Consider the following 115,343-nt stretch of genomic DNA (forward strand, 5'->3'; position numbering starts at 1 on the left):
AATTAACACCTGAAAGTGCAGCAAGGTACCTTGTTGAAGCAAAAGAAAATGATAGCAATATCTCTCATGATGTTTTAGGAACGCTAAATCAGTATTTTTATGAAAATAGTAAAGAGCAGAGTGAAAAAATTTCCAAGTTTGGTAAAGAAGAATTACAGAATACAAAGAATGAAGCTTTAAAATACTCAATGAGAGCATTTGTCTTAGAAATAGGAAAATTAGAAGAGGAACATACAGATGTTAAAAAATATTATAACGAATATAAAGAATTTCTAGAAAAACAAGAACGCAGTTTGAATATATTCTTTGAAGCGTTTAAAAGAGAGCTATCCCAGCCAAGACATGCAGAAGTATTTGGTTTATGGATTGAAAGTATTAAAGATAAATCTCTAAGAAGTAAGCTAGAAGAAAAAATACAAAAAGACGATTTTTTGAAGGCTCTTTATAATCGTTTTAATAATCAACTTAGACAAGAATATGATTGGAAAGAGTGTTGCAAAGATCAAGCTGTTCTTCAGAAATACGATGATTATATTCAAGAAAAAGGCTTATTATCAGAAAGCTATAGGGAATTATTAGCCTACATTTTCGATGTTAATATTAGATTATACGCTGAAAATCAAGATAATAAATTGTTTCTGCAAGGTGATCACAATCCTTCATCTAAGCAAATTATTCACATATTATGTAGAGATAATGAATTTATACAATTAAATATAGATGGAAACTACTTAAAGTTAGAGCAAGAGCGTAAGAAAAAAGATAATTTTTACGCAAGGATTCTTATAGAAATTGAACCATTTAAACAAAAACAAGAATTTGATAATTACTTAAAGAATAAAGCTTTTTTATCTAATAACAGTCCTTCAGAAGATGAACAATATTTTAATGAAGAGGAAGATATAGAAAAAATTATAGAATACTTTCCTGAAGGGGAAAAACAACAGTTAAAAGAGCGATTGAACAAAATTACATCTCAATATATTGGGCAGCAAGGAATTTTGCATAACATGTTGAAAAGCTTTTCTAGCGAAGGAAGACATGTATCCTCTCAAGAATTATATTGTTTAGTGAACTCAATTCTAACTTCTGTTATTGAAGATAAAAAAGAATTGAATATCTTTTGTTGGATAGTTGCAGCTTATCCTCAAAAGAGTTGGATAGATGAATTGATGTTATTACAACTCGAAGATTATTTCAAAAAAACATTAATAGAGAAACCTGAATGGAGAAAGTACTTATCGAAAATAGAAAGTAAGGACGTTTTACTGTTATTTAAAGTAAAGTTGGATCAACATAAATCAAGCAATCCTATTTCTACTCAATGCATTGAAGATATTCTGCATTTATTAAGTAATATTCCAAATGAAACAGTTAGTTTAGAAGGACTAGAGTTATCTGAGTGGCCTTATGCACTGAAAGAAAAATACTGGACATGCAAGCTGTCAAAATTAGTAGATTGGCAAAAGGATGACTTACCAACAGCTTCTTACTATCTTTTATCTATAGAGAATATTTTTGGCGCTCTTTTATCGGAGAAATTTATAGAGGCTCTAGAAAAGAAAAAACAAGAATTGTCATCTGATAAGCTTACTAACATTTTATCTAATTTTCATAATGAAAAATGGAACTTAAGTACAGAAGAGTTAAATACCCTTAACAGCTGTAGAATTGATGATTGGGCACAGAAAATGCAGGAGAAGTTTACTGCTAATAAAGAAGAACGGAAGATAACTCAGTTAGTTGAACTAATTAAAAGTAATGCTAATACTTCGAAAGAAATTTTAAACCAATTGCCAAAAATTAAGAATTATATTGAAAGTATTGATAAGTATATAACTGCTGAAAAACCTATAGGTAGTTTTACGGAAGATGATATTAAAAATTGGGTAAAAGAATTTCAGAGCAATATGGGTAAAGGAAAGCAAGATGTAAAAGAGGAAATGCTTGCTGTAATATATAGAGCAATAGAGTTAAAAAAAGAATTAGAACTAAAAAGAGTATTTAAGCTTCGTGATACTCAAAAATTAACTGTATTGGCGTTATTGACAAATGATCGCAGCACCCTAGCACAAGTGTCTACTGGAGAGGGAAAATCATTAATTGTAGTAGCAGCATCAATTATGAAAGCACTTTGTGGAGAGAAAGTAGATGTTATAACTAGTTCTTCTGTATTGGCAAAACGTGATGCTGAGGATAATAGAGATATCTATAGTTTATTTGGTATTAATGTATCACATAACTGTAGTGAAGATATTGAAAAAAGAAAGGAAGCATATTCAGGTAATCAAGTGGTATATGGTGATTTATCTAATTTCCAGCGCGATTATTTATTAGATAAATTTTACGGGAAAAATATTTTAGGAGATCGTAATTTTAACAATGTAATTGTTGATGAAGTAGATAGTATGTTGCTCGATAAAGGTAACAATATGTTGTACTTATCTCATGATCTGGCAGGACTAGATAAGCTGGAATCTGTTTACATTTACATTTGGCAGTGGATTAATAGACCAGCTAGAGATAATAAAGAACTTTGCTATGCTTTTGATGCTAAAGCAATTAAAGAAGCAGTGATAAGTGACTTATATGGATTGGTGAAAAAAGAAGATATTGGAAAGATTGGGTCTGAATTAAGCGAGCAGCAAAAAAATATTATGTGGGAACGTTTAATCAAAACTGAGATATTAGATGATCAGGGCAAATTGTTAAAAGGAAACATTAATGACAATGAACTTAATAAAGTACTTTCACCTGAATTTAATTGTTACAAAGATCGTTTTCTTTACCTTTTAAAAGAGTGCATTGAAAGAGAAAAATTTATACATGTTCCCAATAATCTCAGACCGTTTATTGAACAGCACTTAGAATCTTGGATTAATAATGCTATAACCGCGTTCTTCATGAAAGCAGGAGAGGATTATGTAGTGGATGTAGATAAAACCGGAAGTAGTCCAGATCGCAATCCTAATATTACAATTCTTGATAGAGATACAGGAACAGATCAAGCTAATTCTCAATGGGATGAAGCATTACACCAATTTTTACAACTCAAACATGGATGTAAATTATCTTTACAAAGCTTAAAAGCTGTTTTTATCTCTAATGTTTCTTTCTTTAAATTGTACAGTAACTTATATGGATTAACAGGCACCTTAGGGTCACAGAGAGAAAGAGATTTATTGCAGGAGATACATGAGGTAGACTTTGTAACTATCCCTACAGCCAAGTCTAAGCAATTTCGTGAGGAAAAACCTATTCTTTGTACTGGCAAAGATGAATGGATAAAGCGCATATGTAATGAAACAAAAAGGCTAACTGAGGAAAAAAAACGATCTGTTTTAATCATCTGTGAAACAGTAAATGATGTAGAGACTTTATACAAAGCTTTTGGAGGAAAGGATGCAAAACATGTTCATACATATACAAGAGATTACGAAGAGTTTGATAAAGGGTTTGAAATTGTTCAAGGTAACAAAGAGCTGGGGCAAGGACAGATTATTATTGCAACGAACTTAGCTGGCCGTGGAACTGACATAAAAATTACAGAAGAATTGAGGAAAGCAGAAGGATTACATGTTTGTTTAACTTACCTACCTAGCAATATTCGAGTTGAACAGCAAGCATTTGGGCGAGCAGCAAGAAGTGGAGACCAGGGTTCTGGTCAGTTAATCATCATGGATTCAAAAGGACAAGAATATAGTAACTCAAAAATACTTGATTTAAAGAAAGAGCGTGATGTGGAAGAATTACATCGTATATCTGACATTAAAGCTTACTATGATACTCAGATTACTATGGAAGAAAGCTGTTTTAAAGCATTCAAAGAGCAGTACGAACAATTGAAGAAAGACCTTGATGATAAAAAAGTACCTACTGAAGTTAAAGAAATTTTATTGCAGAGTTGCTTGGACAAATGGGCTTTCTGGTTAGATGAACACACTAAATATGTAAGAAATTTGACAGGTGAACAGGATAAAAGAAATCTTTACAACCTACTGGACAAATTTATCTCACGATTAAAGAATTTAGACACTGGGTATAGCGAAAAGTGGTTACCTTCGTATGAAGGACCTCCAACTCTAATTATTGAATATGATAGCACAAACTGGTTAGCCTGGGTTAAAGAAAATCCAATTCAAATGATTAAACTTGGAAAGTATCTCTCTCAAAATGAGGAACATAAAAATGCTCATAAAAATGCCCTTGAGCTGGTTGATGAGGTGATTAAAAAAGAGCCATATTTTTCTGAAGCAGCACGTTATTACAAGGCATTTGCATTAGTAAAGAAGGTTGATTTAGAACAAAAGCCTTTAAAAGAAGAAGATGAGAAAGTTTTGAAAGAATTTAAGCAAGAATTGCGAGAAGCTGCAAGGCTTTTAGATGAGCATAGTAAATTTGCTATCAATGCAGCAGGTATTATTGGTAAGATTAAGAAGAATAATAACGAAAGTATCATTCAAATCGACGCTTATGAAGAACAGCAAAAGAGCTTGGCTAACCTTTATTATATGTTTTCACGGTCTATAGATGATATTTTTGGACACACTATTACTCCACAATCTTTTGCTAATAATGATATTAAGGAAGAGCTGGCTGAAAGTCTATATAAGGATCTTCTTGAAAAGGGCATGCTAAAAAAGCCGAGAGTAAAAAAGAGCATTTCTGAAGAAGAGCTAAAAGTGATCAGTGCTGGCTATGGAGTATCAGTTGAAACATTAAAAATTTTTCTTTCCAAATATGAAGGGAAGGAAATTAATGAGAAAGAATTTCAAAAAGAATTAAAAAAAGAAGTACAATTGCCTAGCAGAGAAGCATTTTGGAAGTCATTGATTAAACAAAAAATCTTAAATGAAGAAGTTAAGTGTGTTGTAGTTAATAATGAAAAATTGAAAGAAACAGATCCTTCATTATTGGATCATCTGACTGGAAAAATAAACCAAAAAGAGTTAGAAAAGCAAACTCTAGAGCTCAATAATGAACAGATTCTTTTAAATGTAGAATGGGTTACACAACAGAAAAATAAAGGTAATATTTTTAAAAAAGATGATTTTATAAAGATTGTAGGCAAAGACAAATATAAAATATTGAAAGAGAGAGGAGTACTTTCATTTAACAGAAAAGCGCATATAGACCAAAGTAAAATTGAATCTATGACTTTTCCTTGTTACGATTCCATTACTCTGGAAGACTTTACTAAAGTAAATATCACTAAAAGTGAAGCTGAAAAAATTTTAGCAGAACTAGCTAAACAAAAGGTCATTGAAAAAAAGGATGGCTCAGAAAATAGTGCTTATGGACTAAAGATCAAATTTGATGAAATCAAACAAGTTCAGCTTTCTTTCTGTCCAGTTTATGAGAATGTCCTAAAAGGACTATTATCTACATGTTTTACCTATAGAATAGCCCTTCAAAAAATTGCAGTGCAGCTAGAAGAAAAAAACTTTCCTGTTCGTCTGCAATTAATAACAAAATCACATCAAAGTTTAGTCTTGGAATTATTAGAACAGAAAATTATCAGACCTACTATGGTAGCAACTAAAGATGAAGACTTAGAGGAAAAGTTGAAGAGTATATATAGTCAAAAAATGACTAAAGATAATTTTAAATGTATACTTTCTAAAAGTACACTCATTCAAGAAGAGTGTATAGAAAAGCTTTTTGGCTTCTTGGTTGAGAAAGGATGGATTACCCAGTACGATCCAATGCAGTCTATACAAGATGAGGGTATTAGCAAGGAAAACATTAAAAATGCTGGCAAATCTTTAGTACAAGATCTTTATTATATTAATAGCCCTGACAAAAGACAAAAACCTTTAAACTTTTTTCCCGAAGGAAGCCATGAAAACGTACTGACCAAGTTGCAAAGTATTGATAAAATAGTGGAAAAAGTTTTAGACAATCAATTACAACTAGCGAAAAAAGATACAATTAAAAATATTGTTAGCACCTTGAAAAGATCAAGAAGTTCATTGAAAGCTTTAAAGGTTCCTGATAGTAAACTAAAATCTCTAACTGAGTTTTGTGGTCAAGGTGAATTTGCAAATATAGAGGAAGTGCATGTCTTTTTTCTCAATGGATTAGATCAACTTTTACAATTAGAAGAGAAGAAATGGACACAAGAAATGCTTATCAACACTGTAGCAGTAACTGCTATGGGAGTAAGCCAAATAGCTGTAGGTACTGCTATAGAGTTATATTCAGTGGGTATTATGACCCATGTTGGTGCTGCATTTGTTAGCGAGGGTGTAAATGATCTCTTCTTTGCAGCAGGTGCTTTAAAATCAGGCCATTTTAGTTGGGAAGATTATAGACAACATAAGCTTGAAAGTTTAATGATGACAGCTGTTACTGTTGGTATAGGAGCTTATCTTTCAAGAGGTGCTAAGGTATCACGTTTTGGTCATAAACTAGCTGGACCTAATTTTGAATTTGGTAAGAAAGTAGCAGAAATGTCCGGAACTCAGCTGATTCAAACTGCAGGTTGGAAAGTAGTAGGAAAAGAAGTTGCAAAGCGTATTACATTAAAAACTATAGAAGGGTTAGCGCTTGGCTTAGCTAATGCAGGAGTTGATACACTCGTTGAAAATTACCTTCAAGCACTATGTGAAGGCATAGCCTCTGATATTTTGTCAGATATTGAACGCGAAGTAGAAGAACATAATATCTCTATAAGTTTAGAAAAAGCCTATAAAGTATTAGGAAGAGAAAGAGCAGAAAAAGTTATAGGTGACTTAACTAAGAGTGTCTTTACTAGGCAAAGTTATGTGGAAGAGTTTTTACCTATTGCCAACAAGATAGCTAGTAGTGTAACTCAAGGAATTGCAGAAGCTGTTAAAAAAAGAAGCAAAACAAGTAATAAGCTGGTATTACCTATTCATGCTATTAGTAAGATAATGGTTTGGTCAGAACGTTCTGTTCAGATTGCCAATATAATAGTGATTACTAATAATCTTTTAGGTAACTTAGATCAGGAAATAAAAGGTAGACTAAATAAGCTGGAAAAAGACTTAGAACGCAATCAAAAACAAGAAGTGGAGAAAGATTATGAGAGTTTTAAAAAAGGAGTAATTGATCAGTGGAAATCATTGCTTCGCGAAAAGGCTGGGCAAATTATAGCACGGCATATTGTGAGCCCTGTCCTTAAAGAAGGCGCTAATCATCTGGTTAGATGTATTGGAAAAAAAGTGCAAGAAGCATATCAGTCTTACAAAGAAAGTGGGTATTTTGAGCGCTTTGAAGGATTGAAACAGGAGCACAAGGAAAAGCTACAGAGTGAACAACAATGTGACAATACATCTAAAACAGAAAACCATATTACGGAAAAATATCATAAAGATTTGCGAAAGTTGATGATTAAAACTAGAAATCCTGACTTGCTCGCAGATATAGTCCGAGAAAACATTCCAATGGATATGATATGTGTTAGTGCGTGTACTCAAGTAGTATATAAGATACTAAAAGAGCAGAGAGTTGTAATTTCAGGACTAACCATTATTGTCGAAGGAGATGGTGGTATAAGACAAGAATTTTCCTCTATGTCTGAAGGATCAGAAAGGATAATTATTCCACTTGAGCTCAAAGATAATCATTTTGAGTTTTGTGGAAGCATCACATCAGAAAACAATAGAAGTAGTGAATCAAAAAATAATTGCTTATATGAGGCTTTATCAGAAGCTATACCTGAATTAAAAAATATAATATCACCAGAAGGATTCAGAGATAAGGTAGCTGATTGTATTAAACATGATAAAGGAATACGGTATCACATTCAGCAAGGCTGGCACCGGCTTCCTATATCTCTTGGTGCGTTTGGTGGTAAGCGTTACATTTCTGTACCTACTAGCACACTAAATGAACAAGCAGAAAATCAATCGCCATATCAACATTCTGATTCCAGAGGGGAATGGAAATTTGATAAAAATAAAGACGTAGACTTACGGGAAGATAGGGTGCTAACAAATAAGGAATCTCATCTACAACGTGCTAAAGCTTACAATGAAGCTCTTGATAAAATTAACCAAGCACTTTCTAATATTGGTAAAAAACGTATATCTGTTGATCCCACAAATTTTAAGGCAACAAGATATGATACAATACTATGTACTGGAAAATTCGGTAAAATAGACATAGCACTATATCCAGTAGAGATGGAAGCTACAGTTGAAATATGGGTTCGAGATATTAAAGAAAACGTGAAATATACATTAAGAATTGACGTTGATAACCCTATAATTGAATCAGATTTACAGGGACCACATGGTCCTCATGTTGGATATGATGTTATCCGCCATAATAAACAAGCCCCTGAAGGAGTTACTGGACATATACTTATAAATCCAGCGGAAAATAAAAGACTTCCTGATCGAAGCCGCAGTCAATATAGTATTGATGATAATAGTATACCTACGATACCTATAACAAGAGTATTTTTTCCACCCAATAAGCCTAACACCTATCTAGAAAGAGTTGAAACAGGAAACATATCTCAAATTAACAACAGAGATGAAATTAGAGGTCGTTCATACCCAAGCCCAGATTTTTGAGATACAAATTTAAAAAATATTTTCCTTTTTAAGTTTTTTGATCTTGCTAATAGGTAATTCAGTAGCTTAGAACTTGATTTTCATTGACATTAAACTAATCAGAATGAGAATTGGAAGTATGGCAATAATTCTTTTAGATACAAAAACTATAAACCGTATAGCAGCAGGAGAGGTAATAGAGAGGCCAGCAAGTGTAGTAAAGGAATTAGTGGAAAATGCAATAGATGCTGGAAGTTTAGAGATAGAAGTCAAAATAGAAAGTGGTGGGCGTAACCTTATAACTGTGACAGATGATGGAAATGGAATAGAAAAGGACGACTTAGAACTAGCATTTATGAGGCATGCCACTTCAAAATTAAGCGATAGTGAGTTAATAGAAATCAAGCACCTTGGGTTTAGGGGAGAAGCTTTACCTTCAATTGCAGCAGTAAGCAGAATGAAATTATCGTCTAAGGCAAGTGGAGCAAAGGAATCATGGTCTATAAGGTATGAGGGAGGAGAAAAAATAAGAGAGATTACCCCTTGTTCTTTGTTGCAAGGTACATATATTGAAGTTCGTGACTTATTTTTTGCTACACCAAATAGACTAAAGTTTCTAAAAACCGAAAGGGCAGAAACACAAAGTATTGTTGATATTGTGAATAACTTAGCGATGATTAATTATAGTATTGGGTTTACTCTCACTTCTGGTAATAAAAAGCTCTTAAAATATGTTAAGCAAACTTCGCTGTTCAACAGATTATGTGAAATAGAAGAAGAATTTCAAAGCAATTCACTGGAAGTTAAAGAGGAAGAAGAAGGCATCAAACTTAAGGGACACATCTGTAAACCTAATGTCAATCGTGGCAACTCAACTCAGATTTATACGTTTGTTAATGGAAGGCCAATAAAAGACAATCTACTTGTTGGTGCAATTAGATATGCGTATCACGATTTTATTCCAAACAATAGGTATCCTTTTGCAGTGTTGCATTTAGAAGTACCATATGACCAAGTAGATGTAAATGTGCATCCAAATAAATCGGAAGTAAGATTTCAAAATAAGAGGTTAATATATGAAATAGTGAGAAGAGGGCTAATAAAAGCGTTGTCAATGAGAATAGGTACCTCTTCAGTGAGTGATATTGATGGATCTAGGTGTCAAGGTATTGGAGAAGAACTGGGTGGTTCGCCTCTTGATGTTAGTGAAAGTCAAAGGAATAATGAGCGTGTTAATAATGGAAAAAGCAGAGAACTCAACCACTATCGGCTGAGAGCCGAAAGGTTGGATATAGCGCTGGAAGCGCGGTGAGAAGCTAAAGCTACTCCAATCTTATACTAGATATAGAATGAGGCTGATGTGCATCTGTATGTTTATTGATGTACTCATTAATGACTTCATCTGTGATATGTCCGCTGGTAGCACTAAAGTATCCTCTTCCCCAAAAACGCTTTCCCCAGTACATTTTATTTAGCTCTGGAAATTCTTGTTGAACTTTGCGTGAAGACCTGCCTTTGGCTCTTTGAACAAAATCACTCACAGCTATATGAGGAGGTATTACTACGAATAAATGTAAATGATCTGATGATATTACTCCGTTTTCTATCTTAATCCCCATTTCTTCAGATACTTCTGCTATGATTGTTCGTATTCTCTCCTTCATAGCCTTAGTTAATACTCTGTACCGATATTTTGTAATCCAGACTATATGGTACCTATGATAAAATACAGTGTGTTTTCCTTTGTCATATTCCGTCATAACTATACTTTATAAAGTACAGTTATGACATTGACAAACTAAAGTTTCTCCACCTAGAAGGTGGAGGCTTGTACCATCTTATGGAAAGTAAAGGGTCAAAAAGAATTTTACGAAAGGAGGCCAAATCTTTTAGAAAATCGTCTAATGAAAGAATTCAATGCACCAGATGAAAGAAGGCAAAGCTTACCAGAAACGTTTAAATATGGAGAATCTCCACCCCAAAAGGGAACGATGGTTTTAGAAAGGAAGCAAATTGATTTAATAGCGGATCATCCTCTAGGATATGCACGCTGTCAGGTCTACAATACTTACATTATTGCTGAGGCTAAAGGCAAATTAATTATAGTAGACCAGCACGCAGCTCATGAGAGGTTGATCTATGAGTGCTTAAAACAAAAATCAAGCATAAAAAGGCAAAAGCTTCTTCTTCCTGAAATAGTCGAGATTAAAAACCAAGCAGGAATGGAGATGGTTGAAATGTATAAAGATAAGCTTTTCGAAATGGGTTTTGGTATTGAAATAGAATCAGAAGATAAAGTAAGGGTGAAAGAAATACCTGCAATTTTAGGAACAATAAATGTGAAAGAGATGGTGATGAATATAGTTGATAGATTAATGGAGATAGGAGATACGCTACCTATAGAAGAAAAAGTGAACAAGATACTAGCTACCATTGCGTGCCATGGGTCAATTAGAGCTGGAAGGGAAATGAAGTTGGAGGAGATGAATGAGTTGATGAGACAAATGGAGGAAACACCTTATGCTGGGCAATGCAATCACGGAAGACCAACGTATATAGAAATGAAACTAAGTGATATAGAAAAATTGTTTGAAAGGAGATGAGTTCAGTTTGTCAAAAAGGTTCCCAATTAAGTATACGTAACAGCTCTTCTGGTTATGGAGTATAAAATGTGAAAAAAGAGAATAAATGCTCTAATTTTTTAGATTACAAAGTAATAGGACAGGAAGTAAGAAATCGTAGGTTAGCAAAGGGATATACTCAAAAAGATTTAGCAAAAAAAATCGATACAACATATCAGGTAATACTGCAATATGAAAAAGGAACACGCAGAATTTCAATTAAGAAGTTATATGAATTAGCAGAAGCATTATCAACAACTGCTAGAGATCTAGCTTGCGGACAAGAAGTATCAAATGAGGAAAGGTATGAGGAAGAAGAGATATTAAATCTAGTAAGAAGACATAAAGAGATTAAGGACCAAGAATTACGTGAAACGTTTTATTTATTAACTAAATTCATCCGTATTAGTGAGGAAGAAAGTGGAAAGGCAGTAAAAGTAGAGGTGGCAAAGGGTTTAGTTAAGGAAGGAGTTTCTGCTCATGTTATCTCTCAAACGACCAGTTTATCTATTGATGAATATGATAATGATGAGAAAAAAATTTCTATTCCGTATAAAGTAGGTCAAAGAATAAAAGAATGGAGGTTGAGAAGAGGATACACTCAAGAAGATTTAGCAAGTAAAGTAGGCATAATAAATCAAAGAATATATGAATATGAACAAGGACGAGCTGCTGTTTCACTTGAAATGTTAGATGAAATAGCAAAGGTACTATTAATTAATATTACAGGTCTGCTTCCAGAAACAAGAGAAAATGAGAATAGTGAAGTGGAACTATCAAGGTTAATAGAAGAATACAAAAAGATTAAAAGCCAAGAATTACGTCATGTACTAATAAAATCTCTGTTTGAAAGCATACAAGTTTGCAAAGAGAAAGTGAAGAGAGTAGAAAAGATGAAAATTGCAAAGAATTTAGTTAAGGAAGGAATTTCTATCAATATTATTTTAAAAACAGTGGGCATCTCTTTAGACGAAATTCAACAAATTTAAAATAAAAAAATCAGTATCTATTAACATTTTTACTTTTTGATGAAAAAATAAGTAAAAAAGATTTAAAAATTGATTTGACTTCACGTGAAAGCTATGGCCCTATGCCAATGCTGATAAAAAAACAGCAGTAAATATTAAAAAAAAGTTTGTTGTTAGTGAAGGGTAAATTATATGAATAAAAGTAAAGAAGAAATCGAATTCAGAATATTAGAAAGCAAAGGCAAAGCACTACTTGATCGTGAAATAATGGAAACATTTCTAAGTGCAGTACATGAAAGGCCGCAGGCTCAGGAAATTGCTAAAAATCTGGTGAATACCTATGCAGGAGTAGGAAGGATTTTAGGTCGAGAAATGGATGACCTGAAAGTTATAGAAGGAGTAACTGATTCTGCAGTAGCAATGATTATGTGCGTTAAGGAAACACTAGAAAGGGTATTGAGAGAAAAGCTTAAGAGTGAGCCAATAATGGACTTGCAAGGGCTAGTAGAATATTTGAACGTAAGTATAGTCCACTCAGAAAGGGAATGTGTAAAAATACTGTACTTGAATAAAAGGCGCCAATTAATCGGAGAAGAATCCTATATTGGTGAAATGGAAAAAGCACCAGTATACATAAAGGAAATTACAAGAAAAGCATTAATAAAAAATGCAGCATTAATAATAATGTCACACAACCACCCAGGTGGGAGTTTAGAACCATCAGAAGAAGATCAAGCAGTAACGAAGAGTTTAGCAGCAGCATGTAGTACTGTAAGCGTTAGGTTATTTGATCACATTATCATCACAAGTGCAGGGTATTTTAGCTTTAGAGAAAGTGGATTGTTATAGCAAAAAGAAAGAATTTAGCATCTAAACTGATTAAGAGAAAGTATTTGCAAATCTACTCACTATAATTTATAATGAGTAATATAATGTATAATAATAAAGTTTATTGTACGCTTAAAAAGTATTTTTAATAGTGGAGGTAATATGGGTAATAAAATAATCGTACCTTTTGGTGATAAGGAAGGAGGTATCTACGAGTTAAACGTTGATCTTGATAAATTGTCAAAAGGTGAGATGTTAAATGCTATTGTAGGAATTGGTCGTACTAGCCAGCAGCCTACTTTTGTAAGCAAAATTAATAAGGCTAAAAAGCTTGTAGATAAAGAAGTAGTACCTTTCCCTGGTAGAGAAGTTCGCGAAAACAAAATCAACTATGGGAAAGGACTTGACTACATATATGGTACAAAACCTGTAAGTGATCAAGAAGATAAAAATCCATTTGCTTCAGCTTTGAAAAAAATAAAGCCAAGTGCAGAAAAGTTGAGCTGGTTTAAGAGTGCTGTGGTAAGAGCAAAAAGTCCAAATGAACTGCACAAGGTTGTAGACGAAGCACTAGCTGCTGGAGCAAGGCTAAATGCATGTAATGATGGGGAATGGAGTTTTGCAGAATATGTAGTATTAGGTACACATTTTCACAGATTAGAAAAAAGTGATCGAAAAAAGCTAATACGTAAATTAATGCTAAGCGGTGCAGAGTTTCATGATACTTTATTGCAGAATAAACTGATAGGTGAAATCTATAATGAGCTACAACCAAAAATTCAGCCACAGATAGATAAGCAACTAGAAGAACTAGGAAAAGCTGGTGAAAGTGCTGTTCAGGAAGGAGCTTTAATAGATCTAGAAATAGATAATAGGACGTTTTTTGTGGAATTCTCTGAGGACAGCAAGGTAGAAGTTGCCAAAGTACTGAAAGCAAACAGAGAGTTAGGAAGTAATATTTTAAAAATTGGCAATAATGCAGTTGAAGTTAAAAGTGAGAAGGGAGGTATAAGAAACTATACTGATATTTCAGATGGTAGCTCTGTCATGTTAGAATTTCCTACAAGCGTTGGTAAGCTAAATATTATATTGTACCAAGAGGCAGATCAGGTGCAGGTTAGAGTAGCAAATAAGGAAATGTGGGCTGAGTTACAAAAAAGAGGCGAAGAAATTGGAAAAAACTGCCTTTTTGGTAGAATGAAAGTTAAAGAAGCAGTAGAGAAAGGTAATTTCACTAGATGTGGCATATGGAGTGAAAAGTATGCTATAAAAGAGGTTAGCAATGATGAAGTATTGTCTTCGTGGGTAAATAGGGTATGTGGAGGTAGTAAAGAAACCTTTAGAGGGCTTTAACCAACCTTCTTTCTTCATTTTATGGGTTAACTTTAAGGTTTCAGAATCTACCATTATATCTGGAGCCTTAACAAAATTGAGATATAGTAGAAAATATTATATGCAAGGTTCTTTTTGTGGAAAGAAGTTTAGACTATGAAGTAGGGCAAAAAGTAAAAAATTGGAGGTTAGAGCGAGGGTACACTCAGAAAGATTTAGCAGAGAAACTTGGTGTAAAGTACTGGGTAATACTGCAATATGAAAAAGGGAACCGTAGAATTTCAATTGAAAGGTTGTATGCTATAGCTGAGGTACTATCAATCAGTATTACTGATCTTATTCCTGTATCAAAAAGCTGTCTTGAAGATGGGGGAGAGGAAATATTAAATCTAGTAAGAGAATATAAAAAGATTAATGATCAGGAGTTACGTAGAATGTTTTGTTTATTAACCCAATTTGTCCAAGTTAGTGAAAAAAGTAGTAGGAAAGCAGAGAAAGTAAAAATTGCAAAGGGTTTGGTTGAAGCAGGAGTTTCTGTTGATATTGTTGCAAAAACAATTGGTCTGTCTGCTGATGAATGTGTTGAAGAAAAAACAGGTTCTATATACTGCCAAATAGGAAAAAAGATAAAAGAATGGAGGCTAGTGAGGGAATATACTCAAAAAGATTTAGCAGAGAAAATGAATACAACACGTCACGAAATAAGCAACTATGAACAAGGAAGGACTGCTGTTCCACTTGATAAATTATATGAAATGGCAGAAGCATTATCGATTAATATTACGGATCTACTAATAGAGGAAGGGAGTAAAGTGAAAAATGAGCTACCTGATTTGATTAAAGAATACAAAGAAATTGAGAGCCAAGAACTACGTAATGCATTAATAAAATTTCTGTTTGAAGGAATACGGCTTTGTGAGGAGAAAGTGAGAGAGGTAGAAAGGATTAAAGTTGGAAGGGATTTAGTAAAAGGGGGAATTCCTCTTGATATTATTTTGCAAGTAGTTGATTTATCTGCTGATCAAATTGGATGAAAATTTATTTCTAAATAAGGTATATATGTTTGTTTCTGTAAGAGATGTTAGTCCTATAAGTTACAAAATAGGGCAAAAAATGGAAAATAGCAGGTTAATGCGAGGGCATACTCAAATAGAATTAGCAAGTAAAATAGGTTTAACATACCAAGAGGTAAACAGCTATGAAAATGGGTATAGTTCTATTCCAATTGAAGTACTATATGTAATAGCAAGAGTATTATCAGTTGATGTTGTAGATTTATTACCTGAACCAGTAATAGTAAGGGAAGACAGCTATGAAGACGAGGAAATACTCTATCTAACAAAAATATACGAGAATCAAAAGTTAGGCAAAATAGTACCTTCATTAGTCAGGTTTGTTCATATTAGCGAGAAAATCAATCAAGAGGAGGCAAGATTAGAGGTAGCAAAAAATCTAGTTAAAGAAGGAGTGTCAGTTGACATAATTTCCCAAGCAACCGGCTTATCTATTTACGAGTATAATGATACAAGAAAAGAAGTCTGCACTGATTCTATATATTACAGAGTAGGGCAAAGAATAAGAGAATGGAGATTGATAAGGAGATATACTCAAAAAGATTTGGCGGATAAAGTTGATTTAACGCTCAAGGAAATACACGAATATGAAAAAGGATATACTGCCATATCATTTGATAAATTATATGAAATAGCAAGAGAATTATCAGTGAATATTAAAGTTTTGCTACCTGAAACGAGAGAAAATAACTTTTTTGCCAATCAAAATTCTTTGGCGCTTCATACCAATCATTTCCTGTTGGCTTGTTTTCAAGTGTTGTTGTTTCAATCTGCTTGTGGTTTTCAAAACGTATATAAATAGTCACAAATTCCTCCTCATTGCCATATTTGATCAGTTCGTTCTAATCCTGGACATTGCCAAGCTTTTAGCGTTCTCTCCACATCTACCTCAAGCCCTGTGGTGAGAAAATTGCTACGTATGTTATAAATCCCCCACTGAATAAATTGACCATAGTTGTGTACATAATTTGATGCAAGCATACCTTGACTAACTTGTGTTCTGGAATACAGATAAGATGATGTGTAAAGTAATATTGCAACTGTTTTTCCTGCTGGAATCTCCACATTACCAGATCCGGCTAACTTGCTATCAGAACTCGTGTATTGGTAAACATTTTTCCATACTATTTTTGAAATACTTGATTTATTAGAATTAGTGTTATCAGGAGTTCCCACAAATAATCCTGCTCCCCCATACTCCGTACTCGAATACGATGATCCAACAAATTCCATTGTCTTATTTATGTTCACATTGGTTGTATTTTTTACAAATACTACTCCAAGTGCAGCATACGGATAATAGTATATCTCATCATAACTACCCGAAAAACTTTTTGTGCATAACTCTCCGTAAATAAATGTTCCTTTACTTCCCTCTATAAAACTTAGTTGTCTTGGCCGATAAAAACTAACGTAATCTGTATTGTACGTATGGCTACCTGCTAGTAATTGCAACATATAGTCGGTTTTTGTTATATCACTACTCCACCTTCCAAGCTCTGTCGTAAAAGTTCCGTGGCCAAAATAATTATTTTTTCTGCCAAGTACACCAAATAAGAAAGGTAATGCTCCAGGTTCAATCATGTGACGCTTTCTTACTTCTTTCATGATTGATGAGCCACTTGGTACATCATTTATGGAGTTAAGCTTGGTTGGTTCTCTGCTCCTGATCTCTTTCATAATTGACGAACCACTTGGCACATCATTCACAGCACGAAAGTTATCTACTAAACCCTTAAGACCATCTTTATGATCATTGCCAACACTATTTATTGCTGCAATACTGGCATTCTTTCTCGTATCAAGTAGCGATAAATTTGTTGTTCCTTTTTCATCAATTCTCTTTAATAACTGCTTCTCTGATTCAGAGATCACTGCTAAAGAACTAGCTTTTTTATTATCCAGATCAGTTAAGTGTTTTTTTGCACTATCAAGAAGTTCTTTTAGCTTACCATCAGTCATCTGTACAATTTCAGAAACTGCACTTTTGTCGACTATTGATTCCAATGCTTTAGCAAGATATGCTAATTGATCTGGTGTACTGTTTGCTGCTAAATCCTTAAGCCTCTTTTGTAGTGCATCAATTATCTCTTTTACCTCAGTCATCTGCACAATGTCAGCAATAGCTTTTTTATCTGCTATCAATTCCAGCGATTTTGCAAGATATGCCAGTTGATCAGGTGTGCTGTTTGCTGCTAAATCCTTTATCCTTTGGTATATTGCTTCTTTCATTTCCAAAAATTTAAAAAAGTCTCAAAATTAAACCGCTCAAAATTACTCTTAAGTTGATTATGCTCATCTTCTCTTTCGGTAATATCTTCATCTATTTTCTCAATTGTGGTACGGATACGAACAACATCCTGCACAGCAATATTTTCTGGATGTGGTAGTGTATATCCTCGTTTGCTTTGGTCATTTGGCATTGATTTAAGTAATAATCACTCGCAAATTTTTGACTTTAGGACGATAGACAACTGTTCCACTTAAAACTAATTTTATCCTTGTCTCATTACCATTAAAGTTTGTTAGCACATGAGTTCTCTCTACCCAATTTTCCCCTATTGGTTTTCCCGAGGTTAAATTTACTAGCTGCCATTCTTTGACGCTTTTCTGCACATATGCTTTTACGTCTGCAGTGCCAGGTATTAGCGCATCATATGTTATGGTAATCTTAGTGTTAGCTCCTGCTGTAATGCTTCTTGTAACATAATCTCCTTTTTCCCCTATATTACCCATAACTAGCTGTAACCCAGGATAAAGAACTGGACTTTTTTCTCGCCCTCCTTTTAGGCTTGCTTTTACCGTTAGCTCTCCAGATAATCTTTCACGCAGTGCAAGTGGCAAATTATCAGACAAAAAGTTTTCTCTTCCCTCTTCATTTGTTAAGATAAATTCTACATTGGTATCAAATGCTACTTTTTCGACGTTCGTCAAAACAATTAAATCTGATACGTTATTTGCAGTAACTTTGCCCAGATCAATAACGTGAGAACTTTCGCTAAATTTTGCAGCTAGTAATCGAAACGTTAAATCTAAATTTTGATGTGGAGTCCACGTACTTGCATTGCTAGACGACAGTAATACTCCTACTTGATATGGCTGACTTGTTACCCAACGGCTATTTACTGCATCATATTTGCCAAGTTCTGCTATCTTTACTGCAGTACCAGGATCATCAGTAAGCAGTACTATTGCATGCTCCTCTCCTGCATGGCAAAACACTGGCGACCATTCTATACGTGTTGCTGTGCCATCTACTTTTATATCTTTCGGCTCAATATAGCTTTCAGCAATAACAGTCTGCGATGGCATTCCCACTGCTGTTTCTCTAATCTGCACAACAACACGTTTTTTGCCTTTATTTATAAACCATAGCTCCACGCCTCCTATGTGTCTGCTCTCATTTAGCGTAAATGTTTGCGCTAAAGGATCAACTCTTCTTGCTGCGATAACTCTTCTTCTTTCCTCTATGGTAATAGTTTTTTTACCAGTATAAGTTGCTTCTCCATAACTGCCTTTATCACCGAAGAACTGCACTAACTTAGTCCCAGCAGGAATGTTTCTTGGTACAGTAAATCTTCCTTTTATTTTTCCTCTGTTATCAGCAATAAATGTTGCGATCATGTTTTTCTTTCAAATATTTTCTATGCTTGAGGTTGAATAAAAATTCCATCAAACTTTAATTTCTTAAGCTTTTCACCAGTTGCAAAACCTTCAATCTCAAAATTTTGAGTTGCTTCTCTCATAAATTCAGTTTCGTATGAAGTACTTGACAGCAGCTCTGTCGTTTCTTTAACATTAAATACTCTTGTTACTGGACTTTTCCAATTCGTGGTAACCTCTGTCCAGTGGTCAATGTTTTTATTTAGAGTAATTTGCGCCGGGACTGGATCAAAAGCTTGATATGGATTGATCTTTTCTCCTTTAGTCTGTAAAAGCTGCTCCAGTACCGGTTCAAGTTCATATGGCAAAAGATATCTTTCCCCACCTTTTTCAATATCTGCAACTTCTACATCTATTGGCAGAACTAGCTCTCTATTTACTATTGCTGCAAGCTGCGAAATTCCTTGATCACGCATATCATCATCAAAGAATGGGTCAACAAATACTCCTTTTTTGGTGGTAGGTTCTCTTGAATTTGCATCACTGCGTAGACGTTCCTGTGCAACAAGAGCATAAAGATCATTTATTCCTTTTTTCATTGCTTCAAGCTCATTCATCGGTACAGCATGAATAGCATTATTCACTATTTTTACCCCTTCGCCTTTTTTCCACGTCTGATGAATATAGCAAAGCAGAAGTTGTCCGCTAGGTGCTTTAGGCATCGATGGTCGCCAAGGGTGAGAAATTCCTTTTATTCTTCTTACTACTCCTTTGCTATCGATAGTAATTAAATCAAAGCGGGGCATTTTCCAGGTATAATCAATCAAAACCAGACTATTATCAACTGCTCCTTTTACTTTACACCCCTCTTCACTTATATCTTCAGGACTTACATGAGTGCGACAGCGATAGGTTATCAGGTAACTACTTCCAGGTGCTGGTTCTTTTCCTGGTAATGACCAATCAACGTTTCCTGCGTTTAATTTGTAATCTATACTATTTTCATAAATAACATTGCCTTGTTTAACTTGAATAATCTCAAGTACTGCAGAGTCAGGTATCGGATCAATAGCTCCAGAATATGAACCGTGAGTAACAGTAATAGTTTTCTGAACAGTTATATCTACTTTTTTAATTTCACTTATTGGAAAATCATTAACTTTAAGTTCCATTACTCTTTGGCTATTTGGCTGAAAAGTATGTGGTTCTGATTCAACTGATTTTATATCCGGATCTTCATCAAAAGAAACACGAATACTGTGAGGAAGTTCAATCTCATAGCCATCAACATGAGCTTTGCCCTCATTAATTACAAATATTTTTTTTCCTCCTTCCCCCTCTTCCTTTTGCAGGAACATTACTTCAAGACCATTTACGACGTAGGAACCATTTGCTTCTTTGTCATAACGAGCAAGAGCAGTAGTTACTATGTTTGCTTGTGGAGGTGGTGAATGTTCTATTAATACTCCATTTTCAATGTTATAGATTGGATAAAACTCTCCTTCAGAAAAACGTGGAGAAAGACCTTCTGCTTGATAACCCCAAATGGTGGAAACTTTAAGCCTTGCAGCTCCTACTTCCTGATAGTTTCTTGTACCAACTGCAGGATCACGAAGATTTTCATCCTCAAGTTCTGTAATCGTAGATTCTACGTAATAAACACCGATACGAACTATAGTATTAAGAGGAACAACAAACTCTTCTTTTTCGACTTTTCTAACTGCACCACGCAGATAGATTTTTCCTCCTTCAAGTGTAACTTTACCAGTTTCTCTATCTATAATACAATTGCTTCCCGTTATAACATCACCATCACGAAATATTGCATCACCTATGCCTTTAAGCTTAGAAAGAGCATACTCCTGAGTCTCATTTAATTCTGCAGACTGTAGACCTCTTCCTGCAAGGAACAAACTTTTTTCGTACTCTTTGTCAGGATTAAAGCGGTTATAATAACTATTTAAGGTCATTTTGTTTCAAAAAGTTACAACAAATGAAAAAGTTTCCCGAGTTGCAGATGTTCTGATAAGTGGTACGGTATGTTCTAAAACTAATAAAATTCCAGGATTTTCCACGTCTTTTGGCTCGAAATATCTCTGTCCTTCAGGTAATCCTTCTTTTATTTTAGTACCAACCATAACCCCTAATTCCCGTATAACTTGATTTGCTGCGTCCGTGAAATCGAAAGTAAATTTAAGGTACAAGTTATTAGTTGGTACATTTAAGGGCCTAAACCTTCCAGAAGGAGTTATAAGTTCGCCATTTTCATCACCTGTGCAGAATAGCACTTCATCTGCAGTACGTCTGCCAAGTTCATTCAAGAGCTTTATAGAATTTATAGGTTCAGGTGGTGTGCTTTCAGTATGCTGTACAGTAACTTTATCACTTACTGGAATAGAGCTATTTTCCGTACGTTTTATTAGACCAGTACTACTATCAACTGTATAGTCAACACTTGGCTGATAAGTTGTTTGTCCGATAAAAACTTTTACGTCTTTAATGGGATGGTGATCTAGGGCTATTTCACCCTCAACAAAAACTTTTTCGACCTGATGGCTACTTTCCCAATTTGCATCACCACTGCTCCAGGCAAGATGTAGAGGTTGCTCTTTTATGCTGGCTGCTATTGCTGCTCTTCCTGATTGTGTGAGTATTGACATTTTTCTCCCTATATTATATATATGTACGATGACTTCAAAATTCGTCCGCAAAAATCAAAATATTTTTTTTATATCAGAAAAAATTTTTAGGAGAATAGCTCAGCTCCACAGCTAAATTTTCCAACACCACGAGCAAATGGTCCGCTAGGAATGTCAAGCCATTTATCTTCTTTTGAACCAGTAGCCATTCCCTTAACCAGCTTCCGTGCTTGTAACAGCTCTTGAACTATACGCTCCATTCTATCTCTCCCTATACTGTGAAACTCCTCAGGTAGTCTATGCCGCTGTTTATACACTCCTGTACTTCCTGTATGGGTAAATGGATGTCCAGAAATTGCTGCTCGTGTAATTGCAGTTATAAGATGCTGCTTTGAATCTTTTTCGTTCATATTTTTTATTTTTAATCTTTCAGTTATGTCTTCTAACAATCCTGTTTCTTCATTTCTTAAATAAGTGCGTAAAGTGCGATCAGCCAAACCGTTTGCTTTAACAATTGCTCCATAAAATAATGCGTTCTGTCTTACAGATTCTCCTATTGATTTAAAAATTGTCGGTTTAGCTGCATCTTCCACAGACCAAAAAGCGTATGAACACCTAACACCATTAACAAGAGCAGATGTACCTCTAATGGCATCTCGTGCTTGCTCAACAGTCGATATAGGTTTTTCACTTTTTGGCTTTCTCATATGGTGGGCAGTAATTATTGATGCTCCAGTGCTACCTGCTAAATCAGATAATAAAGACATCAAATAATCGCCTACGGCTGGGTCAGTATTTAAGTCAGCGTGCACAAATGAAGCAAGTGGATCAAATACGATTAATTTTAAGTCTTTTATCTTATGAAGTTGTTTTGTTATAGATTCAAATTCAGGAGAAATCTCTATAATTTTACTCGAAATACTCTTTATTATCGTAAGTGATCCACTAACATTGGGTAATGGTACAATAAAGAGCCTATCTTTATATTTTAATCTTTCGCATTGCGAATCAAGACGCTCTAAACGACGATGTATTTCACTCATATCATCTTCTGCTGAGAAAATTACAACAGATCCATGTTCAGTAACTAAAGGACCAAAACCACATGGCTGATCTTTTCTACTCGCAACTTTCAGTGCTAAATCAAGCAGAAGCATACCTTTACCAGTATCTCCCATTGCAGCTAGAATAGATGTCACTCCTAAAGGAAATAACCCTTCAACAAGAAACTTTTGCTCTGGTACTGGACCTATAAAACGTTCTACGCTCCATTCTTGAATATTAAGCAATTGCTTAACAATTACTTTTCTCGAGTTACTTTCAATGAATTCAGAAATATCTATATTTGTTTGTACGCTATCTGCTGCATCCCATCCCTTTGGTTTATTCTCCGGTATTTCAAGAAGAGTAAGTGATAAAACACCAAGAAAAGTAAGCTTTTTCACAACTTTCTCAGCATATTGTTTACCTGGTTCATCATTGTCTGGCCAAATAATAACATGCTTGCCCTTAAGTGGTGACCAGTCTGTTTTTTCTATTGGTGCATTTGCTCCTAACATTGCAGTTGTGGCAGTCATACCTTGCTCTATCAGAGCATCTGCAAACTTTTCACCTTCAACTAAAATCACCTTATCAGATTTCACGATACCTGGAATATTATATAAAGGCCTGGTCTCTGGTAGAGTAAAACTAGACCTTTTTACATCAAAAGGAAGATATCTTTTTCCTGAATCAGTGTTATAACGATAAACTGTAACAATCACTTGATCACTTTCATCGTAATAGTTCCATGATGCCGTTGGTTGCCCCAGAGTGTTATTTTTTTCCGAATAACCAATCCACTTAGCAATATCTTCTATCGTATCAGTAAATTGATTTTTTCCAGTAACAGCAGCCCAAAGATCAAAAATATCTCCTCCTTCTTCGGTAGAAAAATCATGCCATAATCCGGCTTTACTGCCAGTTAACTCCACTATCATACTTTGTCCTTTATTGCCTTGTAGATCACCTACATAGAACTTATCACCACGAAAAGTTCCTCTTGGCAGTAAATAAGAAAGACATGACCTTATATTTGATAGGAGTTGAGTTCTTAATTGTTCTTTCTTCCCTAATAATTTATAATGTCCATTTCTTTGTGAACAATAAATATCCATACCTACCTGAAGAATTTTTATGCTCTAGCTATAACATTAGCAGTTTTCCAACATCCATTAATCTTGTTGATGAATTTTGTTGGTATAGATCTACCGTTTCTAAGTTCATATACTACTTGCAAGATATTTGTACGTTTATTGGGTTGAAATATTACTATTCCAGATGTATAAAAACTTCTTAAAGCGTTAGCACCAACGAGAGCTTGAAATGGATTCTTTTCCAATATAGAGGTAGATACTTTTTTGGTGTGATTTGTGATGATTATTCCAGCCATAGGATTAATCTTGGAACGTAGTTTTTCTATTGCATGCTGCAGACCATAGTTAACGTAATTATAAGGAGAATCAATCACAACTAAATCAAACTTTTCCTCTACCATATTTTTTATTTTTTCTATACCTTCTTCATTTAAAGTCAAATTCATCTTGTTCGTCACAATTAAGTTTTCTGTTGCTAAATGAGGAAGTTTGTTGAGTTGTTGTATACGTTCTCTAATATAGTCATATTCCATTTCATTTTGTAGATAGAATATTTTTAGCGGTCTTGTAGGTTTCATGCCAAGAAATGATCTTCCTGCTGCCAGATGTACCAATAGAGAAAGAAGAAAATGACTTTTGCCAATCTTTGGAGTACCACCTATGACCAAAAGACCACCTGGTGTCAAAATTCTTGGGCCTATTATATCTTGTGGCATTGGTGATTTGTCGTTTAAGTAATGGTTTACAGAAAATGCTTTTTCCGAGTTTTGTTTTTCTTGCAGTACGGAACTTCTTTCATCTTTACCGTTCAACCATGTCTCAGCAGAATCTATATTACCTTTAACTAAAGTCCAAAGGTATATTATATTTCCTTTCTTTTCTTCGATCAGGTTGTACCAATTTCCTGCATTTTCTCCTTCCATTTCAACTATTATCTTACTTCCATTTCTACTGCCAATATAGAATTTATCTTGGTAAGATTTGCCATCAGGCAACAAATAAGATAAACAATCTTTGATGTTATTAATTAATAATGATTTTATTTTCAAAGCATTTTTAGATGAAAAATCCATAAAATTCTCCTTGTTTATTCCAAATTTGTTCAACATATTTTTTAGACGTTTACAGTCAAGATTAGCCAGCTCACAAACAGTTTCAAAAGATCGTGAGCGAATCCATTGACAAGCCTCTTTTTTAAGTTTAGGGTTTTTTCCTGCTGCATCCTGAATAGCTCTAGTAATAACAGCAGCCCACAACTTTCCTTCGTCGTACTTCAAAATGGCAACCAATCATCTTGAAAACTTTTTTGTAATTCTGGAGTAATAACTGTAGTAATCCTATTCCTATCTCCGTACGTATTATTAGTTTCAACGCCTACTTTTGCTGTAAACTCTAAATCGTTGAAATCAGCTATAGAGTTGATTCTTCTAGCAGTAACTGCTTTCTCTGAAGTGTCATTTGCATGAATATTTCTGGATGATTCCAAAATACTACGCAGCATAGAACGTCCAGATTCTCCCCAGATGTCTTCTTCACCTTCTGCTTTGCCATTTTTGATACCTATAATCTGAAAAATCTTGCGTTTTGCATATGGGCCTTCAGTGACGGTAAATTCTGCATTTAAATAGATACTGCCAGTAGTGTAGTTTTTAGTGAACCAATTTTCATAACCTCCAGGCTTTATTGCCATTTTTACCTTGACTATTGTACCTTTCGGTATTAAACTGCTTTGCAGTTTTGCGTTATTAAAATCAGTTAAAAAATCTTGTAGCATACGCTCTCCTATAAGTTGATTTTAAAGTGAAAAATTAGCTATTCCATTAGCTGCCAATGACCATTTATCTTATCGACAAGTTTGTTTGGCACGCGTTCACCATTACGAAGCTCAAATACTATCTGGCGTACACTGCTTTCTTCATCATGAGCAAACATCACCATACCAGTACTGTAAAATCCACGTAAAGATCCAGCACCACTTAGGCCTTGAAATGGATCTTCTTCGAGCATCTTTTTTGATAATTTTTTTGTATGATGAGTAAGTACAATACAAGCATCTGGATTGACAGCACTGCGTAACTTCTCAAGAGTCTTTTGCAGAAAGAACAGCATAGCACTATTATCATTTTCATTGCCATACTCGCTGCTAAAGATGTTACGCAATGGATCTATGGCCAAAACATCAGGTTTAAAGCGTTCATTCACAATTTCCTTAATTTCACTTATTTCATCATGATTAAATGATAGTGCACTTTTGGCGTAATGATTAAGTTGTTAGCAGCTACATTCAAAAGTTCATTATCAAGTTGTTGCAACCGTTCTTTCATATATTCATATTCAATTTCAGTTTGCATGTAGAAAATTTTCAAAGGTCTATTTGAATCCATACCAAGAAAAGAAACACCTGCAGCCATATGGACGAGCCATGAAATCAAAAAGTCGCTTTTGCCGATTTTAGGTGGGCCACCCAGTATCAATAAGCCTCTTTTTGTTAAAATTCTTGGTGAGATTATATCCTCTGGTATTGGCGATCGATCGTCCAAGTATTCTTTCACACTGAAAAAAGGAATTTTTTGACCAATAGTTAAAAAGTTTTGTAGCATATAATAACCTCCTATATGTTGGGCGTGACAGGTTGAATTGCAAAAGCTTTAGTTTTAATTTTTGTAAGAAGTTTTCCTAGATGCGGTTCTTCAACCATATTAAGGCAACCACTTCGATCTTTAGCAGGATATCCCCAAGAATTAATCGTCTGACAGACAAATGAACGAATTTCTGTACCATCATCTTTCTTGATTCCAACCATACTGATTACTTCGTCAACTATCCCAGGAATTTCACTTGCGGTTTTAGCACCTTCACACTGAGGTAGCCAAGTCGAGCGATTGAAATCATCAAGGTATTGCCCAAGAGTTCCAACTGTAATGATGTCTTTATTTGGAATATGTTGAAACTGATTGAGCCAAGCCATCATTTCTTGAGCAAGTAACCCGTAAGCAGCTCTCATATCTTGTTTTCCTGATCTTTCAGAAAAGGCTTCAGGTTGCATTTTTGCCCATAATAGACATAAACGCGAGGCTACTGTAATACTATCGATAAAAATACAGCGATACTTGAGAAACTCCGAAGCAAGCTCTCTGTATTTACTGGATACATGCTCATAGTGTCTTTGGCTATATGCTGAGTCAGATTTTAACGCAGGATTAGGACCACCTATGAGACATGCAATATCTCTTGCCTCATTCCAAGTACGAATACTTACAGAATCCCCTTGCCAATCTTGAACAGCAAGTAAACCTGCCTCAAAATCAAGACAAAGTGTTGGTTCATTTATGGTCTTTAAGAGACTAGTTTTACCTATACCATAAGGACCAAAGATGACCATTTTTATACCTGTTTGAACTTTTAGCCGTTCATTGCTGTTCATTATTTTCATTTTTCTCCCAGTACCTAAATATATATGTACGATGACCTAGGCAATTCGTCCGCAATTTGCAAAAAAAAAATTTGAGCAAATATAATCAAGAGCTTATAACTTCTCTAAAACTGAGAATTTATCGCGTATTCGTTCTAGTGTGCGATAGATAGTTGTCTTTGGTATTTTGGTTATTACAGAAACTTCAGTAATAGTAAATACCTTAAGTAATTGACATAAATTACTATCTTTTTCAGATAAAGTTGAAATTATATTATTTATATCAGTGCGAATTATCGCTTCGATTTCCGAGTTCCTATGATCTGGAATATTGTCGTTTATATCATCAAAAATTATATTACGTTTTAGACACAACTGATTGCGTAACATATTGCGAGCACAATAATTAGCTAATCTAGCAACGAAAGTACTAAAACTACTTCTTTTCTCATCGTGCTGGTTAAGATATTGCCAAACCTGACAAAAAAGCTCCTGCTCTATATCTTCGAGACTTTCGTTAATAAAACAGCTTTTAGATTTAAGACGTGAAGCTTGAAATCTTACATGTTTAACAATTGTAGAATCGATTCCTTGATAAGAATTCTTCATAAAAACTCCAAAAGTTTCATGAATAGAGATTTTTACCAAGACCTTATATGACTAATTTATTATAAAAAAGTAGTAATAATTTTTTTATCTAAAAGAATAAAATCTTTAAAAATTAAAATAAGATTTAAACGTTTTGATACACTACTGAAGCTACTTTTTCATAGGTAAAAAACTACCAATTTCGTACCTAATTTCTGAATTACTAATTAGTATTTCAGAAAGCAGTAATCGTTAAGTTATTGATAATATTGTCTTTTTTATGTTCTATTCCTAAAAGCCGTTTCTAAAGTTAAGTGGCTAAAATCGGCCAGTGAAGAGGATTTACGGATTACTGAAGTCTTATATATATTATATATATATTTAAATACAGGTAAAATATAATATATAATAATATAAATATTGGCGTAATATAAGTTATGTAAAATAGTTATTAAGATAAGTAAAAACTCAAATGGCAGGATATGAAATTTTTTTTAATTTTTTTTCAAAATTGCGGACGAATTTGCGAGTCATCGTACATATATATTATACAGGGCATTGAACTTTAATTACACAAAGGAGTTTTTGTACGTCAATCTTAACGCTAGATCTCGGCAAGCAAACCGGCTGGGCAATTCTTACAGATGGAGTAATTGAAAGTGGAAGCAAAAGCTTTCATGGTAGCCGTTTCAGTGGAGGTGGAATGTGTTTCTTAAACTTTTGCAATTGGCTCAATTCTTTGAAAGACATTTCTGCAGTGTACTTTGAGGAGGTGAGAAGACATTTAGGAACTGATGCAGCCCATTGCTACGGTGGGTTTCTTGCAGTGCTGTCTGCTTGGTGTGAAGAGAACAATATTCCCTACCAAGGTGTTAATGTTAAAACTATAAAACGCTTTATAGCAGGCAAAGGCAATGCAAGTAAGAGTGAAGTTATTGAAGCGATACGTGAAAAAAGTTTTTCACCTAGAGATGATAATGAGGCCGATGCTTTGGCATTAATGTTCTATATTAGTAAAGATATTAATAAGACGAAAAATCCATAAAAAGTGGGTCCTTTCAGCCAGAATGGCGGATTTGGTGGGTTCAACCCCAGGCCTTCTTTAGCGTCAGAGATATTTTGAATATTAACTTTTTAATTATTAAGGATTTAAATTATATGAATTTAGCAATCCACTACTATCCTGTTGAAAACCTCGTCGAATATAAGCGTAATCCTCGTAAAAATGATGATGTAGTAAATAGAATGTGTGCTTCAATCAGGGAATTTGGCTTTCGTATACCAATAGTTGCAAAAAGCGATGGAACTGTGGTTGATGGTCATTTAAGACTTAAAGCAGCAAGAAAACTTGGTATGGAGAGTATTCCAGTGGTCTTAAGTGATAATTTAAATGAACCACAAACTAAATTTTCGGTTACTGGCAAATCAATCAGCTAACTGGGCGAAGTGGGACGATGATCTTTTGAAGGTGGAAATTCAAGAATTAGAAGATTTGCAGTTTGACCTTAAAATGACAGGATTTGAATTAGAAAAAGTTCAACATTTCCTTGATGATTTAGATAGTGAAAAAGAAGATTTTTCTGACTTGGTTGGTGATGAAAAAAGGGTAGAAATAACAAAACCAGGTGATCTTTGGATTTTAGGTGATCATCGAATCTATTGTGGTGATAGCTCTGTAGTTGAATCATATAAAGCGCTGTTAGATGATAAAATGGCAGACATTACTGTTTGTGATCCTCCATATAACGTTGATTATGGTGGTAGCCAAGATAAAAAAATATTAAACGATAATCAAGGTGAAAAGTACGAACTTTTTCTCTACGATATCTGTTCCCACATTTTAGCATATACGAAAGGTGCAATTTACATCTGCATATCATCATCAGAGTTTTCAACGTTGCAAAAAGTATTTGAGGAGGCAGGAGGAAAATGGTCAACATTTATCATTTGGGCAAAGAATCATTTTACGCTAGGCAGGTCTGATTATCAAAGACAATACGAAGCAATGCTCTATGGATGGAAAAGCGGCAATAAACGTGAGTGGCATGGAGGTAGAAATCAAAGTGATCTGTGGTTTTATGATAAGCCAACACATAACTCATTACATCCAACGATGAAGCCAGTAGAGCTAATGGAGAGAGCAATAGTAAACAGCAGCAGATCAGGAGACATAGTACTTGATCCATTTAGCGGTTCTGGCAGCACACTGATTGCATGTGAGAGAACAGGAAGAATTTGCAGAACAATAGAGCTAGATTCAAAATTTGTAGATGTAACGATAAAACGTTGGCAAGTATACACAGGTAGGGAGGCAATTTTAGCCGGTACTGGTAAAACCTTTTCACAAATTCAAGAAGAAAAACAGTAAGAAAAAAGTGGAAAAGATAACGCAAACAGAATGGGCAAAAGAACAAGGATTTTCAAAGCAATATGTCTGTTATTTAGTAAAAAAAGGAATAGTTAAGTTGGAGGATGGTTTGATCGACCGAGAACAAGCAAATGAAGCAGTAGCGGCAATAAGAGATCCAAGTCAGCCACTGAGGAGGAAAAATCCAGAAAATACAAGTAATCTTTCCACGATGTTGCTAAAAACTAGAATAAAAAATGAAATGGAACGAGGTAAACTGCTTGAGGCAAAGGCAAAAGCTGAGATTGGTGAACTTGTAGCAGTAGAGGAAGTAAAGCGCGAAGCATTTAATGTAGCAAGAGTTGTCCGTAATAATTTGCTTAATATTCCAAATAGAGTTTCAGCGCTGCTTGCATCACTGAGTGACACTGAAAAGATTCATGGAACATTGACTGAGGAAATTACAAACTCACTTGAAGAATTATCTAACACTAAATTTCAAATGTAAAAAGATTTTGAATATAAAATGGCTGATAACCTAAGTTTGGAGTTAATAAAGTGCCTCATTAATCAACCAGGGGTAGATATAAACATTAGAGGATCAAACGGAAAAACCCCACTACATTGCGCTATAGAGTTTGATGAATTAAGTATGGTAGATCTGTTACTCACGAAAAAGAACATTAATCCTTTTGTAGAAGATAATGATGGTAAAACATCTCTTGATTACGCCAAAGAAGGGAAAAAAGCAGAAATATTACAAGCGCTAATTAATAACAAGTACGGGTCAGAACAAGATAGCTTACTTCATTTAGCTGCAATGATAGGTGAAGTTAATGCAGTTAGATATTTGATAGGAAAAGGTATTGACGTTAATGTACGAAATGCTTTGCATCATACGCCATTACATCTAGCAGCAGGAATAGGACATGCAGAAGTTGTAAAGATTTTGATAAGAGAAGGAAAAGCTGAAATCGAGGTTTTTGATGCACGAAATCAGACACCGATGCACTATGCAGTTAATAACAAAAAGTTGGAGATAGTAAAGTTACTGCTAAAGCTAGGAGCAGATGTAAATAGCGCACGTGTAGGACAAAACTCGATGAAATTATCACCTGTTCATATAGCTGTAAGTAATACTAATTACGATGAAAGAGACTTATGTCTTGATATCCTCAAATCCTTAATAAAGGAGCCTAATGCTCAAGTAAATTTGCAAGACTACGAAAATAAAACACCACTACATTATGCTGAAAGACTAAAAACAATAGAAGTTTTACTAACGCGAGAAGATATAGACCCTCTGGTAAAAGACGATAGCGGTAAAACACCATTTGATTACGCTAAACCTGAGATAAAGAAGACTTTGATGAGCAATAAGTATGGTTCTGAAAAGAATAGTCTACTCCATTTAGCTGCACAAAGAGGAGAAATTGAGATTGTAGATGCAATCTTAAAGGAAGAAATTGATATTGATATTGTAAATAATAAAGGTTTATCACCTATTTACCTTGCTGCAGAAAAAGGACATTTACATGTAGTAAAATTACTACTGAAAAAAGGAGCAAACTATACACCTGTTTTGCACTTAGCAATCAAGTCAAATAATTTAGAGTTACTTAAAGTTTTATTTACTGAAAAAAATGGAGCGTTACTCTGCAGAGATACCGTTGTTAATTTTCCAACCCTTCATAATAAATATATAGCACAGAGAGAAATAGCAGATAAAAGGATGAAAAAACATAATAATATTATCTGCATCTGTATTACAGTTAGCGCAGTAGCAATGGCAGCATATATAGGTTTAACAGCAACAACAATAAGCAGTACAATCATTTTTGCAACAACAACAGGAATACTTGCGCTTATTATAGCAATAATGATAAGTGAGATGAGCAAAAGATACATAGAAAAGGAATTTCAGAAAAAGATGTTTATGGAACTGGAAGAGTGTAGTTCTACTGTTAATGATGTTGAGATAGAGTCAATTATGAGTAGATGCAGACAATGATATACGCTAGAGCTTTTTCTGAAGGTTTAAGACCAGATCCAGAGCTTAAAGTATCAGAGTGGGCAAATGAGTATCGAGTTCTAGCACCAACTGCAGCATCAGAGCCAGGGAAATGGAGAACAGAAAGAACTCCTTATTTAAAAGAAATAATGGATTCACTTTCTCCTTCTTCACCGGCTGAAAAAATAGTATTCATGAAAGGAGCGCAGATTGGAGGAACAGAAGCAGGAAATAATTGGATTGGCTATATCATAGATCAAACACCAGGTCCAATGCTAGTAGTACAGCCAACAGTTGAAATGGGAAAACGTTGGTCAAAAGGAAGATTTGCGCCACTGATTGAAAGTACACCATGTTTAAAAAGTAAAGTAAAAGACCCAAGATCAAGAGATTCAGGGAATACTGTACAAAGTAAGGAATTTCCAGGTGGAATAGTAGTAATAACCGGAGCAAATAGCAGTGTAGGACTAAGATCTATGCCAGTAAAATACCTCTTTCTTGATGAAATAGATGCCTATCCAGGAGATTCGGGAGGTGAAGGAGATCCAGTTTTACTCAGCATAGCCCGTACTAATACATTTGCACGGCGAAAGATTTTTTTAGTATCAACGCCAACGATTCATGGAATAAGCAGAATTGAGAAGGAATTTGAAGCTACAGACAAGAGATATTTTTTTGTACCATGTCCGCATTGTAATTATTACCAAATTTTAAAGTGGTCACAAATAAAATGGGAAGATAAAAATCCAAATACAGCACACTATATGTGTATAGAATGTGGTGAAAAGATAGAAAATCATCAAAAGACAGAGATGCTAGACCGTGGAGAATGGAGAGCTACAGGGGCAAAAGAAGGGGAGAAAAAAGGATTTCATCTTTCAAGTCTTTATAGCCCAGTTGGGTGGTATAGTTGGCAACAAGCAGTAGAGGATTTTCTGCATGCAAAGGAAAGTGAACAATTACTGAAAGTTTGGATAAATACTACGCTTGGAGAAACTTGGGTAGATAAAGGAGAAGTACCTGATTGGAAGCAATTATTTAACAGGAGAGAATTTTTTCAGATTGGCACAGTACCAAAAGGCGAAGTAGTTCTCACAGCAGGTGTTGATGTCCAAAAAGATCGTTTAGAAGTAGAAGTTGTAGCATGGGGAAAAAGCCGTGAAAGTTGGTCAATAGACTACCGAGTATTTGAAGGAGATACTGGAAGTAGAGAAGTATGGGGAAAGCTTTCGGAGCTTCTGAGTCATCATTTTATCGGTGAAAATGGGCTTGAATATATGATAAGCATGATGGCGGTAGATGCTGGATATGCAACGCAAGAAGTATACAACTGGGTAAGAGGTCATCAAGGATCTGGAAGAGTAATGGCAGTCAAAGGTGTAAATAAAGCCCTAGTGCCACTGAGCAGCCCAAGTAGAGTAGATATAACAGTTGGTGGTCAAAAGCTAAAGAGAGGAATAAAGCTCTGGCCAGTGGGAGTATCGATATTAAAGTCAGAGCTTTTTCAATTACTTAATATTTTGAAAGAAGAAGAGGGAAAAGCTCTACATGGATATTGTCATTTTCCGGAGTATGCACCTGAATATTTTAAGCAGCTAACGGCAGAGCAATTAGTCAGCAAGGTAGTAAAAGGATACACCAAACAAGAGTGGCAAAAGGTAAGAGAAAGAAATGAAGTGCTAGATTGCCGAATTTATGCGAGAGCTGCATCTATTGCGCTTGGAATCGATCGTTGGCCAGAGAGTAAATGGAATAGTTTGAGTGGAAAAATGGAAAGCAAAAAGCCTAAAAAAGTAAGGCAAAGCCAATGGTTGAATGAGAAGTGAAATGTATAACGAAGAATATTTAATTCAAGTCGAAGAAGCGATAAAGAAACTACAAAATGGAGAGAGAGTAGTATCAATTGCATATGGTGACCATATTGTACGGTACGGGGAAGTTCAAATAAAGGATTTATTGGAGCTCAGGCAACGAATAAAAGCGGGGTTAAAAGTTGCGGGCATGAAGCCAAAGAGGAAAATTGTTTTTTCAACGAGTAAGGGGATCATATAATGATGAAAATCGTTGAAAGGAACCGTATGACAAAAATTATAGCAAAAGAATATACAGAATTTTTAGAGCAGCTGAAAGAACAGATTGCTATTAGTCGTTATAAAGCAGCAAGAACAGTAAATAAAGAGCTACTACTACTTTATCATTATATTGGAACACAGATTCTAGAAAAACAAAAGAGCCAAGGTTGGGGATCCAAAGTAATTGAGCAGTTAAGTAGAGACTTAAAGGCTGAGTTTCCAGAAATGAAAGGTTTTAGCACAAGAAATCTAAAATATATGAGGCAGTTTGCAGGGGAATATCAAGATATTGAATTTGTGCAACAACTTGTTGCCCAATTGCCATGGGGACATAATGTATTTCTGATGGACTTAGTTCGGGACAAAGAAGCGAGGCTATTCTACATAAAAGAAGCTATAGAACATGGCTGGTCAAGAAACATCATGGTAATGCAGATTGAACTTGGGTTACATAAACGTCAAGGAAAGGCTATCACTAATTTTAAAGAGAAGTTACCTTCACCTCAATCAGATCTAGCGCATTACACGTTAAAAGATCCATATATTTTTGATTTTTTAAGTATAGGAAAGGATGCTCATGAAAGAGAAGTAGAAAAAGGTCTTGTAGGACATATGGAGAAGTTTTTGTTAGAACTTGGTGAAGGCTTTGCATTTGTAGGTAGACAATTTCATTTAGATGTTGGTGATGAAGACTTCTTTGTCGATCTATTATTCTACCATCTAAAATTACGTTGTTTTATAGTAATTGAATTGAAAGATAATAAGTTTAAACCAGAATACGCCGGTAAAATGAATTTCTACCTTTCAGCAGTAGATGACTTGCTAAAACACGAGACAGATCAACCATCTGTAGGGTTGATTTTATGTAAATCTAAAAATGATGTACTAGCAAAATACACTCTAAAAGATATGACAAAACCAATAGGACTAGCAGAATATCGAATAACTGAAAGTCTACCAGAGAATATAAAGACAGCTTTACCAACGATAGAGGAATTAGAAGCTGAGTTATCTAAAGTTTCAGATAAAGAGAAGTAATGCTACTCAAATCATTCAAACAACTATTTAGTAAGCCAAAAATCAAAAGCTCAGCCTGGGATGCAGCAGGATCAGGAAGAAGATTTTTTCACTTTCAACCAGAGTTAGGAAGTATAAACAATTTGCTGTCTCAAAGCCTTGAAACTTTACGTAGTAGATCACGTGATATGGTGAGAAAAAATCCTTACGCTGCAAATATAATTGATACGATAGTAAGTAACTCTATTGGAACAGGAATAAAACCACAATCAAAAGCAAGAGATGGAGAATTTCGAAAGAAAGTACAAGAATTATGGCTAAAATGGACAGATGAAGCAGACAGTAACGGAGTAAGTGATTTTTATGGATTACAAGCTCTAGTGTGCAGAAGTATGATAGAGGGAGGAGAATGTTTTGTACGTTTAAGAACGAGAAAGCTGGAAGATAGATTTTCTGTACCATTACAACTACAAGTACTTGAGTCTGAACATTTAGATAATAAAACAAATCAAACTTTAGGAAATGGTAATGTAATAAGAAACGGGATTGAGTTTAACAGGCTTGGGCAAAGAGAAGCATACTACCTATTTAAAGAACACCCTGGTGAAAGTATGTTTGGAGAATCAGTGAGAGTGCCAGCAAATGATGTTCTACATATTTATAGACCATTAAGACCTGGGCAAATCAGAGGGGAGCCTTGGCTTTCTAATATACTGCTGAAGCTTTATGAGCTTGATCAATATGATGATGCAGAGCTGGTGAGAAAGAAAACTGCAGCAATGTTTGCTGGATTTATTACGAGACTCGATCCAGAAGCAAATATCATGGGAGAAAGTGAAAGTAATGAGCAAGGAGTGGCACTATCAGGTTTAGAGCCAGGAACAATGCAGCTTTTAGACCCAGGAGAAGACATAAAATTTTCAGAACCGTCAGATGTTGGAGGAAGTTATGAAGCGTTTATAAGACAGCAACTCAGGGCAATAGCGATTGGTACAGGGATAACATATGAGCAACTAACAGGAGATTTAACCGGTGTTAATTATTCATCAATTAGAGCAGGATTAATAGAGTTTCGTAGGAGATGTACAATGTTACAGCATAACATAATGGTATTTCAGTTTTGCCGTCCTGTATGGGATAGGTGGTTAGAGTTAGCACTACTTTCTGGAGAGCTAGACATAGGTGAAGAATGGACAAAGGGAAAAGAAGGAGCAAAAAAAGAAGTAAAATGGATACCACAGGGATTTGATTGGGTCGATCCGCTAAAAGATCAGCAAGCACAGCAAATGGCAGTAAGAAATGGATTCAAGAGTCGAGCGGAAGTAGTATCAGAAATGGGTTATGATGTAGAAGAAATTGACCAAGAAATAGCAGAAGATCAAAGACGTGCAAGTGAACTGGGCTTAAGTTTTGATTCTGACGTTACGGCCAATCAAGAGGTGATATGAAACAACAATGGCTAAACAGATGTGTAATGGTAGAACCAAGGAGTTTTGAGTTACTGTCACTACAAACAGGAAAGCAGCCTATCTTTAAAAATATAAAACATGCAGTAAGAAATAGTGAAAGAGGAATAATACCGATACATGGCATTTTAACTAAAAAACCTGGTGCATTTGATGAAATGCTCGGAATGACATCATATGAGCAAATAGAAGAACAAATTACACAAGCATTAGCAGATAGTAGCATAGAGACAATTATACTGGAAATAGATAGCCCCGGAGGAGAGGTAAACGGTATATTTGACCTAGCTGACTTTATTTATGAATCAAGAGGAAAAAAGAGGATAATAGCGATAGCAAATGATGATGCATATTCTGCTGCGTACGCTATAGCTTCTAGCGCTGAAAAGGTATTTGTGAGTAGAACTTCAGGAGTAGGAAGCATAGGAGTAATAGCAAGTCATATAGATCAAAGTGGGTTTGATGAAAAACAGGGAATAAAATATACGACAGTATTTGCAGGAAGTAGAAAAAATGATTTAAATCCACATGAGCCAATAACTTCTGAGAGTTTAGAAAACCTAAAAAGCGAAGTGAATCGTTTATATGGAATGCTGGTTGAGCTAATAGCACGCAATAGAAACCTTTCTGTAGAAGCAATCAAATCAACAGAAGCAGGGCTATATTTTGGCGAGAAAGCAGTAGAGATAGGTCTTGCAGATGGAATTACAATTCTTTCATCTATTAATCAAAACAGGAGTATTATTATGAATGAACAAACTACAAATGACCTAAAAACTAATAATTTAACTAAGTATCGTACTGAAGTTGTTGAATTAATACGTTTGTGTAACTTATCACGAATGCCAGAGAAAATAGGAGAATTTATTGAGCAGGGCGTAAGTGTTGAGCAAGCAAGGGAGGTTTTAATGGAATTACTTGCAGAGCGAACGAAAAAGACAGAGATACTGAGTGCAATACCACAGAATTCAGGAGAAGAGTTGATGATGCAGGTAGCGAAAAGTCGTAGGCATTTAAAATATATAACAAAAGGAGAAAAGCAAAATGAGTAGTATAACAGAACAAAATAATCTAGGTGACTTATTAAAGTATGAGGCATCAAGTCTATATTCAAGAGACCAAATAACGGTAGCAAAGGGTCAAAATCTGAAGCTAGGGACAGTTGTTGGTCGTGATAAAGACAACATGATTAGGATAATAAATCCAACTGCCACAGATGGCACACAAACAGCAATAGGTGCAATAGTAAGTGATGTAAATGCGACAGAAAATGCCAAAGCAGTAATCATTACACGTATAGCAATGCTAGCAGATCATGCAGTTGTATGGCCAGCAAATATCACTGAAGAGCAGAAAGCTGCAGCAATAAAGCAACTTGAAGGACGAGGGATCATTGTCCGCAAGGGAGTGTAACTTAAATTAATAAGGGGGAAAAAGAATGCAAAATCCATTTACAAATACAGCATTTAGTATGACGGCACTAACAAATGCGATGAATATATTGCCGGTAAATTATGGACGAGTTGAAAATTTAAATTTGTTTCCAAGTAGGTCAGTAAGATTTAGACATATTACCATAGAAGAGCAAAACGGAGTATTAAGTTTACTACCAACGCAGTTACCCGGAGCACCAGCAACAGTAGGAAAAAGAGGAAAAAGAAAGGTAAGAACATTTACGATTCCACATATTCCACATGATGATGTAGTGTTACCAGAGGAAGTACAGGGAATAAGGGCATTTGGATCAGAGAGTGAACTTAAAGCGCTGGCAGATGTAATAACCGATCATTTGCAATTGATGAGGAACAAACATGCAATAACATTAGAGCATTTGCGAATGGGAGCGCTGAAAGGAATAATTTTAGATGCTGATGGGTCAGAATTATTAAATCTGTACAACGAATTTGAAATCACGCCAAAAGTAGTAAATTTTGCACTGGGAACAGCAACAACAGATGTAAAACGTAAGTGTCTGGAAGTATTGCGGCACATAGAAGATAATCTAAGTGGTGAATATATGACCGGAATTCATGCCTTGGTAAGCCCTGAGTTTTTTGATGCACTAACTTCACATACTAAAGTGAAAGAAGCATACGAGAGATGGCAAGAAGGAGCAGCGCTTCGAAATGATATGAGGTCAGGATTTACGTTTTGTGGTATAACATTTGAGGAATATAGAGGGCAAGCAACTGACCCTGAAGGAACCGTGAGAAGATTTATTGAGAAAGATACAGGGCACTGTTTTCCACTAGGAACAGCAAGCACATTTACGACATATTTTGCACCAGCAGATTTTAATGAAACGGTAAACACACTAGGACAACCACTTTATGCAAAACAAGAGCCAAGAAGATTTGATAGAGGAACAGATTTACATACGCAGTCAAATCCATTGCCAATGTGCCATAGACCTGGCGTATTAGTAAAAGTCGCTATAGCATAACATACTGGTAGAGTAACTACAAGGTGGTGAGGCACAGAATGACTCTACCGGTATGCGCTTTCTTAGCATGTAAAGGTTAGTATATCAAAAAGAAATATGCAAGAGAATATTAAGCGATTATTAGAAGATTGTTTTGCCCATTTAGGAGAAGTGGCTTTGTATAAATCAAAGGATAAGTCATACATGGTACAAGTATTAAAGCAACAGCCAGATAAATTATACGAGATTGGTGAAGGACAATTTGTGGAAGAAACTTTAGCGTTAGAAGTAAGTGCGTTTGATGTGTTAAAGCCAATAGTGGGAGATGTTTTTGTTATAGGTGATCGAAGATATAAAGTACACTCACCGCCACTTAGAGACAAGTCTGGAATAACGTGGAAAATAAAAGCGTCTGGGGTGTAAAATGTCTGTTCATATAGAAGTTGAGGTAATAGAAAGTGTAAATGCTAAAAGAAGAAAAGTAGAATTAGCAACGGTAAAGGCATTAAACAAAACGGCACTATGGTTAAAAGCGCAAGCAGCTAAGGAAATCAGTGAGGAAAAGAAGATAAAATTAAGTTTGATAAGAAAGAGATTAAGAATTTTTAAGGCGAAAACTAGCAGATTAGACGTGTTAATTAGAGCAAATCTCTATGACATTAGAGCATCGACAATTGGTAAAATACAAAAAACAAGAAGAGGATCGAAAGTAGGAAAGCATGAGTTTATAGGAGGATTTGCAGCAGTTATGCCAAAAGGAAATAGCGGTATGTTTAAACGTGAAGGAAGGGCAGCATTGCCAATAAAGGAAGTTAAGTTGCCACTAGAACCTGAGGCTTCAAGGATAATATTGTTAATTATGAAGTTGAAAAGGTATTTGAAAAATATTTTATACATTACATGAGTTAAATTATATGTATGACAAAGTTCTGGAAAGATTTACATCAAGCAATTTGCAGCACACTGAAGGAAGAAATACCGGCTATACAGACATGTGAAATTTATCCAGCAATAAGGAAAGAACTGTTAGCACCAGCGGTATTTGTAGAACTTAGTAGCTTTGAAAAAGGACATGATCCAGGAACAGAAGAATTAGCGCTGAAAGCAAGATTTGAGGCACGAATTGTGATTGATAGCACAATAGAAAATGCAGCTATTATTGTCAGATCTTTAGCTAGCGAAGTTGCAAAAGTAGTAAATAAAAATACTTGGAATGTGGAAAATGTTTCGCCAGGAGAATTTATATCAGGAGGAGGAGATGATTTTAGGCCAGAGCTTGATGCATATTTAGTGTGGTTAGTAGAGTGGACTCATGAAGTGCATGCGGGTAAATCAGTATGGTCAACTGGCATAATGCCACATGTTATTGATATAGGTGAAGTGCATGTTAGACCATAGTTTTGCAATTTCAGAGCTAAATAGAAAAGTAGCGAATATCATTCGTATAGGAGTTGTAAAAGAAATAGATTATGAAAAAGCAAAAGTAAGAGTAAAAATAGGTGAACTTTTAACAGATTTTCTTCCATGGATAACTTCTAGAGCAGGAGAGGAAAGAAGCTGGCTACCACCAAGCATAAATGAACAGGTAGTAATATTGTCACCATTGGGAGAGTTATCATTAGGAGTAGTACTGTCTGGAATATATCAACAGAAGTATGCTGCACCAGAGAATAAAAAGGAAATAAATAGTGTAAAATTTCAGGATGGGACAAAGTTTACATATGATAAAGGGAAGCATCATTTAGAGATTGAAGTAGTGGACAAAATAACACTGAAGGCTGGGGAATCGAGTATAGAAATGACAAAAGATAGTATTAAATTAAAAGCAAGAAGAGTAGATTTAAATTGATATATATGAGTAAAGCAGTTGTTTGCATAGGAGATCATTGTACAGGTATGCCGATTCATGTCTGTGTGAGCGGGAGTGAAGATGTATTTGTTAATGGTAGACCTGCTTGTCGTAAGGGTGATATCTTGAGTATTGGGGAAACACTAACGCAAGGATCAAACAACGTATTTGTAAATGGTATTGGTGTAGCGAGAACAGGTGATGTGGCATCCTGTAGTTTTCAAATAGTAAGTAAAAATCAAAGTGTGTTTTCAAAATAAAAAAATTAAAATAGTCGAAAAATGAAAGGAATGGACGCTAAAACAGGTAAAGAATTAGAGGGAATAGAACATCTGAAACAATCGATAATTGATATATTGACCACTCCTATTAACAGTAGAATAATGAGAAGAGATTATGGCTCAAGACTATTTGAATTAGTAGATAAGCCAATAAATAGGGATTTAACTTTGGAAATTTACGCATCAACTGCAGAAGCACTGGGGAAATTTGAGAAGAGATTTAAGTTAGAAAAAGTAAAAGTTGAAGGAGTAAAAGAAGGAAAAGTGACGCTTGATCTAGAAGGATTGTATCTGCCAATGGGAAGAAAGATTCGCTTCGATGGGGTTGTAGTATAAAGATGCAGCAGCCAAATATTATTGAATCACTGAGCTTTGAAGAGATTTTTTCTCGGATGAAGGAAGAGTTAGTGAAAAGTTTTACAGCATTAGTAGAAAGTGACCCAGCGATGAAGGTATTAGAAGTAGCAGCATGGCGAGAACTTTTGCTTAGAGAAAGAATAAATGAAGCAGTAAAGAGTAACTTACTTAAATTTGCGACAGGAGAAGATCTTGATAATTTGGCTGAGTTTTATGGAGTAGAGAGAGAAAAAGAAGAAGAGGATGAAAGATTTAGAAAGAGGGTAAAAGCAAAAATAGCAGGTTGGTTAACAGGAGGAAGTAAGGAATATTATAAATATCATGCACTGTCAGCAGATAGTAGAGTAAAAGATGCACTAGTGGAATCAACTATACCAGGGAAAGTACAAATCTCAATCTTATCAACACAATTATCCATAACTGGCATAGCGTTAGAAGAGCTACTAGAAATTGTAAAAAAGCAGGTTACTAGAGATGATATAAGGGTTTTAACCGATACAGTAACAGTAATTGGCTGCAATATTATGGAAATAGATATCCACAGTAGAATGAGCATAAGTCCTTTAATATCAGAGGAAGAAATCAAGAAGCAGTTTATTAAGAAGTTTGAATTAGCAAAAAAATTAGGGTGGAGTGTAACAAGATCATGGATAATAGCGAATCTATTTGTAGATGGTGTAGAAAATGTGGAATTGATCGAGCCAAGAGAGGATGTTGTGGTTCTGGGAAATGAATCTGCAAATTTGAAAAATTTAAAGATTGAGTTGAATTAATGTTATTACCCCCAAACGCAACAAAGCAAGAGCAAGCACTGGTTGATGCAACAGATTATAAGGTTGATCCGAGCTGTATCAGAGGATTTAAGTTTAGTCTTAAAGATGAAATACTGCCGTGGATAATAGAAGAATATGGTTTAGAAGAAATACTGCGCTGGGTAAAAGATAGAAGAAAAGCCGTAATAGAAGGAGTAAAATTTCAAAGACTGAGAGGAACTCCAGCATCACTAAAAGTAGCACTAAAATGGGCAAATATAGAAGATATTACAATCATCGAAGAACCACCTGGTAAACACTTCTTTGAATTACAAATAGGAATAAAAGATGTTCCAAATGACTTTTTTGTAGATGCAGTAGTAGAACTTGCAAAACTATCGTTACCAGCAAGATCGCGGCTAATGAGGATTTTCAATGATCACTATAACGTTGATAGGTTTATTTTAGATGAAAGTTTATTTGGAAGTTTGTTATCAGACTACTCTGGTATAAAAGTTGAAAAAAATGGGCCAGTGTTATCGTTTGGAAGAATAAATTTTTTCAGTTCTAGAGGTCCGTTAGTAGAGATTGTAGACAACTATTTAAGAGAGCATTATGAACAAACATTTAGTAATGACATATATCGATTAGATGTAGCAGTACTTGGAGAAACAGAGCCTCACACAAAGGATTACAAAGGCATTTATGAAAGAAGTCATCAGTGGTATAACGTAAAAGCACTATATCCATTACCACAAAGTTTATTACCAGAAATTAAGTTTGCGAAAGCACAGATTGTACTGTCAGATAGCTGGAAATTAGGAGAAATAAATAGCTGTTTTCCTCTTTGTTATCAAGAAGAGATAGGAGGCACACTTTTCCTTGGTAATGATAAACTTTCTGATCAGCTATGGAACTTGGAATACACACCAATTTTGGAAAGATTTAATATCAGCTATGAATATGAAGCAAAGAATCTTACTGATCAAAAGGTTGCGAAAGCTAATTTAACGGAATATCACGTTAGTTGCAAAAATGATAGAAGTTCAGGAAAAGAAGATTCAATACACGAATTAGAAAATTACATTTTAGTGTTTTACCCAGGAGTACTGAAGTGGCATGAACATCGACATTTGCACAGAAGTTGGAAAAATAGTCAAGTAATATCTCTAATAAGTTAAGTACTTATATTTAGATCCTCATATATTATATTAATAATAGGTTAAAATGTATGAAATAAAAAGAAAAGGACTTGCTTTCTCATGCTAAAAAGGACATGACTTGAATAGCAGCAGGTAAATATAAGAAATTTGTCTGGCGCTAGAAAAGCTAATTTTGTGAGGTATGAAATGAGTTTTAGAAAGAGTAAGTTTTTTAAAGAAGTATCAAGTAACGATATTAATAAAAGAAATGAAGAAGGAGAAACGATCTTGCATCAAGCAGTAGAAATCTCCGATTACAAAACAGTGAGATTATTAATAAAAAAAGGGGCAGAGGTTAATGCAAGAGATAAAAATGGTTATACGCCACTACACTGTGCAGTATTTGCGAAAAGCTTAGAAAATGTAAAAGTGCTGCTAAGGTCGGGAGCAGAAGTAAATGCCACTCAATATGTCACTGGATGTACGCCACTGCACTCTGCGTGCAAAATAGGAGGAGCAGGAGTTGAAATAATAAAAGAGCTAGTAAAAGCAGGAGCTGAGGTTAATCAACTGAATAAATATGGTGCAACACCAATGTATTACATTTGGGAAAGTGAAAAGTATCGTCTGTGTGATAGCAAAGAGAGTGAAAGGGCAAGTAAATTTCTGAGAGAAAAAGGAGGAATAACAAAAAGTAGAGAACTGACGTGCTATGGAATAGAGAGGATAGTGGGAGAAATAGCAGACATGTTGAATGGGAGCTATATGCCGGAGCTAAAAATAATAGAGATAGAAGAAATAAGGAAGAGAGACAAGTCGCTAATAAAGAAAGAATGTAAAAATTTAGCAAGCAAGATAATGGGCCAAGTGAACGAAATGATAGATGAGATAGAAAATGTAGTGAGAGGGAAGGCTTAAAAAAGGGATTTAAATTTTTTAAAGAAAAGATGGGGTGGATTATGTTAAAGCTTGGCAAGAAAGAGAAGTCAGCAAAAGAATTATTAGAGAACTCATATAAAAATATTTATGCAAGAGACGAAAAAGGAAGAACAGTTTTGCATTATGTGATAAACGCAAAAACAGTGAAGTTATTAGTCGAAAAAGGAGCGAATGTGAATGCAGCAGATGCAAGAGGATATACAGCACTGCATCTAGCGGTAACCGAGAAACGCCTAGAAACCGTGAGAGAATTAATAAAATCAGGAGGGAATGTAAATGCGGAAGAATATGGAAGTAAATGCACACCGCTGCACCTTGCATGTATGGTAGGTGAAAAAGAAATAGTGGAGGAGCTAGTAAAAGCAGGGGCTGAAATAGAGCAAGCAGATAAATTTGGAATGACAGCAATGGATTATGCGAAAAATAGCAAAGAGATAACCGAGATATTGAAGAAAGAAACGGACAGAATTGAAAAGTTATTTGAACAAATAGAACCTTCTATGAGAGGCTGAAAATATGGAAAGAGAAACAGAAAAGAAAGTAATGAATTTAGAGAGAAAACCTTTGGGTGAGCTGAGAAAAACGTGGAAGAAGGTATTTGGGGAAGAGGCACCTAAACACTCAAAGAAATATCTGATACCTAGATTAGCGTATAGAATGCAGGAGGAAGCTTATGGAAAAATGTCAAGAAAAGGAGCAAAAAGACTAGAGTATCTAGCAGATCAACTAGAGAAGGGAAAAAGAATAAGTAGTGACAAACTTCCAGTAGCAGGAACAGAGCTAATATTAGAGAGAGGAGAAGAGATGCATGCAGTAATGGTAACAGATAAGGGTTTAATCTACAGAGAAGAATTTTTTACGTCATTGTCAGCAGTAGCCGGAAAAATAATGGGAATGAGTTACAACGGCCCTTTATTATTTGGAATGCGTGAAAAAAATGGAAGTTGAAAATGCTAAAAGAAGTAAGATGTGCAATATATACGAGAAAGTCAAATGAGGATGGACTAGAACAAAAGTTTAACAGTCTTGATGCGCAACGAGTAGCATGTGAAAAGTATATAAAGAGCAAAGAAGGCTGGGTAGCATTGGCAAAAAAGTACGATGATGGAGGATATTCAGGAAAAAATTTAGAAAGACCAGCGATAAAGGAATTATTTGAAGATGTCAGAGGAGGAGAGATAGACTGTGTAGTAGTATATACACTAGATAGGTTATCAAGAGAAACAAAAGACAGCATAGAAGTAACGTCATTTTTTAGAAGGCACCGAGTAAATTTTGTAGCAGTAACACAGATATTTGACAATAATACGCCAATGGGAAAATTCGTACAGACAGTATTATCAGGAGCAGCACAACTAGAAAGAGAGATGATAGTAGAGAGAGTAAAAAATAAAATAGCAACATCAAAAGAACAAGGTTTATGGATGGGAGGAACTTTACCGCTTGGGTATGATGTAAAAGATAAGGAATTAATAATAAATGAAAAAGAAGCAAAAACAGTGCAGCATATATTTGAAAGATATTTGGAGCTGAAGTCAATGGCAGAGTTGGCAAGAGAGTTAAACAGGGAAGGATACCGAACAAAAGCAAAAACGGATATCTTTAAAAAAGCAACGGTGAGAAGAATAATAACAAATCCAATATATGTGGGAAAGATAAGACATTATGACAAACAGTATGAGGGAAAGCATGAAGCAATAATAGAAGAGGAAAAGTGGAAAAAAGCACAAGAATTGATAAGTAATCAACCGTATCGAGGAGTAAAATATGAGGAAGCGCTACTAAAGGGAATAATTAAATGTAAGAGCTGTGATGTAAATATGACGCTGACATACTCAAAAAAAGAGAATAAGAGATATCGATATTACGTATGCAACAATCATTTAAGGGGAAAGGGTTGTGAATCAGGAAGCCGAAATGTAATAGCAGGAGAAGTAGAAAAAGAAGTAATGAAGAGAGCAGAAGATTTATATGAAAAATGGGAAGAAAAAGCGGAAGAGTGGAGTTTTGGAAAGCAGAAAGAAGTAGTGAAAAAGTTAATAAAGGGAGTGATGGTAAAAGAAGATGGAATAGAAGTGCGTTTAGAGGGTAAGGTAGAATTTGTACCAATAAAGAAGAAAGGAAATAAATGCAGGATAGTAGAGCCAGAAGGTAAAACAAATAATGTGCTACTGAAAGCAGTGGTAAGAGCTCATTCGTGGAAACGTCAACTGGAGGCAGGAAAATATGGAAGTGTGAAAGAGCTGAGTGCCAAAATTAATATAGGTACAAGACGTATACAGCAAATTTTGAGGCTGAATTATTTAGCACCAAAGATTAAAGAAGACATAGTAAATGGGAGGCAGCCAAGAGATTTGAGGTTAGCTGAATTAAGGGAAATACCGATGCTTTGGGGTGAGCAATTGAAGAAATTTTACGGCTCAGCATCGTAACGTTTATAAAAACAACAATATGAAAAAACATCGAAAAAAGTATGTGCCAGAAAATTAAAAAAGGTTATTGCAAAAGGAGCTACTACAAAGGGCCACACAAAAAGATGTTGAAATTGATATAGAAGAGCAAATAAATGTTACAAAATCAATTATGTAGAAAATCAATATAAGTGATGAAGATTTTAGCATATTAGGTGCAACAATGGTAGAAGATGTATCCAATTTTAGCTGCATATTTTAATAGTAGATTTAGAGGAAAATTCTTTAAACATCAAAAAAGGCAATACTCTAAACTTCAGCACACAACTCCAGGAAATAGTACATGTCGAGCAATCTATAGCCCCTTTTGAATCTGAGAGTGTACTTGAAAATCCATAAACATTAAGTAAACTTTTTAAATAAAATAGTTTCTTTTTCAACTTACTAAATAAACTTCTCCCATCATTGCTGTGTAACAAATCATATACAAAGCTATGGTCTACTTACAAGCAGTGCCTTCTGTTGATGAGATGCTTTTTCTATCTTTAACTCATCCATACTACAGCTTGGCAAGCTTGAATAGCATAAGGAATCTTTTTGTTCTTGCGTTTGTTTTGCCAAGGCCTTATTTCTATAAAGTAGGGGTTGAAAATGATCATGGCCTCCATTTACCATATGTAAGACACTATTGTGACTATAATCTATCTTACCTGCTTTTGATCCTGAGCTATCTATTAACTGATGCAAGAACGGATCTTGTTGCTTATCAATAGTGTGCAATGGGTTACTTTCTGCAACATGCAATTTCACACCATACTTATCACAAAGTATTCTGCCCTCGATATCGGAACGTCCCCAAAATTCATTCTTTCCAATGCTATTGATATATTGGTTACACGTAATTCCACGATTTACGAACTCACCTTCAACCTCATCAAAGTCATTGCCAATTTTACTTATAAACCACTCTGGAGGATTGTCTTGCGCAAATCTCTTACACTCATTCCTTAACTGCTCTACAGTAACTTTGATTCCCTTCTGTTGTTCCAGACTTTGCCTGAATGAATCAAAAAAACAGCTTCCATTATTGATTGCGTGCCCTAAATAGAAGTCATCAGGTATGTTTGATTTTTGCTCTTTATCACCTTGTTTTTCTGCCTTTTCAATAATTTCTTCCTCTAAACTAAAAATCTTACTCCAGTTGTATTTACCTTCTAACCCCAATTTTTTACTTTCCTTTTCTGCTGCTTTAGCTAAGTCTGTTTTAGAAATATCCCCTTTTTCTTCATAGAACCTAGATAAAATTTTAAAGATATCTATCAGGTAAGTTTTTACGTCAAAATTCTTCTCCTTTTTTACAATATTAGACTCAATATTGCGTGAATCTTGTAATAACTTATGCCTTCTAGCAATTTCCTCCATAGAATCCCTTCTTAACTCTTCACGTTCTGTCCATTTGTTGTTAGACTCGCTTATTACTTCAGGATGCATTAATTTTCCAGACCTTTCAAAATATCCCTGTTCAATAGCATAGTAGACATCATAATCACCAAGTGCACAATCCTCGCCTAATTCTTCTTCATGACCTTTGAATTTTTCCAATACTTCCTCTCTATTACTCACTTCTACTATAATTTTGCTTTTATCTTGTACGTCAGGATACAGTCTAACGTCTATATTTCCCAAACTGGTATAGAAAGTTAATACTATATCGCTGCCTTCTGTAAGATCTGTGTAATTCCTTATGCCATCTTGGGTTATAATTTCTACCTCACTTTTGCCAATTTTTATTACACTCCTTCCATATCCTTTTTCTCCTTGAGGTATTCCTAAATTCCTTGTTCTATCTGTGATTTTTGCAACATCTATTATACTATCCTCTGAGTATTCTAAGTAAGATACACTGTTATCGATTTTTCCATCACACAGTTGACCACTGGTAGCATCCCTTGCAACTCTAAAAAATTCTTCAGCATAATTAATGTACTCTACATGAGCCTTGATTACATTAGCTTTATGATCTTTAAACTCTCGTTCTATTGTATCAATGACTTTTAAACTATCTGAGTTTTTTAACTTTGCTCCTCTCGATATTAATGCACATACTATATCACTGGCAATTCCATAGCTTCCTTCTAACTTAGCAATTTTTTCTAGTACGTGATCTGCAAAGTAATAATCTTTGTCTTTAGCAAAATTTAATCTCATTCCAGAAGCTATAATCTCATTTACAACTTCCTGTAGTTCAATCATGCTTTTAGCTTTTACTACCTTACTCAAAAACTTATTTAGCTTAGCAAGTTGATTTGTTTGATACATCTCTGACAAGAGACTATCACATTTTTCACAATTATCTTGCTTATTACCTACAAAGTCAGTTGCTCCTGCTTTTAAGAGTAAAGCTTTTACATCAGGAAATTGACAAAACGGCCAAATTGAACTATCACCCTTAACATTTAAAACTATCTTTACATCTTGGTTATTTTTATGTTTATCTAAAAATTTTTTCAGATCTTCAACACCTGGACCATAAGGATTATCCCAATCTTCATCAGAATCTGTAGCTTTAACCATTTTACGTAGTTGGTCTCTTAACTTTTTTTGGTTGTCAGTTAAAAAACACTCCATAATATTGTTGCTATCAATTGCAATTTGCAGTGGGGTTTTTCCATTGTTATTTTTTATGTTTAAATCAGCTCCTTTGCTTATGAGTAAATCCATAACCTTTCTGCTATAATCATTACAATTAGCAGCATAATAGTGTAAAGGTGTATTACCTTTTTTATCTTGTATATTTGGATCAGTTTTTGCATCTAAGAGATACTTTAGACCTTCATACTCACTGGAATAAATAGCAGTATCATGCAAAAGTGTTTTACCTTTATTATCCTGCATATTTAAATCAGCACCAGCTTTGAGAAGAGGATGAATGGCTTCATCGTGTGCGACAAACACATTCAATACTGTTGTTCCTAGATGTCCTCTTTTTAGATTAAGAACGTACTTCAGGTCTTTATTTTTCTCGTTACTTTCTAAAAACTGCTTAAGATTTGAAAATGAGTCATAATTCCCCATATTAAAATCTTTTATAATACTATTGAGTAATTTTTGATTTAACTTTTTTTGACTCTCTTCCAGTTTTAAGTTAGGTGCATGAATAAGCCACTCATCTATTAAATCCTCTAAGTATTTTTTATCATCTATCAAACTTCTATCAGCCCAAAATAAATCTCGCTTAATGAATTCATAATAACTATCTACTGGTAATTCAGTTGCTTCTGTTTTTGGGCTACCTATTTCTGAACACTCTTGTCCAGCACTTAGGTCACACTTCAGTTTTTGCTCATCAGTGTGTTTGCTTTGTTCACTGATAGGTTCTGCAATATATTTTACTGGCCCTGTACCCATATTACCTGCTAGCTCTAGATATAGGATATATTATATAGAATGTGTAGTATGTGTCAAGCTAATTTCAACATAATCTTTTTACTACTCATATTTTTGTTAAGTTTTTATGGTGAGTACTGCTAGGTTAAAAGTTGTTTATTACTGGAAGTTTTAGCCAATTTTACTATAGATCAACAAAATTGAGAACACCAGCTATATTGAATATATAGGAATATGATGCTTTAAAGGAGTACGGAAACTGCTGAAGTTTTTACAGCAAACCTGTATAGAGCAACTTCAGCAGAATAAACAAATACATGCCAATATTAGTAGAGAACTATTTACAGGTCAACTAACTTTTTCAAAACATATTTTAGTGAAAGTACCATGCTAGTTAGTGTTATAAAAAATTCAATTATTTACTCCTTCAAAAAAGGGCGTATCTTTGTGAGAACAAGCAGCTTAAAAATAAGGTTATAAAAATAGAAGTTTGAAATCTTTGCAATAAAGTTAGGCAAAATAGTTCGTATGTAGATGTGGGTGAAATGGGCTAATGTGGTTAGTTTTAGCGTATAATAAAATTACCGTATAAAAAAGTTCGTACGGTACACATGGTAGACCAATCCATTCCAAAACAAACTCTTCTCACGTTCCTTGGTTTTGAGTGCTGGAAATAGTTATTTTGCTTGAGATCTTAATAATATATTTTGTTAAATTAATATTGATTTATTTGCGGAAGAATAATTAAGACAAGCTCATGACGAAACAAAATTCAAAATAAATAAAATGTCATGTATTGAGTCTATTAAGGGTCTTTTGCCTAAAACTACTTTGGGTTAGAAAATTTTTCTATACATAATAGTAATTGACAAGTTTTAAAGGTGGGATAATATACCTAGAATATATTGGACTTATTCATTATGGTACGTGAAGAATACAATGTTCTTTCGTTGTTCAAAAGGAGGTAACTATGGACCGTCGGGATATTTCAGAAGTTTTGTTTTCATCTATTAAGGAAGATGATCCTTATAGGGCATCTAAGCTCCTTCAGATTGAACGTTGGTGCTATGCACATTGGATGATACATGAGGGGTATGGTGAAATAAGAAATAATTTTCTTGCACGAGTGTTATCTAGTAAAGATTGCTGGGAAGAAGTCAATAATTTGCATGGAGTGAAGCTTAATAGACAAGTGGTAGGCAGAAAATTAATTGCACCCAGTTCAGATAGTAATCCAAATCCTTTTGGTACTGTTAGATACCAAATTGCATGTGAGTGTTGTTTGGAAGATGAAATACGAGCTATATTTGAGGAAAGAAAAGAGAAATTGTCTGCTAAAGGTGGTGGCAGTTTGCTTGAGTATCGCCGCTTAGTTAAGTGCTATGGAGAAGGTCCTTTAGCTCAATTTTGGTCACATTTCATTAGTGGGTATCTTGATAAACTGGATTTGAGGGACCGTCATCAATATGAGTATGGGCTTGATTGTGCAGTAGATTGGCAAAGAGTAGAAGCAGTGGAATTCTTTTGGAATAAGATAAAATCTTTGCCTGAAGGTGAAATAAGTGCACAAAAGAAGGATGAGATCTTGATGAAAAATGCAGCTTATACGGCAGGACCTAGTTTTCGCATTTGTCCTGATATATTTGAGTTTTTCCTGAGTCAGGTAAGTCCTAATAGATATCCAGAGCTTTTAAGAAGAGATTTAGAGAAAAATGGTCATTATGGATCTTTGAATAAAATGAAAGACATGCCCAATTTTGGTAAATTTCAGGAATTGTTTGATTGTTTAAAATCAAGTGAAATTTCAGAAGATGATTACTCTCTTTGGTTGAAATTCATGATAAAGGACTGTCCAGGGCATTATTTAGGTGCTGGTGTGGAAGTTTTTATGCATATGTGGAAAAAAGAAGGATTTGATAATCATCGTACTTTCACATTGGACGAGGAAATGATGGAAGATTCTTCTTTTCAAGGAAAATTTTCAGTGCATTTGGTTGAAAAAGGTTTTACGGAGCCGGTATGGGCAATGTTAGATAAGGCTAGTTCTAGACAAATCAAGGAGTTCATGTCTTCCGAAAAAGCAAATGATATACGTTCTATATTAGAGCAAGGAGATAATGAATCATTAAGTAAGTTTTTAGCCTATGGTAAGTCTGCTGATAAAGGGCTTGATAAAAAGAACAAACCTGGTCCAAGTGGTGATTTAGTTGAAGTAGAAGTTAGAAAAACGTATGGTAAGTCCAATGTAAGACTAGGCAAGTAAAAAACATTATACATTGTTGGAGGATTTTGTGCCAAATCAAGAGAAACCACAAGGTTTTGAATTAATAGAGTTGTTGATTCGAGAAGCAGGTTCAAATGCAGGAGCTAGCCCAAGTACTTCAACTCAACAAGGAAGTGATTTTGAATCTTTCAAAGCAAGGTTTCAGTCATATATTGATCAAATTCCATCATATTTACATTCAGTAGGTAAAGAAGGGTTTTTTCCGCATTTCTTTTTAGGAAGCTTTTCTACTTTGATAGATACAGAGATTGCGAAAAAGCTAGATATTGAAAAAATATATTTTAGTTTTGATGGTTCGAAAACTCTGAAAGTGGCTGTTATAAGAAAAGGTGGTATTACAAATCAGAAAAGCGCGATTGAGAAGGTAAATCTTTTTGTGATTTCAGAGTTTGGTAAGAATGATAGTAAGAGTAAAAAATTTACCTATGGTGAGCTAGAAGAGATACTGGGTCAATCAAATTTACCTGCACAGAATGAACATGTGAGAAGTGCTAAAGATGATCTTAAAGTTAAATTAGTAAAAATTGTTAAAGCCACAGGGGAAATATCTGTTGAAGTAAAAGATGACAAGTTGGATAAGAATACTTCTGCAACACATGAGTTTAAGGAAATAAAAAAGGGGTTATGGAATAATCCAGAAAGTGATATAGCTAAGCTGACTAATCCTGATGTGGAAAAAGTGAAAAAGCCTGTTGAAAATATTCTAAAAAAAGTTAGTAAAATTCACTCTGAATATAAGAATTCACTTGCCAATGCGGTTATATATAGAAATACAAATTCCCGTGGGTATGGGAGCATGTATCATATACCATACGCGTCAAGTTAAGGAAAAGTGGTATAAGGAAGAAAGGAAACGAAAAAACTATTTTATATATTAAGTAATAAAGTTATTAATTTATAGATTCTTCTGAAAAAATTATCTTCTTCTAGATAAGAACTCCCTAAAAAAATAAATGTAACAAATAAAATGCCCATCTCAAATGTTGCTATATTTCACGATATTTCCTTAACTTGACGCGTATGGCTGTACGAACATTGCAATTTGCAGATCCAAGTAGCTTGACTACTTGGATCCAGCTAAGTTGGTGAGCATAAAAGTATAGCTAATGCGAGCTTTACGTCATACCGTCACGGTATCTCTAGATTCCGCTAACACGTAGCGGGACGACGAGGTCAGGGTGTCATCCTAGTACCTTCTCCTGTCATCCCAGTGCCCAGACACTGAGATCCAGAAAAGTTTGCTTGTAAGCAAGCAAACTAGCACAGAAAGTGGTTACAACATTTTCGATGAGATTATATGGAAAACTGGATTCCAGTGTCAAGCACTGGAATGACACCTTCCTGCTCAGTTCATGTTGCCATAAATATTAAGAAATTTACCAAGCAAAAAAAAGGCAAAAGAAGCCCTAGTCATTGTCTATTTTCAGTATTGGCGTTTTTTAAGTCTTAAACACTGCAATTTAGCTGCTTTTAAATGCAACTCACCTTAGTTTAAATGTTTAAGAAATTTACTAAGCAGAAAAAAAGGCAAAAGATATCCCGTATTAGCTAGTTGTCACTCTCTAATCCTGCAAATTGGCGTACTATACTGTCTTAAACGCTTTATAAGCGCGTTTCAGCTTATATAGGTAAAAACCCAGAAATGTTGTGAAGACGTAAAGTGTGCATAGTGCAAAAAATTAAAAATAAGACGCCAATTACGTAATACTGTTGTCATTTAATCTGCACAGATTGAAGATAAATGAATACCTTCAGTACCATGATAATGGGGCTGGCGAAGGGTGTCAAGTAAGTTTTTTCGTTTCTACTGAATGACAGTTGTGGCTTGGGAGGTAGTGCAAGAAGTCTACTGATGGCTTTCAAGGCAGTTGAGCTTAATTATTAGAGTAGTAATGTTTATTTTTATATTGACTATTGAGGTTTATTATTTTATAACTAAAAACTTAGTTATTTTAATGAGCTTGAGTTTATAACATATGCCTACGATAAATCAATTAATACGTAAGGGTAGATTAGGATTGACCCATAAGAAAAAGGTACCAGCTTTGGGAGAAAGCAACCCTCAAAGGAGAGGTGTTTGCACTAAGGTGTATACTACAACTCCTAGAAAGCCTAACTCAGCACTCCGTAAAGTAGCCAGAGTAAAAATTAGTGGGTATGGTGAAGTGACGGCTTATATACCTGGTGAAGGTCATAATTTACAAGAACACTCTGTTGTTTTGATACGTGGTGGGCGGGTTAAAGATTTGCCAGGTGTGCGTTATCACATAATAAGAGGTGCCCTTGATCTGCGTGGTGTGCAAAATCGAAAGAAAGCTCGTTCAAAATATGGTGTAAAGAAATCTGGTTAAAGTTTATGGCTCGTCGGAATAAAGCAAAAAAAAGAGAAATAAGTCCTGATTCGCGTTACGGCAGTGTTTTGCTGATGCGTTTCATTAATACAATCATGAAATGTGGTAAAAAATCTACTGTAGAAAAGATTATCTATGACGCTTTGTCTTTAGCTGAAAAGAAAATAGGCGAAGGTGGGTTATCAATTTTTGAGACAGCAGTAGGAAATGTTACTCCTTCTATAGAAGTGCGTTCTCGACGCATTGGTGGTGCAACTTATCAAGTACCTGTTGAAGTTCGACAAGATAGAGCGGTTTCTTTAGCGTTAAGGTGGATTGCTAAAGCAACTTCTGCTGCTCGAAAAAAGAGTGGAAAAACCACTGTTGATTGTTTGCAATCTGAAATACTGGATGCTTATAATAAACGCGGTGGTGCGTTTAAGATGTGCGAAGAAAAATATAAAATGGCTGAAGCTAATAAGGCATTTTCTCATCTTCGTTTTTAATGTTAGCCAATTAATTGTGATATGGAAATTGGAATATCTAAATACAGAAATATAGGGATAATGGCTCACATAGATGCTGGTAAGACTACCACAACAGAGCGTATTTTATTTTATACTGGTAAGCAAAATAGAATTGGTGAAGTGCACGATGGTGCAGCTTCTATGGATTGGATGGAGCAGGAAAAAGAGCGTGGTATTACAATCACATCTGCTGCAACAACATGTTTTTGGAATGATCATAGGGTCAATATAATAGACACTCCTGGTCACGTTGATTTCACTATTGAAGTTGAGAGATCTTTAAGGGTTTTGGATGGTGCAGTTGCTGTATTTGATGGAGTTGCTGGAGTTGAACCTCAATCTGAGACAGTGTGGCGTCAAGCTGATAAATATAGCGTTCCTCGTATCTGCTTTGTTAATAAGATGGATAGAATAGGGGCAAATTTTTATCGATGTGTTGATATGATAAAGACGAAGCTTGGTGCAGCACCTTTAGTTATTCATTTACCAATAGGGAGTGAGAAAGATTTCAAAGGTATAATTGACCTTATTTCTATGAAAGCCATTATATGGCAAGAAGAAACGTTGGGCGCTAAATTTTCTTATGAAGATATTCCTTCTGATTTGCTTGATAAGGCTCAAGAATATCGAAATCTTTTATTAGATGCTGCAGCTGAGATGGATGATGAAGCGATGAATACTTACTTTGAGTCTAATGATCTGCCAGTGGATTTACTGAAAAAATGCGTGAGAAATGGGACCATTAAAGGAAAATTTGTTCCTGTGTTATGTGGATCAGCTTTTAAAAATAAAGGCGTACAACCACTTTTAGATGGTGTGGTTGACTTTTTACCTTCTCCTATTGATGTTGATGTAATTGTTGGAATTGATCCTAAAGATTCAGAAAAGAAAATTGAGGTCAAACCTTCAGAAAAAGAGAAATTTGTTGCTCTTGCATTTAAAGTGATGACGGATAAATTTGTAGGCAGCTTGACGTTTATCCGTATTTATTCTGGTAAATTAAAGTCTAAATCTACCGTTTCAAATGCGTTAAAAAACGAAACTGAAGGGATTGGCAGAATGTTACTTATGCATGCAAATAACCGAGAAGATATAACTGAGGCTAGGGCTGGAGATATAGTTGCTTTAGTTGGGCTAAAGAAAACAACCACCGGAGATACTTTATGTTCTGTTGATTTTCCTATATTATTGGAGCGTATGGAATTTCCTGAGCCTGTTATTGAAATTGCTGTGGAACCTAAAACCACTTCAGATCAGGAAAAATTAGGTATTGCTCTAAATAGGTTGGTTGCAGAAGATCCTTCTTTGAGAATGTCAGTAAATGCGGAAAGTGGCCAGACTATATTGAAAGGCATGGGTGAGCTCCATCTTGAGATTATTGTTGATAGAATGAAGCGCGAATTTAACGTTGAGGCTAACGTCGGTGCTCCTCAGGTTGCATATCGTGAAACTATCACTAAATCTGTTGAAATTGATTACACTCATAAAAAACAATCTGGTGGAGCTGGTCAGTTTGCTAAGGTTAAAATAAAATTTGAACCTCTTGAGCCTGGTTCTGGGTTTCAATTTGAAAGTAAAATTGTAGGTGGTGCTATTCCAAAAGAGTATATTCCTGGGGTAGAAAATGGCTTAGAGTTGATAAAAGAAGGTGGTATAATTTCGGGATTTCCGTTGATTGATTTTAAGGCTACCCTTCTTGATGGTGCTTTTCATGAGGTTGATTCTAGTCCTTTAGCTTTTGAACTTGCTGCTAAAGGTGCTTTTAAAGAGATGGCAAATAAAGCTGGTCCAAAAATGCTGGAGCCTATAATGAAAGTTGAAATCATTACTCCTGAAGAATATATGGGTGATGTTATGGGTGATATAAATAGTAGAAGAGGAAATGTTGCTGATATGCTCGATTTAGGTAATAATAGTAAAATAATTACTGCTTCGGTACCTCTTGCAAATATGTTTGGTTATATCAACGTTTTGCGTTCTATGTCTCAGGGAAGGGCGCAGTATAGTATGCATTTTTCTTGTTATGAGCAAGTGCCACAATATGTGGTTGATGAGTTAAAGTTAGAGTATAATTAAGGGTAATAATTATGACAGCAGTAGTGGAAGCATTTGGAAAGCCGCATGTAAATGTGGGAACAATAGGACATGTGGATCATGGGAAGACGACGTTAACAGCGGCGATAACGAAGCATTATGGAAATTTTGTAGCGTACGATCAGATAGATAAAGCGCCAGAAGAAAGGAAGAGGGGGATAACGATAGCAACAGCGCATGTTGAGTATCAGACGGAAAAAAGGCATTATGCACACGTTGATTGTCCTGGACACGCTGACTATGTAAAGAACATGATAGTAGGTGCAGCACAGATGGATGCGGCGATATTGGTAGTGTCGGGGGTTGATGGGCCAATGCCACAAACGAGAGAGCATATATTGCTGGCGAAGCAGGTAGGTGTTGGATATATCGTGGTGTATATAAATAAAGCTGATGTTGCTGATGCTGATATGATAGATTTAGTAGAAATGGAAGTGAGGGAATTACTGAGTAAATACGGATTTCCAGGGGATGAAGTGCCTGTGGTGGTTGGTTCAGCGCTCAAGGCGCTGGAGGATGACAGCAGCGAATATGGAAAGAAATCAATAGACAAATTGATGGAAAAGTTAGATGAATATGTAGCGGTTCCACCAAGGCCTGTGGATTTACCATTTTTATTGCCAATCGAAGATGTATTTTCGATATCGGGGCGAGGAACAGTGGTAACAGGAAGAATAGAGAAGGGAGAGATAAAGACGGGAGAAGAGATAGAGATAATAGGTCTGAAAGCGACGCAAAAGACGATATGCACAGGTGTAGAAATGTTTAAGAAGTTGCTGGATAAGGGAAGTGCAGGACTCAATGTAGGAATATTGTTAAGAGGAACAAAAAGAGAAGAAGTAGAGAGAGGGCAAGTATTGGCAGAACCGGGGACGATAACGCCGCATAGAAAGTTTAAGGCGGAGGTTTATATATTAAAGAAAGAGGAAGGAGGAAGGCATACACCATTTTTTGCGAATTACCAGCCACAGTTTTATTTAAGGACAACGGATGTAACTGGGAGCATAAAATTGCTAGATGGGAAGGAGATGGTAATGCCAGGAGATAATGTGAGTGTAGAAGTAGAATTGCAAGTACCGATAGCAATGGATAAGGGATTGCGTTTTGCGATAAGAGAAGGCGGTAGAACTGTTGGTTCTGGTGTTGTTTCTGAAATTTTGGAGTGAGAGTTTGAGTTATAGGAGTGTAGCTCAATTGGTAGAGCGCTGGTCTCCAAAACCAGAGGTTGTAGGTTCAATTCCTATCGCTCCTGCATTAATGTTGTGGTGGAAATGTTAAAAAGTTTGTGTGGTTTTTTCTGTGATATAAAGCAAGAAATACGAAGAATTGCTTGGGTAAAGAAACAGGAGGTGTTGTCATCTCTATTTGTTGTAATGATTGTTATATTATGCTTTTCGATTTTCTTCTGTTTTGTGGATTTTATGTCTCTTTACGTAATTAAGGCTTTATTTGGAATTATTTATGGAATGTGAATATAAATGGTATATCATTAAAGTTGATTATGGATATGAGCAAAACATACGCGAATTGGTAAGTAATGCTGTTTATTTTAAGGAAGTGTTTATTCCTTATCAAACGGTATGTAATTCAAAGTCTGATATAAAAGAATTATGTGAAGTGTATGTATATATGCATCTGTGTGATGAAAGCAAAAATATTTTGAATCAAACGCCTGGATTCTGCAGTGGCGAATCTGGTGATTTTGAGATGATTTCAGATGATGAGATAAGTTTAAAGTGTAAAGAATTTAATAGATATAAATGGTATATCTTGAGAGTTGCTTCCAATTGTGAAGAGAAAGTGCGCCAACATATATTGGAAAATTCTATGAGATTGGGTGTTAATGATTACTTTAAGGAAGTTTTTATTCCATATGAAGAGCTAAGTGAAGTAGAGTTGAAATCTAAGAAAATTGCTACACGAAGGAAATGCTTTCCTGGTTATGTCTTTTTATACGTGAATTTATGCGATGAAGTATTGAATTTTATCAATAATATACCAAAATCTCTTAAGGTTTATGGATTTTTGAAAAACGGTAATATTCCAAAGGTGATTTTGGATGATGAGATTCACTCAATGTGTAATGCACTTTATAATGCTCAAGAGACAAAGAAGTTAGGTTATGGTTATGAAAAAGGTGAAAAAGTGAAAATTAATGATGGTCTTTTTCAAAATTTTACTGGTAAGGTAAATATGGTAAACGATGAGAAAAAAATTATTAATGTGGAAGTATCGATTTTAGGTAAGCCGACAATAATAGAGCTTGATCTGGCTCAAGTAGAGAAAATAGAGGATTAATTATGAGTGTTATAGTTGCTAAGATTAACTTACTTATGGAAGCTGGGAAAGCAGTTCCAGGACCGAAAATTGCTTCAGTACTTGGTCCACGTGGTATACCTGTTCCTAAGTTTTGTGAAGCTTTTAATAAAGTTACTAGTGCTGCTAACGCTAATTATAAAGTAGGCGATTTAGTAACAGTGCGAATTTCCATAAAGGATGATCGCTCTCATGATTTTACTGTCAGCGGTCCGCCTGTGGCTTATTTACTTAAGCAGGAGGCTAAATTAAGTAAAAGTTCTGGTAATCCTGGTAAAGAATTAGTGGCTAAATTACCTATGTCTGCTATAATTAAAGTAGCAAAGTGCAAGATGGTTGATATGAAAGTGGATAATGAAGATTCAGCAGTGAAAATGGTTGTAGGCACTGCAAAATCTATGGCTATAGAAGTTGTGGAAGGTTAGGTAAATGAATACATATAATGATAATCCTAAGCAGTGTTTGAAGAAGATTGTTGAGTCTGCTTCAGCAAAATTTAATGAATCAGTTGATATTGCGGTCAATTTAGGCGTAGATTCACGTAAATCTGAAGAGCAGGTGCGTGGTACAGTAGTTTTGCCTAAAGGTATCGGGAAGAATATTAAAGTAGCTGTTTTCGCTCAAGATAAACATTTATTAGAAGCTGAAAAAGCTGGTGCTGATATTGCAGGAGGAGAGGATTTAGTTGAAGAAATAAAAAAAGGTAGAAAGTTAGATGTTGATTGGTGCATTACTACTCCTGATTTTATGGCAAAAATCACTCCTATTGCAAAAGTATTGGGTGCTAAAGGGCTGATGCCTAACCCTAAATTTGGTACTGTGACTTCTAACATTGCAGAAGCTATTAAAACCATTAAGTCTGGTCAGGTAAAATTTAGAACAGATAAAAATGGTGTTATTCATGGTAAATTAGGAAATATTAAATTTGATATTGATGACTTGCTAGAAAATTTAAAAGCCTTTCTTAAAGTAATTAAAGATAATAAACCTATTTCTGCGAAAGGAATTTACTTTAAGGGTGTTTTTTTAAATTCAACTATGGGTAAAGCTTATAAGATAGGCAAAGTGGAAGATATAATTTAAGGGAGTGATACCGTGAAGCGTAAAGATAAGGATGAATTTATACAGAGCACAATAAATGTATTTGTAAATAATGATTTCTTGATATTAGTAAATTTTAAATCTATAAATGCTAATGATTCATTAACTCTGAGGAATAGTCTGAAGTCTATAGCAGGTGGGGTATTAGTAGTTAAAAACACTCTAGCGCGCTTGGCTTTGGAAAGGACTGGTAAATTCTCTTATTTATCAGGCAAATTTTCCGGTCCTGTTGCTATTATATACTCTAGTGGCATAGTAGAAGCTGCAAAATTAATAGTTGATTTTACTAATGCTAACAAAGAAAAAATGTCTGTGATTTGCGCAGCTCATTTAAATGAATTGTTAACAGTGGAAGATGTTAATAAAATGGCTAAGTTGCCTTCTCTGGATGAATTGCGTGTTAAAATTATGCGTTTAATATCTTATGATATTCCTGCTCGGTTAGCGTTGTCTATTAATTCATCTTCTATGAGGCTTATGAGAGTTTTGGATTATTATAGTTCTAAAAAATAAATTTGTTGTTAAGTAAGGTGGTAATTATGAGTAATGTAACAAGTGATTTGGTTGATAAAATATTATCTTTAAACCTATTAGAGGCTTCTGAACTTGTAAAAGTTTTAGAAGAGAAAATAGGGTTGCCTGCTGGTTCTTTTCTTGGTGGAGCTGTTGGTGCTGGGGCGCCTATTGGTGATAATGCTGCTGCTCCTGCTGCTCAAGAAAAAGCTGAGTATAAAGTTGTGATTAAAGAAATTGATGCGAGTAAAAAAATAGGAGTTATTAAAGCTGTGAGAGAGGTTAATTCTACATTGGGTTTAAAAGAAGCAAAAGAGTTGGTTGAATCTTTACCTAAAGATTTGACTGCTAATGTTCCTAAAGACGAAGCAGAAAAAATCAAGCAAAAACTTATTGAAGCAGGAGCAACTAAAGTGGAGCTTGAATAATATTTAATGTATTAATTTTATATTGATATAGCTCTTTTAATTAGTTTGGGGTATTTTAATGGTTGATTCTTCTTATATGTACGCTTCTGGTGCTTTTGTTCCTAGAGTTTCTTATTCTAGGTCGATTGATTTAAAAGATTCTTTATTGGATTTGGTTAAGGTTCAAAAAGAATCATATGATTCTTTTACTCCTAAGAATAAGGGTAATGAAAGACTTGAAGTTATCTTTCATACAATCTTTCCAATAAATGATCCTTTGCGTAGGGCTACTATTGAGTTTATAAGTTGTAGGGTAGATGATCCTAAGTATGATGAATCTGAGTGTATAAAGCGTGGTGTAACTTTTTCTGCTCAGGTTATTGCTTCTATACGTCTTGTTGTTATGCAGGATGGTATTTCTCTTGATGAATATAAATCGATTAAAGAGAGTGGAGATCATTCTAAACTTGCAACCGTTGTAAAATCTATAGAAGAGCAGAAAGTCCACTTTTGTGGGTTGCCTATGATGACTGATAAGGGCACTTTCATCATTAATGGTGTGGAAAAAGTTATCGTCTCACAAATGCATAGGTCTCCTGGTGTATTTTTTGATAGCGATAAGGGAAAAACTTACAATTCTGGTAAATTGATCTATTCTGCTAGAATTATTCCTTATAGGGGTTCTTGGCTTGATATTGAATTTGATGTTAAAGACCATTTGTATTTTCGTGTTGATAGAAAAAGAAAATTGCCAATTTCAGTTTTATTAAAGGCGTTGGGTCTATCAAATAATGATATACTCGATAGATTTTATGGGAAAATAAAGTATGTAAAACATAAAGATGGTTGGAAAGTGCCTTTTGTTCCTGATAAATTTAAAGGAGTGAGGCTGCCTTTCGACTTAATGGATATTGAAGGTAATGTGCTGCTTAAAGCTAACGTTTGTATTACCTCAAGACTAGCTAAAAAGCTATATGATAATGAATTGAAAGAGTATCTGGTTCCTTTTAATTCTATATGTGGTTTATTCCTCGCAGAAGATTTAATGGATAGTGCTAGCTCTACGAAAATTTTATCTGCTGGTGAATCTATAAAGCTGGAAGACATAAAGAAGCTTGAGTTATTATCTGTAGATGAAATATCAGTGTTGAACATAGATAATTTGTTTGTTGGACCTTATATATTAAATACGCTTTTCTTAGATGAAAACATGTCTTATCAGGATGCACTATATGAAATATATAGAGTTTTGCGTCCTGGTGAAGTTCCTGTTTTAGAGATAGTAGAAGAGTTTTTCCGTAATCTTTTCTTCAGTCCGGAATATTATGATTTGTCTAACATTGGTAGGTTGAAGCTTAACTCTTACCTTGGATTAAATTATGATGAGGATTTAACTGTTTTAACGCATGAAGATATTATTGAAATTGTGAAAAAAATAGTATTGTTACGTGACGGTCAAGGATCTGTAGATGATATTGATCATTTAGGAAACAGAAGAGTAAGATCAGTTGGAGAGTTTATAGAAAATCAATTTAGAACTGGGTTGTTGAAATTGGAACGCGCAATAGTTGATTCTATGTCCACTTCTAGTTTAGATAAAGTTTCTCCATCTGATTTTATTAATCCAAAAGTGTTAACTAATGTCTTAAGAGATTTCTTCAATTCTTCTCAATTATCTCAATTTATGGATCAGACTAATCCGTTATCTGAAATAACACATAAAAGAAGGTTATCCGCGTTAGGTCCTGGCGGTTTAACAAGAGAACGGGCAGGATTTGAGGTGCGTGATGTTCATCCAACTCATTATGGAAGAATTTGCCCTATTGAGACTCCTGAAGGGCAAAATATAGGGTTAATCAACAGCTTAGCTATATACGCGCGTATTAATAAATATGGTTTCATTGAAGGCCCTTATAGAAAAGTAGTCAATAGGGTTGTTACTGATCAAATTGAGTATCTTTCTGCTATAGACGAAGGCTCACATCATATAGCTGACACTAGCGTAAAGCTTGATGAAAATAATTGCTTTGTTGATGACATGCTATACTGTAGATATGCTGGTAGCTTCGTCATGGTAAGTAGCGACCAAGTTAGTTACATTGACGTATCTCCTAAGCAGGTAATATCAGTTGCAGCTTCCTTGATTCCATTTTTAGAAAATGATGATGCTAATAGAGCATTAATGGGCTCAAATATGCAACGTCAGGCCGTACCTTTATTGAAGCCTACCGCTCCTCTAGTTGCTACTGGTATGGAGTCTTTTGTAGCTTCTGGCTCTGGTGCTGTAGTTTTAGCAAAACGCGATGGCATAGTTGATAGTTCTGATAGTAACTCTATAGTTATACGTGCTTTTGATAAAGAAAGGGTTAACTACTTGGACGTAGATATTTATCATCTAAGGAAATTTCAGCGTTCTAACCATAATACTTGTATTAATCAAAGACCGCTAGTGTGCGTAGGTGATTATGTTAAAAAGGGTGATGTAATAGCTGATGGTCCTGCAATTAACAGTGGTGAGTTGGCGCTTGGTAAAAATTTGCTAGTCGCTTTTATGTCTTGGCAAGGTTATAATTTTGAAGACTCTATTATTATTTCTAGTGAAGTTGTTAAAAAAGATCTCTTTACTTCTATTCATATAGAAGAATTTGACTGTGTTGTACATGATACCCCTTTAGGATCAGAAAAAATAACTCGTGCTATACCTGGTGTTAATGAAGAAAATCTATATCACTTGGATGATAGTGGTATAGTGAAAATTGGTACAAGAGTTGGTCCAGGCTATATTCTGGTAGGTAAAGTTACACCTAAACCTTCTCTTTCATTGCCTCCTGAAACGAAGTTATTAATGACAATTTTTGGTGAAAAGTCATTCGATTGTGCGGATTCCTCTTTATATACATCTCCAGATGTTGAAGGGACAGTAATTGATGTACAAGTCTTTACACGCAGGGGGGTTGAAGAAAATGAAAGGGCATTACTCATCAAACAAAAAGAGATAAATGACTTTGAGGAAGAGCGAGATTATATAATCAATGTTACTAGTGAATATTTCTATGATGAACTGAAGAAACTTCTTATTAATTCTGGTTCTCAAGATCGAGAAAAATTTGACTCTATTGAACGTGAGCAATGGTGGGGTATAGGATTAAAAAACCAATCCATTTCTGAGCAAGTTAAGAGCTTAAAAAAAGATTTTGATGAAAAAGTATCACATGCAATAGCACAGTTTAAGCGAAAAGTAGAAAAATTACATGAAGGTTATGACCTGCCTCAAGGTGTGTCGATGTCAGTAAAAGTTTTCATTGCTGTGAAACATAGTCTGCAACCAGGGGATAAAATGGCTGGTAGACATGGAAATAAAGGTGTGATTTCTCGAGTTGTGCCAGTGGAAGATATGCCTTATTTGGAAGATGGTACTCCTGTTGATATTATTCTTAACCCTCTTGGTGTTCCTTCACGAATGAATGTAGGGCAAATACTGGAAACGCATGTAGGTTGGGCTTGTAGAAAATTAGGGGAAAAGGTAAGTAATATTCTCGATGAGATCAATAAGATCAAAAGTGCTTTTTGCAAGGGAATTAGGTCCCTTAACGATGATAATTTTACACAATTTGCAGTAGCATACCTTGATAATAAAAAAATTGAAAATATTGATGATGATGAAATAACGGCTTCTGTTTTAAATACACCTAATAAGAATGCACTAAATGACGAGTTGAATGAGTTAGTAGAGAACTATTTGAACTCTTGTAAAAGTTCATACAGCAATTTACGTAACTTCCTGATTGAGGTTTATAGCTATGGCAGTAACGTATCTATCTGTAATGATATTCGTAATATTAGTGATAATAATCTCATTGAATTTGCACGCAAATTACGTGATGGCGTTCCTGTTGCTGCACCTGTATTTGAGGGTCCAAAAGATGAACAAATAGCAAAATTATTTGAACTTGCTGGTTTAGATAACTCTGGACAAGCTGTATTATATGACGGTTGCAGTGGTGAAAAATTCGACCGCAAGGTTACAGTTGGTTACATGTACATGCTTAAGTTGCACCACTTGGTTGATGGTAAAATTCATGCGCGTTCAGTAGGGCCTTATAGTTTGGTTACTCAACAACCTCTTGGAGGAAAATCTCATTTTGGTGGTCAGCGTTTTGGTGAAATGGAATGTTGGGCATTACAAGCCTATGGTGCTGCTTATACTTTGCAGGAAATGTTAACTGTGAAGTCTGATGATATTAATGGTAGAGTTAAGATTTATGAATCGATAATAAAAGGTGACAGTAATTTTGAATGTGGAATTCCTGAATCCTTTAATGTGATGATAAAAGAACTACGTTCTTTATGTTTAAATGTAGATTTAAAGCAAAATGATGTAGTGATTGAAGATATATCTCACACTAACATTGCACAACCTTTTAATGAGGTTAGCATATCGATTGCTAGCCCTGAAAGTATTAAGCGTATATCTTGTGGTGAGATAGAAGATGTTTCAACTGCAAATTATCGTACGTTCAAAGTTGAGAAAGGTGGATTATTTTGCCCTAAGGTTTTTGGCCCTGTCAATGACGATGAATGTTTATGTGGAAAATACAAAAAAAGAAGACACAGAGGTCGCATATGCGAAAAATGCGGAGTAGAAGTTACATCTTCTAAAGTAAGAAGAGAAAGGATGGGTCATATAGAGCTTGCATCTCCTGTTGCTCATATATGGTTTTTGAAATCGCTTCCTTCAAGAATTGGAGCATTATTGGATATGTCTCTCAGAGATATTGAGAATATTTTATATAGCGATAATTATATCGTAATAGATCCTCTTGTTTCGCCTTTTGAAAAAGGTGAGATTATTAGTGAAAAAGCTTATAATGAAGCTAAAGATAGCTATGGGATCGATAGTTTTGTAGCTATGCAAGGTGTTGAAGCTATAAGAGAGTTGCTAACGCGCCTTGATTTACATGAAATTAGGAAGGATTTAAGACTAGAATTAGAATCTGTTGCTTCTGAGATAAGAAGAAAGAAAATTATAAAGAGATTGCGTATTGTTGAAAACTTCATTAAATCTGGAAATAGGCCTGAGTGGATGATACTTACAACTATACCTATTTTACCACCTGATTTGCGTCCTTTGGTATCGCTTGAGAGTGGTCGTCCTGCAGTTTCTGATCTGAATCATCATTATAGGACTATTATTAATAGAAATAACAGGTTGAGGAAATTGTTGAGCTTAAATCCTCCTGAGATTATGATTCGTAATGAAAAAAGGATGTTACAAGAAGCAGTTGATTCTCTTTTTGATAATAGTCGTCGTAATACTTTGGTAAATAAAGCTGGTGCTGTTGGATATAAAAAGTCCATTAGTGATATGTTAAAAGGAAAACAGGGTCGTTTTCGCCAGAACCTCTTAGGAAAAAGGGTAGACTACTCTGGACGTTCTGTAATAGTTGTTGGTCCAACTTTGAAACTAAATCAGTGTGGATTACCAAAAAGAATGGCTCTTGAACTATTCAAACCTTTTGTTTACTCAAAGCTTAAGATGTATGGTATGGCTCCAACTATTAAGTTTGCTAGTAAGTTGATAAGAGCAGAAAAACCAGAAGTTTGGGATATGCTTGAAGAGGTAATAAAAGAGCATCCTGTTTTGTTGAATAGAGCGCCTACGCTACATAGACTTGGTATTCAGGCTTTTGAGCCAATCCTTATTGAAGGCAAAGCAATACAGCTTCATCCGCTTGTCTGTACGGCGTTTAATGCTGATTTTGATGGTGATCAAATGGCAGTGCATGTGCCAATTTCATTGGAAGCTCAGCTTGAAGCTAGGGTGTTGATGATGTCCACTAATAACGTTTTAAGTCCTTCTAATGGCAGACCGATTATAGTTCCTAGTAAAGATATAGTACTTGGTATATATTATCTGACTTTACAAGAACCTAAGGAAGATAATTTACCATCTTTTGGTGCTTTTTGTGAAGTTGAGCATTCCTTGAGTGATGGTACTTTACATATTCATTCTAGTATAAAGTATAGGATGGAGTATATTAATAGCAGCGGTGAAACTCACTATAAAACTGTTTGTACAACTCCTGGCCGTTTAATATTATGGCAAATTTTTCCTAAGCATGAGAATCTAGGCTTCGATCTAATAAATCAGATATTAACAGTCAAGGAAATAACTGGTATAGTTGATTTGGTATATCGTAACTGTGGTCAAAGTGCTACAGTGGCATTTTCTGATAAATTAATGGTACTTGGCTTTGAGTATGCCACATTTTCTGGTGTCTCTTTTGGTCGTTGTGATATGGTTATACCTGAAACTAAAGCTACACATGTTGATCACGCGAGGGGTGAAATTAAGAAATTCTCTATGCAATATCAAGATGGGCTAATAACTAGAAGTGAGAGGTATAACAAGGTTATAGATGAATGGTCTAAGTGTACGGATATGATAGCTAATGATATGTTAAAAGCAATATCTATATATGATGGAAATAGTAAGTACAACTCAGTGTATATGATGGTTAACTCTGGTGCAAGGGGTTCTACTTCACAGATGAAACAGCTAGCAGGAATGCGAGGGCTCATGACCAAACCTTCTGGTGAGATTATAGAAACACCTATAATTTCTAATTTCCGTGAAGGATTGAACGTATTTGAATACTTTAATTCTACTCACGGTGCGCGTAAAGGTTTAGCTGACACTGCACTTAAAACTGCAAACTCTGGATACTTAACTCGTCGTTTAGTTGATGTATCTCAAAATTGCATAGTTACAAAGCATGACTGTAAAACAAAAAATGGTCTTGTTGTGAGAGCTACAGTTGAAGGAAGTACTATAGTTGCATCTCTAGAGAGTGTTGTGCTGGGTAGAACAGCTGCAAATGATATATATAACCCAGTGACAAAAGAATTATTAGTAAAAGCAGGGGAATTAATTGATGAGGATAAAGTAAAGCAAATCAGCATTGCAGGTCTTGATGTTGTAAAAATTAGATCGCCTTTAACTTGTGAAATAAGTCCTGGTGTATGTTCTTTATGTTATGGAAGAGACCTTGCAACTGGTAAAATTGTTTCAATAGGTGAAGCAGTTGGTGTTATAGCTGCTCAATCTGTTGGAGAGCCAGGTACTCAGTTAACGATGCGTACTTTTCATATAGGTGGAGTAATGACTAGAGGCGTTGAATCCTCGAATATTATAGCTTCTATTAATGCTAAAATAAAGTTAAACAATAGTAATATAATTATAGATAGAAACGGAAATAAAATTGTGATAAGCCGTTCCTGTGAAGTTGTGTTGATTGATAGCCTTGGTAGTGAGAAGTTGAAGCACAGTGTACCTTACGGCGCTAAGCTTTATGTAGATGAGAGTGGGTCAGTAAAAATTGGCGATAAAGTTGCGGAATGGGATCCTTATACATTGCCTATTATCACGGAGAAGACTGGTACAGTGTCTTATCAGGACTTAAAAGATGGAATTTCGATCACTGAAGTGATGGATGAATCTACAGGAATATCAAGCAAAGTAGTAAAAGACTGGAAATTGCATTCTGGTGGAGCTAATTTACGTCCTCGTATTGTGCTGCTTGACGATAATGGTAAAGTAATGACACTCGCAAGTGGCGTTGAAGCATGTTATTTTATACCAATCGGTGCAGTGCTCAATGTACAAGATGGCCAGAAGGTTCATGCAGGTGATGTTATTACAAGAACACCAAGAGAGTCAGTTAAAACTCGTGATATTACTGGTGGTTTACCGAGGGTTATAGAGTTATTTGAAGCACGTCGTCCTAAAGAGCATGCTATTGTTAGTGAGATAGATGGCTATGTAGCGTTTTCTGAAAAAGACCGTAGAGGAAAACGCAGTATATTAATTAAACCTGTAGATGAACAAATTTCTCCAGTTGAATATTTGGTATCAAGAAGTAAGCATGTAATAGTCAATGAAGGTGATTTTGTACGTAAAGGTGATCTATTGATGGATGGTGACCCTGATCTCCATGATATTTTACGTGTGCTTGGGTTAGAAGCTTTAGCGCACTATATGATTTCTGAAATACAGCAAGTTTATAGATTGCAGGGTGTTCGTATAGACAATAAGCATTTAGAGGTGATCTTAAAACAAATGCTACAAAAAGTGGAAATTACTGATCCTGGTGATACTATGTACTTGGTTGGCGAAAGCATTGACAAGCTGGAAGTTGATAGGGAAAATGATGCTATGAGTAACTCTGGCAAACGGCCTACTCATTATCTTCCTATTCTGCAGGGGATTACTAGGGCAAGTCTTGAAACTAGCTCCTTTATTTCTGCTGCCTCTTTCCAAGAGACAACAAAAGTACTTACAGAAGCAGCATTCTGCGGGAAGAGTGATCCTTTAAGTGGATTAAAAGAAAATGTTATAGTAGGAAGATTAATTCCTGCTGGTACAGGTTTGATTATGAATAAGATCAGAGCACTTTCACTTTGTGATAATGTGGATAAATATGAAAAATATTTTGATATTGAAACTTATGACGAGGAATGGTTGATGGATAATGGTTGTCATTTACACTCTGGTGAGGAAGAGAGCGTAGTGGCATACGATCAGTCGAATTGAGTACAGCTAGTGTGTCTCTTGACCAAAAAAGCCAATAATATTTTCTTTCACTTCTGTGCTATCTGTCATGTTATTTACTCTCACACGAAATTCAGATGAGCCTTGAAGCCCGCTACTGTACCAACCTATGTGTTTGCGGGCCATCTTTATTCCTGTGTCATTTCCATAGTACTCAAGAATATTGTCGTAATGCTCGAGTATGATGCTTAATCTCTCTGAAGCTGTTGGCTCAGAAGTTTCACTTCCACTGAGAAAGTTCATTGCTTGATTAATCAGCCAAGGTTTACCGTAGGCACCACGACCTATCATCACTCCGTCTGCTCCAGATTCTTTGAGAGCATTCTGAATATCATTTAAATTTTTAATATCGCCATTTACTATAACTGGAATTTTCACTTGCTCTTTAACATTTCTAACGAATTTCCAATCTGCTTGACCATTATAAAGCTGCGCTCTTGTTCTTCCATGCACAGTGATCATTTTTGCTCCTAAGTCTTCGGCAATTTTCGCAAGTCTCGGGGCATTGCGATTTTCATCGTTCCATCCAGTGCGCATTTTCACCGTAACTGGCATATTCACTGCTTTGACCACAGCTTCAATTATCTCAGCGGCTTTTTTCTCATCACGCATTAGCGCTGATCCTGCATAACCGTTTACAACTTTTTTAACAGGGCAACCAAAGTTTATGTCTATAATTTTTGCTCCCATATCCTCATTCAATTTTGCAGCTTCTGCCATAACATTCGGTTCGCATCCAGCAAGCTGAACAGCAGTTAATGCATCGACTTTTGCTTTTTGCAAACTCTGGCGAGTTTGCATAATCATAGCTCTGCTTGCAATCATCTCTGAAACTAACAAACTTGCACCAAGTTTCTTCACAATACTTCTAAACGGATAATCAGTCACTCCAGACATTGGAGCTAAAATAACTGGAGAATCAATTGTCAAATTTCCTATTTGGAGGGGCATAAGGTCAATGGTAATTTTTCATTGATTACATAATGCAACACAAACTTGCATTCTCCCTTGAAATAGAAGACTGAGATGTTTTCGTCCTTGGCGGATGCTTACGATTTCTTAGATCTTCCTTACATTTCTCATCTTCCATAAGCGCTCTTGTAAATTCTTCTCTTTTCTCATTCAAATCAAATTTATATTCTGATAACTTTTTGTCAATTTCGTCAAATGATTTGTCTTCGTTAAGCATTTGTGTAATTTTATGAGCATTTTCTAACGCAAATATTCCACAGTTATACCCGTCACTTTGCTGCTTAGTTGGGGAAATTCTTATGTCTAATACCCATTCCTCTTTTTGCAGTTCTCTTTTAACAATATTTAGCACATTATCTGGCAATTGATTACCAAATGAGTCACAGTAATAAGCTCTAAATTTTTTATCACCTGCATCAGGTTTAATAACCAAAGTTACCCAATGATTATTGTTAATATGAAGAACCGAAGTAAATATCAATTTAGAATTTTGTTTGAATTCACCTCTATAATTCTGAAGAAATTCTTTTGTGAGTTCGTCCCAACCATTAGAATAGCTAGGGGCAAGAAAATAGACATTATTATTACTATATTCACTTTGTGAGTACCCATATACAACTCTTGCAATATGTGTAATGTCATTATCATCTAACCAGTAACTATAGTTTTTTCTGTTTGTCTGATGCACAAGAGTGTCCAAATCTTCGTGAAACTCTTTACCACCCAAACCACTATCCAAAGAGCTTCTACGACTACTGTTCCTTGAATTGGGTTCACTTCCTGGTACAATACCACTATCTCCATCTTGAGTTTTTTGCTCACCTTGACTTGCTCTTTTTCCATTAATATAGTTCTTCGCTAAGTAAAATAAAGGTTCAACAACCATTTTGTATGCTACTGTAAGAATTATTCCCATTAAAACCCAAACTACGGGGTTAGAGATGAGCATAGCAAGTGGAAAGGTCAATAGAGGGGATCCTATTACCGCCCCTAAACAGCCAGCAGCGAATGTGGCTGCTAGGCATACACAAGTAGCGTAGATAACGAATTTCCAATCAGCAAAGTAAGTGCTCTTTTTTAATTGATTACATTTTCCTGTGATGCCCAACATACCACATCCTATGAACGCTAAGTTAATTAATTTTAACAAATTCTAACAAAAAAATCAACCATAATAATTTTAGTAGTATGAGAATATATTGAATATTAAGAGCTTTTGGAGTACAGTAACAATGTTAGTAATAGCACAATATATGCACGATATAGAATATATACGCAAAAACCCTGAAGGATTTGAAAAGGCAATGAAAAGCAGGGGAATTAGAGAATCTACTGCGGAAGAGATATTAGAAATCGATCACGAGAAAAGATCATTAACCACTAAACTGCAGGATTTGAATAGGCAGCGCAATGAAATCACAGAGGAAATAAAAAAGCTTAAAATGAGCAAGAGCCCCTGTGAAGAGCAAATAGAGTTGTCAAAAAGCATCACAAATGAGATAGAGGCAATCAGCTTAAAAGAACAAGCAGAAAAGGATAAGTTAGTGAATGTTTTATCTAACTTGCCGAATATTCCTGCGCAAGATGTGCCAATAGGCGCAGATGAGAACTCTAATTTAGAGGTGAGAAGATATGGAGGAAAAAGACAGTTTGATTTTGTACCAGAATCTCATTATGAACTCGGAGAAAAATTAGGTTTAATGGACTTCGAACAAGCGGCGAGAATTTCCGGATCAAGATTTACGATATTAAAAGGACAGTTAGCTAAGCTTGGACGAGCGCTAATAAATTTTATGCTTGAAATGCATGTTAATGAATTTGGCTATACTGAGGTGTACCACCCGACTTTGGTGAAAAACGAGGCTATGTATAATGTTGGTCAGCTACCGAAATTTTCTGACGATTCGTATTTAACTACCGACGAATTGAGGTTGATTCCCACAAGTGAAGTGTTTTTAACAAATTTAGTTGCTGACAAAATAATGGAAGAAAAAGAACTGCCTATTCGCTTTACTGCATATTCGGAGTGCTTTCGTAAAGAAGCAGGTAGTGCAGGTCGCGATACCAGGGGCATGATAAGGCAACACCAATTTGGTAAAGTGGAGTTGGTAAGCATCACAACTGAAGACCAATCAAATGATGAGCTTGAGGGTATGACTAGTGTTGCTGAAGAGATATTAAAAAAATTAGAATTGCCATACAGAGTAATGCTGCTTTGCAGTGGCGATATGGGTTTTGCTGCACAAAGGACTTATGACATAGAGGTATGGTTACCTGGGCAAAATAAATATAGAGAAATATCAAGCTGCTCAAATTGTGGTGCATTTCAAGCAAGAAGGATGAACGCTAAATACTCTTCAGAAACTAATAAAAAGATAAAAAAATATGTTCACACTTTAAACGGCTCAGCTTTAGCTATAGGAAGAACGATTATTGCCATAATGGAGAATTATCAAAATTCTGACGGGTCGATTGCAATACCAAACGTGTTGCAAAAATACATGAGTAATGATACTGTTATAAGCAAATAATAATTTTGACATATAGAAAAGCGAGGAAATAAAGATGAAGGTTCTGGTTATAGGTTCTGGTGGGCGTGAGCACGCTCTACTTTGGGCTCTAAAAAAATCTCCTATCTTGACTGAGTTATATGTAACTCCTGGTCGCCAAGCTATGAAAGATCTTGGGGCTCTTGTGGATGTAAATATTCAAAATTCAGTGGATGTTACACAATTTTGCAAGAGAGAAAATATAGAGTTGGTTGTTATTGGTCCAGAACAACCAATAATTGATGGGCTTGCTGATGATTTAGTTGCAGAGGGAATAAATGTTTTTGCTCCAAGTCAAGCAACTGCAAAACTTGAGGGATCGAAGTCTTTCACCAAGGGACTATGTAAACGATATGGTATACCAACTGCCAAGTACGAGTGTTTTGTTGATGAAGGGTTAGCTAAAGATTTTGTACGTAGCAATAAAATAAAGTTTCCACTTGTAGTGAAAGCAAATGGAATTGCAGCAGGAAAAGGGGTGGTTATATGTAATACAGAAAGCGAAGCTTTTTCAGCAATAAATTCAATGCTAGTGGAGAAAAAATTTGGTGAATCAGGTGAAGAAATAATCATAGAAGAGTTTTTAGTTGGAGAAGAAGTAAGTTTTTTTGCTCTTATTGATGGGTTGAAAGTAGTAACTCTTGGGTGTGCAAAAGATTATAAGAGAGTTGATGAAAGTAATGAAAGCCAAAATACTGGAGGTATGGGGTCGTACTCATCACCTTCAATTATAAGTAAGGACATGGAGCAAAAAATTATCCAAAAAATAATATACCCTACAGCTCAAGCATTGGTTAACATGGGTACGTCTTATAAAGGAGTACTCTTTGCTGGTTTAATGATTTGCAAAGATAGCCCAAAACTTCTCGAGTATAACGTTAGATTCGGTGATCCAGAAACGCAATCTATATTACCTAGATTTGATTCAAATTGCGATTTGTTAAAATTGATGTTGTCAGTTGCAGAAGGAAAGTTAAATGTCAAAATGGTGGAACTTAACAACAAATCTACAGTTTGTGTAGTTGTTGCAAGTAAAGGCTATCCGGGTGATTATCAAAAGGGAGAAGTAATTAAAGGATTAGATAAGATTGAAAGCATTCCTGGTGTGTTGGTGTTTCATGCTGGTACTAAATTCGATGAAAGTGGTAACTTAGTTTCCGATGGCGGAAGAGTGCTAAATATAGTAGCAGAAGGGAGCACTATAGAGGAAGCCAAAAGTAAGGTGTACTCAGCATTAAATTTTTTAGAATGGCCAGGGGGCTTCTTCAGATACGATATCGGTAGTTAATGTTAGCTGTCGGTTAGCAGGTGGTTCACAGAAACGAAAAACTTCCTTGACAAACTCCGCCAGCCCCCTTATCATGAAACTGAAGCTATTGTATTTGCTTTCGCCAATCTGCAGATTAAAAGGTAAGGATTACTTAATGTATCGGCGTCTTATGTTCAATTTTTTGCAGTATATAGATACTGTATGTCTTTACAAAACTTCATCTACATCTAGATTTTTATCTAAATAAGCTGAACGCGCTTATAAAGCGTTACAAGACATCAAAAAATGCCAATACTCGACAGAGATAGTAAAAGACTAGCTAACTCGGGGATTCTTTGTCTTTTTTTCTGCTTGGTAAATTTCTTAAACATTTGCAGCATAGGTTAGTTGCAATTAAAAGCAGCTAAATCTTGCTTGTCAAGCGTTTAAAACATAAAAAACGCCAATATTTTAAAGCAGATAATAACCCCAGGGCTTCTTTTGCCTTTTTTTTCATTTGGTAAATTTCTTAAATATTTATGGCTAAACGACAATCGTCATCCCGCTACTTGTTAGCGGGATCTAGAGATACCGCGGCGGTATGACGTAGGGAAACCTTTCTTGGGTTAGCTATAAAACTAATCAGCATCTTGTTTAGCACATATAAATTAAGTTTCACAAATATAGTGCTAAACCTTGAAAATATGTTATAGCTACTTCTTCCAATTTAGTGGTGGGTTTTGACAGTACACATGTTATTTTACTAGCTACCAACTCAAGTGTCACAGAAGTTGCAATCATTTTAAATGTCACAGAAGTTGCAATCACTGCATTTATATTCTGTACTTTAACATTTACTCTACTTTCTATTAGAGGCTTTACCCCCCTTACATCATTACGTACAGCAGTATGATTTATTTCATTTTCAATTCCACTACTATGCTGCAACAAGATATCCCCATTAACTTTTATTTCAACATTTTTGTCACTACTACCATTGTTAAAATTTAATCCCTCATCTCTTCTACTTTGTCTTTTTTTTTTTAATTTTAATTCAGTTTCTCTTTTATCAAGGGTAGGAAATGGGATGTGAGTTTTTTCCTGACCATCTTGATTTATAGCTCTTGTTGTATTAAAAGCTTCGTTGCTTTTACATGATATTGTATAAGTAAGTGGTGTGTAGATTTTTTCTTCACTATCTGGATATTTTATAGTTATTGTTGCATTAAGAATGTCTTTCAGAATATCATTTTCTCTAGCTATGTCTAAAATTTTTTGAATAACTTTGCGATCATGTAATGCGGCAAGTAACTTATCAGTTACTTTTTGATTATTTTTATGTTTTATGGTTATTGTTGTGTTAAGAATGTCTTTCAGAATACCGTTTTCTTTAGCTACTCTTAACATTTTCTCAACAGCCATACTATCTTTACGTAGTATAGCATAAGCAAGTGGTGTGCAAGTTTCTTCCTGACCATCTGGATATTTTATAGTTGTTGTTGCGTCAAGAATGTCTTTCAGAATACCGTTTTCTTTAGCTACTCTTAACATTTTCTCAACAGCCATACTATCTTTACGTAGTATAGCATAAGCAAGTGGTGTAACAGTTACTCTCCGACCATCTAGACATTTTATAGTTATTGTTGCGTTAAGAATATCTTTCAGAATACTGTTCTCCTTAGAGATTTTTAAAATTTCTTCAATAGCTATACTATTTTCACGCAGTATAGCATAAGCAAGTAGTGTGTAAGTTACTTCCCGGCTATCTGAATGTTTTATAGTTGTTGTTGCGTCAAGAATGTCTTTCAGAATATCGTTTTCTTTAGCTACTCTTAACATTTTCTCAACAGCTATACTATCTTTACGTAGTATAGCATAAGTAAGCGGTGCGCAAGTTTCTTCATGACCATCTGGACATTTTATAGTTGTTGTTGCATCAAGAATATCTTTCAGAATACCGTTTTCTTTAGAGATTTTTAAAATTTCTTCAATAGTTTTGCTATTTTTACATGATATAGCGTAAGTAAGCGGTGTGTAAATTTCTTTCTGACCATCTAGATATTTTATAGTTGTTGTTGCGTCAAGAATGTCTTTCAGAATATCGTTTTCTTTAGAGACTTTTAAAATTTCTTCAATAGTTTTGCTATTTTTACATGATATGGCGTAAGTAAGCGGTGTGTAAATTTCTTCTTGACCATCTAGATATTTTATAGTTGTTGTTGCGTCAAGAATATCTTTCAGAATACTGTTCTCTTCAGCTGCTACTAGAATTTCTTTAATAATTTTGCCATCCTCCCAGAACCTTACTATTACCCACAAATATAAATGTTTGTTGCATAGCTCTTAATGGCATAACTTTTGCTTGAAATAACTGTTTATATGGTGCAATTTACAGCTTTTAGTTGCTAAAATTATAACTCTTAGTTTAATAATTTTAATCTAATAAGCTTTCAGGTTAATAAAATTAAATTATTTGAGTAAATACAATACTATGTTTTTATTTGTGGGTAATAGTAAGTCCCAGAACATAGCATGAGCAAGTGGTGTGTAAGTCACTTCCCGGCTATCTAAATGTTTTATAGTTATTGTTGTGTCAAGAATATCTCTCAGAATACCGTTTTCTTTAGCTACTCTTAACACTTTCTCAACAGCTATACTATCTCTACGTAGTATAACATAAGCAAGTGGTGTGTAAGTCACTTCCCGGTCTAGATATTTCATGGTTGTTGTTGTGTTAAGAATATCTTTCAGAATACTGTTCTCTTCAGCTGCTACTAGAATTTCTTTAATAGCTTTGCTATCCTTCCAGAACATAGCATAAGCAAGTGGCGCGTAAGTCACTTCCTTGTTATCTGGATATCTTATAGTTGCTGTTGTGTTAAGAATATCTTTCAGAATACCGTTCTCCTTAGAGACTTTTAAAATTTCTTCAATAGCTATACTATCTTCATATAGTATAGCATAAGCAAGTGGTGTAACAGTTGCTCTCCGACCATCTGGATATTTTATAGTTGTTGTTGCGTTAAGAATATCTTTCAGAATACCGTTTTCTTTAGAGACTTTTAAAGTTTCTTCAATAGTTTTGCTATTTTTACATAATATGGCATAAGTAAGTGGTGTGCAAGTTTCTTCCTGACCACCTGGATATTTTATAGTTGTTGTTGCGTCAAGAATGTCTTTCAGAATACCGTTTTCTTTAGCTACTCTTAACATTTTCTCAACAGCTATACTATCTTTACGTAGTATAGCATAAGCAAGTGATATAATAGTTGGTTCTTTACCCCGATGTTTGCTTACTTCCGTAATAAGAATCCTTTGTTTTTCCTTTTCAGATATTTTTTCTAGTTCTTCAGCAATGCTACTTTTTTTGCCTTCTATTTTTGATGCTAATTTTAAAATACTTTTTTCATCTTTCTCTTTCAATTTCGAATCGTTTACCTGATGAGTCATTTTTTTTCTCAAGGTCTTTCTTATTAAACTAAGCATAACATTTTCTCTCTTCGTGGTTATAATATTTGCTTTTATGAATCAGTTGTGTTGACAATGTATTAATTGCATAGCTCAGACATTGTTTTATAAAGTAAAATTTTAGTAGACCACCTTACAAGAACGTTTCTTGCTAATTCTGAATCCGAAAAAAGGACGCAGTAAAGTTATTTGTAAGGGAAGAATGAAACTTGTAGCTATAGCTAAACTGACTTACGATAATTTGAAAAACCGTCATCCCGCTGCTTGTTAGCGCTTACTATTACCCACAAATATAAATGTTTGTTGCATAGCTCTTAATGGCATAACTTTTGCTTGAAATAACTGTTTATATGGTGCAATTTACAGCTTTTAGTTGCTAAAATTATAACTCTTAGTTTAATAATTTTAATCTAATAAGCTTTCAGGTTAATAAAATTAAATTATTTGAGTAAATACAATATTATGTTTTTATTTGTGGGTAATAGTAAGTTGTTAGCGGGATCTAGAGATACCGCGGCGGGATGACGGTTCGCAGTGGTATGACGGTTCGCGGCGGGATGACGATAAGCTCGTCATCCCGCTACATTAATATTGTATTAATAAAAACTTAATAATAATCCTTAATAATATATGAACTAACATGTTCGCAATTTCGTATGACAGAGGAAACAAAAGATGGATATGCTTCCTTATACGTTGCAATTCAGGAAGGTAATATTGAAGCTGCAGAACTACTAATAAAGTGTGGCACAAACGTCAATGATCATTATGAACGCAATCGTACGCCACTGCATATTGCCATCGGACGCAAACAATTAGAAATAGCAAAATTGCTGATAAAAAATGGAGCAAACGTTAATGCAAAAACTCAAAATCATGGTAAAGATGATCTAACACCAATGCACTTTGCAGTTTTTGCAAATACGCCAGAATTTATAGAATTACTAGCTAGCCATGGTGCATTGATTAATGAAAGAGAAAGCACCGAAGGGTATACTCCTCTTCACTTTGCTGCTTTATATGGGAACAAAAATATAATACAAGCCTTAATTGATAAGGGACAAGATATTGAAGATGTGGACAATAATGGGCGAACAGCTCTGTTTTTAGCTGCTAGGCAGTGCACTGAAGCAGAAGATGATAGCAGAATAGAAATTATCAAGTATTTGATAGACAAGCTCAAAGCAGATGTAACAAAGAAAGACAATAATAACAATGCAGTACTCTTTCCTGCCGCTAATAATTGCCCTGGAAAAGTGGTAGAATTCATCATTGAGCAATATATAAAAATCTTTGAGTTAGAGAATTTTATCAACCACAAAAATAATGATGGAATGGATGCTTTGGATATTGCGCTGAATAGTGGAAACGAGAAAGCTATTGAAGTATTAAGATCATATGGAGCAGATATCAAGAATAAGGTAGATGGTAGCATTCAAAAAATTACTGCAGAAAAACCAAGTAGTACCCTAGACAGAGCAGAAAGTGCAGAGGTAGCGCCTCCAATTAAGCAAAGAGTATAAAACTTTTTATAAAGCGATTATAAATTTCAGTAAGTTGCAGAGGCTCTACAATGGGAAGTGTAGTATGTTAGCAGATACAAATGACTAGATAAATTATATTTCATTAAAGTCATTTATCTTGAAACATAAGCAGGATTTTGTATAGTTGTTTCAATTTGGGTCTGTATATTGAAACAACGCGTGAAAATGACAGGTCATTGTACAAGAGGTACCTAATTCACCGACAAGAATGCTAGATAAAGACACTTACATTTCAATTATTTTACAATTTCTGTATAATCTTAAAAACTCAATTAGTGCGTTATGAAGATAGTAATAGGTAATGCTAGTAAGGAATTAGGGGAATCAGTAGTTAACCGGCTAGATGTTCAACCATCCTCTGCTTGGATATCAAAGTTTACCGATGGCGAGGTAAATGTAGAAGTAGCAAATGATCTATATAATCAAGAAGTATATATAATACAATCTCTTTCTCCCCCTGTGAATGATAACCTTATGGAGCTTCTGCTCATAATTGATGCAGTAAATAGATTAGGAGCCAAAAGGATAGTAGTAATTATTCCTTATTATGGATATAGCAGGCAAGATAGAATTATCAAGAACAATAATGTGCAGTCTGCTTTAAGTGCCAAATTAGTTGCAAATCTTATTCAAACTGCAGGTGCAAGTAGCGTTGCAGTTATTGATTTGCACTCAAGTCAAATTGAAGGATTCTTTGATGTACCGATAACTAATTTGAACTGCTTTGAAGCATTTGTTGACTCTATACACACGGAAAATTTGGCAATTGTTGCACCTGATGTTGGAGCAATTGGTAGAGCACGTGCTTTTGCAAAGACTTTAGAGGAAAAGTACAAGATAGGGTTAAGTGATAAGATTATTGTAGTAGATAAATATAGGGAGAAAGCAGGCACATCTCAAGTAATGAACATAATAGGAGAAGTTGCAAACAAAAATTGTGTCATTGTTGATGATATAGTTGACTCTGGTGGAACATTGTGTAATGCAGCTCTTGCTTTAAAAAGTTACGGAGCAAAGTCCGTAACTTCATGCATCACACACGGTGTGCTTTCAGGAAGTGCAGTTGAGAAAATCTCTTCCTCTTCTTTAGATAAATTAGTGATTACGGATACCATACTTCACAAACTTGAAAAAACTGGTAAAATAGAAGTTGTTTCGGTTGTAAATATTTTAACTCACTTCATCCAAGGAGGTAGAAATGCCAGCTAAGTCAACAGAAGACGTTATTACTTCACTAATAGAATTTGCAAATAAGAGAAAAATAACAATTACCAAGGAAGAAATGCTTAAAATTGCACAGCTTGTAAGGATTAAGTTATCAAATGACGAGATTGATCACTACTCCAAAGAACTGACAATGCTGGATTGGATACATGATACTTTATTGCAAGTTAATACTGAAGGTGTTTCTCCTATGCGTTATGGCAGCATAGACAAGGACATTCATGTACGCGATGATGTTATAAATTCTCAAAATATTAAAGAAGAGATATTGTCCAATACAAAACCTGAGCATGGGTATTTTGTAGTGCCAAAGGTTATAAACGATTAAGGTAAAACAAGCTTATATCAAATCCACAATAGATCTACTTTCAAAAATAAGACCAATCCGGTAAAGAAGCATTTGTAGGAGTGGAAACCATTTTTTGATTTTTCTTTACTAAGTCTACTAAATATAGTTTAGAGTTGCTTGGTGATTCTGTTCTTGTAAAAATGATTTCTCTGCCATTTGGTAGCCATGCCGGGGATTCAATTTTATGCCCCTCTGAAAGCAGACGTTCTTCTTTGCCATCTGGCTTCATAACTCCTATGTAAAATTTTCCTGACTGAATCTTTGTAAAAGCTATCAGATCTCCTTTTGGCGACCAAACAGGCGTAGCATATCTTCCACTCCCAAAACTAATTCTTTTAGGTTTTTTACTTTTGTTAGTAAAATCGATAACGTACAGTTGCTGACTCCCACTTATATCAGAACTAAAAGCCATATACTTTTGATCTGGAGAAAAAGAGGGAGAAGTGCTTATAGCTGAACCTTTAGTAATTTTTTTTGTTCGTTTACTACTTAAATCCAAAGATAATATATTCGTTTCACCACCCAATGAGTGGGAAATTAAAAGAGATTTACCATCGGGAGAAAATCTTGGTGCAGAAACAACTCCTTCAAATGCGCTGATTATTGATTCAGTGTTATCTTTTAAATTTTTTAATATTATATAACTTTTACCATTTGCGTACGAGATATAAACAATACCCTTTCCATTTGGTGAGAATCTCGGTGTTGACACAAATCTATCGCCATTTGTTAAGTATTTTATATTACTTCCATCTTGATTCATCACAGCAATTTTACGCACAGATTTGTAGTTGCTATCTTTTTCTTCAGCGATATACGTGATTTTTGTGTTGAAGTGCCCTTTCTCACCAATTAATCTATCATGTATCACATCCGAAACGAGGTGACCAATTTTTCTCCAGTCTTTTGCTGGAAAAACAACTGACTGAGTAAGTAATTCTCTTTTTGTAAAAGCGTCAAATAAACGAAATGATAGCTCTAATGCACTACCAGATATTTCGCTTAAACTTACTGTGACTACAGTATCGCTTTTCCAAGATTTAGATTCAGCTTCCGCGCCACGTTTTACATTAAATAAGCTACAATTAGATAAATTTGTTCCTATTACCTTTGCAATATTTTCGCTTAACTCGCTTTCCAACGCTGTTTTACATGTACATTTAGATACAACAAGACCAATGTTACCAACACTGCTTTTTTTTATATCAACATATAAAGCAGCTTTTGTAAAATAAGGAATAAATAACGAAATAAATAACACCAGATGAACGAATAGCTTCATTCATTTCATACCTGTTCTATCTGAACCTCAATTATAGGCCTTTTTAGTAAATATTCCTTTAAGATACTCAATATTGAACTTTCAATCTTATTTTTAATTTTTTTTGTTGGCTGCAAACTAAACAACGACTCAACTTTCTTGACAATTTTCTGTATGGTAGCTGCATCTTCTAGCACTTCAAAAACACCAGGTACAAATACTTTTGGTTTAGCAAGCAATTTATTTTTCTTGTTTACAACTGCTGTTACCACAATAACTCCGGCATCTCTCATTCTTTTACGCATTTTTATAACACTGCTCTCCGGATGACGTAGCAACATACCATCAATACCAAAGTAGTCAACATCAATTGAATCAACCTTTTCTCCGTTCTCCAAATTAACAATATCACCTGGTGCAATCATTATTGCTTTTGCCACACCGCACTCTTTAGCAAATTTTACATGTGCATGCGTGTGAATATATTCGCCGTGAACTGGAATAGACATCTTCGGTTTTATTAAAGAATACATTTCCTTTAGCTCTTCTCTTGTTGGATGCCCAGAAGCATGAACATGCTCTGTTTTTTCAGTAATAACTTCTACCCCCATCTCAATAAAGGCATTGAGCATGTTGTGCGCACGAGTTTCATTTCCAGGAATGATTTTTGACGAAAAGATCATGGTATCACCTTGCTGCATTTTAAATGCTTGATGACTCTTAGCAGCAAGTCTTGCGGTAGCTGCCAGTGGCTCACCTTGACAACCTGTGCAAAGTAGCACCAGTTCTTCCCTTGGAAAATTTACTACTTCCTTTGCTTCAAGAAACTGAGGAGAATCAGTTAAATAACCACTATCTTGTGCAACTTTCACTATTCTCCATAAAGATCTACCAAGTAAAACTACTTTTCTATTTAGTGCTTTTGCAGCTTGGCTTATCGTTTCAATTCGTGCCACATTTGAAGCGAATAGCGAAACAGCAACTAATTTTTTAGACCGCTTTATTATGTTATAAATATTATTATAAATTTCACCTTCTGACTCAGGGTGATGCTTGCTTAATATATTGGTTGAATCGCAAATTGCTGCAAGCAGGTCACCTTTATCGCCAATTTCTTTTAGACGCTCCATATTAGAAGTTAATCCAACAACAGGTTTTGGATCAAATTTCCAGTCTCCGGTATGGAGTGCACTACCCATTTCAGTGCTAATTAATATTGAATTTGCCTCAGGAATTGAATGAGTTACATTTATAAACTCGACGGTAAAAGGACCCAAATTTATGCTGCCATTTATGTCTACCTCTTTCACAGGCACTATACCTTCCAATCGAAATTCTTTTAGTTTCTCTTTAAGAAAATTAACCGTAAACTTTGTTGTATATATGGAGCACTGCAACTCTTCCCACAAGTGGGGCACTGCACCGCAGTGGTCCTCATGTGCATGTGTAATTATTATTCCAAGTAAATCTTTTTTTCTTTGAGCAATAAAATCTATATCAGCAATGAGCAGCTCAACACCTGGCATAGTTTCATCTGCAAAACCAACACCAAGGTCGATCATAATCCACTTACCTTGGTAATGATATAGGCTAACATTCATCCCGATTCTTCCTACTCCCCCAAGCGGAAGAAATAAAAACTCATTTTTGTTTATATTCATTAAATTTAAATTATTAAAACCTGAGAATAGCAAAACTTCGACCTTAAATAAAGAAATTTATTGCTTTTACATAGTTTTAAGGAACTAAGAAGTTTCTGTTGGCTAATAATAACACTATTGTTAAGTTTTCCATTAATAAGGTCAAAGAATTGCAGGATTAAATGAAAACCCGTAAACAGTTACCCCTTTATGTCATTTAGCAGATTTCTTATTTTTTTTTTACTTTACTAAAAAACCCTTCAGATTGCTGTTGTACACTTGCATTTTCCTCTTCTTCAAGCGCTTTTAATAGTTCAATTTGCTTTTTAGTTAAATTTTTTGGATTTAAAGTCTCAACTATTACCTGTACGTATAAATCACCACGAGCATGTGAGTTCATATATGGCATACCCTTTTCCCTACAACGTAGTTTGGTACCAGTTTGAGTGCCTTCAGGGACCTTTACTTTTATTTTAGCTCCATCAATTGATTGAATATCGATTTCACCACCAAGCACTGCTAGTGTCATTCTTATAGGCACTTTACAGTGTAAATCTGCTTTATTTCTAGCAAAGATTTTATGGAAAATTATTTTCACGTATACGTATAAATCTCCACTTTTTCCACCTTTTGTTCCAGCTTCTCCTTTACCACTTATCCTTACCTTAGCTCCTTCTTCTATGCCTTTTGGAATTGAAACGGATATATTTACTTCATCTCTTCTACGTCCACTTCCACCACATTTCTTACATTTGTTTTGTATTATTTCTCCTTCCCCATAGCATGTAGTACATGTTCTTTCGATGGTAAAAAAGCCTTGTTGAGTTCTAATCCTACCGCTTCCCTGGCATGTGTGGCACTGAACTGGTTTAATTGCTCCTTCGCCACCTGTGCCTTGGCATGTATCACATTTTACATTTGTCACATAATGTATAGGCGCTTGTATTCCTTTAAATGCATCTTCTAAGGTAATTTCAAGATCATAACGTAGGTCTGCTCCAGATACTCCTGTTGTACTTCTTTTTGCTCTCGATCTACTTGCACCACCACCGAATCCTCCACCAAAGAAGTCATTGAATATGTCGCTAAAATCTCCTGCAGAGCTAAAGCCTTGAAATCCACCAGAAGCACCTTCGTGGCCATAACGGTCATAGCCTGCCCTTTTCTCAGAGTCAGACAGAACTTCATATGCAGCTGTTACTTCTTTAAATTTTTCCTCTGCTTCTTGATTGCCAGGATTTCTATCAGGATGATATTTTAACGCTAATTTTTTATACGCTTTTTTTATCTCATCAATACTGGCATTTCTGCCTACTTCCAGTAGCTCATAGTAGTCTTTTTTGCTCATATATAATAGTTTAGTGCTTAACCTTTAAAGATAGGTATTGCATATATTAATTTCAAGTGTGACTTCTGCTTCCTATAAAATGTGGTGCACCCTGAGCGACTTGAACGCCCGACCTTTTGATCCGTAGTCAAATGCTCTAATCCAACTGAGCTAAGGGTGCTTTCATAAAGTTAACTTTAGCAGATTTTGTGGCTTGATTCAATTAATTTGGCTAAAAATAAAACTATTGATTTCTATCATACGTGAACCCCTCACAATTCTCAAACTGCCGTTTCGCATTAGAATTATCAAATTCACTACAAGGAGGAGCAGTTGGAGTAGTATTAGGATCTTGAGAAAAGTAAGGAGGTGGTGCATCATAACGAGAAGAATCTCCATAACCATGCCCTTGTCTAAGACAGCTATCTACCGCTCCTTTAGCTTTCTCGATATTTTCTGATTCTTCCTCATGCTTCATATGAAAAGCTAAACCACCAGTAAAACACACAAGAGAATTAACGCCAAGGATAACTAAACCCCACACTGGTAAGACTGGGTAAACAGCACAAGCTACCAAAGCTGTCAAAGAAACAGCGCCAACCGCAAATTCTATATTTCTGAACGTTTTAAATTTACTATCCAGGTAATCTATTTTTTCTTCTTTTCTAGCCACTTTTCTGCTGCTGTTATACCAAAAACACATACCAGCATGGAAAGCAACACACACAACTGCAGCTACCATACCTAAAGCTAATAACTTTCTATTGTCTTCTGAGTCTTTTTTCTTATATTCTCTGCTTTGATGGCTACCACTACTGAAACCAGGGTTATTTATAACTGTAGTATGACCACCAAACCATACGCGTCAAGTTAAGAGATTGTGAGCAAATTTAGAGAGGTTAAAGTGGATACTCTAGCCCTTCTACGTTTGTCTTTTAATGAAAATCGCGACCAAGTTATAGTGAGTTTTTTAAGAAATGCTTTTAAACTATTAATTTTGGTTAATACTAAAAATAACTCTCTAACCCGCCTTTTTAGCTCAATAAATGCCTTTGTTAAGCTAAGTTCTGTATTCTTTTTCACTTCTGTGCAACCAACTATGCCGTGAAATATAAGAATTGCGCACAATTTAGCATATAGTTCACATAATACTCTGCATGGCTTTCCTTTTAGCTTATCAAGCCTGATATGGCTTTTATACAATTTAAATAATAACTCAATTTGCCACCTTACTCTGTAAATCGTTAATACTTGCTCAGCACTAATTTTATTTTCTGGAACATTAGTTATAAATATTGACCAGTTCAACAATTTTTGATTTCTTTTAGAGGATGTATATCCCTGCGATCTTGCTAATCTATTAGCTTTCCTTCTTCTGGCCATAGACTGTTCTTCAGTTAGTTTCTGACATATAATTCTTACTCTAATTTTTGCTTCTTTTCCTAACAATACCTCGTTTTCTAAAAATAACTTATCCTCTAAACATTCTAATAACTCCATTTTTTGATTTGTTTCTACATCATATATGTTGGTATCGGATTTATAACGACTTATGAAATAAGCTCCTATTTCATTGATTTGTTTAAAAGAACTTGGCACAAAATAACCGAGATCAGATATTAGCAAATCATTGCTTAATATATTACTTAAATGTTTCCTATATCCCTGGTCTGATCTTACCCCCTCCGTTAAATTAAGTTGGTCTATTATCTGATTCATGTAGTCGAAAACTAATTGTAACTTTATTCCAGACTTAGTATTGCTTTCATAGCCACTGTAGCTAGTACCATAACCTTTATACATCTCTTCCATACTGTTAGGTAGAGTAATATAGCTACTGTCCAATAATTTAACACTATTAAATTGCTGTAAGATTTTGCAATCAACTTGCAAGATATTTTTAAAGAGAATCACAGATTCATTATACATCCTTTTCATAAATTCCACTGCTTCTTCAGTAAATCTAAAATCCAAACCTTGTTTTGTTATATCTATCGAGTCCTCGTTTAGTAATTGACACATTGTTTCTACGCTACAATTATCAACTCCTATATTACCCAAGACCATGGCTTTTACGAATGATGAACCTTTTAGCTTTCTCTTTCTTTTTATAAACCTTGTTGTAATTGAGATTTTCTCTGCTTTTTCATTAAAAATTTCTTTGAGCTTTTTTGATAAGCAAGTTATTTTATTCATTGGTTCTCTCACTAAAAGTATATCTGGGAGAACTTATACCTTATTATTCTATCTCTTTCATACCTTTATTTCCTTAACTTGACGCGTATGGACCACCAAACAGGCTGCGAAGTAGTAAATAATCCCAAAAATCTAAACCTCTATCATTGTATACATGTATATGTGTAGTCTGAGGGCCTGTAGGTTGTGTGTTATTCCCTGCGTTATATTGATCATTTCTGCTTCCTGTATCGTGCCTATTGCTTGAATTTGGATATGTAAATTCTTCATACACATTTTTAAAATTCTCCTTGCTCCAAGTTAAATTCGGTGTATTATTACAATACTGTAGAAACCCTTCAATATTATTATTATTACCTAATTTCTTTATATAGGCTAACGCATACCTTTTTAAAACACTATCACTTGCTACCATAAATACCCTCTTAAGTTAAGATTAAATTAATAAATATTTATTATAACAAGATAACATCTACTTGTCAACTTGAGCCTGATTCAAGTATCCGTTCAGAGTGTGGCAGAAGAACTTATTCAAATAAAGTAGGTGGTAAAATATAAACATTTTATAAAGTGAAAAATGGACTTTTCAGACCACTGCCGAGCTAAAAAAGCCCTGAAAAACGTGATACTTAGGCCACTTCTTGCTTAAGCTGTACAATTTCAGCTTGAGAAAGGCCAGTGGATTCAGCTATTAAATTAACAGATACACCAGCTTTAAGTAAATTTTTTGCAACTTCGATTTTTCCTTTCTCTATACCTTCCTCAAGTTTGTATTCAAGAATGGCTTCTTCTTTCCGCAGATCCATTATTCTTTCTTCATATGCTACTAAATCTTTTTCATTCCAGCTAAACCTGTCTAATTCATCGTAGGCTAACTTTATTATTGGTGCTTTTTCTGCTATTTTCCTTAAGTCTTCTTCCGTAGTTTCATCTGCATATTGTTGTCTAAGTGAAGAAGGTCGCCCCTCCTCACTCGACTTCAAAACCTTACTATTACCCACAAATAAAAACATAGTATTGTATTTACTCAAATAATTTAATTTTATTAACCTGAAAGCTTATTAGATTAAAATTATTAAACTAAGAGTTATAATTTTAGCAACTAAAAGCTGTAAATTGCACCATATAAACAGTTATTTCAAGCAAAAGTTATGCCATTAAGAGCTATGCAACAAACATTTATACTTGTGGGTAATAGTAAGCTTCTAACCTCAACTGCATCATTGCCAATTTTTAAAATATTACTTCCTAACTTTCTGTTTGCTTCCAGTATTTTGGCTACCTCTACCTTACTATTCCCAGAAAATTCTATATACGATGTTGTATTATCTATCTCAACATCTATTAATTCTCTTTCTTGCACAGCATTTTCGCCAGCTTCCTCTAGCTCTTCTAGTTGCTTATCTATCTGTGGCTGAACTTCTGGCTGTAGCTCATTATAGATTTCACCTATCAGTTTATTCTGCAGTAGAGTATCATGAAACTCTGCACCACTTAGCATTAATTTACGTATTAGCTTTTTACGATCAGCCTTATCAAATTTATGAAAATGTGTGCCCAGTATCACATATTCCGCGAAGCTCCATTCTCCATCATTACATGCATTTAGCCTTGCTCCAGAAGCTAGTACTTTGTCTATAACTTTGTGCAATTCATTTATGTTTTTTGCCTCTACTATAGAACTCTTAAACCAGCTCAGCTTCTCTGTATTTGGCTTTATTTTTTGCAAAGCTGAGGCAAATGGATTTTTATCTTCTTGATCACTTACAGGTTTTGTGCCATATATAATCAAGTCCTTTTCCATAGTTGATTTTGTTTTCGCGAACGTTTCTGCTAGGGAAAGGCATTGTATCTTCCAGTTTTATCTCCTTCTGGCTATTAATTTTACTCACAAATTTAGACTGCTCTATATCAACGCTTTCAAGAGCACCAAATATTTTCTTGTGATTAACATTAGTCTTTTTATTCTGATCTTTACTAGTCATATAAACCTCATATTAAAAATACTTTTTAAGTGTACAATAAACTTTGTTATTATACATTATATTACTCATTATAAATTAATATGAGTAGATTTGCAAATACTTTCTGCTATAACAATCCGTTTTCTCTAAAGCTAAAATAACCCCCACTTGTAATGATAATATGATCAAATAATCTAACGCTTACAGTACTACATGCTGCTGCTAAGCTCTTTGTTACTTCTTGATCTTCTTCTGATGGTTCTAAACTTCCCCCAGGGTGGTTGTGTGACATTATTACTAATGTTGCATTCTTTATTAATGCTTTTCTTGTAATTTCCTTTATGTATACTGGTGCTTTTTCCATTTCACCAATATAGGATTCTTCTCCAATTAGTTGACGCCTTTTATTCAAGTACAGTATTTTTACACATTCCCTTTCTGAGTGGCCTATACTTACGTTTAAGTACTCTACTAGCCCTTGTAAGTCCATTATTGGCTCACTTTTGAGCTTTTCTCTCAGTACCCTTTCTAGTGTTTCCTTAACACACATAATCATTGCTACTGCAGAATCAGTTACTCCTTCTATAACTTTCAGGTCATCCATTTCTCTACCTAAAATCCTTCCTACTCCTGCATAAGTATTCACCAGATTTTTAGCAATTTCTTGAGCTTGCGGCCTTTCATGTACTGCACTTAAAAATGTTTCCATTATTTCACGATCAAGTAGTGCTTTGCCTTTGCTTTCTAATATTCTGAATTCTATTTCTTCTTTATTCTTATTATTATTCATATAATTTACCCTTCACTAACAACAAACTTTTTTTAGATATTTACTGCTGTCTTTTTATCAGCATTGGCATAAAGCCATAGCTTTCGAGTGAAGTCAAATCAATTTTTCAATCTTTTTTGCTTATTTTTTCATTAAGAAGTGAATATATTAATATATGATGATTTTTTTATTTTAAACTTGTTGAATTTCGTCTAAAGAGATTCCTACAGTTTGCAAAATAATGTTGATTGGAATTACTCCTTTCACTAAATCTTTTGCAATTTTCATCTTTTCTGCTCTTTTCACTTTCTCTTCGCAAATTTGTATGCTTTCAAACAGAGATTTTATTAGCGCATAGCGTAATTCTTGACTCCCAATTTTTTTGTATTCTTTTATTAAATCAGGTAGCTCATCTTCTACTATCTCATCAACTATGTTTTTTAAAAAATTTTTTATTGTGTAATTTTGCAACTTGATCCAATCATGTAGGTAATAAAAATCCATTCGTCATAGGAATAGAATTTTATGTCAAACAGCTATTGCCTGCTTAAGCCAATGAATATGTGAATAAGTACTTTAAGTTTGTGTGGACGTACTTATTCACAATATTCATTGTCAGTTGCTACTGTGTGAAGTAATTGCTGCTTTAAGTCTTGCATTAGCAATTACTATAATTTTACGCATAAGAGCTGTTATAGCCACCATCTTCTTCTTACCACTTTCAACAAGCTTAGAATAAAAGGCACCAAGTACAGATTTTGACTTTGTAACAGCTATGGCTGATATGAAGAGCTTTGAACGAACATTACTTCTACCGCCCATAATCCTTCGGTAACCAACAGCTTTACCACTTTCCTTAGGATGAGGTGCTACTCCGGCAAGACTTGCTACTTCTTTTCTACTTAAGTAGCCAAGCTCTGGCATTAAACACAAAAAATCTTGTGATAACTTTTTGCCTATTCCAGGAACTGTTTTAAGGATTTTTTGACGTTGTTGTAGCTCATGGCTTTCATCAATAATTTTTTGTATAGTGTCATTGAGTTCGTTTATTTGATTATTGAAAAATTCAATGGTCTTCTGGCAACTTTCCTTTATATGGTCATTTTCAGGAGCTTCCAGTCTACACTTTTCCTGAGTTCTCATTTGCGTAATGTCATCACGACGTTGACACAGTGCAGCTAGAGTTGATTGTTCTTTTGAAGTAGGTACAAATAGAGAGAGAGTTTTATGGCGTTCACATCCGTATTGAGCAAGAGCCATCGCATCTGATTTATCAGACTTTGCTAAAGTTCCGTGAGACAAGATAAAACTTTTTACTTTTCGAGTATTTGCTTGATGTACTGCAATATTCTTGCCAACAAGAAAATGTGATAAACCAAGCTCATATTTGCCCGTATTTTCTAAAGTTACCAAAGAATTAGGTAAGATATCTGAAAACTTTTTAAACAACAGTTGCCAACCATCAGCATTATTGTCGAACTTGATAATGTTATTTTGGTTGTAAACTGCAGCAACATTTTTAAATTTTCCGATGTCAATGCCAATAAAATTTTGATAAGATGTAACCATAATAAACCTCGATAGTTTTAGTTAATTTAAGATTGTAAACGGGCGTATATATATTTCCCAAACAACTATTCAAACGTATCGAGAGATAGGGCTAGTGTACCTTGATACAAACGGTTGTAATACCAATTGGTTTTCGGTCGCACACGCCCGTGATAACTCTATTCCTATAGTGAGTAGAGTTATCTTCCCTCTTACTTCATTTATATCATGTTTTTAACTTACAATCTTCCTCTATGAGCAGATCTGTAATGCTAATTGATAATGTTTCTGCTATTGCATATAATTTTTCCAGTGGAATGGCCACACGTCCTTGCTCATAGTTGCTTATTTCGTCACGTGTTGTATCCATTTTCTCAGCCAAATCCTTTTGAGTATACTCTCTTCCATTCTTTTATCTTCTTTCCTATTTGGCAGTAAATAGAACCTCCTTTTTCTTCAACACATTCATCAGCAGAGAGACCAATTGTTTTTGCAACAATATCAACAGAAACTCCTCCTTTAACCAGACCCTTTGCAATTTTTATTTTCTCTGCTTTTTTACTACTTTTCTCACTAATTTGAACAAACTTGGTTAGTAAACAAAATATCTTACGTAACTCTTGATCATTAATCTTTTTATATTCTCTTACTAGATTTAGTATTTCTTCTCCCTCATCTTCAAGACAGATTTTTTCATTTGATACAGGAATTAGGTCTACAATACCAATCGACAATATCTCTGCTATAGCATACAACTTTTCAATCGAAATTTTACGTGTTCCTTTTTCATATTGTAGTACTACTTGATACGTTACACTGACTTTCTTCGCTAAATCTTTTTGAGTATATCCTCGCTTTAACCTCCAGTTCCTTACTTTTTGTGCTATCTGATACCTTATTGAGATGTTTGCCATAAATATTATACATGTTAATACTACCAAACAAAGATATACAAAAACTTCTATGTTTGCATTTTAGTTGAATATTTCTTCACAATTGTGTATAATTATTAATGCTTTTTATCTTACTTTCTCATGGCTCTTTCTAAGTTTCTCGATCCAAAGCTGGACCTGACCTTTAAGAAAATTTTTGGTACTGAAAAAAATAAGAATATCCTTATCCATTTTTTGAATGATATTTTGGGATTTACTGAAATAAATACTATACAAGATGTCGAATTCCTTAGCACCATTATGGATCCTGAAATTGCCTCTGATAAGCAGAGTATTGTTGATGTCCTGTGCAGAGATTCCACTGGGGCCAGATACGTGATTGAGATGCAACTCGCTCGTGATAAAGGCTTTGAAAAACGCGCTCAACTTTATGCTGCTAAGGCTTACTCGAGGCAAGCTGATAAAGGTGGTAAGTATATTGATTTAAAGAAGGTTTTCTTTATTGCTATTTCTAATTGTAATTTATTTCCTGATAAGCTTGATTATATATCTAGCCATACCATAAGAGATGAAAAAACTAACGAGCATGACTTAAAAGATTTTCAATTTATCTTCATTGAGCTGCCAAAGTTTCCTAAAAGCAGGGAAGAGCAGCTAGAAAATGTAATAGACCGTTGGCTATTTTTCTTTAAATATGCAGAAGAAACAACTGATGAAGATTTGAGAAGAATAGCAGAAAAATCACCAATAATAAAATTAGCATATGATGAGTTAGATAAGTTTCATTGGAATGAGAAGGATCTCCTAGCTTATGAAGAAAGGGTAATGGATTTACAGAAAGAAGCTGCTATCTTGGAACAAAAACTCGATGATGCTACTCACAAAGGTAGACAAGAAGGCATCCAAATCGGCCATGAAAAAGGCAGAGTGGAAGGTCGCAAAGAAAGGGATATTGAAGTAGCCAAAAACTCACTCAAGGCCAGTGTCCCTATAGATGTTATAGCTCAAATTACCGGTCTCTCTCATTCTGAAATTTTACAACTCAGGGAAAAAACATAAATACTACAACTTATTCACTTCAACATTTATGAAAATCTTTCCTCAGTTAAACATATCCTATAATTAAGAGTCTAATGAACTGTCTAAAACAGCTATAAAGATTGCACATAGAATTATATAAATTACTATCATAACGTTACCCAAACTTCTATATCAAAGCTATGTGCTATAAGTTCAATATGGAAAACACATTAACCACTTAGCATTTAATGTCTACTTCATCCATTTTAGTATTAGGACCATCAAACTTGGTCTGGTATCCCTAATTATTTTGGCTACATTCACTTTAAATTTTCCACTACTTGGCATTTTATAGCTGCACCTCTTATATTATAACCTACCTATTGATATTACCTCCAAGCTTAGTTACTCCTATCTCAGAAAGACAAGTTGATACTTTTGAATGGCTGTGAACTGAAGCATTACTTAAATAACTTTGAGGCTCTAAACTCATTTGCTTTGCACCATCAACTTCTAATGTACCATCTCCATTGTGTAATATCTGCTGTATTGATTGATTTAGTACAACATTTAGCCTGCTATTAAACTCTACCATAAACTTGTCAAGCTTCTTCGAACTTAACTTACCAGGACATCCTGCTTCTCTACCAGGACATGCTTTCTCTAAATACGAACTTAAAACTCCTGAGATCTCATCAAATTTACCACTCATGATTTTCCCTGTAACTTCTTTCTGTATTTCCACAAAATCAATATTCAATCGATGCATTGATACACCACTTTTTAATCCAGCTTGCTCTACTACTTTCTCAAATTCCTTTGTAATATTGAGTGTATATCCCTGTGCCTCTAGTGGGGATATAGACTGACCTACTGTAGAAATATACTTTTGACCTGTAACTTTTCTAATTAATAAATCAAGTAACATTATTGTACCATTTACATCAATTGGTGCACTAATTTGTGAGATTGAACTTTGAGTGAATGTTTTCTCAGGTAAAGCAGCTCTAGAACCTAATAACCCACCTATAGAGCTCTTTACCCAACCAAATAAATCATTTATCCATGAAGATGGCTTATTCCCTACACTTGTAGCTTTTTCCTTGTTATAGCCTGTATCATCACCCTGCAATGAATTCTTTGACACATCTTGCCTAGCTACTATCTCAGGTTGATTACTTAAATCTATAGCAAGAGGTTTATGTGATAAGTGACTATGATGACGATCGTGATCCCCATGATGATGACGGCGTTTACGTTGTACAGGTTTTCCTCTTTCTCTTTCGATCCCTTCTAAATATTGCACAACACTATCATGTCCTTTATCTCTAGCAATATCTAGTGGTGTTCTGCCATATCTATTCTTAATACTAATGTGTGCTCCATTCTCCATGAACTTTTTTACTGTACTCAAGTAGCCTTCCTCAGCAGCCTTATATAGAGGGGTGCTACCATAGTCATTCCGAATATTAATATCAGCATTGTTCTCTATGAGCTTCCCTACTACATCTAAGCGACCTTCTTTAGCAGCCAAATGCAGAGGAGTATCACCATTTTTATCCCTAGCATTAATATCCACCTTCACTAGTTCTTTTACCACGCCTAAGTAACCTCCCTTAGCAGCCAAATGCAGAGGAGTACGATAAAAATTGCCATCTCGGGCAGCAATATTAGCCCCTCTCCTTATGAGCTCTTTTACTACATCTGAAAAACCTTCTCCAGCAGCGCAGTGTAGAGGAGTTTCATCAAAGCGGTTCTTAACATCAACTCTAGCACCGTTCTCTATGAGCTCTTTTACCATACACAAGTAACCCTTTTTAGCTGCTAGGTGCAGAGGAGTATTACGATCATTATTTCTGATGTTAATATTAGCACCTCGACTTACAAGACTTTTAATTTTACCAGAACAGCTATCTTGTGTCGCATTTGACAATTCTCTATCTAAATCCAATTGTGCTTGTCTTAAAAACTCTACTATGTCTCTACAATTCCTTCGAATAGCCAAGCTTAAAGGCGTTTGGCCATACATATCTGTAGCGTTGACATTAGCACCTTTATTAAAAAGAAGCTTTATTATATCCAAACTGCCTGCTTTAACAGCAAGATGCAAGGGTCTTTCATTGTATGCGTTTCGAGACTCAATATCAGCGCCTTGATCAATAAGAAACTTAGCTATGTCTAATTTACCCTCCTGAATAGCCCAGCGCAGAACATGAATGTCTTTATCTCTGATGCTAAAATACCCTCTATTAAAAAGAGTTATGACTGAGTGCAGTCTACACATTTGAATAGCAATGATAGTTAAGTATAAATACCTTAATTCATCCCCACCTTCAAAATTAGTACTTTTAATTAAATGTTTAGCTTTATTAAAATTATCTTTCGCTATAACATTGAGCACCAGTTTTTTTAATAAAATTACTTTTTCCTTATTAAACTCCACTATAACATCTTCTGGATTACAAATAGAAGTTATACATTTTGAGTTAGAAACCACTGCATCATTAAAAGCAAACATTATTTCTTTTGCTGGCTGATAAGTATTCCAATTTTCTACTTTTACAAGAGTGTTATTTTTATGTGATAGCAATAAGATATCATTCATAACTTTCATATCGAAATTTAATATAGACTTATCTTTTAAATCAACTAAACCAATATCATTTTTGTTAACAGGTTGGTTATGATAAATCTGTAACCCTTGCTCATCTGGTTTATAATATCTGAAAGAACTAAATTTATCAGCTCTTTCTCCAAATTCTCCTGGTTCCACAATTCTATTATTTAGCCTTATGGATAAATCCCAATTTTTATGAACAAAAGAATAATAATTCGATATTGATAATGCCCCTCTATCTGATAACAATAGCAAATCATTATTTAGCTTCAAAAAAAGCACTTTATCTGAATCAAACGTGAAACAATTATGATGATTTAACAGGTCAGTACCATTAACACTGAATCTTCCATCTACTTTAAAGCTATGAGAACAATAATCACGCTCTAGTTCCCCATTTTGAAATTTGTAATATTCTTTTCCGTCAAATGTAACTGTAACATCTTTATAATCTGGTAGCAAAGTTACATGTAAATCATTTTTGTTAACCTTTATTTCTCCTTTATCATTTCCTATAAATTGTATATCGCTTAATGTACAATTTAATTGGCTAAAATCTAGTATACCATTTGCTTGAGCAATCGTAATATTAGCGTTTCTGTTATCGAAGAGATAAAGATGACTTATATTACTTGGAGCTTCCCAGTAAAAATTATGATGCTCTTTATCAGGATAAAAAATATGATTGCTAGAGCCACCTATAGTGCTATGATAATTGGCGCTTGATAATTGCTTTGTAATACTAAAGTTTGAATTGTCTATTTTTCTTAAATTATCCAATTCATCATCTAACACAACGTCATTACCTACGCTTTTTGTTACATGTAAGTTTGTTACTACACCAGTTTTATTGTCTACTTTTGTCGGAGTTACAAACGAACCATCTGCTGTTTTTACCAATATCTGTTTATCTATACTTATAAAAGCTCCACTTTTATTATAGATGGTTGTTATATTATTAGTATGAGTGATATTACCTATATCACTAAGATTTATTGGTAATAATACTAAACCCTTTCCATAAATAGAATCACCAAAATAACCCTTTATTGTAGTAAAGTTCTTTGCTGTTATTACATCATTGCCACCTTTACCGTCTGTATAATCTGCATAAGAAACTTTTATATGATTAGCTTTGTTGCTGCCAACAATAGAATGTATGTTTATTGAATCTGTAGTAAGATTACCTTGTGTTATGACTATGTTCTTTTGCCCATCTGCCCCTAAATCACAAGAAAACTTTCCTGCTATGTAAAAGAAATTTCTACCTGGATTATGTACCTTACAGCTATCCAGCGACTTTTCAAAATAGTACCTATTTTCTATCTTATCTCTCCTATCTCGATCACCATTTAAAATATCCTTTTCTTGAAAAACAACATTAATATTAGCATCTTGAGATAGTATATGATACCATACGCGTCAAGTTAAGAGATTGTGAGCAAATTTAGAGAGGTTAAAGTGGATACTCTAGCCCTTCTACGTTTGTCTTTTAATGAAAATCGCGACCAAGTTATAGTGAGTTTTTTAAGAAATGCTTTTAAACTATTAATTTTGGTTAATACTAAAAATAACTCTCTAACCCGCCTTTTTAGCTCAATAAATGCCTTTGTTAAGCTAAGTTCTGTATTCTTTTTCACTTCTGTGCAACCAACTATGCCGTGAAATATAAGAATTGCGCACAATTTAGCATATAGTTCACATAATACTCTGCATGGCTTTCCTTTTAGCTTATCAAGCCTGATATGGCTTTTATACAATTTAAATAATAACTCAATTTGCCACCTTACTCTGTAAATCGTTAATACTTGCTCAGCACTAATTTTATTTTCTGGAACATTAGTTATAAATATTGACCAGTTCAACAATTTTTGATTTCTTTTAGAGGATGTATATCCCTGCGATCTTGCTAATCTATTAGCTTTCCTTCTTCTGGCCATAGACTGTTCTTCAGTTAGTTTCTGACATATAATTCTTACTCTAATTTTTGCTTCTTTTCCTAACAATACCTCGTTTTCTAAAAATAACTTATCCTCTAAACATTCTAATAACTCCATTTTTTGATTTGTTTCTACATCATATATGTTGGTATCGGATTTATAACGACTTATGAAATAAGCTCCTATTTCATTGATTTGTTTAAAAGAACTTGGCACAAAATAACCGAGATCAGATATTAGCAAATCATTGCTTAATATATTACTTAAATGTTTCCTATATCCCTGGTCTGATCTTACCCCCTCCGTTAAATTAAGTTGGTCTATTATCTGATTCATGTAGTCGAAAACTAATTGTAACTTTATTCCAGACTTAGTATTGCTTTCATAGCCACTGTAGCTAGTACCATAACCTTTATACATCTCTTCCATACTGTTAGGTAGAGTAATATAGCTACTGTCCAATAATTTAACACTATTAAATTGCTGTAAGATTTTGCAATCAACTTGCAAGATATTTTTAAAGAGAATCACAGATTCATTATACATCCTTTTCATAAATTCCACTGCTTCTTCAGTAAATCTAAAATCCAAACCTTGTTTTGTTATATCTATCGAGTCCTCGTTTAGTAATTGACACATTGTTTCTACGCTACAATTATCAACTCCTATATTACCCAAGACCATGGCTTTTACGAATGATGAACCTTTTAGCTTTCTCTTTCTTTTTATAAACCTTGTTGTAATTGAGATTTTCTCTGCTTTTTCATTAAAAAATTCTTTGAGCTTTTTTGATAAGCAAGTTATTTTATTCATTGGTTCTCTCACTAAAAGTATATCTGGGAGAACTTATACCTTATTATTCTATCTCTTTCATACCTTTATTTCCTTAACTTGACGCGTATGGTTCGTACAGCTGCGTGCTTGACACTGGGATTTAGTGCAGCTACCCTAAACTGGAAGCTCATCTTGCTATTTTTGGCTGAAAGAAACATATTTTTAGAATAATGAAAACAATCAGCTCTTTAATTCAAGAAGGATCGGAGTTATTATCGTCACATAAAGTTGAATCACCACATTTAGATTGTGAAATCATCATGCAGCACGTACTTGGAGTGGAAAGATCATTTATAATTGTGAACCATGCTGATCAAGTGCCAATGGAGAAAGAACTTTTATTTTGGAAATTAACAAAAAAAAGAGCGGAAAGATATCCAATATCGCAAATAATAGGTAATCATGAATTCTGGAGTAAAAATTTTATAGTTAACCAGCATGTTTTAGATCCAAGGCCAGATAGTGAAACAATAATCCTAGCAGTGTTAAAATATTACCCAAACAAAAAACAGAAACTAAAAATTGCAGATTTTGGTACAGGCACAGGTTGTTTATTGATATCCGTACTTAGTGAGTATGAATATGCTGTTGGCGTCGGTTTTGAAAAAAGCTTGGAAGCATATAAAGTTGCCTATCAGAACACAAAAAAACATGATCTTCTCAGCAGAGCCAAAATATTTCCAAGTTCGTGGACAGAGTGCAGAGGTTCATTCGATCTTATAATCAGTAATCCTCCATATATTAAAAGAAGCAAATTGAAAGACTTGCAAGCTGAAGTGCAAAAGGAACCAAGAATTGCCCTTGATGGTGGTATTGATGGTTTGAGTTGTTACTTGAGCATTTTTCCAATATTAAGGAGGTGCCTTAAAAAAAATGGGTTTGCGATATTGGAGATAGGTGAAGATCAAAGCAATATTGACAAAATAATCCCCTCATACGAATTAGCTTTTCAGGAATATGTATATGACTTAGCGGGAATGAAGAGATGCATTGTTGTGAAAAGAACATAGCTAATGTTTTTTTGCCTTCATCCCATATTATCCTATATCATCCCAGTACCCTCTACCTAGTCATCCAAGTAGCGTGACTACTTGGATCTATATTTAACTAGATCCTATGGTCAAGCCATAGGACGACAGGAACGGTTTTATGCATTTTTTAAAGGGCAACATGTTTAAGCTTTGCTGGCAAAATGGAAAGTAAGACCAGCCTCTATACCGTGTGTGTGAAATAGTTGATTACCTATATTTATTTCCTCAGTTACTTTGCTACCTGAGCTAGGATTAAGCTTCTTTTTTTTATCATTATTAGGTTCGTCTACCACTTGTCCTAACCTTTTTGCTGTAAGCTTAATATCGCTACCAATAGCACCAAAACCTCTATATCCGATATGCATATTTACATCTTCGTTTATGCGATAGTCAAAGCCAGCTTTTAATTGACCTGCGGGTCTTATTGACGGTTTTTCAAACATCGTCATTCTTGTTGCACCGATCCCAATACCAACGTAAGGAGAAAAAGAGAAACGGTCACTTTTCCAATTATGATAAACATTTGCCATTACAGATATGTTCTCAATTTGGTCATGACTAACTGCAGCACTATAGAGATAAGTTTCTTTATTAGGATCCTCACCAGTCTCCTTTAGGTATGAAACAGTTATTTGGCTACTTGTTAAACCAATATTATCCACTTTTACAGAAGAATACATCCCTTCCAATTCAGCCCTATAGCTGTTGTTACCCAATTCTCCTGTGTAACCAAATGCCACATTTGCAGCAAAAGGTGGATTATAATCTCCTTTATACTCACTTAGTGACTGACCTTCTGTGTTCTGAGCACCCCTGTCATTTATAGACAAATTTTTGATACCTGTAGTGCTTGTTTTTAGTACGCTTGTGTTATTTAAATATTGACCGTAATACCCACTACCAAAGTAAAACCCTTCTGTTTCACTTGCAAAAGATTGTTGTGACAACAATAAAGCAAATGCTGTAACCGCTAATGTTTTTTTACTAATCATTACTACTCCCCTAGTTAAAATAGCTAATCTAATACTAATTAATTAAAAATGGCTTAATATGAAAAACCTAATTATTTGCATAACTTGCACTTTTCTGAGCTAAAAATAGGCAAAGTTAACCTTACTTCTCGTCATTTTTTAATTTATCCTCATCTTCAAATTCATCCTCCTCTTCTTCGTCATCAAACCCATCATCGCTCCTATCCTCATCTTCCTCGTCATCATCTTCAAACTTATCGTCGATATCTTCATCATCAATATCTTCGTCTGCAAATTCATCTGATTCATCATATACTGCATCTTCGGTTTTAGTTTCAGCAGGATAATCAACTGAATTAGGTCCCTCAAGAACATTATTCCCCTCGTTATTAACCTTATCTTTGCTCGCAGCGGCAGAAAGAACTTTGTTTGGGTCATATGGTTCTTGTGTAGGCACACGAGTTTGTTTGAGCAGCCTTCTTGTGAAGGTGGTATCACTGTAGTACAAAATTTTCTTTGATTTAATTGGGTAAGTCGACTCTATTAAAATTATCTGATCGTCACGTGGCAACATAATAACTTCTTGAGGCAATAGCAATGCTCTCTGTATTTCAGAGATATGTAATGACCTTGAAGCAGGATTTAAATCTAAAAATTTAGGCTTATTCAACGATTCTTGTTGTACAGTTTTGTTTCCTATAAGTTGCGATATTAAATTAGCTGTTTCAATATTATTGGCTGCAAAAGTTATTCTGTAAGTCGAGTTTGACAAAAAGGAGTTCATCCCTGCTTCTTCGTATATTCCTTTGAGCTGCTCAGTATCTTGAACAATTAAGAATAACCTAACTCGATAACCACGAAAATATGCAATACCTGTTTGAAATTGCTCCATTTTTCCAAGTGTAGGAAACTCATCCATTAAAAACAATACGCCATAAGGCTCGTCATCCGATGGCAATTTTCTACATAAAAACTCAGTTGCCTGTTGGTAAAAAACCTGCATTAAAGGCCTGAGCCTAGTCAAGTTGTCAGGAGTTAAACCAACATAAACTGTAATTTTCTTCTTTTTAAAATCTAGAATATTAAAATCACTTGACGCAGTTGCAGTATCAATCAATGGGTTTGCCCACAATTCAAGTGATGAGTTCATGGTTGATACAACACCTGACCTTTCTTTATCAGCTTTTTGTAAAAAAGCTGCAATATTCATATATGCTACAGGGTGTAGTATTTTACCCATTGTATCAAGAGCAACAGCAAGATTATAAACCACGTCATCACTACGCATCGTACGCACAACTTCACCAAAAGATTTAACTTTCTCTGGTGCAGCAAGTAAGTATAATACCACTCCAACAAATAAGCTTCTTGCTTCATTCTGCCAAAAGTCTTGTTCAGGCATGATTAGGTTAGCTATTTTCTGCACATCGTCAACCATCTGCCCAGGTTTTTCACTAATCCATTGTAATGGATTGTAACAGTGACTTATTCCATCTGGCTGCGCTGGATTCCATACGTATACTTTTTGTCCTTGTCGTTCTCGCCAACCACTTGTTATTTCATAGTTTTCTAATTTTATGTCGTGTACAATTACCGAGTCAGTCCAAAATAATAAATTAGGAATTACAAAGCCAACACCCTTACCAGAACCTGTAGGTGCAAATAACAATGCATGCTGAAACCCATCAGAAATGAAGTATCCTCTTTTATCTTTACCAAGCAATAATCCCTTTTTGCTTCTTAATCCTGCTTTTCGTATGTCTTTCTCTGATGCCCACTGCGAATCTCCATGAAGTGATTCCTTCTTTTTAAATGGTCGCCACTCAATTATCCTTTCTCTTAAATTCCATAAGATAATCATTAAAACAATGATAGGCAGTGCAGAAGATATAATTAATGTGATTTTGAGCTCAAGGCTATATAACTCTGGATGATGCCAACAATATTGTATATGATCAAAAATCGTTGGCCAAAGAGCTTGAGGGAAAGGCGTCAAACTAGGATTAATTGCCTTAAAATCCACAGCATCCGGACCATCAGCAAACAGAACAAACAATATACCAGATAGATAGAAGCAAAACTCAAGTACGCTAAAAGCTACTACACCTCCTATGAGAATATTACGTAGGTGATTTCCATTACTCATAAACTACTCTTCCTTAACTTATGTATAAATTTAAGCATTTTCGCTCGCAGATCTAGTAAATAATATCTCAGAAATGCTTCTTTTGCCCCCACCGGTTCTTTTTAGCTGAATAACAATATCAATCACATTTCTAATGTATGGTATAATTTGGTCTGGAGGAATGCCAAGATTTGCCTGCATAACCATCAATTTTATTTGCTCAAGGGCCATTGTTGGACTATCTGCATGAAGGGTTGATATTGATCCAGGGTGACCAGTATTTATCGCCCTGAGAAAACTAAAAGCTTCCGCTCCACGGAGCTCACCAACTATTATTCTGTCTGGCCTTAAACGTAAGCACGCTTCTATCAAATCTTGAGTGGTTACTTTTGCTCTGCCCTGCCCTCCTTTAGAGGCAATTAGATGGACTTTATTGGGATGATCGTTCAAAACGATTTCCCTTGCATCCTCAACAGTAATAATTCTTTCCTCAGCTGGAATAGCACGCAAAGTAGCATTAGTAAAAGTAGTCTTACCAGTGGAAGTTCCACCACTAATTATAATATTTTTCTTACTTATTACAGCGTATTCTAAAAACTCTTTTATTTTTTTTTGCCTTAACAATAAATCCAAATGACGGTCAACTGGATTATCAGTTGCTTCTGTAACAGTTTCAGAAAAAGCCCCCATTTTTTCGTAATCATCGAGTGCTAACTGCATGCTAGAAGGCTTACGAATCGACATGACTACTTTATCAGGTTCACATGCTGGCGGAAATACTATCTGTATACGATAACCATTTGGTAATGTTGCCGAAAGTAACGGCGCTTCTTCGCTAAGTTTTTGTTCTGTAGCTTGAGCAATCAGTCTGCCAAGAGATTTCAAATGGTTAAGATCGAATACTTCTAATTTTTCACACCTTATTTCACCGCGATTTTCAATCCATACTTCCTTTGGCTTATTTATTGATATTTCATTTACGCCTTCTTCTTGAAATATGCCTTGTAATGGCTCCAAATATGTATCAAGTGCAGCATAGTTCATTTCATTGATTTAATATTGCCTGTGGAGGAAATACTATATCTTGGTTAACAAATACTTTCAATGCAGTGCCTTGATCAACATAAATAGTTGGTTTTTTATCTGTATATCTGCCCACTACATCCCGCATATCTTTAGAAAAATCCTCGATTGATTTCCTGATTGCTTCATCATAAACAGACTTGCTTTTTCTTTGAATTTGTTCTAACAGTTGATTTACAATTTCCAGGCTTATATTTACCTCGTCTTCTTCAATTCCTAGTGCTTTTGCTATTTCCTCTTTCATTATTTTTAGTAAATCTTGTCTGCTTTTGGCACTCCGAATTCTTCCGATAGCCCCAAGGCCTAATTTCCATTTGTCACTAGATATCTTCTTTTCTGGGTCAATAATGAGTTGGAGAGAAGAAAAATCTATTTCGGTTGCAGTGATAGACTTTACTGCATCTCTGATAGTTAGCGTATCAACAAGATTAGAAGCCTTTTGCCCTATAACAGCAGAACCAATCGAAACACCAGCAAGTGTCACTGAAGAGAATAACGCACTTACTATTTTGTTATCAACTATTCCTGCTATTCCTGCTCTACCAAGCTCGTCAGTACTAAGTGATGAGATTGCAATATCTATTCCATGTGGCAGAATCACTCTATTCCAGTTTATATTTACACGAGATTTAGCAACATTCGAGTCAAATGAATAACTGCCTATCAATCTTGAGCCTTTAGGTATTAAAACTGTATCACCAGTTTCTGCATAAACATCTCTACTCACCATAGCACGCAGCATTCCTTGCAGATCAGAGTTTATTGCAGTTTCAAGAACAGCATCAATAATTTTACCTTGAGTAATCATTAAACCAAGCTTTCCTACTCTGGTAGCTTTGCTCGATTGTGCTGAAGTGTCGGATAAAATAGCATCAGCAGCCTTGTTCTCTCCACTACCACCTGAAATTGTCAACATCTGTGCACTACGTCTGTCTCTAGGATAACCGCCACCCCCTATTGTAGGAAACGAGGTAGGTAAATTGCCCATAACATTACTAGAAGGAAAATTTTGCTTTGGCAAAATAGGTATATTTGACACAGGAGTTTCTTTTGGTTTCTCTTCTTCTTTTTTCATCACTTCTTCTTTTCTAATTTGTTTTATTTCTGGTATGATTAGTGGTGTAGGAAGAGGAGGTAAGGGTGGTAAGGGATCAGTTATTATTCTTTCAGGAACCATTACATTATCTGGAACTTGTTCCAACTTTCCTTTCAATTCTTGAACGTTTTGCTTTGTTTCCTCTTTTTTAATAACTTCTGAACCCTCTTTAGGAGAAGGACTAAAATAGAGATAATACACTCCACCAGCCAGAAGCACTAAAATAATGACCATCAATGCCCTATGACCTTGATTAGAGCCAACTGTTACTACCTTATTCTCTATTTCTGATTCATCTTCTGAATTGTTACGCCTTTCTTTATTCATATTGCATGTACCACAGCTAAAGTGACCTATTTATAATTTCAACTTCACCATCTTCATAACGCATAAATAGCTTTTTATGTACTCCTTTTATTATAACATAATCATCAAATAACAGCCTTTTACAAGGTTTATCCTCCCCTTCTACAAAAACCTGAGGTATTTTATTATTATTTCTAAATTTTAAATAGGTTAAATAACCATCATCAAATAACTCGATCGGAACTATATCCGCATTACCACCTTCATCAATATATGTATAATTGTACTTCGTATCATTTTCTTGTATTATTTTTTCTAGCTTGTCTGTAGTATATTGCATTTGAGTAGGTAAAGAAACCTCATCTAAATCAACATCAAATTCACCTTCTTCTTGAGGATAATAAAAACGTACTACGTAAGATATATCCTTTTCAGCAGAATAATCGTGATCTACTTTCTTAGCATCAGTATCCGGGTATTTATCGTAGTTTGGCCTTGAGATTAAATCAAAAATGTAATTTCTTTTTTTAGTTGTCGTAATAATCATGTTAGTGCGACTACTAACTTCAAATGGCATGATAAGCAATTTATTGTCATAAGGATTAATTTTCCAACTTGATGCATCACCAACAGCGATATTTTTAACTTTTTCTCCTTCCGCAAATTCAATATAAGAATAGTAACCCTGACTAAAAACCACCGTAAATACTTCATTAGGGCTATACACAAAAGTCTTTATTCTACTATCTATAGAAATAGGCTCATTATAATTAATGGATGCGTTTAAATTGCCACTTACAAGTAAAGCTAAAACTAATAATATCCTATACATATTCATCATCTACTCTATATGAAATAACTTGAAATCCTAATGGGTTAATATATCTTTGCTGATCATCCATTTCAAGCGATGCATATCTATATGACATAATAACTATCTTATTTTTTCTCGTAGAACTTCCATCTTTCCGTGTAAATTCCACAAAAAATCTCACCTGAAGAGCATCGTTACCCAACTTTTGAATTGAGCGAATTTTAAATTCACTTTTGGTATCTGAATATAAATTAAAAAGATCATCCATATTCTGCGATCCTACATAATTTCTAAATTCATTATACACATTAGGTGAGGAAAACAACCTCACCTTTGTATAATAGTTATAATTATAATGATATGGATCAAAAACCTCCCTTGCTTTTATATACTCTGAAATAAAATAATCGTTTAGCGCTTCATCTGCAGAATACTGTTTTACTGTGACAGGATCAACCAATTGCACTATTCCTGATTTCTTGTCAATTTCTATAACAAATGGCTCAATAGTGCTACTTGTGCTAATTTTAAATATGACTAATATGCTGATAGAGATCGTTGCTAATAATATTAATGCAAATAAAAGTAGAATATTCCTTTGAGCAATAACTGTGCTGTAGCGGTTTGAATTCCAATTTATATCCTTATCTAAGGATTCAGTATTTTTTTCTTGCTTAAAAAATCTTAGCATTTTAGTATTCCTAAAAATCTTAACTTATGTTAATAAACATAGCAAATTAACAAAGTAGTTACAGCAAAAAAGCTAAAAAACTCTTAATCTATGGCCTAATTTACCAAACTTTGTCTCCATATATGAATCGTTATATTTATTACGTTCCACAATAAGTGGTAGACACTTTGTAACTCCTATACCACTACTTTCCAATTCTGACAATTTCCTATCATTGTTTGTAAGTAATTGGATTTTGTTAATGTTCAATTTCTTAAGCATTTTAGCTGCAACAGCAAAACTCCTTTCATCATCTTCAAAACCCAATATTCTATTTGCATCAACAGTATCAAGATTATGTCCTCTTTGCATACTGTACGCTCTTAACTTATTAGTTAAACCAATGCCTCTTCCATCTTGCATCAAATACAATATAATACCACTTCCAGAGTCAGCTATCATTTGAATTGCTTGATGTAACTGACTTCTGCAATCGCATGACAAGCTATCTAACAAGTCACCCGTATAGCACGAAGAATGAATTCTCACTAATGGTTCGTCATCTTTATCTGGATTGCCAATGATAATTGCATGATGTTCTCTTCCACCACTTTCGGTTCTATAAGATATGATATTTACTTCTTGAGTCTGTTTTAAAAATAATGATGTTTTGCACACTTCATATACATCCTGATTTTCTTGAAAATTATTTATGAATGACGTGTCCAGTGCAATAACGTCATTTTTCTCGCACCAATTTCGCATTTCATGGTTATTCTCAAAAGTCATATCAGCCACTAACGCGTATGGCAATAATTCTGAGAACTTAAGCAAGGCAATAGCACATTCATCTATTGTCTTTGAGCATTGCAACTCTTTTATGCAATCTTCCTTTGAACAGTTTATTAAATAGAGCAGTTCATCAAAATTATTCACCAACAGACGTTTGCTGTTATGTTCTTTATTCTGAGATATGTATTTTACCTTACTTGAAGTTAAAGTAACATATACATTACTTGATGTAAGCTTGTATTGATTAAATAAATCTCTTTCTAAAGCCTCAGCAGCAGCAAACAATAGGTAATTACTTTCATCATATATTACAATTGGCCGACCGCGCCTGATTTCGCTGATAGCTCTTTCTACCTTATTGCTACTCTGATTTCCTATAAACATTTTTACCCATATTAAACAGCGATAAAAGCTGGTGCGGCCGAGAAGACTTGAACTTCCAAGGCCTTATGAGCCACAGCGACCTCAACGCTGCGTGTCTACCAATTCCACCACGGCCGCACTATATTCTAGTTTTTATATAATTATTTTAAATTACTTAATCATTTTAGAATTTTTCATCTAGAGTGTCAATCTGATACTAGAATAATTTAGAAATTGTTTGTATAATTTGATTATGAATTTTGTGATTATAAATTTTAATCATTTAAGATAACCTTACTACTAATTTTTAACTTAGGTTTTTATACAAATGAATATAGCTAATATCTTTATTTTTTTAGCTCTCTCTCTTATAACTAGCTTTCATTTCGTCCATGCACAAATATTATACACATGGTCTCAAGTTATCCCAGAAAATAAACTAAGCATACGCGCAATTACGGACAATGACATGTGTCCCATTGTTTATGTTGATGGCGAGGAAACAGAAATGCTGAATCGCAGCTCAATTAACAATGGTGATCATAACGAAACAGTTTGTGAACTGACAATACAAACAAGTGCCAAAAACATTAGTATTGAGGATCTACGGGTTCCTATATTACCAAAAAAGGTTAATAAAATTGCTTTCATTGGTGACACGGGCTGTAGAATAAATATGTTATTTCAGCAGGAATGTAATTCGGTAGATAGCTGGCCTTTAAAAAAAAATTTAGATTCAATCGCCCTTCATAAACCAGATTTAATTATCCATGTTGGTGATTATCATTATAGACAAACAAAATGTAGAAATACAAAAAAGTGTGGCGATATTTATGGATATAATAAAGAAGTTTGGTACGCTGATTGGTTTGAGCCTGCAAAGGATATTTTATCACAATCCCCTTTCCTTTTTGTTCGTGGAAACCATGAGAGTTGTGATAGAGCTTATGAAGGATGGTTCAGGTATCTAGATTCATACCCCTTTTCGTCTGAAAAATGTGGAAACTTCGTTTCTAGTTGGTCCTTAGATGCTGGACCGATGAAATTTTTTATCTTCGACTCTTCATCCGGTGAGGATATTTTTACAACCCAAAGCACAATTGATGCTTTTGAGAGGCAATTTGATAAATTGATACAAAATAGTTCTGACAAGCCCATGTGGTTTTTAACTCATAAACCGCTTTGGAGATCTCCAAAAAAAGAATTTTTGACATTAAAAAGCCATGGTAATCTTACACAAATCGAAGCTTTTGGAGATAAATTTCCAAGCAATGTTACTACCATAGTTTCTGGCCACATTCATATAGCCCAGATTTTATTAATGGATAATGTTCCAGACCAAATTATAGTTGGAAACGGTGGTGCATCATTACACGCTCAAGATCAAGAATCTGTTTATCAAAATGTAGAATTTGACTATTTAAATGGTAAAAACTACTTAGCACACGAGGTTAGAAACTTTTTTGGCTTTGGCTTTGCAATACTAAATTTAGATGATCACGAATTTACCTTCTATAATCAACACAATAAGGAAATGTATTCTGCGAAGCTAACAGAAGATTTTAAACTTAAACGGATTAAAACTATAGTCGATTCATTTTAGGATTTGTTATTAGCTATTTTAAAAACGCTACTTAAACATTTTTTTTAATCGATTGATTTCATCAGCAAATTTTGAGTCGGTCTTTATAAAATTTTCTACTTGTTTTACTGCATGTATAACAGTAGCATGGTCTCTGCCACCAAAGTTTCTCCCAATATCTGGTAGGCTTTTTTGCGTAAATTTTTTGGCAAAATACATAGCTATTTGTCTTGGCCTTGCAAGACTGCGAAGCCTTCTATTGGATTGCATATCTGCAACCTTTATATTGAAAAATTCAGCTACTTTCTTTTGTATTTCTTCTATTGTGACTGACCTATGATTTGACCTAAGAAGATCGATTAGGGTTTCACTAGCTGATTCTACCGTCATACTTCTTCCAATTAATGAGGTATGGGTAACCTTATTTAATGCTCCTTCTAATTCTCTTATATTAGATTTTATGTTCCTTGCTAAAAACTCTAGGACATCTTTCGGAACATACATATTCATCTGCTCCACTTTTGCCTGCAATATACCAAGCCTTAATTCAAAAGTTGTTTCATTAATATCTGCCACCAACCCCCAACCGAGTCGTGATTTTATTCTTTCTTCCACTCCATCAAGATCACTAGGAGACCTATCAGCTGATATAACCAATTGTTTATTTTGGTCTATCAATGCATTGAAAGTGTGAAAAAATTCTTCTTGTGTACTATCTTTACCACTGATAAATTGCACATCATCTACCATCAATACATCTACTGATCTAAATTGCTCTTTAAATAACATAATATCTTTGCTTCGCAGCGCTGTAATATATTGGTACATGAATTTCTCTGCTGATAAATACACCACTTTTCTTTTTGCTGATGGGGAATTGACTATGTGCCAAGCTATAGCATGCATTAGATGTGTTTTACCAAGTCCCACTCCACCATATAGAAACAAAGGATTGCTGCCTAATATTGGATCTATAGATTCTGCCACACGCTTTGCCGCCGTAAATGCTAATTCATTTGGCTTTCCCACTACAAAATTATCAAAGGTGAACCTTGGATCCAGCGGCGAACCAAGATTATGATTACTTTCCTCTCTGTTTTTTAGTATAACATTAAAATTTGAATTCCTCTCCTCAATTACTTGAATATCAATAGAACGTATACTTTTATCTTCGCTTTGCCATAATGATAATATTTTTTTCATGTAATGAACTGTAATCCACTCTTTTATAAACCTTGTTGACACGGATAAAAGAACTTCCCCATTTCTGCTACTGACAAATTTTAGTGAACTCAGCCAGCTATTATATGTTGCTTCTCCATAAAGATTATAAAGACAATTTTGGATTTTTTCCCAAGTAACATTGTGATCCGTTACTGTAATAATCTGATCAAAAAACATAGTAGAAACCTTAGGGCTAGTTAAGTTCATATACCACACCAAGAAAAAAGCAATAATTAGAAAAATATAAGATAATCAATAGCTTACTGCAAAATGAAAAGCTAATACTACTTAATACATACTAAAAATTATGGTGATTTTTTGATGGGTTGTAAAGGGTATAAAAACATTAAAATTGATCATTTTTATTTCAAAAAAATGAAAAATTTGTAAATGTCGCTTGTATCGAGGATTAGAAGCATGCTATTAAAAACAGTAATACATTATGTATAAATAAGATGTTAAATTTACTGGCAAATAAGTAAAGTATTCATATAAATATAGCTAACCTAATATAGATTTACTGAAGCAAATTTATGATTATATTAAGTAATTTGAGTTGTTATGCTGTATTCGGTATTGAACTAGAGTTTTACATTGAAGGAATAGAAAAAGAATACTTATTTCTGAATAGCATCAAAAATAAAATAGCATCTCTTGAATTTTCTTGCGAGAAGGAGAATTCTACACATCAGTATGAGATAAAAAGTGGTTGTTATACGAACTCCTACAATTTAATTAAGCATTTTGAGTTAGCAAAACAATCACTTACTGAAACAGCACAAAAACTAGGTGGGAATGTTTCTTTTAAAGCAAAGCCTTATTTGGATAGAGCAGGCAGTGCATTAAATGTGCATGTTAATCTCGTGAATTCAAATAACGGTAACTTATTTTATATCAATGAGCAAAAGTACAGTGACTATCTGATTCATAGTATTGGTGGATTATGTGCAATGATGAAAAAACATATGTTGTTTTTTGCTCCAAATGATGATTCATATTTAAGATTTCAGTATCCGGATATTCACACTCCAACTACGATTAGTTGGGGAGTAAATAACAGAACTGCTGCGATAAGAATTCCCTATTTTGGCAACGATTTCAAAAGATGCCGCCTAGAGCACCGCGTTCCCGGAGCAGATTGTGACCTTGAAAAAGTACTCACAGCAATAATTGAAGGTATGGTTTTTGGTATAGAGAACAAAATTGCTCCGCCAAATAGGGTCTACGGCATTGCATCTGATCCTCAATATGAGATGGAGAGGTTAATATAACAACTATCTATCAAATCCTAATCCGTTAAACCCCTTTTGGGTAATTGGCTGTTTTAGCATTTTTTTTACATCATTATCTACATTTTTGCACTGTAATAGCAAGTCTAAAGCAGATAGTTTCTGCGTGCTTTTAGATTCAAGCTCTAGATTGCTTAACACTTGCCCAGGAAGTGGATTACCAGGCACATCCATGTGCTCAGGAAGAGGTTTCATCTGATTCTTTATAGAGCTAGAGTTATTTTGTGTAAGAGTTTTATCATTTAGCATGCTAAGAATAATTTCCTCAGGCACTACCATAGTTTTTGTATAATCAACAGGATTACTATTTTCAGCATCTATAGTCACATGAATTGGTTCGCCAAACGCATTTATAGGACCACCAAGTGATCCTTTCTCCATGCGTTCTTGTGCTCTTTTCCTTATTATTTCTTCTTCTAGCTCAGTTTCAGTTCTTTTTGGTTCTTTTACGGTATCTTTTTCTTCACCTTCATCAACACTGCTATACCCTTCATCTTCTGAAACTTTATCTCCTGAAACACGACTAATTTCAGCTTTAGTTCTTATTTTATGAACCAGCGAAAGTAATAAGTAAGTAACTGCAGCGGCAGAAACGATAATGGCTATCTTTGCGGCAATGTGGATTGCTGTTAAAAATATTAAAGCTGATAAAGCTCCAGCTAATCCAGACACAATAACTTTATTTTTGCCCTTTGTTACATTTAGAATTGCCACCATAATAACCTCTCAAATACTGTTCTAGAATTATTATACAGGAATTTTCTTATACTTGCAATTTTGCGAAAATTTTAATTATTTGCGTAAAGTTTTAAAGCTACACAAGGATTAATTAATATGCAATGTATCTCGACTATAATATTGTACAAACACACATATTCAGCTAACATTCAACATGCAGAGCTTACTCATAGAGCGAAACAGGGCGGTGGTATTATTACTTATAGTAATTTTTATCTTCGGTTCATACGTTTATGTAAAAATGCCAAGGGAAAGCAATCCTGATATACAGATTCCTATAATCAGCGTGTTTGTTGGACTTCCTGGGATTTCTGCTCAAGATAGTGAAAAGCTATTAGTGCTTCCTATAGAAAATGAACTAAGATCCATCGAAGGTGTAAGAGAATTGAGAGCTTTTGCAACTAATGATGGTGCTCACATGATACTCGAATTTGGAACAGAGTATGATAATAAAGAAGTGCTCGATAATGTTCGTTCAAAGCTTTCAAACATAAAATCGAAGTTACCTGTTGAAGCGGAATCTCCGATAATCAATGAAATAAACTTGAGCTTATTTCCGATACTCAATGTCGGCTTAATTGGTAATTTGCCAGAAAGAGCCTTAACTGAAATAGCACGCAAGTTAAAGAAAGAAATAGAATCTCTGCCAAATGTTCTCAAAGTTGAAGTGGCAGGTATACGTAAAGAAACAGTGGAAGTTATAATTGAGCCCACAGTTCTAACAAAATATAACATTCAATCAAACGAAATATTCCAAGCTATATCAAGCAATAATAGGCTAGTGGGAGCTGGGTCACTGGCCGGTAAATATTCGATTAAAATATCAGGGTTATTAAAAGATATAGAAGATATTATGAATATTCCTATTAGATCTCAAGGCGATGCAGTTTTGAGAATCAAAGATATAGCAAAAGTATACCCTAGGTTTGAGGATCACCAAGGATTTGCTCGCATTAATGGATTACCTAGTGTCGTGCTAGAAATTTCAAAACGTAACGGAAAAAACATAATAGACACAGTAAATCAAGTAAAATACTTAATGGATAAGGCAAAAGATCAATTACCTGAAAATTTAAAAGTGGTGTACTTAAACGACCAGTCAAAAAACGTCCGCGATGTGCTTGATGACTTGGAAAACGGCATAATATTTGCTGTGTTGTTAATATTGATCATAATGATGCTTTCTATGGGAACAAGGATTGCTATTCTTGTGGCACTCTCGATACCCGGTTCCTTTCTCATTGGGATAATAGCTCTTTACTTTATGGGTATAACCTTAAATATCGTTGTGCTCTTCAGTTTAATTATGGCTGTTGGCATGCTGGTTGATGATGCAATTGTGATCAGCGAATATGCCGATAGAAAGATGATCTGCGGAATGGACAAAGTAGAAGCTTTTTACACTTCAGTTCGTGATATGTTTTATCCGGTTCTATCATCAACGTTAACTAAATTAGCAGTGTTTTTTCCTCTATTATTCTGGCCTGATACTGTTGGTAAATTCATGCAGTACATACCAATTACAATAATTCTAA

The 115,343-nt window shown here is 34.8% G+C and carries 85 protein-coding genes, 3 tRNA genes and 9 pseudogenes (2 of these 97 only partly in view); 55 read left to right on the forward strand and 42 right to left on the reverse strand.

The features are described from left to right. Both OPR50_RS02210 and mutL read left to right on the forward strand, forming a co-directional pair. Window positions 1-8,546 carry the 3' portion of a DEAD/DEAH box helicase gene (locus OPR50_RS02210; protein ID WP_265024204.1) on the forward strand. It extends 3,316 nt beyond the left edge of the window, so 8,546 of the gene's 11,862 nt are visible here — the last part of the coding sequence; its start codon lies off the left edge, out of view; its stop codon occupies window positions 8,544-8,546. A gap of 118 nt (window positions 8,547-8,664) precedes the next feature. Further along, window positions 8,665-9,669: pseudogene (gene mutL / locus OPR50_RS02215) on the forward strand (DNA mismatch repair endonuclease MutL); the annotation flags it as partial. A 178-nt stretch (window positions 9,670-9,847) separates the two neighbouring features. Here mutL and tnpA read toward each other — a convergent pair. Further along, the gene (gene tnpA, locus OPR50_RS02220; RefSeq protein WP_006279552.1) at window positions 9,848-10,285 is read right to left on the reverse strand and encodes an IS200/IS605 family transposase; all 438 of its coding nucleotides are present in this window, start codon (window positions 10,283-10,285) and stop codon (window positions 9,848-9,850) included. Window positions 10,286-10,396: 111 nt separating this feature from the next. On the opposite strand from tnpA, the pseudogene OPR50_RS02225 reads away from it, so the two are divergent. The 6 genes and pseudogenes from OPR50_RS02225 to wmk (OPR50_RS02250) form a co-directional block, all read left to right on the forward strand. Then, window positions 10,397-11,128, forward strand: a pseudogene (locus OPR50_RS02225) (DNA mismatch repair MutL family protein); the annotation flags it as partial. A gap of 68 nt (window positions 11,129-11,196) precedes the next feature. Beyond that, window positions 11,197-12,135 (forward strand): WO male-killing family protein Wmk, encoded by a 939-nt coding sequence (gene wmk / locus OPR50_RS02230; RefSeq protein ID WP_264375354.1) that lies wholly within the window; start codon window positions 11,197-11,199, stop codon window positions 12,133-12,135. 171 nt (window positions 12,136-12,306) lie between these two features. Continuing rightward, window positions 12,307-12,963 (forward strand): JAB domain-containing protein, encoded by a 657-nt coding sequence (locus tag OPR50_RS02235; RefSeq protein ID WP_019236972.1) that lies wholly within the window; start codon window positions 12,307-12,309, stop codon window positions 12,961-12,963. Between the two features lie 141 nt (window positions 12,964-13,104). Then, window positions 13,105-14,295 carry a hypothetical protein gene (locus OPR50_RS02240; protein ID WP_265024205.1) on the forward strand — a complete coding sequence of 397 codons (1,191 nt, stop codon included), beginning with the start codon at window positions 13,105-13,107 and terminating at the stop codon, window positions 14,293-14,295. Window positions 14,296-14,411: 116 nt separating this feature from the next. Continuing rightward, a complete protein-coding gene (gene wmk, locus OPR50_RS02245; protein ID WP_019236580.1) occupies window positions 14,412-15,308 on the forward strand; it encodes a WO male-killing family protein Wmk in 897 nt (298 codons plus the stop codon). Window positions 15,309-15,333: 25 nt separating this feature from the next. Next, window positions 15,334-16,149, forward strand: a complete 816-nt coding sequence (gene wmk, locus OPR50_RS02250; RefSeq protein WP_265024206.1) for a WO male-killing family protein Wmk — start codon at window positions 15,334-15,336, stop codon at window positions 16,147-16,149. 14 nt (window positions 16,150-16,163) lie between these two features. Here wmk (OPR50_RS02250) and OPR50_RS02255 read toward each other — a convergent pair whose 3' ends face one another. The 11 genes and pseudogenes from OPR50_RS02255 to OPR50_RS02310 all read right to left on the reverse strand — a co-directional run bounded on the left by OPR50_RS02255 (window position 16,164) and on the right by OPR50_RS02310 (window position 27,745). Beyond that, window positions 16,164-17,579, reverse strand: coding sequence for a hypothetical protein (locus tag OPR50_RS02255; RefSeq protein ID WP_265024107.1), 1,416 nt, complete (start codon window positions 17,577-17,579; stop codon window positions 16,164-16,166). After that, complete coding sequence (locus OPR50_RS02260) at window positions 17,576-17,770, reverse strand: hypothetical protein (protein WP_065094988.1); 195 nt, start codon at window positions 17,768-17,770, stop codon at window positions 17,576-17,578. Before OPR50_RS02260 ends, OPR50_RS02255 begins: the two co-directional genes overlap by 4 nt. A 4-nt stretch (window positions 17,771-17,774) precedes the next feature. Continuing rightward, window positions 17,775-18,971 carry a hypothetical protein gene (locus OPR50_RS02265; RefSeq protein ID WP_265024158.1) on the reverse strand — a complete coding sequence of 399 codons (1,197 nt, stop codon included), beginning with the start codon at window positions 18,969-18,971 and terminating at the stop codon, window positions 17,775-17,777. 20 nt (window positions 18,972-18,991) lie between these two features. After that, window positions 18,992-20,920, reverse strand: a complete 1,929-nt coding sequence (locus OPR50_RS02270) for a DUF4815 domain-containing protein (protein WP_265024157.1) — start codon at window positions 20,918-20,920, stop codon at window positions 18,992-18,994. A 6-nt stretch (window positions 20,921-20,926) separates the two neighbouring features. Continuing rightward, on the reverse strand, window positions 20,927-21,610 hold the full coding sequence (locus tag OPR50_RS02275; RefSeq protein ID WP_264953772.1) for a hypothetical protein: 684 nt from the start codon (window positions 21,608-21,610) through the stop codon (window positions 20,927-20,929). An 86-nt stretch (window positions 21,611-21,696) separates the two neighbouring features. Further along, window positions 21,697-23,745, reverse strand: a complete 2,049-nt coding sequence (locus OPR50_RS02280; RefSeq protein WP_265024207.1) for an AAA family ATPase — start codon at window positions 23,743-23,745, stop codon at window positions 21,697-21,699. A gap of 17 nt (window positions 23,746-23,762) precedes the next feature. Further along, on the reverse strand, window positions 23,763-25,013 hold the full coding sequence (locus tag OPR50_RS02285; RefSeq protein ID WP_265023923.1) for a helicase RepA family protein: 1,251 nt from the start codon (window positions 25,011-25,013) through the stop codon (window positions 23,763-23,765). Continuing rightward, complete coding sequence (locus OPR50_RS02290) at window positions 24,998-25,498, reverse strand: hypothetical protein (RefSeq protein ID WP_265023922.1); 501 nt, start codon at window positions 25,496-25,498, stop codon at window positions 24,998-25,000. The genes OPR50_RS02285 and OPR50_RS02290 overlap by 16 nt, the downstream gene beginning before the upstream one ends. 38 nt (window positions 25,499-25,536) lie before the next feature. Continuing rightward, window positions 25,537-26,324 (reverse strand): annotated as a pseudogene (locus OPR50_RS08535) (AAA family ATPase). Window positions 26,325-26,335: 11 nt separating this feature from the next. After that, complete coding sequence (locus tag OPR50_RS02305) at window positions 26,336-27,157, reverse strand: ATP-binding protein (RefSeq protein ID WP_265023919.1); 822 nt, start codon at window positions 27,155-27,157, stop codon at window positions 26,336-26,338. 93 nt (window positions 27,158-27,250) lie between these two features. Further along, entirely contained in the window at window positions 27,251-27,745 is a 495-nt protein-coding gene (locus OPR50_RS02310) for a sigma-70 family RNA polymerase sigma factor (protein ID WP_265023918.1), read from the reverse strand. 574 nt (window positions 27,746-28,319) lie between these two features. Here OPR50_RS02310 and OPR50_RS02315 point away from each other — a divergent pair. The 23 genes and pseudogenes from OPR50_RS02315 to OPR50_RS02425 all read left to right on the forward strand — a co-directional run bounded on the left by OPR50_RS02315 (window position 28,320) and on the right by OPR50_RS02425 (window position 46,811). Then, window positions 28,320-28,769: a crossover junction endodeoxyribonuclease RuvC gene (locus OPR50_RS02315; RefSeq protein WP_265024319.1), complete on the forward strand. Its 450-nt coding sequence runs from the start codon at window positions 28,320-28,322 to the stop codon at window positions 28,767-28,769. 113 nt (window positions 28,770-28,882) lie between these two features. Beyond that, a pseudogene (locus OPR50_RS02320) lies at window positions 28,883-30,092 on the forward strand (DNA modification methylase). Between the two features lie 7 nt (window positions 30,093-30,099). Next, complete coding sequence (locus tag OPR50_RS02325) at window positions 30,100-30,579, forward strand: hypothetical protein (RefSeq protein WP_265023917.1); 480 nt, start codon at window positions 30,100-30,102, stop codon at window positions 30,577-30,579. An 18-nt stretch (window positions 30,580-30,597) separates the two neighbouring features. Next, window positions 30,598-32,082 carry an ankyrin repeat domain-containing protein gene (locus OPR50_RS02330; RefSeq protein WP_265023916.1) on the forward strand — a complete coding sequence of 495 codons (1,485 nt, stop codon included), beginning with the start codon at window positions 30,598-30,600 and terminating at the stop codon, window positions 32,080-32,082. Then, a complete protein-coding gene (locus tag OPR50_RS02335; RefSeq protein ID WP_265024320.1) occupies window positions 32,079-33,908 on the forward strand; it encodes a phage terminase large subunit family protein in 1,830 nt (609 codons plus the stop codon). Before OPR50_RS02330 ends, OPR50_RS02335 begins: the two co-directional genes overlap by 4 nt. A 1-nt stretch (window position 33,909) precedes the next feature. Then, window positions 33,910-34,134, forward strand: coding sequence for a hypothetical protein (locus OPR50_RS02340; protein ID WP_211908700.1), 225 nt, complete (start codon window positions 33,910-33,912; stop codon window positions 34,132-34,134). Between the two features lie 26 nt (window positions 34,135-34,160). Continuing rightward, window positions 34,161-35,192 (forward strand): PDDEXK nuclease domain-containing protein, encoded by a 1,032-nt coding sequence (locus tag OPR50_RS02345; protein WP_012482036.1) that lies wholly within the window; start codon window positions 34,161-34,163, stop codon window positions 35,190-35,192. Continuing rightward, complete coding sequence (locus OPR50_RS02350) at window positions 35,192-36,619, forward strand: phage portal protein (RefSeq protein ID WP_262986412.1); 1,428 nt, start codon at window positions 35,192-35,194, stop codon at window positions 36,617-36,619. The genes OPR50_RS02345 and OPR50_RS02350 overlap by 1 nt, the downstream gene beginning before the upstream one ends. Then, a complete protein-coding gene (locus OPR50_RS02355) occupies window positions 36,616-37,689 on the forward strand; it encodes a S49 family peptidase (protein WP_265024208.1) in 1,074 nt (357 codons plus the stop codon). The genes OPR50_RS02350 and OPR50_RS02355 overlap by 4 nt, the downstream gene beginning before the upstream one ends. Then, window positions 37,682-38,050 carry a head decoration protein gene (locus tag OPR50_RS02360; RefSeq protein ID WP_265024209.1) on the forward strand — a complete coding sequence of 123 codons (369 nt, stop codon included), beginning with the start codon at window positions 37,682-37,684 and terminating at the stop codon, window positions 38,048-38,050. Before OPR50_RS02355 ends, OPR50_RS02360 begins: the two co-directional genes overlap by 8 nt. Window positions 38,051-38,075: 25 nt before the next feature. Next, the gene (locus OPR50_RS02365; protein WP_264377875.1) at window positions 38,076-39,080 is read left to right on the forward strand and encodes a major capsid protein; all 1,005 of its coding nucleotides are present in this window, start codon (window positions 38,076-38,078) and stop codon (window positions 39,078-39,080) included. A 96-nt stretch (window positions 39,081-39,176) separates the two neighbouring features. After that, a complete protein-coding gene (locus tag OPR50_RS02370) occupies window positions 39,177-39,482 on the forward strand; it encodes a head-tail joining protein (RefSeq protein WP_262986521.1) in 306 nt (101 codons plus the stop codon). A 1-nt stretch (window position 39,483) separates the two neighbouring features. After that, window positions 39,484-39,968: pseudogene (locus OPR50_RS02375) on the forward strand (phage tail protein). A gap of 9 nt (window positions 39,969-39,977) precedes the next feature. Next, on the forward strand, window positions 39,978-40,457 hold the full coding sequence (locus OPR50_RS02380) for a hypothetical protein (RefSeq protein WP_265024210.1): 480 nt from the start codon (window positions 39,978-39,980) through the stop codon (window positions 40,455-40,457). Next, entirely contained in the window at window positions 40,444-40,908 is a 465-nt protein-coding gene (locus tag OPR50_RS02385; protein ID WP_141456719.1) for a phage baseplate assembly protein V, read from the forward strand. Before OPR50_RS02380 ends, OPR50_RS02385 begins: the two co-directional genes overlap by 14 nt. 5 nt (window positions 40,909-40,913) lie before the next feature. After that, entirely contained in the window at window positions 40,914-41,168 is a 255-nt protein-coding gene (locus OPR50_RS02390) for a PAAR domain-containing protein (protein ID WP_065095513.1), read from the forward strand. A gap of 21 nt (window positions 41,169-41,189) precedes the next feature. Further along, on the forward strand, window positions 41,190-41,525 hold the full coding sequence (locus OPR50_RS02395; RefSeq protein ID WP_262986416.1) for a GPW/gp25 family protein: 336 nt from the start codon (window positions 41,190-41,192) through the stop codon (window positions 41,523-41,525). A 2-nt stretch (window positions 41,526-41,527) separates the two neighbouring features. Next, window positions 41,528-42,319 (forward strand): baseplate assembly protein, encoded by a 792-nt coding sequence (locus tag OPR50_RS02400; RefSeq protein WP_265024211.1) that lies wholly within the window; start codon window positions 41,528-41,530, stop codon window positions 42,317-42,319. Next, entirely contained in the window at window positions 42,319-43,479 is a 1,161-nt protein-coding gene (locus OPR50_RS02405; RefSeq protein WP_262986419.1) for a phage tail protein, read from the forward strand. The genes OPR50_RS02400 and OPR50_RS02405 overlap by 1 nt, the downstream gene beginning before the upstream one ends. A 168-nt stretch (window positions 43,480-43,647) precedes the next feature. Further along, the gene (locus tag OPR50_RS02410) at window positions 43,648-44,358 is read left to right on the forward strand and encodes an ankyrin repeat domain-containing protein (protein WP_264377870.1); all 711 of its coding nucleotides are present in this window, start codon (window positions 43,648-43,650) and stop codon (window positions 44,356-44,358) included. Between the two features lie 41 nt (window positions 44,359-44,399). Further along, window positions 44,400-44,891 carry an ankyrin repeat domain-containing protein gene (locus OPR50_RS02415; protein ID WP_265024212.1) on the forward strand — a complete coding sequence of 164 codons (492 nt, stop codon included), beginning with the start codon at window positions 44,400-44,402 and terminating at the stop codon, window positions 44,889-44,891. A gap of 4 nt (window positions 44,892-44,895) precedes the next feature. Next, window positions 44,896-45,327 carry a DUF2924 domain-containing protein gene (locus OPR50_RS02420; RefSeq protein WP_065095080.1) on the forward strand — a complete coding sequence of 144 codons (432 nt, stop codon included), beginning with the start codon at window positions 44,896-44,898 and terminating at the stop codon, window positions 45,325-45,327. Window positions 45,328-45,329: 2 nt separating this feature from the next. After that, window positions 45,330-46,811 carry a recombinase family protein gene (locus OPR50_RS02425; RefSeq protein WP_265015356.1) on the forward strand — a complete coding sequence of 494 codons (1,482 nt, stop codon included), beginning with the start codon at window positions 45,330-45,332 and terminating at the stop codon, window positions 46,809-46,811. A gap of 471 nt (window positions 46,812-47,282) precedes the next feature. On the opposite strand, the gene OPR50_RS02430 is transcribed toward OPR50_RS02425, so the two are convergent. After that, the gene (locus OPR50_RS02430) at window positions 47,283-50,198 is read right to left on the reverse strand and encodes an ankyrin repeat domain-containing protein (protein ID WP_265024213.1); all 2,916 of its coding nucleotides are present in this window, start codon (window positions 50,196-50,198) and stop codon (window positions 47,283-47,285) included. Between the two features lie 949 nt (window positions 50,199-51,147). Between OPR50_RS02430 and OPR50_RS02435 the strand changes: the two genes are divergently transcribed. The 14 genes from OPR50_RS02435 (at window position 51,148) to OPR50_RS02500 (ending at window position 70,342) form a co-directional block, all read left to right on the forward strand. After that, window positions 51,148-52,440: a hypothetical protein gene (locus OPR50_RS02435; protein ID WP_265024214.1), complete on the forward strand. Its 1,293-nt coding sequence runs from the start codon at window positions 51,148-51,150 to the stop codon at window positions 52,438-52,440. A gap of 28 nt (window positions 52,441-52,468) precedes the next feature. Then, a complete protein-coding gene (locus tag OPR50_RS02440; protein ID WP_265024215.1) occupies window positions 52,469-53,287 on the forward strand; it encodes a hypothetical protein in 819 nt (272 codons plus the stop codon). A 1,150-nt stretch (window positions 53,288-54,437) separates the two neighbouring features. Continuing rightward, window positions 54,438-54,812 (forward strand): 30S ribosomal protein S12, encoded by a 375-nt coding sequence (gene rpsL / locus OPR50_RS02445; RefSeq protein ID WP_006279787.1) that lies wholly within the window; start codon window positions 54,438-54,440, stop codon window positions 54,810-54,812. A gap of 5 nt (window positions 54,813-54,817) precedes the next feature. Next, window positions 54,818-55,297 (forward strand): 30S ribosomal protein S7, encoded by a 480-nt coding sequence (gene rpsG / locus OPR50_RS02450; protein ID WP_264339236.1) that lies wholly within the window; start codon window positions 54,818-54,820, stop codon window positions 55,295-55,297. A 21-nt stretch (window positions 55,298-55,318) separates the two neighbouring features. After that, window positions 55,319-57,394 carry an elongation factor G gene (fusA, locus tag OPR50_RS02455; protein WP_010962308.1) on the forward strand — a complete coding sequence of 692 codons (2,076 nt, stop codon included), beginning with the start codon at window positions 55,319-55,321 and terminating at the stop codon, window positions 57,392-57,394. A gap of 11 nt (window positions 57,395-57,405) precedes the next feature. Continuing rightward, entirely contained in the window at window positions 57,406-58,578 is a 1,173-nt protein-coding gene (gene tuf, locus OPR50_RS02460) for an elongation factor Tu (protein ID WP_265024216.1), read from the forward strand. Window positions 58,579-58,591: 13 nt separating this feature from the next. Beyond that, window positions 58,592-58,664, forward strand: a tRNA-Trp gene (locus OPR50_RS02465). Window positions 58,665-58,683: 19 nt separating this feature from the next. Next, a complete protein-coding gene (secE, locus tag OPR50_RS02470; protein WP_022626186.1) occupies window positions 58,684-58,884 on the forward strand; it encodes a preprotein translocase subunit SecE in 201 nt (66 codons plus the stop codon). Continuing rightward, on the forward strand, window positions 58,874-59,710 hold the full coding sequence (gene nusG / locus OPR50_RS02475; RefSeq protein WP_070356705.1) for a transcription termination/antitermination protein NusG: 837 nt from the start codon (window positions 58,874-58,876) through the stop codon (window positions 59,708-59,710). Before secE ends, nusG begins: the two co-directional genes overlap by 11 nt. A gap of 2 nt (window positions 59,711-59,712) precedes the next feature. Next, window positions 59,713-60,153 (forward strand): uL11 family ribosomal protein, encoded by a 441-nt coding sequence (locus tag OPR50_RS02480; RefSeq protein WP_265024217.1) that lies wholly within the window; start codon window positions 59,713-59,715, stop codon window positions 60,151-60,153. A gap of 4 nt (window positions 60,154-60,157) precedes the next feature. Then, window positions 60,158-60,811, forward strand: a complete 654-nt coding sequence (gene rplA / locus OPR50_RS02485; RefSeq protein WP_065094732.1) for a 50S ribosomal protein L1 — start codon at window positions 60,158-60,160, stop codon at window positions 60,809-60,811. A 12-nt stretch (window positions 60,812-60,823) separates the two neighbouring features. After that, entirely contained in the window at window positions 60,824-61,342 is a 519-nt protein-coding gene (rplJ, locus tag OPR50_RS02490; protein ID WP_265024218.1) for a 50S ribosomal protein L10, read from the forward strand. 26 nt (window positions 61,343-61,368) lie between these two features. Next, window positions 61,369-61,770: a 50S ribosomal protein L7/L12 gene (gene rplL, locus OPR50_RS02495; RefSeq protein WP_007551887.1), complete on the forward strand. Its 402-nt coding sequence runs from the start codon at window positions 61,369-61,371 to the stop codon at window positions 61,768-61,770. A 58-nt stretch (window positions 61,771-61,828) separates the two neighbouring features. Continuing rightward, the gene (locus OPR50_RS02500; protein WP_265024219.1) at window positions 61,829-70,342 is read left to right on the forward strand and encodes a DNA-directed RNA polymerase subunit beta/beta'; all 8,514 of its coding nucleotides are present in this window, start codon (window positions 61,829-61,831) and stop codon (window positions 70,340-70,342) included. A gap of 6 nt (window positions 70,343-70,348) precedes the next feature. Here OPR50_RS02500 and dusB read toward each other — a convergent pair whose 3' ends face one another. Continuing rightward, window positions 70,349-71,311, reverse strand: a complete 963-nt coding sequence (dusB, locus tag OPR50_RS02505) for a tRNA dihydrouridine synthase DusB (RefSeq protein ID WP_264339239.1) — start codon at window positions 71,309-71,311, stop codon at window positions 70,349-70,351. Window positions 71,312-71,336: 25 nt separating this feature from the next. Continuing rightward, window positions 71,337-72,281, reverse strand: a complete 945-nt coding sequence (locus OPR50_RS02510; protein ID WP_265024220.1) for a C48 family peptidase — start codon at window positions 72,279-72,281, stop codon at window positions 71,337-71,339. Between the two features lie 304 nt (window positions 72,282-72,585). Between OPR50_RS02510 and serS the strand changes: the two genes are divergently transcribed. Together serS and purD are read left to right on the forward strand one after the other, a co-directional pair. Beyond that, complete coding sequence (gene serS / locus OPR50_RS02515; RefSeq protein ID WP_265024321.1) at window positions 72,586-73,863, forward strand: serine--tRNA ligase; 1,278 nt, start codon at window positions 72,586-72,588, stop codon at window positions 73,861-73,863. Window positions 73,864-73,897: 34 nt separating this feature from the next. Continuing rightward, window positions 73,898-75,169 (forward strand): phosphoribosylamine--glycine ligase, encoded by a 1,272-nt coding sequence (gene purD, locus OPR50_RS02520; RefSeq protein WP_138264878.1) that lies wholly within the window; start codon window positions 73,898-73,900, stop codon window positions 75,167-75,169. A gap of 636 nt (window positions 75,170-75,805) precedes the next feature. Here purD and OPR50_RS02525 read toward each other — a convergent pair. Next, on the reverse strand, window positions 75,806-77,449 hold the full coding sequence (locus OPR50_RS02525; RefSeq protein ID WP_265024221.1) for a WD_0033/WD_0034 family tandem repeat-containing protein: 1,644 nt from the start codon (window positions 77,447-77,449) through the stop codon (window positions 75,806-75,808). 150 nt (window positions 77,450-77,599) lie between these two features. Then, window positions 77,600-78,580, reverse strand: coding sequence for a WD_0033/WD_0034 family tandem repeat-containing protein (locus OPR50_RS02530; RefSeq protein ID WP_265024222.1), 981 nt, complete (start codon window positions 78,578-78,580; stop codon window positions 77,600-77,602). A 674-nt stretch (window positions 78,581-79,254) separates the two neighbouring features. Between OPR50_RS02530 and OPR50_RS02535 the strand changes: the two genes are divergently transcribed. The 3 genes from OPR50_RS02535 to gatC all read left to right on the forward strand — a co-directional run bounded on the left by OPR50_RS02535 (window position 79,255) and on the right by gatC (window position 81,694). Continuing rightward, a complete protein-coding gene (locus OPR50_RS02535; protein ID WP_006280296.1) occupies window positions 79,255-80,121 on the forward strand; it encodes an ankyrin repeat domain-containing protein in 867 nt (288 codons plus the stop codon). A gap of 303 nt (window positions 80,122-80,424) precedes the next feature. Next, complete coding sequence (locus tag OPR50_RS02540; protein WP_182309371.1) at window positions 80,425-81,351, forward strand: ribose-phosphate diphosphokinase; 927 nt, start codon at window positions 80,425-80,427, stop codon at window positions 81,349-81,351. After that, a complete protein-coding gene (gene gatC, locus OPR50_RS02545; protein WP_065094978.1) occupies window positions 81,341-81,694 on the forward strand; it encodes an Asp-tRNA(Asn)/Glu-tRNA(Gln) amidotransferase subunit GatC in 354 nt (117 codons plus the stop codon). The genes OPR50_RS02540 and gatC overlap by 11 nt, the downstream gene beginning before the upstream one ends. Before the next feature lie 40 nt (window positions 81,695-81,734). Here gatC and OPR50_RS02550 read toward each other — a convergent pair whose 3' ends face one another. The 13 genes and pseudogenes from OPR50_RS02550 to wmk (OPR50_RS02610) form a co-directional block, all read right to left on the reverse strand. Continuing rightward, a complete protein-coding gene (locus OPR50_RS02550) occupies window positions 81,735-82,997 on the reverse strand; it encodes a Tol-Pal system protein TolB (RefSeq protein WP_265024223.1) in 1,263 nt (420 codons plus the stop codon). A gap of 5 nt (window positions 82,998-83,002) precedes the next feature. Beyond that, a complete protein-coding gene (locus OPR50_RS02555) occupies window positions 83,003-84,637 on the reverse strand; it encodes a ribonuclease J (RefSeq protein WP_265024224.1) in 1,635 nt (544 codons plus the stop codon). Between the two features lie 208 nt (window positions 84,638-84,845). Further along, the gene (gene dnaJ, locus OPR50_RS02560; RefSeq protein ID WP_174515787.1) at window positions 84,846-85,964 is read right to left on the reverse strand and encodes a molecular chaperone DnaJ; all 1,119 of its coding nucleotides are present in this window, start codon (window positions 85,962-85,964) and stop codon (window positions 84,846-84,848) included. Window positions 85,965-86,046: 82 nt separating this feature from the next. Further along, window positions 86,047-86,124 (reverse strand) — tRNA-Arg (locus OPR50_RS02565). 63 nt (window positions 86,125-86,187) lie between these two features. Further along, a complete protein-coding gene (locus OPR50_RS02570; protein WP_265024225.1) occupies window positions 86,188-86,685 on the reverse strand; it encodes a hypothetical protein in 498 nt (165 codons plus the stop codon). A gap of 128 nt (window positions 86,686-86,813) precedes the next feature. Continuing rightward, window positions 86,814-88,139 (reverse strand): IS4 family transposase, encoded by a 1,326-nt coding sequence (locus OPR50_RS02575; RefSeq protein WP_265023871.1) that lies wholly within the window; start codon window positions 88,137-88,139, stop codon window positions 86,814-86,816. A gap of 73 nt (window positions 88,140-88,212) precedes the next feature. Continuing rightward, complete coding sequence (locus OPR50_RS02580; protein WP_265024226.1) at window positions 88,213-88,554, reverse strand: hypothetical protein; 342 nt, start codon at window positions 88,552-88,554, stop codon at window positions 88,213-88,215. 214 nt (window positions 88,555-88,768) lie between these two features. Further along, window positions 88,769-89,149 (reverse strand): annotated as a pseudogene (locus OPR50_RS02585) (Rpn family recombination-promoting nuclease/putative transposase); the annotation flags it as partial. Window positions 89,150-89,340: 191 nt separating this feature from the next. Then, window positions 89,341-90,124: pseudogene (locus tag OPR50_RS02590) on the reverse strand (hypothetical protein); the annotation flags it as partial. Window positions 90,125-90,230: 106 nt separating this feature from the next. Next, window positions 90,231-90,893, reverse strand: coding sequence for a JAB domain-containing protein (locus OPR50_RS02595; RefSeq protein WP_230609182.1), 663 nt, complete (start codon window positions 90,891-90,893; stop codon window positions 90,231-90,233). A 171-nt stretch (window positions 90,894-91,064) separates the two neighbouring features. Further along, window positions 91,065-91,292, reverse strand: a pseudogene (locus OPR50_RS02600) (WO male-killing family protein Wmk); the annotation flags it as partial. A gap of 195 nt (window positions 91,293-91,487) precedes the next feature. Continuing rightward, window positions 91,488-92,441: an IS110 family RNA-guided transposase gene (locus OPR50_RS02605; RefSeq protein ID WP_264339072.1), complete on the reverse strand. Its 954-nt coding sequence runs from the start codon at window positions 92,439-92,441 to the stop codon at window positions 91,488-91,490. 211 nt (window positions 92,442-92,652) lie between these two features. Next, window positions 92,653-93,334, reverse strand: a pseudogene (wmk, locus tag OPR50_RS02610) (WO male-killing family protein Wmk); the annotation flags it as partial. Between the two features lie 120 nt (window positions 93,335-93,454). Here wmk (OPR50_RS02610) and OPR50_RS02615 point away from each other — a divergent pair. Next, window positions 93,455-94,372 (forward strand): Rpn family recombination-promoting nuclease/putative transposase, encoded by a 918-nt coding sequence (locus tag OPR50_RS02615; protein WP_265024227.1) that lies wholly within the window; start codon window positions 93,455-93,457, stop codon window positions 94,370-94,372. Window positions 94,373-94,709: 337 nt separating this feature from the next. Here OPR50_RS02615 and OPR50_RS02620 read toward each other — a convergent pair whose 3' ends face one another. Further along, the gene (locus OPR50_RS02620) at window positions 94,710-97,850 is read right to left on the reverse strand and encodes an ankyrin repeat domain-containing protein (RefSeq protein ID WP_265024228.1); all 3,141 of its coding nucleotides are present in this window, start codon (window positions 97,848-97,850) and stop codon (window positions 94,710-94,712) included. Between the two features lie 527 nt (window positions 97,851-98,377). Continuing rightward, window positions 98,378-99,703 (reverse strand): IS4 family transposase, encoded by a 1,326-nt coding sequence (locus OPR50_RS02625; protein WP_264339118.1) that lies wholly within the window; start codon window positions 99,701-99,703, stop codon window positions 98,378-98,380. Window positions 99,704-99,894: 191 nt separating this feature from the next. Here OPR50_RS02625 and prmC point away from each other — a divergent pair, with 191 nt between their 5' ends. Beyond that, a complete protein-coding gene (prmC, locus tag OPR50_RS02630) occupies window positions 99,895-100,734 on the forward strand; it encodes a peptide chain release factor N(5)-glutamine methyltransferase (protein WP_264339235.1) in 840 nt (279 codons plus the stop codon). Window positions 100,735-100,898: 164 nt separating this feature from the next. Here the strand turns inward: prmC and OPR50_RS02635 are convergent, their stop codons facing one another. From OPR50_RS02635 to OPR50_RS02670, 8 genes are all read right to left on the reverse strand, one after another. Further along, window positions 100,899-101,747, reverse strand: coding sequence for a P44/Msp2 family outer membrane protein (locus OPR50_RS02635; protein ID WP_265024229.1), 849 nt, complete (start codon window positions 101,745-101,747; stop codon window positions 100,899-100,901). A gap of 121 nt (window positions 101,748-101,868) precedes the next feature. Continuing rightward, on the reverse strand, window positions 101,869-103,872 hold the full coding sequence (locus tag OPR50_RS02640; protein WP_077188467.1) for a type IV secretory system conjugative DNA transfer family protein: 2,004 nt from the start codon (window positions 103,870-103,872) through the stop codon (window positions 101,869-101,871). Window positions 103,873-103,902: 30 nt separating this feature from the next. Then, on the reverse strand, window positions 103,903-104,895 hold the full coding sequence (gene virB11, locus OPR50_RS02645) for a P-type DNA transfer ATPase VirB11 (protein WP_065094644.1): 993 nt from the start codon (window positions 104,893-104,895) through the stop codon (window positions 103,903-103,905). A gap of 1 nt (window position 104,896) precedes the next feature. Then, window positions 104,897-106,357 (reverse strand): TrbI/VirB10 family protein, encoded by a 1,461-nt coding sequence (locus OPR50_RS02650; RefSeq protein ID WP_265024230.1) that lies wholly within the window; start codon window positions 106,355-106,357, stop codon window positions 104,897-104,899. A gap of 16 nt (window positions 106,358-106,373) precedes the next feature. Further along, window positions 106,374-107,174: a P-type conjugative transfer protein VirB9 gene (virB9, locus tag OPR50_RS02655; RefSeq protein ID WP_174515708.1), complete on the reverse strand. Its 801-nt coding sequence runs from the start codon at window positions 107,172-107,174 to the stop codon at window positions 106,374-106,376. Next, the gene (locus tag OPR50_RS02660) at window positions 107,161-107,841 is read right to left on the reverse strand and encodes a VirB8 family type IV secretion system protein (RefSeq protein WP_155968235.1); all 681 of its coding nucleotides are present in this window, start codon (window positions 107,839-107,841) and stop codon (window positions 107,161-107,163) included. Before OPR50_RS02660 ends, virB9 begins: the two co-directional genes overlap by 14 nt. A 72-nt stretch (window positions 107,842-107,913) precedes the next feature. Continuing rightward, window positions 107,914-108,996, reverse strand: a complete 1,083-nt coding sequence (locus OPR50_RS02665; protein WP_010082649.1) for a GTP cyclohydrolase II — start codon at window positions 108,994-108,996, stop codon at window positions 107,914-107,916. 29 nt (window positions 108,997-109,025) lie between these two features. Next, window positions 109,026-109,113: transfer RNA gene (locus OPR50_RS02670), tRNA-Leu, on the reverse strand. A gap of 190 nt (window positions 109,114-109,303) precedes the next feature. Here OPR50_RS02670 and OPR50_RS02675 point away from each other — a divergent pair. Further along, window positions 109,304-110,578 carry a metallophosphoesterase gene (locus OPR50_RS02675; protein WP_265024231.1) on the forward strand — a complete coding sequence of 425 codons (1,275 nt, stop codon included), beginning with the start codon at window positions 109,304-109,306 and terminating at the stop codon, window positions 110,576-110,578. 27 nt (window positions 110,579-110,605) lie between these two features. On the opposite strand, the gene dnaA is transcribed toward OPR50_RS02675, so the two are convergent. Next, complete coding sequence (gene dnaA / locus OPR50_RS02680; protein ID WP_010962298.1) at window positions 110,606-111,988, reverse strand: chromosomal replication initiator protein DnaA; 1,383 nt, start codon at window positions 111,986-111,988, stop codon at window positions 110,606-110,608. A gap of 326 nt (window positions 111,989-112,314) precedes the next feature. Here dnaA and OPR50_RS02685 point away from each other — a divergent pair, with 326 nt between their 5' ends. Then, a complete protein-coding gene (locus OPR50_RS02685; protein WP_006280263.1) occupies window positions 112,315-113,052 on the forward strand; it encodes a type I glutamate--ammonia ligase in 738 nt (245 codons plus the stop codon). A 3-nt stretch (window positions 113,053-113,055) separates the two neighbouring features. Here OPR50_RS02685 and OPR50_RS02690 read toward each other — a convergent pair whose 3' ends face one another. Further along, window positions 113,056-113,787 (reverse strand): hypothetical protein, encoded by a 732-nt coding sequence (locus tag OPR50_RS02690; protein WP_265024232.1) that lies wholly within the window; start codon window positions 113,785-113,787, stop codon window positions 113,056-113,058. Between the two features lie 175 nt (window positions 113,788-113,962). On the opposite strand from OPR50_RS02690, the gene OPR50_RS02695 reads away from it, so the two are divergent. After that, on the forward strand, window positions 113,963-115,343 hold the 5' portion of the coding sequence (locus OPR50_RS02695) for an efflux RND transporter permease subunit (protein ID WP_265024233.1). Its footprint extends 1,685 nt past the window's final position; 1,381 of the gene's 3,066 nt are visible here — the first part of the coding sequence; its start codon is at window positions 113,963-113,965; its stop codon lies off the right edge, out of view.

Source organism: Wolbachia endosymbiont (group A) of Epagoge grotiana, assembly GCF_947251775.1.
Classification (GTDB): Bacteria; Pseudomonadota; Alphaproteobacteria; order Rickettsiales; family Anaplasmataceae; genus Wolbachia; species Wolbachia pipientis.

What these genes read in the sequence shown, in the direction of transcription:
- OPR50_RS02275 (WP_264953772.1), bottom strand. Translation starts at nt 21,610, where the DNA reads ATGTCAATACTCACACAATCAGGAAGAGCAGCAATAGCAGCCAGCATA.
- OPR50_RS02415 (WP_265024212.1), top strand. Translation starts at nt 44,400, where the DNA reads ATGTTAAAGCTTGGCAAGAAAGAGAAGTCAGCAAAAGAATTATTAGAG.
- OPR50_RS02240 (WP_265024205.1), top strand. Translation starts at nt 13,105, where the DNA reads ATGGGTAATAAAATAATCGTACCTTTTGGTGATAAGGAAGGAGGTATC.
- rplA (WP_065094732.1), top strand. Translation starts at nt 60,158, where the DNA reads ATGAATACATATAATGATAATCCTAAGCAGTGTTTGAAGAAGATTGTT.
- purD (WP_138264878.1), top strand. Translation starts at nt 73,898, where the DNA reads ATGAAGGTTCTGGTTATAGGTTCTGGTGGGCGTGAGCACGCTCTACTT.
- rpsG (WP_264339236.1), top strand. Translation starts at nt 54,818, where the DNA reads ATGGCTCGTCGGAATAAAGCAAAAAAAAGAGAAATAAGTCCTGATTCG.
- OPR50_RS02270 (WP_265024157.1), bottom strand. Translation starts at nt 20,920, where the DNA reads ATGACCTTAAATAGTTATTATAACCGCTTTAATCCTGACAAAGAGTAC.
- OPR50_RS02350 (WP_262986412.1), top strand. Translation starts at nt 35,192, where the DNA reads ATGCTACTCAAATCATTCAAACAACTATTTAGTAAGCCAAAAATCAAA.
- rplL (WP_007551887.1), top strand. Translation starts at nt 61,369, where the DNA reads ATGAGTAATGTAACAAGTGATTTGGTTGATAAAATATTATCTTTAAAC.
- OPR50_RS02410 (WP_264377870.1), top strand. Translation starts at nt 43,648, where the DNA reads ATGAGTTTTAGAAAGAGTAAGTTTTTTAAAGAAGTATCAAGTAACGAT.
- OPR50_RS02420 (WP_065095080.1), top strand. Translation starts at nt 44,896, where the DNA reads ATGGAAAGAGAAACAGAAAAGAAAGTAATGAATTTAGAGAGAAAACCT.
- OPR50_RS02390 (WP_065095513.1), top strand. Translation starts at nt 40,914, where the DNA reads ATGAGTAAAGCAGTTGTTTGCATAGGAGATCATTGTACAGGTATGCCG.
- OPR50_RS02570 (WP_265024225.1), bottom strand. Translation starts at nt 86,685, where the DNA reads ATGGTAGCTGCAGTTGTGTGTGTTGCTTTCCATGCTGGTATGTGTTTT.
- OPR50_RS02260 (WP_065094988.1), bottom strand. Translation starts at nt 17,770, where the DNA reads ATGCCAAATGACCAAAGCAAACGAGGATATACACTACCACATCCAGAA.
- nusG (WP_070356705.1), top strand. Translation starts at nt 58,874, where the DNA reads ATGGAATGTGAATATAAATGGTATATCATTAAAGTTGATTATGGATAT.
- OPR50_RS02595 (WP_230609182.1), bottom strand. Translation starts at nt 90,893, where the DNA reads ATGAATAATAATAAGAATAAAGAAGAAATAGAATTCAGAATATTAGAA.
- gatC (WP_065094978.1), top strand. Translation starts at nt 81,341, where the DNA reads ATGCCAGCTAAGTCAACAGAAGACGTTATTACTTCACTAATAGAATTT.
- wmk (WP_265024206.1), top strand. Translation starts at nt 15,334, where the DNA reads ATGTTTGTTTCTGTAAGAGATGTTAGTCCTATAAGTTACAAAATAGGG.
- OPR50_RS02405 (WP_262986419.1), top strand. Translation starts at nt 42,319, where the DNA reads ATGTTATTACCCCCAAACGCAACAAAGCAAGAGCAAGCACTGGTTGAT.
- tuf (WP_265024216.1), top strand. Translation starts at nt 57,406, where the DNA reads ATGACAGCAGTAGTGGAAGCATTTGGAAAGCCGCATGTAAATGTGGGA.
- OPR50_RS02335 (WP_265024320.1), top strand. Translation starts at nt 32,079, where the DNA reads ATGATATACGCTAGAGCTTTTTCTGAAGGTTTAAGACCAGATCCAGAG.
- OPR50_RS02435 (WP_265024214.1), top strand. Translation starts at nt 51,148, where the DNA reads ATGGACCGTCGGGATATTTCAGAAGTTTTGTTTTCATCTATTAAGGAA.
- OPR50_RS02370 (WP_262986521.1), top strand. Translation starts at nt 39,177, where the DNA reads ATGCAAGAGAATATTAAGCGATTATTAGAAGATTGTTTTGCCCATTTA.
- OPR50_RS02235 (WP_019236972.1), top strand. Translation starts at nt 12,307, where the DNA reads ATGAATAAAAGTAAAGAAGAAATCGAATTCAGAATATTAGAAAGCAAA.
- tnpA (WP_006279552.1), bottom strand. Translation starts at nt 10,285, where the DNA reads ATGACGGAATATGACAAAGGAAAACACACTGTATTTTATCATAGGTAC.
- OPR50_RS02255 (WP_265024107.1), bottom strand. Translation starts at nt 17,579, where the DNA reads ATGAAAGAAGCAATATACCAAAGGATAAAGGATTTAGCAGCAAACAGC.
- OPR50_RS02530 (WP_265024222.1), bottom strand. Translation starts at nt 78,580, where the DNA reads ATGACTCATCAGGTAAACGATTCGAAATTGAAAGAGAAAGATGAAAAA.
- OPR50_RS02540 (WP_182309371.1), top strand. Translation starts at nt 80,425, where the DNA reads ATGAAGATAGTAATAGGTAATGCTAGTAAGGAATTAGGGGAATCAGTA.
- OPR50_RS02635 (WP_265024229.1), bottom strand. Translation starts at nt 101,747, where the DNA reads ATGATTAGTAAAAAAACATTAGCGGTTACAGCATTTGCTTTATTGTTG.
- serS (WP_265024321.1), top strand. Translation starts at nt 72,586, where the DNA reads ATGCACGATATAGAATATATACGCAAAAACCCTGAAGGATTTGAAAAG.
- dusB (WP_264339239.1), bottom strand. Translation starts at nt 71,311, where the DNA reads ATGCCCCTCCAAATAGGAAATTTGACAATTGATTCTCCAGTTATTTTA.
- OPR50_RS02665 (WP_010082649.1), bottom strand. Translation starts at nt 108,996, where the DNA reads ATGTTTATAGGAAATCAGAGTAGCAATAAGGTAGAAAGAGCTATCAGC.
- OPR50_RS02480 (WP_265024217.1), top strand. Translation starts at nt 59,713, where the DNA reads ATGAGTGTTATAGTTGCTAAGATTAACTTACTTATGGAAGCTGGGAAA.
- OPR50_RS02550 (WP_265024223.1), bottom strand. Translation starts at nt 82,997, where the DNA reads ATGAAGCTATTCGTTCATCTGGTGTTATTTATTTCGTTATTTATTCCT.
- OPR50_RS02615 (WP_265024227.1), top strand. Translation starts at nt 93,455, where the DNA reads ATGGCTCTTTCTAAGTTTCTCGATCCAAAGCTGGACCTGACCTTTAAG.
- OPR50_RS02500 (WP_265024219.1), top strand. Translation starts at nt 61,829, where the DNA reads ATGGTTGATTCTTCTTATATGTACGCTTCTGGTGCTTTTGTTCCTAGA.
- OPR50_RS02355 (WP_265024208.1), top strand. Translation starts at nt 36,616, where the DNA reads ATGAAACAACAATGGCTAAACAGATGTGTAATGGTAGAACCAAGGAGT.
- virB11 (WP_065094644.1), bottom strand. Translation starts at nt 104,895, where the DNA reads ATGAACTATGCTGCACTTGATACATATTTGGAGCCATTACAAGGCATA.
- OPR50_RS02360 (WP_265024209.1), top strand. Translation starts at nt 37,682, where the DNA reads ATGAGTAGTATAACAGAACAAAATAATCTAGGTGACTTATTAAAGTAT.
- OPR50_RS02605 (WP_264339072.1), bottom strand. Translation starts at nt 92,441, where the DNA reads ATGGTTACATCTTATCAAAATTTTATTGGCATTGACATCGGAAAATTT.
- OPR50_RS02310 (WP_265023918.1), bottom strand. Translation starts at nt 27,745, where the DNA reads ATGAAGAATTCTTATCAAGGAATCGATTCTACAATTGTTAAACATGTA.
- OPR50_RS02675 (WP_265024231.1), top strand. Translation starts at nt 109,304, where the DNA reads ATGAATATAGCTAATATCTTTATTTTTTTAGCTCTCTCTCTTATAACT.
- virB9 (WP_174515708.1), bottom strand. Translation starts at nt 107,174, where the DNA reads ATGAATATGTATAGGATATTATTAGTTTTAGCTTTACTTGTAAGTGGC.
- OPR50_RS02650 (WP_265024230.1), bottom strand. Translation starts at nt 106,357, where the DNA reads ATGAATAAAGAAAGGCGTAACAATTCAGAAGATGAATCAGAAATAGAG.
- OPR50_RS02345 (WP_012482036.1), top strand. Translation starts at nt 34,161, where the DNA reads ATGACAAAAATTATAGCAAAAGAATATACAGAATTTTTAGAGCAGCTG.
- OPR50_RS02340 (WP_211908700.1), top strand. Translation starts at nt 33,910, where the DNA reads ATGTATAACGAAGAATATTTAATTCAAGTCGAAGAAGCGATAAAGAAA.
- OPR50_RS02580 (WP_265024226.1), bottom strand. Translation starts at nt 88,554, where the DNA reads ATGGTAGCAAGTGATAGTGTTTTAAAAAGGTATGCGTTAGCCTATATA.
- OPR50_RS02290 (WP_265023922.1), bottom strand. Translation starts at nt 25,498, where the DNA reads ATGCTACAAGATTTTTTAACTGATTTTAATAACGCAAAACTGCAAAGC.
- OPR50_RS02625 (WP_264339118.1), bottom strand. Translation starts at nt 99,703, where the DNA reads ATGAATAAAATAACTTGCTTATCAAAAAAGCTCAAAGAATTTTTTAAT.
- OPR50_RS02330 (WP_265023916.1), top strand. Translation starts at nt 30,598, where the DNA reads ATGGCTGATAACCTAAGTTTGGAGTTAATAAAGTGCCTCATTAATCAA.
- rpsL (WP_006279787.1), top strand. Translation starts at nt 54,438, where the DNA reads ATGCCTACGATAAATCAATTAATACGTAAGGGTAGATTAGGATTGACC.
- OPR50_RS02365 (WP_264377875.1), top strand. Translation starts at nt 38,076, where the DNA reads ATGCAAAATCCATTTACAAATACAGCATTTAGTATGACGGCACTAACA.
- OPR50_RS02305 (WP_265023919.1), bottom strand. Translation starts at nt 27,157, where the DNA reads ATGAAAATAATGAACAGCAATGAACGGCTAAAAGTTCAAACAGGTATA.
- OPR50_RS02660 (WP_155968235.1), bottom strand. Translation starts at nt 107,841, where the DNA reads ATGCTAAGATTTTTTAAGCAAGAAAAAAATACTGAATCCTTAGATAAG.
- OPR50_RS02685 (WP_006280263.1), top strand. Translation starts at nt 112,315, where the DNA reads ATGATTATATTAAGTAATTTGAGTTGTTATGCTGTATTCGGTATTGAA.
- OPR50_RS02395 (WP_262986416.1), top strand. Translation starts at nt 41,190, where the DNA reads ATGAAAGGAATGGACGCTAAAACAGGTAAAGAATTAGAGGGAATAGAA.
- OPR50_RS02385 (WP_141456719.1), top strand. Translation starts at nt 40,444, where the DNA reads ATGTTAGACCATAGTTTTGCAATTTCAGAGCTAAATAGAAAAGTAGCG.
- OPR50_RS02265 (WP_265024158.1), bottom strand. Translation starts at nt 18,971, where the DNA reads ATGATCGCAACATTTATTGCTGATAACAGAGGAAAAATAAAAGGAAGA.
- OPR50_RS02425 (WP_265015356.1), top strand. Translation starts at nt 45,330, where the DNA reads ATGCTAAAAGAAGTAAGATGTGCAATATATACGAGAAAGTCAAATGAG.
- fusA (WP_010962308.1), top strand. Translation starts at nt 55,319, where the DNA reads ATGGAAATTGGAATATCTAAATACAGAAATATAGGGATAATGGCTCAC.
- OPR50_RS02430 (WP_265024213.1), bottom strand. Translation starts at nt 50,198, where the DNA reads ATGGGTACAGGGCCAGTAAAATATATTGCAGAACCTATCAGTGAACAA.
- OPR50_RS02640 (WP_077188467.1), bottom strand. Translation starts at nt 103,872, where the DNA reads ATGAGTAATGGAAATCACCTACGTAATATTCTCATAGGAGGTGTAGTA.
- dnaJ (WP_174515787.1), bottom strand. Translation starts at nt 85,964, where the DNA reads ATGAGCAAAAAAGACTACTATGAGCTACTGGAAGTAGGCAGAAATGCC.
- dnaA (WP_010962298.1), bottom strand. Translation starts at nt 111,988, where the DNA reads ATGAACTTAACTAGCCCTAAGGTTTCTACTATGTTTTTTGATCAGATT.
- OPR50_RS02380 (WP_265024210.1), top strand. Translation starts at nt 39,978, where the DNA reads ATGACAAAGTTCTGGAAAGATTTACATCAAGCAATTTGCAGCACACTG.
- secE (WP_022626186.1), top strand. Translation starts at nt 58,684, where the DNA reads ATGTTAAAAAGTTTGTGTGGTTTTTTCTGTGATATAAAGCAAGAAATA.
- OPR50_RS02400 (WP_265024211.1), top strand. Translation starts at nt 41,528, where the DNA reads ATGCAGCAGCCAAATATTATTGAATCACTGAGCTTTGAAGAGATTTTT.
- prmC (WP_264339235.1), top strand. Translation starts at nt 99,895, where the DNA reads ATGAAAACAATCAGCTCTTTAATTCAAGAAGGATCGGAGTTATTATCG.
- OPR50_RS02690 (WP_265024232.1), bottom strand. Translation starts at nt 113,787, where the DNA reads ATGGTGGCAATTCTAAATGTAACAAAGGGCAAAAATAAAGTTATTGTG.
- OPR50_RS02510 (WP_265024220.1), bottom strand. Translation starts at nt 72,281, where the DNA reads ATGCTCATCTCTAACCCCGTAGTTTGGGTTTTAATGGGAATAATTCTT.
- OPR50_RS02280 (WP_265024207.1), bottom strand. Translation starts at nt 23,745, where the DNA reads ATGGATATTTATTGTTCACAAAGAAATGGACATTATAAATTATTAGGG.
- OPR50_RS02555 (WP_265024224.1), bottom strand. Translation starts at nt 84,637, where the DNA reads ATGAATATAAACAAAAATGAGTTTTTATTTCTTCCGCTTGGGGGAGTA.
- OPR50_RS02535 (WP_006280296.1), top strand. Translation starts at nt 79,255, where the DNA reads ATGACAGAGGAAACAAAAGATGGATATGCTTCCTTATACGTTGCAATT.
- OPR50_RS02575 (WP_265023871.1), bottom strand. Translation starts at nt 88,139, where the DNA reads ATGAATAAAATAACTTGCTTATCAAAAAAGCTCAAAGAAATTTTTAAT.